Origin of the sequence: Acinetobacter psychrotolerans, assembly GCF_048552595.1 — a bacterium.
In the GTDB taxonomy this organism is placed as follows: domain Bacteria; phylum Pseudomonadota; class Gammaproteobacteria; order Pseudomonadales; family Moraxellaceae; genus Acinetobacter.
Genome location: NZ_JBIMDK010000013.1, coordinates 1 through 97,277, shown reverse-complemented (window position 1 = coordinate 97,277; position 97,277 = coordinate 1). Strand labels below are relative to the sequence as shown.

The following is a 97,277-nucleotide window of genomic DNA, read 5'->3' as shown; positions in this document are numbered from 1 at the left end:
GCATCTATATTTTATATCCAGTCCATGGTGATAAAAACCATCATAAACCAGACATTTTTATTGGTGAGAATATAGACACTTTAAATGGGTTCTAACAGTTAGGGTTCTCATGAACGCCATTATGTTAAATAGAGAAATGTTACAGAATAAATTCTAAAACGATTTATACTTTTATAAATCATTATTTGAGACATTAAAGATGAAAAAATCTATACATATTGGTCTTTTATCAATACTTCTATCATTCAGTTCGGTATCTACTTTTGCTAAAACTGCTGAACAAACTATAACGTTTACAAAGGGTATGAATCAAAAAACTCAAAAAGGAAAATTTGAGGGCTATGATGATGTTCAATATAAAATTTACGCAAAAAAAGGGCAAGTTCTTAAATTTAAGGTAACGAGCAATAATAATTTAGCCAATATCAATATTTTTTCTCCTGGTAAAAAACCAGGGAAAGATGAAGCAATTTTTATTGGTTCTACTGAGGGGCAAGTTGGAGAGATTGTTTTACCTTCGAATGGTGAATACACCATACAGCTCTATCAAATCAGAAATAGTGCTCGCCAAAATAAGACTGTAAATTTTCAGCTTTATGTTCAAATATTTGATCAAAATACTAGCAAAGGCACTAAGAATTTTGATGCTACAGAAGTTTACCCTGTTCTTAAAGCTTAGGACAGCCTACTAGACAATGTCAGTTTGGGGTCGTTCGTCAAGGAAATGGAACAGCCTTAGTCACGATATTTTCTAAAGAAAATAAAGAATATATTTTGAAATTTAAAAATGGGAAATTAACTTCTCCGGCAGGGAAAACTCAGAAAAAAGCAGATCTATCATTAGTTGAATTAAATACACATGAACGTTTTGAGATACCAGATGCTGTTATTTATGGCGGGTAAATATCTCTGAATCAATCACTTTTGAATTTATGTTTCTAGCCCAATACTTCTGATCTAAAGCGAAAACGAGGATTTATGATCCTCGTTTTCGTATAACACCCGTTATGTTAAATGGATAGTTTTTTAGGTAAGTTTTATTAGATTTTTAGCTTAATTCCCTCTCATAATGGATACAGGAAACATTAACTGTTATCCTTGCTCTCGAAAATCCACCAAAACAAGTTTCCTTCTTTATGACACTTACGCCACCTTAAGTTTATTTACCCCTAAATCAGTAAATAACTCATCACTGTCTAGTGATGTGGTGTAGCCGCTTGTGTGTCGTATATGTCACGTCACTAGCCTATCTAAAATTCGAAAAATCAGGCTATTTTTATGTTATCTAATGTCCGAGAACAATGGTTCTCTAACATCCGTGGGGATGTACTTGCAGGGCTAGTTGTAGGTCTTGCACTCATTCCAGAAGCTATCGCATTTTCAATTATTGCAGGTGTAGACCCAAAAGTTGGCTTGTACGCATCGTTCTGTATTGCCGTAGTGATTTCATTTGTTGGTGGTCGTCCAGCAATGATTTCAGCTGCTACAGGTGCTATGGCACTGCTCATGGTCACTTTGGTTAAAGATCACGGTCTTGAATACTTACTTGCCGCAACGATTTTAACTGGTGTTATTCAAATAGTAGCAGGCTATTTGAAACTGGCTAAGCTGATGCGCTTTGTTTCTAAATCGGTAGTGATTGGCTTTGTGAATGCCTTGGCTATCTTAATTTTTATGGCACAGTTACCTGAATTAACCAATGTCATTTGGCAAGTGTATGTCTTGGTAGCACTAGGTCTAGGCATTATCTACTTGTTTCCTTTAATCCCTAAATTAGGAAAATTACTACCTTCTCCTCTTGTTTGCATTATTGCGATTACATTACTCGTAATCGCCCTGGGAATTGATGTGCGGACTGTTGGGGATATGGGATCTTTACCTGACACACTTCCAATGTTCTTGATTCCCAATATTCCTTTGAATATTGAAACATTGATGATCATTTTGCCGTATTCGGTAGCACTAGCGGCTGTAGGTTTACTTGAATCCATGATGACAGCAACCATCGTAGATGAAATGACAGATACGCCAAGTGATAAATTCCAAGAATGCAAAGGACAAGGAATTGCCAATATTGCTTCTGGTTTTATGGGCGGTATGGCAGGGTGCGCTATGATTGGTCAATCAATGATTAATGTTAAATCTGGTGGTCTTACTCGCCTATCAACATTTTCAGCAGGAATTTTTCTTTTAGTTCTCGTAGTCTTTATTAGTGATTGGCTTAAGGTCATTCCAATGGCTGCGCTAGTGGCTGTCATGATTATGGTTTCCATCAGTACCTTTGAGTGGAGTTCATTAAAAACATTCAAAGACAATCCTAAAAGCAGCAATATTGTAATGGTAGCTACTGTCGTGGTTGTTGTAGCAACACATAACCTAGCTTTAGGCGTATTAACAGGTGTTCTGTTGTCTGCATTGTTCCTTGCGAACAAGTTAGAGAATGATATTCATGTGGAATCTACTTTAGAGGGTACGCATCGCTTATATGACTTACATGGTCAGATCTTCTTTAGTTCTTCTGAAAAATTCATGCAGGGTTTTGACTTTAAGGAAAATGTTAAGGATGTGATTATTGATTTAACTCATGCCCATATTTGGGATGTGACATCAGTTGCTATGCTTGATTCAGTAATAAATAAATTCCAAAAGAATGGTGTCAATGTGACTGTACGTGGCTTAAATGAAGCCAGTACAAATATGATTGATAAATACGGAACTCACGCCAGAATTTAAATTTAGGAGATTCTGCATTTATGTAGAGTCTCTACAATTAACATAATACGCTTTGTACGAAATCAAAAAAAACAGCATAAATTATTATTTTTACTAAATTTTTAAAATTTCGTATAAGCACTATTATGTTAAATAGGCTAATTTTTTCCATTCATTTGATATATTGTAATCTAGCTTTTCAGCTAAAAGCATGCAAAAAGATTCTCCCCCACCATCACTAAATTGCTCGGACATGAACTCAAAAAGTTCATTTTTCTCTAATACATTTAATTCTGATTTTAAATTAAATGTTGCGACTAAATATAAAATTTTGTCAATTTCACGTATGGAAAAATATCCATCTATAAATTTTTCATTATTTTTTAATAAAGAACCATCATTTTCATCCACAAAATATTGGGTAATCTCGTCATCTGGTGTCTCATTCGATATCTTTCCACCGATCAATTCTGATAAATTTTAGGTATAGGAATATCCTCATAAGTTGGAAGTTTCCATGTATAAATTGGTGCAATCAGTTCTATTTTCATAATTAACCTTATTTTTAAATATTCCTAAAATTAACATAATACAGCTTATGCGAAACCAAAAAATGGGAGATTTATGCTCCCATTTTTATCAATCTTGTTAAATCTTAAGTCTAATTTTCTCAATTTAAACTTAAAGAGCTTTCAATTTTAACAGCATTTTTCCAACTATCTAGCTTTGTTAAACCATCGATATAAAGTTTAATATACGGATAATTTTCAGCCTGATTTAATTTATAAATTAGACTATTTAATGCAAAGCCCATCATAAAGTCGGCACCAGTTAAATGATCTGCAACGAAGTATTGTTTATCTTTTAAATAGTCATTTAAAAAACTAAAAACTTTGTCAAATTCTACTTGGGCATAATTTTCTAAAAATACTAATTTAGTACCATGCTGACTCTCAATAGAATTAAATATTTTTAACAAGTAGGGCACCATTGCCGAACTTTCTGAAAAATGAATCCACTGTAAATAGTCGATATAATCTGGATCCTCAAGATCAGGTGCTAGCTGAGGCGCTAAATTTTGAATTAATAATTCAACAATCGCACCAGATTCAATAATTACTTTTCCATTCCATTCAATCACTGGGGATTTACCTAACGGGTGAATAACTTTTAAAGATTCTGGTGCTAAATGAGTGATTGAATCTCGATGATATTTTTTTAATTCATATGGTTGTTTAATTTCTTCCAACAACCAAAGTATGCGAAAAGAACGTGACTGGTCTAAATGGTGTAATGTAATCAAAACAATTTCTACCTTTTAAAACTTGAGTGGTGTAATTAGCTAGATAACTTTTACAAGTCGATCAATTATTTAAAAAATATTTTAAATCATGGGGTTGTGTAGTAAATGGATGGAATATTTAAGTGGCTTTTGCTAAGGATTGGACTAAAGACTGTATTTCACTTCTTAATTCACTAATATCAGATATATTTAATTGTTCGGAAAGTTTATTGGGGATATTTACAGCCAACTCCTTGATCTCTGATCCCTTAGTTGTAAGTGTGACTAGAACTCTTCGTTCATCATTTGAATCTCTTCGACGGTTAATAAAACCTGAGTTTTCCATCCGCTTAAGTAATGGTGTCAAAGTTCCACTATCTAAATATAAGCAATGGCCAAGATCACCCACACTTACAGAATCACGTTCCCATAACACAAGCATTACCAAATATTGAGAATACGTAAGACCTAAAGGTTCCAGTAAAGGTCTATATACTTTTACTAGCAAGTTTGATGCAGCATATAGAGGAAAACATAACTGCTTATCTAGCTTTAGATGATCATTAGACATATAGAAATCTTTATCGAATTTTTACAGTGATAGTAACTTCTATATTACCCCGAATTGCATTGGAATAAGGGCAAACCTTATCGGCTTCACTAACAATTAACTCAGCAGTTTCTTGATCTAGATCTGTAATCGTTACTTCTAATGCTACTGTTAGGGCAAAGCCACCATGGTCATTTGATTTCAATCCAACTGTGGCAATTACTTGAATATCATTATCTCGAACCTTATTGTTTTTATTTCGTGATACATGAATAACAGCATTACCAAAACAAGATGCATAACCTGCTGCAAATAATTGTTCAGGGTTTGTTGCATCACCTTTACCACCTAATGCTTTTGGTAAGGCAAGACTAAGATTTAATAAATCATCTTCGCTATGAATATTTCCGTTACGACCGCCAACTGCTTTAACTTGTGTTGAATATAGAGTGCTCATTATGGTGCCTTTATTTAGCTAGCAATTAAATTGATAGCAATATAATTACTTAATATTATAGCTATGTCAAATTTTAAAAATTAAGTTTGATCAATTTCCTTTAAGTTCAATTTGATATTTTAATAATTTTAGCGTTAAGCCAAACGCAGTCTCCTCTCCCACCTGCCCATTTACTAAATGTCTCATTTTTAATGCATGCATAAATCAAGTGTAAAGCTCATGTATTAAAGGCCTTCAGGTGTTTTAAGGGAATCATTTTGATGCAAAGTGATGCGATTTGATGCAGATAGAAAGGGCATTAAAAAATGTGAGGTGTTTTACGGTTTTTAAAAGTCTAAAAATAAAAGTCCAATTTAGGTTACCAAGCTTTAAAGTGATATCTAAGTTATTAATATATAATAAAATAGTTGGTAGCTTTTATAAGGTTACTTCGGGTTACCAAGTCAATCAAAAAATCATTTAATTATTAATAATCATAAGGTTAATAGGTTGCTGTTGGTAATCTAAAAGTAACTTTTATAAATAGTATATAACTTTAATCTATTCATATAGATAACTGTATAAAATAATATTGGTAACTAAAGTAACCTGTTTTTTATGATGTGATTTTTAGAAAATGAGTTTTAATTTTTCAATAATATTATTTAAATTATTATATAAAATAACAATTTAAGTAATATTTCTCCCACGAAATTCCCCACAACTTATCTTAAGTATATGTATTAATATAATTATTTTTATCCGACCCTTGGGACCAGATTTTTAGAGAGCCTCAAGCACATTCAGTCTTGGAGTTTTTTATTGCCTAATCAAATATAAATGTTACATTTTTTGAATTATTATTATTTAGATTTTATACATAGCTTAACAAGTTGTGTGCCTAAAAATAAGTATTCATATTGGTTAGACTCAGATTGGAGCCCTAGTATTTGTACCATTTGTTATATTTCCAAAGCCTAGGAAATGTGAATTTTATCGGAATTTAACTCGACTAAGTGTCATTTAAAAACAAGAACTGTTATATTAATTATGTGAATATTTGTAAGTTGAAGTGTTGACTTTAAAAGACTATATGAGGCGTGATAAATATGAATTTGGAACTTCTCGAAGCTCACCAATTAGAACAGTTGAGCGCATGTCGTAATTCGTTAACACTAGGCGTATTCTCAGATCATAATAAAATTGAACGTTATTTACGTGTCGCTAGAGCCGTTTTGAATGTAGATAAAGCTATTTTTGCGTTTCAATCTGAACCATATATGTGGGTCGCAACACCAGAAGATGACTTTAAACCTTATATCGCAGTGAATTCCGAATCGTTATCTCCTTATTTTGATGGTGAGTTGATCATCTCTCAGGGTCATAAAAATTATCAAAAATTATTTCAATTACTTAAAACTTATGGATTATCATTCGAACGTTTATTGTGCTGTGACTTTAAGCTAGAAACGGGTGAATCTGTTGGGCAAATCATTTTTTATGATACTTCAACCGAAGATTTTACAGAAAAACAAAAAAACCTGTTGATTGAGCTAACTTCCGATTTAACCACCATTTTAGAAGATCGAAATGACTCACAATATTTTTATGAACTCTATGAAGAGGAACGGGCGCTTAATTTTAGTAAAACCAAGTTTTTTCAAATCATTGCTCATGATCTACGCGCCCCATTTCACGGTTTAATTGGCTTTACCGATGTCTTGGCGAATGAACGTGAAACATTGGATGAGCGAAGTGTTGAGGATATTGTCCATTATTTACATGACACCTTGCAGTCTACCTATTGTTTACTGGAAAATTTATTGAATTGGGCGATGGCGGAAGGCGGACGTTTTGTTTATCACCCCATTCATTTTAAATTAAAACAAACTACTAAAATTGTTTTTGATGTTTTAAATAGTTTGGCAATTAAGAAAAATATTGAGCTTATTGAAGATGTTGATGACCGCTTAATGGTCTATGCAGATATGAATATGATTACTTCGATCATCCAAAATTTAGTTTCTAATGCGCTTAAGTTTACGCATACGGATGGTACAGGGCGTGTTGTTATTTCAGCCAAGCAAATTGAGCAAAATGTTGAAATATCTATTCATGACACAGGCTTGGGCATGTCGCAGTCTCAGATTGAAAAAGTTTTCGAACCACAAATTAAAGTCAGCCTGAAAGGTACTACCGGCGAACAAGGTACAGGTCTCGGTCTGGTTTTATGTAAGCGTTTTGTCGACCTTAATCATGGTCAAATTTTTGTAAACTCTGAGAATGGTTGCGGTACAACGTTCACGGTGGTACTCCCTGTAACGAAGGCTTTTGAGAAAATATCAACTGTCAACACGAATCTAGAAGTTAAAGCCTGATAAAATGAGTGCGTTGATGATGCTCAAAATATTATTTGCTGCATATCTTTAGTCAGTATTTTTTAGAGAAAAGAAAAAATCCTTCCAAAAAGCCAAGTCAAACTGCTATAAATACAACGATAAATTAGACGTATAGGCTTTTCCGATGAACGCTGAACAATTGCAAAAAACATTACGTGCAAGTCAGTATGCAGAACAAGTTTTAAGTTTACATCACGTTGCTTTAGAACAAGATTATGCAGTAGATGAATTTAAACATTCATTATCAACGGAAAACATTCAGCAATTCATTCACGACACACTTTCGAATATAAATGATGAAATCGAATGGATGAAAGCCATTCGTATTTTACGTGCGCGTTTAATGTTTCGTTGGATCTGGCAAGATGCCAATCAATTAACAGATGTTGTGACCTTAACACGTGAATTATCTGATTTTGCAGATGCAAGTATTATTGCTGCAAAAGATTTTGCACGCATTCCGCTTATTGCAAAATATGGTGAACCTATTGGATACAACGGTAAACTCCAAGACCTAATTGTGATTGGAATGGGGAAATTAGGTGCGCAAGAACTGAATTTATCCAGTGACATCGATTTGATTTTTGCCTTTGATGAACAAGGCGAAACGAATGGTCGCAAATGTATAGATGTGCAGCAATTTTGTATTTTTTGGGGACAAAAGTTAATTTATTTGTTGGATCATATTACTGCTGAGGGCTTTGTGTTCCGTGTAGATATGCGTCTACGTCCGTGGGGTGATGGTTCTGCATTGGTAATTAGCCATGTGGCTTTAGAAAAATATCTAAGTCAACATGGGCGCGAGTGGGAGCGCTATGCATGGATTAAGGCACGTATTGTCACTGGCGGTAAAGATGGCGATGATCTGTTAGAAATGACGCGTCCTTTCGTGTTTCGTAAATATGTCGATTACACTGCTTTTGAAGCCATGCGTGAAATGAAGGCCATGATAGAGCGTGAAGTGGCTCGTCGAAATATTGCAGACGACATTAAACTCGGTGCGGGTGGTATTCGTGAAGTTGAATTTATTGTCCAAGTTTTTCAGTTAATTTATGGTGGGGCAAAATTAGAATTACAAGATCGCCAATGTTTAGTGAGCTTAATACATTTAGGTGAAGTCGGATTGTTAGATCATCAATCTGTTTTAGACCTCGAGGATGCATATTTATTCCTACGCCGTGTCGAACATGCCATTCAAGCGTTAAATGACCAACAGACACAATCGTTACCGACTGAACCTGAGTTGCGTCAACGTATGATAGATACTTTAGGTTTTGATGATTGGGACAGTTTTATTGATTTTCTTGATCAAAAGCGTAACAAAGTCACTTTTCAGTTTGAACATCTCATTAAAGAAAAAGGGCTTGAATCACCGATTGAAAGCTTTGCTCAACTTGAAAGCCAACTCAATGATATTCTAGATGATACCGCTAAAAACTTAGTTCATGAGTTTTGGTATGGGCATGCGATTAAAAAACTTCCTGCTAAAGCTGTGCAGCGTTTAAAAGAGTTCTGGCCGCATTTAATTGGAGCTATTTTACAGTCAGATAAACCCCAAGTGGCTTTAATGCGTTTAATGCCTTTGGTGGAGTCGGTTATGCGCCGTACTGTTTATTTGGTGATGTTGATTGAAAGTAAAGGTGCGTTACAGCGACTTGTCAAAATGGCGACAGTCAGTCCGTGGATTTGTGAAGAGCTAACCCATTATCCAGTTTTATTGGATGAATTTTTATCGATGGATTTTGAATTGCCAAAGCGTAAAGATTTAGAGGATTCTTTGCGACAGCAATTGTTACGTATCGAAATTGATCAAGTTGAAGATCAAATGCGAGTTTTACGTTTATTTAAAAAATCTAATGTTTTGACTGTGGCAGCAAGTGATGTACTTGCGGAAAGCCTGTTGATGAAAGTGTCGGATGCTTTAACGGATATTGCAGAAGTTTCCGTGATCGCAACGCTTAATTTGGCATACCAGACCGTTGCGAAAAAGCATGGTTATCCTGTCGATGCAGAAGGGCAGCGTTGTTCAATCGATCATACTGCATTTACCGTGATTGGTTATGGCAAAGTCGGTGGTATTGAATTGGGCTATGGTTCTGATTTAGATCTTGTTTTTATTCATTATATGGATGAACAAGCAGATACTGATGGTGCGAAATCAATCAGCAGTTTTGAATTTGCGATGCGTGTTGCACAAAAATTTATGTCCCTCATGACGACGCAAACTTTAGATGGTCGTGTGTATGAAGTCGATACACGTTTGCGTCCATCTGGAGAAGCGGGTTTATTGGTGACAAGTTTGAAAGCCTTTGAACAATATCAGCTCAAAAGTGCATGGGTTTGGGAGCATCAGGCGCTTGTTCGTGCTAGATCGATTGCAGGGGAGCAAAGTCTGAGAACAAAATTTGAAGAATTACGTTGCCGAATTTTAACTTTACCGCGTGAGGACGAGTCTGTCCGCAAAGAAGTTTTAAATATGCGTCAAAAGATGAAAGACCATTTAGGATCTTCCAAAGAGCAGAAAAAAGATGGAATTTTTCATTTAAAACAGGATGCAGGTGGTATCGTTGACATCGAATTTATGGCACAGTATGCCGTACTCGCATGGAGTGGGACGAATAAAGATCTCGCCCATTTTTCCGATAATGTGCGTATTCTTGAAGATGCTGCTAAAGCAGGTTGCTTATCCAGCGAGGATGCTTCAGCACTCATTCAAGCTTATCTCAGTGAACGAGCCGAGAGCCACCGTCTAGCGCTTGCGAATCATAATATGCAAGTCAATGCTGCGGATTGGCACGATACCCGAGAGATCGTTTGCAAGTTATGGCAAAGACTAATTGATCCAACTGCGACATTCGCATTGGAAAATGAATAATTGTGTAAAAATTTGGAGTGTGTGGCATGAACTTGGCTGATCGTGATGGTTTTATTTGGCAAGATGGACAATTGGTTGATTGGCGTGAGGCAAAAACTCACGTCTTAACACATACTTTACACTATAGTATGGGTGTGTTTGAGGGTGTCCGAGCTTATGAAACTCCGAATGGAGCAGCGATTTTCCGTTTAAAAGAACACACTAAGCGTCTATTAAATTCTGCAAAAATTTATCAAATGAAAGTTCCATATAATCAAGCGACTTTGGAACAGGCTCAAATTGATGTTGTTCGTGAAAATAAATTGGCATCTTGCTATTTACGTCCAATCATTTTCATTGGTTCTGAAAAATTGGGTATCGCGGCAACCGACAATACAATTCATGCAGTTGTTGCTGCTTGGAGCTGGGGTACTTATCTTGGCGAAGAAGCAATGGAAAAAGGGATTCGTGTTAAAACGTCTTCATTTACCCATCATCACCCTAATGTAACCATGTGTAAGGCAAAAGCATCAGGTAACTATACATTGTCAATTCTTGCACACCAAGAAGTCGCGCACTCAGGTTATGACGAAGCAATGTTACTCGACCCACAAGGTTATGTATGTCAAGGTTCGGGTGAAAATGTATTCTTAGTACGTGATGGTGTGATTCATACGCCTGACGTTGCTGGTGGTGCGTTGGATGGTATTACTCGTCAAACGATTATTACCATTGCCAAAGACTTAGGGTATGAGGTTATTGAGCGTCGTATTACGCGTGACGAATTCTATATTGGTGATGAGGCCTTCTTTACAGGAACTGCTGCCGAAGTAACGCCAATCCGTGAATATGATGACCGTCAAATTGGTGAAGGTGTTCGTGGTCCAATCACAACACAAATCCAAAAAGCATATTTTGATGCGGTTCAGGGTAAAGACCCTAAATATGCACATTGGCTTACTTATGTAAAATAAGTTGCTGAATGTTAAAAAAGGATTCCAATCGGAATCCTTTTTTTATGCTGAAAATTCAAAATGAATTTTAATTTTTAAAATAATTCCATTAAACCTGATAAAAATTTCGATACCAGTCTACAAACTGTTGAACGCCATCCTCAACAGATACAGAGGGTTTATAGCCGATGCTTTGTTCTAACGCTATGCTATCTGCAAAGGTATCTGGCACATCACCTGGTTGGAGTGGAAGTAGTTCTAAAATAGCTTTTTTGCCTAATGCTTTTTCAATGGCGTGAATATATTCAATCAGTTTCACTGGATTGTTATTGCCGATATTGAAAATACGGAAAGGTGCATAGCTGGTCGATGGATCTGGGTTTTTGCTATCCCAGTTCGGATCAGGCTGTGCAATTTGATCACTTGAGCGAATCACGCTCTCTACAATATCTGAAATAAAAGTAAAGTCGCGGGTATGGTTACCATGATTAAAAACTGGAATCGATTGACCTTCAATAATATTTTTAGTGAATTTAAACAATGCCATATCAGGGCGACCCCAAGGGCCATAGACAGTGAAAAAGCGTAATCCTGTTGTTGGTAAAGCAAATAAATGGCTATAACTATGAGCCATTAACTCATTGGCACGCTTGGTCGCTGCATAAAATTGCACAGGGTGATTTACACCATGTTTCTCACTAAATGGCATCGTGGTGTTTGCACCATAAACACTACTAGTACTTGCATAGGTTAAATGCGGTGTTTTTGCATAACGGCATGCTTCGATAATATTGGTAAAACCAATAAGATTACTTTCTACATAACTCAGCGGATTTTCTAGTGAGTAACGGACACCTGCTTGCGCAGCCAAATGAATCACTCGATCAAATTGATGATTGTTAAAGCATTCATCTACAGAGGCTTTATCAGCAAGGTTTGCTCGGATAAAAGTGAATGATTGTTGAGTTTGTTCAGCAGTTTCTTCTAAAACCTTGAGTCGTGCTTCTTTTAAGGCAGGATCATAGTAATCATTGACAATGTCAAAACCGACGACATCATCACCACGTTCTAAAAGTTTTTTTGCAACATTGAATCCAATAAAACCTGCCGCACCTGTTACCAGAACCTTCATTCATCTGCTCCGAAAATATCTCTTGTATAGACTTTATCTAATACATCGCTTAAATCATTGGAAATACGATTGGCAATAATCACATCACTTTGTTGCTTAAATTGTTCTAAATCATTCACAACTTTCGATTTAAAGAATTCATCTTCTTGTAAAGCAGGCTCATAGACGATGACTTCAATGCCTTTAGCTTTGATGCGCTTCATGACACCTTGAATCGCCGATGCTCTAAAATTGTCTGAGCCACTTTTCATCACAAGGCGATAAATACCAACTGTATTTGGATTACGCGAGATCACTGAATCTGCGATAAAATCTTTACGGGTACTGTTTGAATCCACAATCGCTTGAATCAAGTTACTTGGAACATGATTATAATTCGCCAAAAGTTGTTTGGTGTCTTTCGGTAGGCAATAACCGCCGTAGCCAAATGATGGATTATTATAGTGATTACCAATACGGTGATCTAAACAAACGCCATCAATAATTTGATGCGTATCTAGACCAAAAATTTGTGCATAAGTATCAAGTTCATTGAAATAAGCCACACGCATGGCTAAATAAGTATTGGCAAATAACTTAATCGCTTCTGCTTCAGTAGAGTCTGTAAATAAAACAGGGCTGTCTTTTTTTATCGCCCCTTCAATTAACAAATCGGCAAACAGTTTTGCACGTTCAGATTTTTCACCGACAATAATACGTGAAGGATATAAGTTATCGTGTAAGGCTTTGCCTTCACGAAGAAATTCTGGTGAAAAGATAATATTTTCAGTATTTAATTGTTCTTTTAAGTTTTTAGTAAAACCGACTGGAACAGTGGATTTAATCACCATCACAGCATTTGGATTAATTTCTAAAACTTGTTTTACTACGCTTTCAACACTTTGGGTATTGAAGTAATTGGTACGTGTATCGTAATCAGTCGGTGTTGAGATAATGACAAAATCAGCAGCACGATATGCTTCTACAGGGTCAGTCGTCGCTTTAAAATTAAGTGATTTTTCAAGTAGAAAATTGGAAATATCTGCATCTTGAATGGGCGATATTTTATTATTAAGTAGATCTACTTTGTCTTGAAGAATATCGACTGCTACAACTTCATGATGTTGTGCAAAAATCATTGAATTGGACAAGCCAACGTAACCTGTACCCGCGACTGCTATTTTCATAAAAACCTAGTATAGAAAATGTGCTTGTAAAAGAGTTTTAGCGACTCACATAGTGATTCATTTACGGTTTGAAAATGACATCAATACACGAGGCTTTTTCGCATCATAGCATATTCTAAATCAACAAATTGTTCGGTAAATGAAATCGAATAAAGTAACTTGGTGATGGTAATGGTATGATATGGCATTGCTCAGGTGGAAGATTGATGCATGCAGGTCAATGATTCAAGTTTACAGTCGAATTTAGCTGAAACAGAAAAAAATATTGTTTTATGTATGAAATGGGGCACTAAATACGGTGCAGATTACGTAAATCGACTTTACAACATGGTAAAGCGACACACTACGATTGATTTTCAAATGGTGTGTTTAACTGACCGTACAGAAGGCATAAGTCCTGAAGTACAATGTTTTCCAATTCCGCCTTTGGCACTGCCAGAAGGAAGCCCTGAACGTGGATGGAACAAATTATCAACTTTTGAGCCAGATCTATATGGATTGAAAGGTAATGCGCTATTCCTTGATTTAGATGTTGTTATTATTGACAATATTGATGATTTTTTTACCTATCCCGGTGAGTTTCTTGTTATTCACGATTGGAAACGTCCTTGGCGTGTGACGGGGAACAGCTCTGTTTATCGTTTTAAATTAGGTTCTTTTCCTGAAATTTTACCGTATTTCCGTGAAAATTTTGAAGAAATTAGCCATAAATTTCGCAATGAACAAGAATATCTGTCTTGGTATGTCGATCAGCAGAAAAAACTGAGTTATTGGCCAAAAGATTGGTGCAAGAGTTATAAATATCATTGCCTACAAAAAATTCCATTGGCATATTTTAAACCACCGATCAAACCGCAAGATGCTAAGATTATTATTTTTCATGGTGAAATTAATCCACCAGAAGCAGTTTCTGGCGGTGGTGGTAAATGGTATCGCTATGTGTTGCCTTCGGACTGGATTAAAGACGCTTGGCAATAATTCAATTCATTTATTAGATCAAATTTGAGAACACTATAGATGCAAAATCTTGATATCGTGATTGCTTGGGTCGATGGCAATGATGTTGAGCTAAAACGTAAACGCCATAAATATCTTACCGGTGAAGATGCTTCTGATGCTGTAAGTGATACGCGTTTTGCCAGTAATGATGAAATTTATTACAACATTGCATCTATATTGAAATATGTACCTTTTTGCCGTCATATTTATATTGTGACAGATCAGCAGCAACCCAAATTTTTAAATGAGTTTGTCATACAAGATTTATGTGATACTAATAAAATTCGTGTTGTTGATCATCGTGAAATTTTCGAAGGTTATGAGCAATTTCTACCGACTTTTAATACTCGCTCAATTGAAAGCATGTTGTGGAATATCAAAGATCTTTCAGATTACTTCATTTACTTAAATGATGACTTCTTTTTTAATTCACCTGCTCAAATTGAAGATTTTCTTGAGAGTGATAAAATCGTCACCTATGGACACTGGAAAAGCTGTTTTAGTTACAAGGCTAAGCTGAAATATCGTCAATTTTTAAATCGAAACTTTAATAAACCGATCCAGCCTGGTCATGTGATTGCACAAATGCTCGGTGCAGATGTATTGGGATTTAGAGAGTTCTTTGAAATTCACCATTATCCACACTGTGTAGATCGTAAGATTTTAAGTGAATATTTATTGCGTCACCCAGACCTATTGGAAACACAGATTAAGTATAAATTTAGAAGTGTTGAGCAATTGAATCCGATCTCGTTGATGAATCATTTAAAAATTCAAAAAAATGAAGCAGTTTTAAAGCCTGATTTAGCTTTGGCTTATTTGAAAAATGCTGAAAGCTTGCCTAAGTTTGTGGAAGCATTGAATCAAGATGCGATTAAATATGGTTGCATTCAAAGTTTGGATCAGCTGAGTTCTGATAATGCTGAACTCGTTCGTATTGCAATGATTGATAAATTAAAAGATTACTTACCTCAATCTATAATTCTAGCTAAAGCCGTGTAATAGGAAAGTACTCATGAAAGTTGAAACATATCTTATTAATTTAGATGGCAGTGATGAGCGGCTTGCGAGAGCTACGGCACAACTGGAAGCAGTAAATTGGGCTTTTGAACGTTTTTCTGCATATGATGGGCGTGGAAAAGAGCTTTTATCATTTGAAAATTATGATGACAAAATGACGCAACAGCTTTTGGGTCGGTGTCTACTGAGTTCTGAGTTGGGTTGTTATCTCAGTCATTATGGATGTGCTCAGAAATTTCTACAAAGTGATGCAGATTATTTAGTTGTTTTAGAAGATGATATGAAAATTACTGATGATTTTAAAACGTCAGTTGATCAGATTTTAAATTATTTAGATGCGCATAAAGAGTTTGATTGGTATCTTATTAATTTAGCAGCAAAAAAGAAAAAATTAGCAAAAGATATTACACAGTTTGGTAACCATTCATTGTGGCATGCTTATTATTTTCCAATTCGTGGTTTGGGCTTGATTTGGTCACGGAAGGGTGCTGAAGAGTTTGTTGCTTCGGGAAAAACGATGACCATGCCAGTGGACATTTTTTTCCAAACTTGGCTAAGTAAGAATGGTAAAGGTTTAGGTGTTTGGCCGGCGTTGGTTCAACCTGCTGGTTTAGATAGTGATATTTTAGGTACGGTCGCTGCACAAGGGATTTCTCGGAAAGATAAAGAAAATCGTGATGGTTCATATGGTTTTAAAAAGCAGAAGCGTATGTGGCGTGATCGGATGTATGCGTTTAAACATCTTTATTTCTAAGTGTATTAAGATATAAGTGGATAATTATTAGTTAAATATACTGTGTAAAATGCATTTATATAGTTATTACTTTAGGTAAAATTTTGGGCTGATTATATGAAAATCTTTAAAAAAATGTTTTATTTAGCTAAATTTCATATGATGTATTATTACAAAATTAGACATACGAATAAAAAAATTGATAACTATGCAGGACAGCTCATTTTTAATCCTGTCGATACCTGTATTGAATTACCTAAAAAAATATGGATTTATTGGGAAGGTGATTTTCCTGAGTTTGTTGAAAAATGTGTCCAAAATATTCGTGAAAAAAATCCATCTTATGATGTCTCTGTGCTTAACCCTGAAAATGTCAGTCAGTATAGTGATATTAATTTCTTCTTATTGAAGGATGCGACACCCCAACAAAAGGCTGATTTGCTCAGATTTGATCTTTTGTATAGGTATGGTGGAATTTGGTTAGATGCCAGTATTATTGTGTATGAGAGTTTGGACTGGATTCCTGAACTGATGCAAAAAAATCAGACAGAATGTTTTTCTTATTATCGTAAAAAAAATACCACAAATATCAATTATCCAGTATTAGAGAATTGGTTACTGGCAAGCGTTAAAAATAATGTTTTCTTTAAACATTGGTACGATGAATTGTATTTAGCAATTCAGCAAACGCCTAAAAGCTACGTACAAAATATTCGAAACACAGAGAAAAATAGCAAAGATTTTTTTCAAAGAATTAGCAATTTGGAATATTTAGTAGCGTATGTTGCATGTCAAAAAGTACTAAGACGATCTTTCCCAAGTATTACTTTGATTGATTGTGATGAAAATGCATTTTACTACCAAGTGAAAAATCGCTGGGTAAAAGAAAAGATTTTGATTGACATGGCAATTAATTACCCAGCTGAAGAATACCCTAAGTTGATAAAGCTTGCTGGAAAAGAGCGCAATTATTTATGTCAATATTATGATAAAGGAATGTATTTTAAAGGGTCCTTTATTGATTTTTAACTTTAAAGTTATTTAATCATGTTTAAAAACTAAGCTTTGATCTCAACTAGGAAATCAAAGCTTAGTTAGATTAGAATTTTAGCTAACACAACAGCTAGCTAGTCTGACTTAGATAAAAACTGTTGAAGTACTTTATATTTAGCCTGTTGAGTAAAATATTCTTCAGAAGACAATGAACCAAAAACAGATAAATGGCGACCATCCAAAGAATAGGGAATACTTTCTTTTGCCATATGATTTGGTTTAAACAAATCAGCTTGTGTGAGCAATAACGTATTTGAATAGCGTTGAGTCATATCCGTAATGAGTCGCGATGCGGTTTTTTGCTGTTTAGCTTTTACATTATCAAAATAACTATTTAGATTGAAATTTCGATGTAACCACAATGACCGTTTGTATAAAATGCTAATATTTGCATCAAAAGCATAAGGTTCAGACATCACAATAACTTTCTTATGAGATTGATTCGCGAGTTTTAGCAAATTCTCAAAGCTTTGTTCCTGATGCTGTTGTACAATATCGGACCAGCGACCTGCAAAAATTAATGCATTATATTGATTTATATTGTTTTTTAAGTAATCTCTGTTCAGCATACATTGCTGGTAGGCAGTAGAGTTTTTATCCCCGGTAAATTGTTTATCTGTACTTGGGTAACACCAATTGGTAGTAATTGCGTGGATATTTAAGTTGAGTTCTTTACCTAAATAATGCCAAAAAGGAATATTATGGCCAGCAAAAGAATCACCAAATAAAAGCACGGGCTGAGCATCTGCTTGCTTCGATCCGATATGACATTCAAGTCCCTGTTGCCCCACCTTCAGACTATGATCATCTTTAATGTTATAAAAACACCAGCCATTGGAAACTTTTGGCATTTCTAGCTTTTCATTGTGTTGTAAATACAGTGAATCCGCACGATTCTTTAAACCATCCTTATTGATATATGAATAGAGCATAGATGAAGAGATAAGAATGATAAAGAATAGTAAATAACAGTAATATACCTTGATATTGACTAAGAATTTTCTTGAGCTTTCAATATATTTATAGCTTAACCAACCTAAAATAAAAGAAATTAGAATCGCTAAACTAATATTGACTAAATTTTTTTCAAAGAAAAAATATCCGAGTAAGAATGCAACAGGCCAATGCCATAAATAAATGGAGTACGAAGCACTGCCTATATTTTGAATAAATTTAAATTTGGTAAAGATTGAATTTTGTTGGTTGGCAATAAGAATAAGCATCGTTCCAATCACAGGAACTAAGGCATTATAACTTGGCCATATTGTATCTTGACCAAACAGAACTAAACTTAGTGCAATGCTTGCAAAACCAATAATTTCAAGACAATGCTTTATCGGTTGGGTTGGCGTATATGTTCGAAAATAATAGTAAGCCAAGCCACCAGCAAGCAACTCCCAAGCACGTGAGGTGAGCTTAAAAAAAGCATAGATGGAGTCTTTAGATGAGATATAAATCGAAAAGCTTAAAGATGAAATGCATAATAAGATTAAAAATATCCCTAAGAATCTTTTATTTTGAATAATTTTAAAATATAAATAAACAAGAATAGGAAATAATATATAAAATTGCCATTCTACGGATAAAGACCAAGTATGGAGTAAGGCTTTATCATGAGAGCTTACAGCAAAATAATCACCTGCTTGACGATAATATAAGTCATTGGATAAAAAACTTAGACTATATTTTGCATCTTTAGCAAATAACTTAAAGTCTTCTGGGATGAAAAAAAACCATCCACAAATTGTCATGATCAAGACGACAAAGAAAAGTGCAGGAAAAATTCGTGTGATTCGTGCTAAATAAAAATTTATAAAAGAAAAGCTATTTTTTTCAAGGTTCTCAATAATAATCTTGGTCATTAGATAACCTGAGATTACAAAGAAAACATCGACTCCTAGGAATCCCGCAGAAAATCCTGAAACTCCGAAATGGAACAGAACAACGAGTATTACAGCATAGGCACGGAGCCCATTGATATCATAACGAAAATTTTTGGTTTGCATATTGAAAATGAATTAAGAGCTAATGTGGCGAATCCAAGTTTTATAAAAGCTTTGGGTCTAATTTCTCAAAAGACTCTATCGCACTTTTAAGTGAAAGATTGTAAACTTTAATATTCTGCTTGTCTAAAAAGTGAGATGCTGTTTCAAATGCTGGAAATATTTCAGTTAAGTACTGATTGAGCATAGTTGGTTGTTTATTAGAACTTTCTTCATAAAAACGTGGTTGGTTAAAGTTATTCATATCTAAACCAGCTAAATAAATTTCAGCATAAGATAATGAATGTATAATCTGTAAAGCCACATATGGCACTGTGAAATAATCATAAATACAATCTTGGATATGAAGAGAAAACCCTTTATTATTTTCTAAATAGAAATATTCTTTATCTGGATTGATGGCAATCCGTGGTCCTAAAAACCGTTCTACCTCACCTTCTTCTGTAATGGTTTCAATAACTTTAATCTGACATTTAATTTCTTCGGGATTGATTTTTCTCAAAATGATGTCAAGGCAGCGAGGAGTAGTGAAAAAAGTACATTGGCTTTGGAGTACTTTAAGCACTAAGTCAAAACGATTCTGTGTAAAATTGAAGTCGATAATGACATAGTATTTAAATTGAACATGGTCTAATGATATCGAACCATTTACGCCTATATAATCAATATCTTGTTTCTTAAAGATCTGTGTTGGAAATGTTTGGATAGATGGCCCTGTAGCAACTAGCATTATTTTTTTACAATTATCTGTTGGCATGGCCGTATTATCGGTAATAAGTTTTTTTTGAAAATAAACTTTATCAATACCGCCGATTTTATTTCGTTCTACATCATAATAAGGCCAATATTTACGATTATGTTTATATGCTTTAGGGTGGGTATATTTATAAATAATTTTATAAATATTTCTTAAAACAAAATTTGAAAATTTTAATTGTAAGAGCTGTAATGCTTTTTTGTTCATAAAAGTCGCAAGAGAAAAATGAATGACGAAAGAGTAGCCGTTTACTCTAGACTTTATCCGTCTAGAGTAAATGTAGCTTTTTTGAATTTGGATTTAATTCTACGTATTTGTTTATTTAACCAATTGGTTTCTTGGTCAGGGCGAGTCACTTTATTCCCTCGGTAGTTAATTTGAGTTGCTTTTGAAAAAGTTCCAAAAGGTTCAATTAAATAATTTTCAGGTTTATAACCAAGCTCTAGTGCTTCTGCATAATATTGATCAAATAATTCAACCAAATCTTGGCGAGGATGAGGCATTATTTTGCCATCAAACCAATGTTTTTGATTCATTTCGGCAAGACGCGGAATTGCATATTTATGACTAAATTGAGTTCCCATGTCTGAGTAGTGTAATACTTTGATTTGTTCGATTGCTAAATCTTCACCGTCAATATTGTTATAAGAATCCTGATAAGGCTCAACAAGTTGAGGTTTTTCTTTGATAAGACGCATTAAATTTTTATGACTATCGGGATGATTACGAATTTCATCAAGTGGTGGGAGATATTGTTTGGCTTTTTCACAATTCCATACACAAGTACATAATCGTGCTGAGCTTTTTCCACCTTTTGCAATAACAATTGCATTATTATTCATGGGATGTGACCAAAGTTCTGCAATATCACAGAGTACGATCACATCTGCATCCATATAAATTGCACGACCTTTGAAACCACATAACTCAGGTATTGCCCAACGGAAACCAGAAAAAGGTGTTGCCCATTTTTCTGTAGACCATCCCTTATCTGTATCTTGATTGCTATACCACGGACTATTTATGTCATGACTAAGTTGCATCCAAATAAATTCAACATTATGCTGTGTATGTTTACGAACACTATGTTCTAATACCATGAGTTGTTCAAGGTCACAGTTATTTGGATCGCAACCTACAAAAATTTTAATGTTTTCACTAATCATTATTTATAGCCCCTAAAATCACATTTATTAGAGTGGTGCCATATAGTATATCGCTAAATGCGATTAATTTAAATGAACATTAATCTTTATGGTGGAGTCGATCTCAAAATTAAATTTATAAGTAATTGTTGTAAGAGTTTTTATGAAAAAATTTGTCATTAGTTTATCAACTGCTCAAGAGCGTCGTAAGCATATTGTTGCTGAATTTACAAAACAAGAAGTAGATTTTGAATTTATTGATGCGATTACGCCTGCGAATATAGATATCGCGACATCTAAACTTGGTCTGGGCGGGTATACAACAGCTTTACACCAAAATGAAGTCGGTTGCTTGCTGAGTCATATGCTATTGTGGAAAAAAGCAATTGATGAGCAACTCGATTATATCGCAATATTTGAAGATGATATCTATTTAGGTGATCATGCAAAAGATTTTTTATTGGATGATGTATGGATTCCAAAAGAATGTTCAGTGATCAAGTTAGAAGTCTTTTATAAAAAAATTGGTGTGGCGTTAAAACAAAATAATCTTTCGGCTCCCGATGCTCGTAAACTATTGTTATTACGTGAAGCGCATATGGGATGTGGAGGATATATCATATCGCAAGATGTAGCAAAAAAATTGCTGAATTTTATTGTTGAATCGAAAGTATTAATCCCTGTGGATCATTTTTTGTTTAGAGAGTGCCCAGAGCTAGAAGTGTATCAGCTTAGCCCAGCATTGTGTATTCAGGATATGATATTGACGAATGGTAATACACACTTCCCAAGTGCCTTAGAAGAAGTTAGAAATATTAGAAAAGGGAAGTATTTGAAAAAGGAAAAATTAAAATTTAGTGCTAAATTGAAAAAAGAATGTTCACGAATTGTTAGACAAATTCAAAAAATAATGATTAAGCTGGCAAAATTTAGACAAGGGATTAGGACTGTGAAAATAAAATTTCGTTGAGATCTAATACTTTAGATATGAGTTTTGAGTATTGCTTGGTGGAAAATAATTTGCTTATTTATACAAATTTCTTCCACCTTCTAATTTTCTAAATCTTTTATAGCCCCATAAATATTGTTCTGGAGCAACATTAATCATGCACTCAATTTCTTTATTCAAAGTATCTACAGAATTTTTTAAATCTTTGGATAAAATGTCTTGTGATAACTCAATAACATGAACATTAAAACCAGAAAGGTCTGATCGACGAATGCAGGTCAGTCCGACAACAGAACATTGTGTTTTTGCAGCAAGTTTTGAAAGTAAAGTTGAAGATAATGCATTTTGACCAAAGAAGTTGGAATAAATCCCTCCCGACTCTTTGGGAACATGATCGGGTAAAATGACGGAAAATCCGCCTTGCTTCAAATGTTTAAAGACTGCTCGAACGCCAGTATCATCAGCAGGAACAAGCGTTGCATTCAAACGCTGACGTGACTCTAACATAAAGCGATCTAAATCTTTATTTTTACTTGGTTTATACATAATGACTGGGCTTGTGTATTGGTTTAACCAAGCATTTAATATCTCCCAAGTTCCAAAATGAGGAACAGCAGCCAAACAACCATTTGGATTCTTTAAGGCATTAATAAAAATTTCAGCGCCATGAACTTCCTTAATCTGTGCTAAAGCAAACTCAGGTGAAGATCCCCAAACCTTAATCGATTCTGCATAGGTCATACACTGACTTTTTAGGCTGGCTTTGACTAAGGTATTTCGTTGTTGCTCATTGAGTTCAGGATATGCCACTTTTAAATTAAGTTCAGTGACTCGCCTTGCAGAAGAATTGCTAAAAAATAAAAGTGATCCAACGCCTTTTGCAAGGGATTGAATCATTGTCAAAGGGAGGCGTGATAAATTTTTAAGAGAATTATACATATAATTTTTGGCAACTATTCGCGGTCAGCATTACCTTTTAAAACTAAATAAATCAGCGCACAAATAATAAAAAATCCAGCGATAAAACTACTTGCACTAAAATAAACAATACGATCATATGTCGTTAAATTAAAAAGCTGTTCATTTAAAATATAGCGCATAAATGCCCATTGGACGACAGAAAATACAATGATAATGATTGTATGACGAAGAACAGCGGGACGCATAGCCATCGGGTTTCACCTTAAAAGTTAACTTAAACATTATGCCATTTATGAGAACTTATCTCAATTACTACATAGAAATAGAAAACCCTGCATAAAGCAGGGTTTTCATTAAAACATCAGAAATTATTTCGTTTCTTCAGCTTTTACTTTTTCACGTAAACGAATACCTAAGTCACGTAATTGATTTGCCTCAACGGGTGCAGGTGCTTGAGTCAATGGACATTCAGCAGTTTTCGTTTTCGGGAATGCAATTACGTCACGAATTGAAGATGCACCCGTCATTAACATCACTAAACGGTCAAGACCGAATGCTAAACCACCATGCGGAGGCGCACCAAATTTCAATGCATTCAACAAGAAGCTGAATTTATCTTCCGCTTCTTCTTCGCCAATACCTAAAGCTTCAAAAATGGCTTTTTGCATTTCTAGGTTATAAATACGTAGTGAACCACCGCCAACTTCAGTACCGTTCAATACCATGTCATACGCAACAGAAAGCGCAGCACCTGGGTTTGATTTCACTTCTTCAACGCTTGATTTTGGTAGCGTGAATGGGTGATGCACAGATGTCCATTTACCATCGTCAGTTTCTTCAAACATTGGGAAATCAACAACCCAAAGAGGAGCCCACTCAGTGGTCGACATTTTCATGTCATGACCGACTTTAATACGTAAAGCACCCATAGCATCGTTTACAACTTTGGCTTTATCTGCACCAAAGAATACGATATCGCCATTTTCAGCACCAACACGTTTCAACAGATCAAGCACGATTGGCTCGATGAATTTAACGATTGGAGATTGAAGACCTTCAATGCCTTTTTCAAGTTCATTAACTTTAATATAAGCCAAACCTTTCGCACCGTAGATACCAACGAATTTAGTATATTCGTCAATTTGGCTACGTGGAAGTGAACCTGCACCTGGTACACGAAGTGCAACAATACGACCTTTAGGGTCTTTAGCAGGACCAGCGAATACTTTGAACTCAACGTCTTGCATCATGTCTGCAACGTCAACCAATTTCAAAGGAATACGCATATCTGGTTTATCAGATGCATAGTCACGCATTGCGTCTGCATAAGTCATACGTGGGAATTTGTCGAAATTCACATTTAAGAGTTCTTTGAACATCTTAATGGTTAAAGTCTCCATTAAATCCATAATGTCATCGTCACTCATGAACGATGTTTCAACGTCGATCTGGGTGAATTCTGGCTGACGATCGGCACGTAAGTCTTCGTCACGGAAACATTTTGCAATTTGGTAATAACGATCAATACCACCAACCATCAACAGTTGTTTAAATAATTGTGGTGATTGTGGAAGAGCGTAGAAGCTACCATTTGATACACGACTTGGAACTAAATAGTCACGTGCGCCTTCAGGCGTTGCACGAGTCAAAATAGGTGTTTCAACATCTAAGAAACCATTTTCTTCAAAATAGTTACGAATGAGATTGGTTAATTTAGAACGGAAACGTAAACGGTCAAGCATTTCAGGACGACGAATATCAAGGAAGCGATATTTCAAACGTACTTCTTCAGAAATATTAGTATTTTCATCATTCAATGGGAATGGCGGAGTTTCAGAGGCTGCAAGAACTTCAATGTCTTTGCCTAAAACTTCAATTTGACCACTCACGATATTTGCGTTTTCAGTACCTTCGTAACGACGACGTACGCGGCCTGTAATTTTTAATACGAATTCTGAACGTGATTTGTCTGCAGTTGCAAATGCTTCAGGGGTATCTGGATCGATAACCACTTGTACAACGCCATCACGGTCACGCATGTCTAGGAAAATCACACCACCGTGGTCACGGCGACGATGGACCCAACCGCATAATGTAACGGTTTGGTCAATTTGAGCTTCGGTTAAAGAACCGCAATAATGAGTTCGCATCATAGCGTTAAAAATCCAACTATATGGGTTAAGGAAGCGAATACGTAAACAGCGCATCGCCTAAAAATGTAATGAGAGATTATGCCTCTTTGAGCAGGTAGTCACAAGGACTTGAGCTAAAAACTGCTATATTGCCGAGATAATTTAAGCTTCATTGAATGAAAACTTGTGATTAAATCAGCAAGTGATGGCTTAGTTAAAATATTTTCTATAATTTAAAAATGCAAAAATGACACAACCTGATGTGAAACATATAACGGAGCCCTGTGTAAAGGTTTTCATGAAATAGCCAATAAAAATATATAAATCATTATTTTGAGGTAAATAGCCTTTGCTTTTTGCATCGTAAATATAGTAAAAACAACCACTAAAGAAAGAAGTTATAAATAACAAATAACAGAAATTTTGTATTTTTCGATTTAAAGGCGCACTTATTTTATATTTAAAGTAGTAATGTATTCCCATCCATATCAAGAAAGGTAAAGCTACAACAGAACAGCCGATCTGTAGCACTTTGTGCATTGGGTATTCATGATTCAAAATAAAAACTGGCTGTGCTAAAAAGTCTTGAAATGCAAAAGTTCTAAAATCTAAATGTGTCAAACCATCCCAAATAATATGGGTTGCTGTACCGAGGATAATTGCCAAAATCATCCATAATAAAAATTTAGAAAAACTTGAAAATGAATGGATATTGAGTGGTTCGGAAACTGCTAAAAACTTAAATAGCATCGGACGATATAAGCAATACCAGAGAAAACAAAAGAGTAAGCCAATCCATAAATCTGGATTAATAATACCTTTAAACTGATGATTTAGATGGATTTCAGTCTGAACCATTAAGCGATATAAATCGGGAGTCATTGTTCCAATCGCTAGTGCAGCAATAGGCAAACGGTTTCCAGTGAGTTTTGCAATCGGTGGCGCGAGTACAGCATGAGAAAGGGTAAAGGGCATTAGAATGAGAGATTTATAATATAACTTTAATTTGATTCTAAACAAAAAATAGGGAGGAGAATGTTTTTTATTGCAAAATAATTGAAATGTTATAATATAACATTATTGAAAATATTGAGCTTTGAGAGCAATCATATGTCTTTTACTAAAAGTGCCCTAACACTTTCCATTTCTACAATTATTTCAACCTCTATTTGGGCAGAGTCGGCAACGGTCTCAGATCAAGATAAAAATATTAAACAACTTGAGACAATTACGATAACCGCTCATCCATTAGATCCAAGTGTTGATGATTTTGGTGTGGCGGATCAAATTGTTTCACGTGAAAAATTACAGCAGGGTGGTAGTACGCTTGGGGAAGCGCTAAAAAATGAATTGGGCGTATATTCCAATAGTTTTGGCGCTGGCTCAAGTCGTCCAGTCATTCGTGGACAGGAAGGTGCACGAGTGAAAGTGACACAGAATGGAACAGAGACTATGGATGTCTCTAGTTTATCTCCTGATCACGCAGTGACGATTGACCCACAACTAGCCCAGAAAATTGATGTGATTCGTGGGCCATCAACATTGTTATATGGTGCAGGTTCTGTTGGTGGCCTAGTGAATATTATAGACACGAAAATTCCTACTCAGATGCCTGAAAATGGCTATGAAGGCAATGTGGGTATGCGCTATAACACTGGCAATGACGAAAAGATGGCACAAGCAGGTTTCACTGCGGGCCTAGGGCAAAATGTGGCTTTGCGTGTGGAAGGTTTAAAACGTGATGCCAATGATTATATTAGCCCTGATTATATCGTCACGGAAGATCATGGTGATCATTCACATACTATGAAAGAGCGTCGTGTAGGCAATACATTCTCAGAGTCTGAAAATGTTAATGTTGGATTGTCATGGATTGGTGAGCGTGGTTTCGCAGGGGTATCATATAGTAATCGTCAGGATCAGTATGGTTTACCAGGGCACAGCCATGAATATGAATCCTGCCATTTACATGGTGATCATTTACATTGCGGTGGTCATGACGATCATGATCATGGCGATGAAGAAGCACATGATCATACTGAGTCTGGCCCGTGGATTGATATGAAAACTGAGCGATATGATTTCCGTTCTGAATTGAATGAGCCATTTGCAGGATTTAAAAAATTACGTGCACAGGCAAGTTATACCGATTATCGACATGATGAAATTGAAGGCAGTGAAGCTATGACCATCTTTAAAAGTAAAGGTTATGAAGGTCGTGTCGAACTGGTACATAATCCTATTGCAGCTTGGGAAGGCGTATTTGGTGTGCAGATGAGTCAGCAAAAACTCGATATTACGGGAGAAGAAGCCGTTCTTGCACCGAATAAAACTCAGAAATACAGCCTATTTGGTGTAGAGCATCGTCAAATAGATGATGTTCATGTGGAGCTAGGGGCTCGTATTGACCATCAAAAAATAGACGTAGATTCTGAGCAGAAAGATTTTGATGGCAATGCCTTTTCCTACTCAAGTGCTGTGAATTGGGCATTTGCACCGAACTATAAATTATCGTTGGTGGGGTCTCATCAGGAGAGATTACCATTGGCGCAAGAACTCTATTCAGATGGCGCACATTTTGCGACTAATACTTATGAGCTGGGTAATGATGGATTAGAGAAAGAAAAATCTAATAATGTAGAATTGGGGCTGCATTATGATGCAGATAAACTCAGCTATCACATCCATCTCTATCACAATTGGTTCGACAATTATATTTATGCCAAAACATTAGATCAGTATGAGAATTTTCGCTTGATTGAATATTCACAAGATAAAGCAAAGTTTTATGGTACAGAAGTCGAAGTGGCATATCAGTTTAACGATATTTATAGAGCCAGTTTGTTTGGTGATTATGTACGTGGAAAAATTGATGCAGAGAACGCGCCTCGTGTACCTGCAGGTCGTTTAGGCACACGAGTGAATGCTAATTTTGATGATCATTGGTCAGGTTCGGCAGATTATTCGCATGTGTTTAATCAGGATAAGTTCGCAGCTTATGAAACGCAGACCAAAGGTTATAATCTAGTGAATGTTGGTATTGCTTATAAATATCCTGTTTCAGATAAACAGGAAGCGAAAGTCTTTTTGAATGCCAATAATCTATTGGATGAAAAGATTTATGAACATGCCTCGTTCTTATCTAATATTCCGCAAATGGGACGTAATTTCGTGATTGGTGTGAATTACAAGTTTTAATTTGTTTGCATTCATTCACCAAATCATTATTGAAAAATAAAGAGATAAGACCTAGTCTGATGATATTGGATTAGGTTTTTTAATATGCGTATCTTTCATAAAATTCACGGCAAGCTGAACTGGTCAAAACGACACTATTTCAGTTTGATTTTAGGCGTACTGGCACTGGGCTATTTGTCTTCAGCCGTTTATCACAGTGTCAAACCTATGCCACAAGGACTGAACTATACAGGGCCACTCCATCATGGCAATGTGAAATTTATTGCTGATCAGACCTATATAGATGCACAAGGTAAGCAGCAGATTGATCAACATATTTTTGATCAGATTTTACAATTGATTAAAGAGGCAAAAACCACCATTGTTATCGATATGTTTCTGTTTAATAAAGAGGTCGGTGATTCAACAGTTCAACATCGAGAGTTAACAGAACAACTGACACAGGCATTGATCAATCAAAAAGTAGTGAATCCTGAGTTAGACATCAAATTTATTACCGATCCGATTAACTCGGTCTATGGTGGAACGAATCCTGAACAATATCGTAAGTTGCGTCAGGGCGGTATTGAAGTAATTGAAACTAATTTAACGCCATTACGTGCATCTAATCCGACATGGTCAGGCTTTTGGTATTTATGTTGTCAGGATACCGGAAATAATGCGGAAAAAGGTTGGCTAAGTAATCCGTTTGGTAAAGATCCAATCACGATTCGTAGTTATTTGAACTTATTTAATTTCAAAGCTAATCATCGTAAAACCATTGTTGCAGATACCGCAGAAGGTTGGAAAACCATTGTGACTTCTGCGAATCCGCATGATGGTAGCTCAAGTCATTCTAATGTTGCACTGATGGTAACAGGTCCTGTTGCTGCCGATGTGCTCAAGTCCGAACAGGCGGTAGCAATGATGTCTGGTGGAACAACACCATTTGTTGCGATGGGTAAACTGGATGGCGATGTGAATGAACCACAGGTTCAGGTGCTGACTGAAAAAGCCATTTATGATGCTGTTTTGAAAATGCTTGAATCTGCCAAAGCCAATGATCAGATAGATTTGGCAATGTTCTACTTGTCAGAACGTCAAATTGTTAAAGGCTTAATTGCAGCAAAAGAACGTGGTGTTAAATTACGAGTGCTACTTGATCCCAATAAAGATGCTTTTGGTCGCCAGAAGAATGGTATTCCGAATAGACAAGTGGCTTCTGAATTGCATGAAGCAGGTGTTGATGTACGTTGGTGCAATACACAAGGTGAGCAATGCCATAGCAAAATGATCGTAAAACGTAATACTCAATCTGCAGAAATGATTTTAGGTTCTGCCAATTTCACAGCACGAAATCTGAAGAATTATAATTTGGAAACAGATTTACGTGTTGTCGGCACACCTCAACAGCAGGTTTTTGTCGATGCCGAAACGTATTTTAATACTGCTTGGTCGAATTTGAATGGTCGCAATATGAGTGTGGATTACAGTAAATTTGCAGACGATTCTAGCTTAAAATATGGGCTGTATCGCTTTATGGAATGGAGTGGGTTGTCTACTTTCTAATTGGTTTAAAAAATCATGTACAGAATAGAGTGGTTTTCGGTACATGATTTAGGCTCAAAATTTTATAAAAACTAAGCTTAAAATGAATAAACTACTAACAAGACTTCTAAGATCATTAAGAGATAATTAGGCTCTTGAAAATAGCTGTCTATTTAGTTTTGTGGATTCGGTGGAATTATATTATCTAAATCTTTATCTGAAATTTTATCGAGCTCTTGAATATCAGTTTTGATTTTCCATTTACTCTCATCATCTACAGGTTTCGGTAGACGAGCCTCTAACCAGTCACATACTACATTGGGTGAAAAATCTGCATGATTACATTGAATCACCCAGGCTAAAAATTGTTTTGCTTCGCCATTCATATAAGGAGGAGGGGAAACAGGCAAAAATTGAGTCGGAAGACGCTCATTTTTAGAAATATAATTTAAAACATGACCAAGTTCTTGCACAGTTTGCCATGCTAAAGGATGGTCAATATTGATTTGAAATTTAAACCACCATGCTTGTTTGCCATCTGAACCATAGCTATCAATAAATGCCTCTTGCACACTTGGGATTTTGCAAAAAAATTGATGTAAACGGTCAAAGCTCAGTTCAGCCACAATACAGCACTCATCAGATTAAAATTATATTTTATCAGATTGATGTCGGAATTTACCCAAGTTGAGGTATAAACAATAAAGAAGATTAAATTTTGACTGTAATTCATCCATTATTTATCTTGAATGATGTATTAACCTGTTGTGTATAAGTTCAAGTTTGGAGGTTGAAATGAAACAGATACTCAGTTTAAGTGTCTTGATGTTGATGCTTTCAGGTACTTCGATTATGGTATGGGCAGATGCTAAAGATTGGGGCAATTATCGTAGTGTTGAGCGCCCTCAAAAGAGATATCCAACAACGACTTATAAATATACAGATCAATATGGTCGTCAAATGTCACAGGAAATTCCTATTCGACCTCCATCACATCGTCCGTACCCGAGCTATCCAAGTTATCCCAATTATCCAAACCGACCATATCCAAACTATCCAACTCCTAGTTATCCAAGTCAAAACTATCCACCACAAAATGGTGTGACAATTATTTATAATCATCAGTTTCCAACGCGGACGGAGTATTCAGGTAGCAGTTATGGTTATGTAAATGGTGAGGGTGGTCATATAGAAAGCTCACAATATACCTTAATTAGTGATTGGCGCCGTTATGGATTACCTGATCCACAGGCTGGTATGCATTGGATTTTCCAAAATGGTCGTTATTTACAAGTGCCTAATAATCGTTGAACATGTTTTAAAAACCGTCATTATGATCAATATGAATGCATACAAGAGTTTTAACATATTAAGAAGCCCCTTCTCCTCTATGTTTTGCGCTTTCATAAGGAATTTCTTTAATTTTGTTTAGGGAGAAGGGTAAGCGTATGAATCAAGACAAGAGACTAGGCCAGTTCATCGTCTTCCGGTCGTGGTGTTTTGCCATGGGGCAATGATTTTTCAGTGTGCTTATCACGAATGACAGAAGGATATGTCCAAGATGCATATCTCACGATCAAAATTGCAATGGCTAAAATTAAAACTGATCCAGTGATAATCACTAAGTCCATATCTGCTTTATGGTCATGCTGAATATCTGAAATTAGTAATCGCGTGAGTGCAGTGATTGCGATATAAATTAAGAAACGCACAGGCATATGGTTGGTTTTAAAATAAATCCCTACCATTGCACCTAATTCTAAATAGATGAATAACAATAAAATATCATCAATACTGGCATATTTTTTTACAGTCAGAATCTCAATGATCGTATGCACCGCTGACCAAGCGATCATACAGCCAATAATAAATAATGCGATGTAATGAAATGTCTCAACCGCAATATTGCCCAATTTATCGAGGAGGTTTTCAATTTTTTCTACACGTGGATCTTTATTCATAGCTTCCTCCAACTCGCTGATTTTAAATACAGTAAATAGTATGCAAGTTTCATGCACATGAATGACAAGTGACAATTTATAGATATATCAATACAGATATTTGATGTTATTTTATCTAGGCTTTTCCACGATTATTGAGAATTGAAAATGTATCTTCCTACGCATTTTTACCAAGACAACCTTCCTGAACTTTTCGATCTAATTGAAAAGAATCCATTGGGGAGTTTGATTGTTGTACAAGATGGTGAAATTGAAGCGAATCATATTCCTTTTGAATTGGATCGTTCAGAGGGAGAGTTTGGGGTACTAAAAGGGCATATTGCCAAAGCTAATCCTTTATTTAGCATACTGAATGAACCTTTATCTGCTTATGTGATTTTTCAGGCAGAGCAAGCTTATATTTCTCCGAATTGGTATGAGGGGAAGTTAGAACATCACCGAGTAGTGCCGACATGGAATTATCGAGTCGTGCATGTGAAAGGGACAATTCAAAAGCTTGAAGATGATCGATATTTACGTGGTGTATTGGCGCGTTTAACTCGAACTCATGAATCAACACAGGCTTTACCGTGGAAGATGGGGGATGCTCCTCATGATTTTATTGAAGAACAGCTAGCAAAGATTGTTGCAGTTGAAATTAAAATAGAATCAATAGTAGGAAAATTTAAAGTCAGTCAAAACCGTTCTGTTGATGATGCAGAGAATGTAGCGAAGGCGTTGCAAGAGCAAAATTCTGCAATGGCGGAGTCGATTAGAAAGTATTATCCCAACAATAGTTGAACAGATTTACAACTTAGATGAGTAATAAAAAATGCCCGAAATATCGGGCATTTTTTATCAGTTAAAATCCTGAGAAATTAAGACTGAGTGGTAAAGTAATCTTCGCTAAAGTCCATAATCACTTCTGCACCCGCTTTAATTTTGGTAATGCGAGAACTGATATCTGGCAGAATGCGCTGGATGAAGTAATGCGTCAATGCCAATTTGTCTTGGTAAAATTGACCTTGCTTATCTTTTGCAGCATTGGCAATTTTTGCAAACATATAAGAGAAGCTTAGTAGACCGACTGCGTGTAAATAATCTACTGCGGCAGCATTAGAGAATTCAGTACTTTCTTTTGAACGTTCTAAAATGTATTGAGTGATCATTTCCACTTCAATTGCCACATCTAAAGTTGCATCTTTAATGAAGTTCAAATCTGTGTCTAAACCATTGGCAAAATCACGAATTTCCGCAATATATTCTGCAATGAAAGCACCATTACATTTAATGGTTTTACGACCGATTAAATCTTGAGACTGAACGCCGTTAGTACCTTCGTAGATTTGTGCAATACGTAAGTCACGGATACATTGTTCCATGCCCCACTCACGGATATAACCATGACCACCGAAGACCATTTGCGCATCAATTGCTGCATCAAAAGCGGTATCTGTTAAATATGCTTTAGCAATGGGTGTTAGTAGTGCAACACGGTTGTTTGCAGCAGCAACGGCTTCTAGATCAGTCGAGAATTTAGTGATGTCGAGTTGTTGACCGACATAGACTGCAAATGCACGAGAAGCTTCATTGTTTGCACGCGCATTGAGTAACATGCGACGTACATCACCATGAACTAAAATGCTGTCCGCTGGTTTTTCAGGAGATTGCACACCCGTTGCACTGCGACCTTGTAAACGATCTGTCGCATATTGTGCAGCATTTTGGTAAGCATATTCAGAAGCACCAAGCCCTTGAATACCCATAGACAAACGTTCGTAGTTCATCATTACGAACATTGCAGCAAGCCCTTCGTTTTCTTTACCTACAAGGTAGCCTTTTGCAGCATCGAAGTTCATGACACACGTTGCAGAGGCTTTAATCCCCATTTTGTGTTCAATTGAACCAGGCCCAGCAGTATTACGTTCACCCAGTGAACCATCTGCATTGACCATAAATTTAGGCACGATAAATAGTGAAATACCACGTGAACCCGCAGGTGCATCTGGTGTTTTTGCTAAAACAAGGTGAATGATGTTTTCAGCAAGATCGTGGTCACCACCAGTAATAAAGATTTTTGTACCTGTGATGTTGTAAGTACCATCTGTATTCGGTTCAGCTTTAGTTTTGATAATGCCTAAGTCTGTGCCTGCATGTGGCTCAGTCAAACACATCGTACCTGACCATTCACCTGAATAGATTTTTGGTAAATATGTTTCTTTCTGTTCTTGTGATGCATAGCTGTTCAAAGCCATACCTGCACCAACTGAAAGCAGTGGGTAAAGCATGAAAGATGGATTAGTTGCAAATAACATCTCATCTGCAAGTACTGTCAGCATTTTAGGCATGCCTTGACCGCCCCATTCTTCTTCTGCACCTAAACCAATCCAACCGCCATCGGCATATTGTTTAAATGCTGCTTTAAAGCCAGCTGGAGTAGTGACTGCACCATTTTCAAAATGTGCGCCTTCTTCATCACCTGAACGGTTGAGTGGCAATGTTACGTTTTGAGCAAATTTTGCCATTTCTTCAAGAATGGCTTCAGCTGTTGCAGCATCAAGATGTGCAAGGTTTTCATTTGATTGCCAGAATTGTTCTGCATTGAAAACATCATTCAGGATGAAACGCATATCCGCTAGAGGTGCATTATAAATTGGCATGATTACTCACCTATTTGTTTTTAAATCTATAACTTTTAAAGCAGTCTAATCTAAGCGTATTTTTAAGGATAGATCAGAAGGCTTAATGAAGGAGGAAAACTGTATCTCTTTATAAAGAAAAAGGACAACCAAAGCTATGATTGTCCTTTCTCTAATCCTGCACTGGTGAGTACAGTTTTTTATTACAGAACTATATCAACTTAGAACGCAAAGTCTTCTGCATCTAATGACATCAATGGATCTAAACCACCTGCGATTACGTCTACATGTGAACGAACGCGTGGCAAGATTTTCTTGAAGTAGAAACGAGCTGTTTTAACTTTTGCTTCGTAGAAACCAGTTTCAGTAGAACCTTCAGCCAATTTCTCTTGAGCAACAAGTGCCATACGTGCCCATAGGAATGCAAGCGTTACATAACCAGAGAAGTAGAGGTAATCAACCGCAGCAGCACCAACTTCGTCAGGGTTCTGCATTGCTTTCATACCAATCTGCATGGTCAAATCGCCCCATTCTTTATTCAGCGCAGCAAGCGGCTCAACAAATTCTTGCATTGCAGCATTGTCTTTGTTTGCTTCAATGAATTTATGAACGATTTTGGTGAAGTCTTTCAACATTGCACCCTGAGTCCCCAAAACTTTACGACCCAATAAGTCTAAAGCTTGAATTTCAGTTGTGCCCTCGTATAAGCAAGCGATACGTGTATCACGTACAATTTGCTCCATACCATGTTCAGAAATAAAGCCATGACCACCAAATACTTGTACGCCGTGTTTTGCAGATTCTGAACCTGTTTCAGTCAAGAATGCTTTTGCAATTGGAGTAAGAAGTGACAGGATGTTGTCTGCGAATTTACGTTCTTCTTCAGTTGCACCTTGTTCTACTGTATCTGCATATTGAGATAGGAAGTAAACCAATGCACGACCGCCTTCAGCAAATGCTTTTTGCGTCATCAGCATATTACGTACAGCAGGGTGTACGATAATTGGATCTGCTTCTTTTTCAGGTGCTTTAGGACCAGAAAGTGAACGCATTGCTAAACGATCTTTCGCATATGCAAGCGCACCTTGGAACGATGATTCAGAAGCTGTTAAACCTTGAACAGCAGTACCAATACGCGCAGTGTTCATAAATGTGAACATTGCATGTAGACCACGGTTTTCAGGTCCAATCAGGAAGCCTTTTGCATTATCAAAGTTGATGACGCAAGTTGCATTACCATGAATACCCATTTTGTGTTCGATCGAACCACAACGTACTGCATTACGATCGCCTACAGAACCGTCAGCATTTACATTGAATTTAGGTACGATAAATAACGAAATTCCTTTAGTACCTTTAGGCGCGCCTGGTAAACGAGCAAGAACGATGTGGATAATGTTATCCGCCATGTCATGTTCACCAGCAGAGATAAAGATTTTCTCGCCAGAAATTGCAAAGCTACCATCTGCTTGTGGTTCAGCTTTAGAACGGATAATACCTAAGTCAGAACCTGCATGAGATTCTGTTAAACACATGGTACCTGTCCATTCACCTGAAACAAGTTTAGGTAAATAAGTTGTTTTTTGCTCAGCAGAACCGTGATGCTCAATAGTACGAACCGCACCATGAGAAAGACCAGGGTACATACCCCATGCCCAGTTTGCAGAACCAACCATTTCAGAAATAGCAGTTGCTAATGATCCTGGTAAACCTTGACCACCGTGTTCTTCTGGAACAGATAAAGATGGGAAGCCTAATTCTACATATTTGTCATATGCAGCTTTAAAGCCTGTTGGAGTCGTTACAACGCCATCATTCCATGTACAACCTTCACGGTCACCAGTTTGATTGATTGGAGAAAGTTCATTCTCACAGAAATCAGCACCAGCTTCTAAGTATTGATCAACCAACTCACGGCTTACAGTGTCTTGGAATGCAGGTAATTTTGCGTAATGTTCTTCAGCATTTAATAATTCATGCAAAACGAATTGCATATCACGTAAGGGTGCTTTGTATTGTGGCATATCGGTTTCCTCAATACTGGTTAAACCAGATTTATAATCCTAATAAATACGATGTGCGTCTTTTGAAGACACATACTTGTTCTGCTATATCGTGCAACATCTTATAGTCACGTACAAGTATTCAATGGTTATTTCTCTGTGACTGTAAAGTCAAAGAAAAAACCATTGAATACTGTAAGTATATTGAGTGTAAACACTTTTCAGTAAAAATTAAGGGTGCAAATGGTCAAAATCGTAAAAAGATATGTCCAATAAAAAAAGGTGCTGAATAGCACCTTTGGGGAGAGTATTGTTAGATTTACCGCTTATACTTTCGGTGAACTTGGAACGCTATTCGATGGCATTGTATGATTTACTTTAAATTCTGGTTGGAATTTAACAATACATTTACCGTCTAATGTTTTATCGCCCATTTTTACTTGGATGGCTTGACCATTAGTTTGTCCTGCACACGATTTTTGAATTGCATCCCATTGTGCTTTACGCTCTGTGCGCTTTTGTTCAAATTGTTGCTTGATTTGGGCACGTTGTTCCGCTGTCATATCTTTCATGTGAGGACCTTCGTGACGCATCATTCGACCATGTTTACGCATGTCATGTTTCATATCCGCCATGGCTTTACGGTCTGCTTTAAACACGATATTACATGAGCCATCAATCACTTGATCGCCCGTTTTTACTTGAACAGCTTGACCAATCGCTTTTCCATCACATGCTTTTTTAACTTGTTCTCGCATCTCTTTATGTTGCGCACGCATTTGTTGCTTTTGTTCACGTTGTTCAGGGCTTAAACGCTCATGCTTTTGTCCCATCATATGACCACGATGATCATCTTTTTGAGGGGCTGGAGTAGACTGACACGCACTTAATGCGCCCATAGTTAAAATACTTGCAGTCACCATTGTGATTTTTGTCATTGCTTTCATTATTACAACACCCAAATTATTCTATGCTCTGTCGATAGGATAAAGAATAGATAATAATGATGTAGAAACAATGGAGAGTATTTTTGAAGACTGTTCTATACAATACTGAAATGAGAAGAAAAATGTGAGATGGTTTTGAAGATACGTCGAGTTCCCATAGCACTACGCTTATTTTTAACAGTCTTATTGACTACATTGGTCATTACCACTGTGAGCTTAGGTGTTTTACATTGGACGATGCAGAAAAACTTTGCTAAATATGTTGCAGATGTGGAAATGCAGAAACTCGATCATCTGATTGAAAATTTGGCAAGTGTTTATAGTATTTATCAGGACTGGGGCAATGCAGTTCAGGCACAGATTTTCCAAGTGGAAGGTGAGGCTGCACCAGACGATTACGATAAGTTGTCGCATTGGTGGTTACGCCGACAGTATGATATTGCCTTGCAACAACGCTATTTTAAAGAACACACGGCGATGAATTCTGTGGTTGCAAATACGGAGCAGAGTAAAATTGATCAAGTCGAATTAAAAATACTCGAAGAAAACCTACCTTCAGAATATCAACCTTTTGAAGGCTTAAAATTCCCATTAAGTACCAATCAGAATCTATTTAAACCTACTGACAAAAATGCAAAAAATAAAAACTCAAGTTTAGTTTCACCCGATCAGAAAGATGGTAAACGTCGTTTTATCTCTATGCCAGACCGTCTAGGTTTAAGTTCACGTTTGTCACTTTATGATGCAAAACAGCAATTTATTCTAGGTGAGCCATCTAATGATCAGATTTCTTATCGTCCGATTACAGTCGATCAGAAAATTGTTGGTTACTTGGGATTAAAGCCTGTTTTAGATCAAGATGATGCACTGAGTATTAACTTCTTTAGCAACCAAAAGCGTTATTTAGTCCTTATTTATATTCTGACATTATTGGCAAGTTTGGTTGCTGCTTTGTTATTGGCAACCTATTTTAAAAAGCCAATTCAACGCTTATTAAATGCGACTCGTGAATTGACCAAAGGTAATTTTCAGCATCAAGTTATTGTTAAACGTGATGATGAACTGGGTGATTTATCAAATGAAATTAATGAATTAGCGACCATATTGGATCAGCATGAGACTTCTCGCCGTCAGTGGGTTGCCGATACCTCACATGAGTTGAAAACGCCATTAGCTGTATTACAGGCGCAGATTGAAGCCATGCAAGATGGGATTCGTAAACCAACACCTGAGCATTTTGATTCAATGTTACGCCAAGTGACCAGTTTAAAAAAACTCACCCAAGATCTTGCAGATTTAGCACAGGCAGAAGCGCAGCAATTGAAATTTTATTTTGCCGAAATTGATCCGTGGGTGGTGGTTTTACAAGAAATTGAGAACTTTAAACCTAAATTTGAACAGGCTCAGTTAGCCATTTCTGCACAAGGTGAAGGTGTAAAATTACAATTAGATATAGATCGCTTTAAGCAAATTATGGTCAACTTACTGAGCAACAGTATTCGCTATACCGAAGCTGGTGGTGAAGTCAGAGTTCATACGATACAAGATGCACAGACATGGTCAGTTATTGTGGATGATAGCCCTTTAGGACTGAGCGATGAACAAATTGCACGTTTGGGTGAACGTTTCTACCGTGTGGATAATTCACGGACACGTAGCACTGGCGGTACAGGTTTGGGTTTAGCTTTATCAGGTAAAATTGCACAAGCTTTGGGTGGTGAACTCACATTTGATCATTCTCCATTAGGTGGTTTGCGTTGCAAGCTGACATTTTCAAAACATATAAAGAGTTAAAAGGAAAAACAGCACATGAAACACATCATGCTTGTAGAAGATGAAGTTGAACTTGCGCAACTGGTACGTGATTATCTTGAAGCTGCAGGCTTTGAAGTCAGTATGTTTCATGATGGTCAGGAAGCGTATGATAGCTTTTTACAGCGCAAACCAAGCCTGATGGTTTTGGATTTGATGGTTCCGCGTATGGATGGTCTAACCATTTGCCGTAAAGTCCGTGAACAGACCGATTTGCCAATTATTATGGTAACAGCACGTACTGAAGAGATTGACCGTGTTTTAGGGCTAAATATGGGTGCAGACGACTATGTCTGTAAACCATTTAGTCCAAAAGAGTTGGTGGCTCGTGTTCAAGCCGTTTTACGTCGTTTAGAGCGTAAGGCTGAACCAGAAAATAATGATCTTTTCCGTATTGATAAAGCACAACAACGCATCTGGTATCAACAAAAGTCGTTGAATTTAACGCCAACTGAATTTCGCCTATTAGAACTTTTCCTCGAACATTTGGGCCAAGTCTATTCTAGAGCACAACTTTTAGACCATATTAATCCAGATAGTTTTGATGTTGCTGACCGTGTTATTGATAGTCATATCAAAAACTTACGTCGAAAAATATCGGATGCAGCAGAAACTGGAAACCGTCATGAATGGATCCAAGCTGTATATGGTGTAGGCTATCGATTTGAATATCCAGAAGATTAATTTTTCTACATTTTAAGTTGTTCAATGTGGATAAACACAAGTTTATCCACAGTTTTTGTGGGTAAATGTTCATAAGTTTTATTTTGATTGGTGAATAAATAAACACATAACTTATATTTTAAATATGTATTCTTTTTGGGAATGCAATATTGCTGCTTAAAATAAATGATACTTAAAAATAAACCATGATTTATTTAAGCTCTTGCTAGAAAATAAAAATTTTATTCGTTACGGTAAAAGATATTTTTAAGTTGAAAATATAAGTGAAATATTGATAATAATTTGTATAAATAACGATCTTAAAATAAGAATGCCTTTAATATGAATGATATCTCTGATTATTATTATTATTCTCGCCGATTTTTTGCCATGCTATTTTTTATTGCAGGTTTTGCCTGTGGTATAGGCTTCTTTGTATCGGGAATGGGAAATTATATTTTGCTCATTTTAATGGTAATTTTTTTTATACTCACTTATTTTATTGCGCCATATCCTCAGGGACGTGGTTCATCCAGAAATTGGACAGATTATTTTCTAGATGAATGGCTTATTTCGGGATTCTTCTATTTAATTAGCTTACCGTTTCGAATGATTGGGCTCATTATTAGAATGCTCATAGATTAGAAGTTGGTAATCTTTAGCATTTATTTAATCTGAGCATGAACCGCCAAAGTTTGTTGCTGCTTTTTAGTTAATTTTGAAACAACTAATTCATAAGATGCTTTGACTAAATCTTCAATCAATTCAACATGAATTTGTTTTCCTTCATAAATTGAAATCCAATGTCTTTTATTCATGTGATAACCCACACGTATAGATGAATAGGTATCTCGAAGCATCTCACTTTCATCTGGATCTACTTTTAAATTGACAAACTTTTTTCCATTCAATGTCGATGTCAGCATGAAAACTTTCCCCATCACTTTAAAGACAGGGATATCATCGCCAAAGGGATAACTGAGTTCCGCTTTAGCACATTGTTGGGCAATGATTACTGCCAATTTTTGAATTTCATCATCTGTCATGCTTTACTCATTTTATTCTTTAATATCAAAATTTATCGATAAATCGTAATGACTGTACCATCATCGACCAATGTCCATATTTCATCCATATCTATATTTCTAACGGCTACGCAGCCCCAAGTCCAATCATTTCTTGGTAAATATCTCATTAGACTAGGAAATTTTTCAATTTGTGAGGTTGTTGCAGAACCGTGAATCATAATATCACCACCCGCAGGAACACCAAGTTGCTTGGCTTTAGCTTGATCCTGAACATTTGGGTAGGACACATGCAGTGATTTATAAAAAGCACTTTTAGGGTTACGCCAATCTAAAATATAAGTGCCTTCAGGCGTTTTACCATCGCCTTCTTTGACTTTATGTCCAATCGGGTCAAAACCTAAACGCATAGGATAAGTTCGGATCACTTGATCACGATGTAATAATTGAACCACACGATCTGTTTTATAAACTTTAACTTGTGTAATGGGTGTCTGTTGACGAATTTTGATGCTATCAGCTTCATTTAAAGCTTTAACGTGTATTGCAGCTTCTGTTGTTGGAATGAATTTATTATATTTTTGATAAGCAAATATGCTCGTAATTGTCACCGCAATAAGAATCAAAAGGGAAAAAATACATTTCTTATTCATTTTAAATTTCAAATTATGCAAGCCTATGTGTTGTTTGAATTTTATTCACTTTAATGGTGGAAGCTGTAGTTGATTTGTGATTGTAGATTTATCCTGTGGATAAACACACGTTTATCCACAGAAATTGTGGGTAAGTATGAGTATAGCCGATAACGGAATTATTTTTTATTCGCAAAATTTATTCTAAATTAATTGAATTGTGCCGTATATAGATTCGTATATCCTTCAATTTTTTAGCTTAAACTATATTTTCGGTTAAAATTAATGTGGTCATTTAATGTTTTTATCAGTATTTATTATTAGAAATAATTTAGTAAGTTTGGTCAAGTTTTTATTGAAAATATGAGAATTACAATATATTTTTATAGAGTTATATATTTACAAAAAATTACTTTTTACTCATCTGTAAATTCATAAAAAAAGGGTATCTCATGTTATTTAAAAAACATTGCTTGTGATTATGTGTAGTTCGGCTTTGGTCGCTTGTGGAGGTGGTGGTTCATCAGGTAGTGGTCCAAATGGAGGTGGATCAGGGGGGAATGTAACAACACCCGTTTCAGATCTGGACAAAGCGAAACAATTAATTGAAACAACTAGAGCGATCATTTCTTATTATGATGGCTTTCAGGATATTGCTGATAATTATAAAACACCAGTTGAGGTGATTAATAACACGGTTTCTGATTTAGGTCGTGCCAGTGATATTATTCTTACTCTCTCAGAGCTTGCACAAGAAAATTCACAAGGACAATCTAAACAATACAGTGCTGCTGATTTAGAGCAATTATTAAAAAATGATGCAATTAAGAATGAATATCCTTTGGGATATGACTTAAAGAATAATACTCTACAAATACAGGTGGCTGCAGGTTCTGTAAAAGTCAGTGGTACTGTAGACGTTGCCTATTGGGATGATTTTAAACAACCGATGATCGGGGATTGGAGTAATCCCGACTGGTTAACTGGCAAAGATAATTTTGTCTATGCGAATCAAGCAAAAGTAAGTGTGAGCAATCTTGTTGTAGAAGCTCCATTTGTAGCAAACCAAAGTACCTATAACTTCAAAATTGCCAATGGCGGTACGATTGAAGTGATCAATGCGGTACAGCAAAAAGCTAAATTTAGCTTTACTGCCGACAGTACGGCGAAGTTAGTGCATCCTGTTTCTAATACTTTAGACAATCAGGAAACATTACCAAATCAAGCATTATTGCAATTAAAAGGTTTAGTCTTTGAAAGTGCAGATGTGAAAGCGACATTGAACGAGGTTTCAATGGCTGCAAAAACGGTTAAGTTTAGTGATGGGCAATTCACGAATGAACAACTCATACCATATGAGTTGACTTTGAAAGGTCAAGTTTCATATTTACAGGAAGCATTAGATCTTGATGCCAGTATTAAATTAAATAATGATTTATCAAAAGTAATTGATATTAGTCAGGATAAAGAAACCTCACTGAATTTTATTAATGCAGATCTAGCAGTTAAATTATCGGGTAAGTTAAAAGGTGCAAATGCAACTCCAACCCCATTTAGTATAGATGTGACAGCGAAGCGTGCTGATTATTTGAAAGGTACAGCAAATGTGTCAGTTGTCGTAGATAAAAATGCATTGGATATTGAATTTGCAACGAAAGATATTACTTTAGAGAAACCAATCGTTAGTAGTATGATTAAACATAAAAATGGTGCTTTTGTTCAAATTGCTGATATTCAAAACTTCAGTACTGCCGATGTAAAAGTCGGAACGACAAGCTATGGAACAATAACCAAAAATACCTCAGAGCAATATGCTGTGAAGTTTATTGATAATACTGTTGTTTATATCACTCCATAATTTTGACCTGTGAGAAGAAGACAGCATTCACTGTCTTCTTTTATATTAAATGAATAAAAAACTTATATTTTTAACACTGTTACCCACACTGTGTTTTGCGGAAAAAACTGTACAATTGTCACTTAATACGGAGTTGTACAGTGATCCTGTTTCCATACATGCATTTCTGAATGATTGGGACACTAAACATCTAGAAAAAGGTAAAAATGCTTTTGCCACAGGTAAAATGAAACTCCAGACTCAACAAGATCACTGGAATATAGGTTGGGTATGGTCATATGACTACCAACTACGTTTTAGTGAGGATATGGCAAAATTATATTATCAAATCAAAAATGACAAACTTATTAATGCAAACTCCAATTACGCACTTGAACTGGAAGCACAACATCTAGATACAGTAGGAGCCCGATTTGGTTATGATTGGAATATTCACCCAGACTGGAAAATTGTAACGGGTGTAACGGCTTTGATTGGGCGCCATTATGTCGATGGTATGTTTAGGGGACAAGGTCAGACAACCAATATGACTGAACTTATGGATCGAGTGAATTGGTTAAATGGTCATTTGGATTACAGTTATGACCAGCCTGCATTAAAAGAAGATGAGTTGGGTTGGGATGGGAAGACCGATAACGGTTATGGTTATGCCTTAGATTTGGGCTTACAGGGTAAAATAGGAAAAAATTGGGACATTAATTTTAAAGTGGAAGATATTTTCAGTTATTTATACTGGAGGAATGCTCCATTTACAAAATATAGTATTCGTTACGATCAGAATAGTCGTCCTAGAATGGATCTGGCGGGGGAGTTGAGTAAGGCTAAACAATATAAACAAAAACTACCTTTTAAAATGAATTCTGAAATCACCTATTCACCGGACTTACAACCTTGGAGTTTTAGTGTTAGCAGTTTTTCAAATGAGTATGTCACTTTGGCACAACTAAATGGTTTTTGGCAGCTTGCTCCATTTAAATATGGTGTACATATAGAGCCACAAACACAGTCGTTAGGTATATCTGTACAGCATAAAAATTTTGGTCTGAAATATTTAACAGATAGTCTGGCAACGAATGATGCACATCGCTTCAGTACATATTTATATGCGCAATATTTATGGTGATCTGCATTTGTGAATAGCATTCGCTGCGATTGAATTGAGCGGAGCAGTAGCTCCGCTTTTTTAAGACGAACAACTCACCATCACTTCTGGAAAATCGCTCGGTAATGGTGCGAGATCTTCAGCTTGCTCTAAATCTGTTTGTTTGGTAAATGGTTGACTTAGTAGTTTGAATAGTCGATTAACTTCTGAAAAATCATTACGTTCTGCTAATTCAATCGCTTTTTGAGCCATATGATTTCTGAGTGTATAAACAGGGTTGGCTTGTTTCATTTCAGTATCAAGTTCGGCAATATTTTGCTTTTCACGGATACTTTCATATTGAGTTAAAAAACTTTCAAATTGACGACGATCTAAACAATCATCTTTAATTTCTTCATACTGTTTATTCTGCAAACGAATAAAACTATCGGTGTAGTCTAATTGCTCGCTTTGTAAAATATTTAAAAAAGCCATACCACAATCGAAACTATCTTTATGGAAGGTTGGAAGCCCGAGTTTTTGACATAACCCATGTGTGTAATGCTCTAAGAAAGTTGGTTCAAAATGTTCTAGGCATTGGACTAAGTCTTGTTTGAACTGTTCTTTATTTTCAAGAGGGGCAAGTGGAATTAAATTATTTAACCAATTCCATAAGTTCCAGTGGGCAATACTTGGTTGATTTTGATAGGTATAACGTGCATTGTAATCACTGTGATTATTAATCCAATTCGGGCGAAAACGCTCCATAAAACCATAAGGACCAAAATCCAGGGTTGAACCTGTAATATTGAGATTATCTGTATTCATGACGCCATGAGCGAAACCGACCAATTGCCATTTAGCAATCATCACGGCAGTATTTTGGATGACTTTTGTTGCAAAAGCGAGAATAGGCTGTTCTGAGTCTAAGCATTCAGGATAATGCCACGCTAAACATTTTTGCGTAAATTCAGCTAATAAATCAGGCTGATATTGATTGATCCATTCAAAATGACCTAAGCGAATATGACAGTCTGATGTGCGTAACATCATCGCACCCAGTTCTAAAGTTTCACGTTGTACACCTTGAGTAGATGATGTGAAACCGACTGAATTACTCGATGGAACGCCAAGTGAATTTAATGCATGACCTGCTAAATATTCACGAATTACAGAGCGGAGTACGGCACGACCATCGCCCATGCGAGAGTAGGGGGTAGAACCTGCACCTTTTAAATGTAAATCTATGGTCTGACCTTGTCGATCTAAAACTTGTGCGATCAGCAAACCACGCCCATCACCCAGTTGTCCTGCCCATTGCCCAAATTGATGCCCTGCATACACCATTGCCAGTGGATGAAATTCTGGAAAGGTTTTTTGCCCGCTACAAATTTCAACCCATTGGGCTTTTTCTTCATCCGACCACTGTAATTGATCTGCCAAAGCTTCATTGAAATGTCCTGCTTTAGCGCCCTTGAGTGGGGCAGGCATTTGCTCATGGTAGAGTTTGGCGTCGAGGGATGGATAACGAGAATTGAATTGCATAATGGGATATCAAAAGGGCTTTGATCAAACTATAGCAAAGTTGCATCGGTGATTCGATATTTAAGCTGTTAATCGACAATAAACAATTTTGCACCCGTCATTGTCGATGAACGATGCGCTTCGGCATTGTCCGCCACTTGATAACTCATTCCAGCAGTCAGTGTAAATGTTCTGCCATCTTCAAGCTCTGTAACTAATTCACCTTCAAGACAAAATAAAATATGTCCTTTTTTACACCAATGGTCTGCAAGGTAACCTGCGGAATATTTGACCATTCGAACACGAATATTGTTAAATTGTTGAGTACGCCATAGGGTATAGCCTTTTTCACCTTCATGGCGTGTTATTGGAATTTCAGCCCAATTAGTCGTGGCAAAGGGGATGTTGTTTATATTCATTTTATTTCCTATCTATATTGTCCGTATGAATTTTTGTCCAAAATTGGATAAAAGAAAAGCCCCATTTAGGAGCTTTTCAGTATTTGATGAATCGAATAGAACTATTCCAAATTAAGAAACAACGTTCTTTTTGATGCCACGCATTAACGTTTCTAGACGTTCACGATGGAAAGCAAGTTTTTGTTCAACCAGTTGGAAATCAACTTTAAGTTTGCCATCCATTTGATGAAACTTTTCTGCAACAGATGCTTTCTTCGCTTGGATTTCTTGTTCTTTCAATTTAGCCCAATCGTTTAATGTATGGGTAAATGCATCATATTCTTGCGCAACTCTTTGTTTCATTGCTGCCATATCTGCACTGACATCATGACCATAAACAGCTAAATCTTGTTGTGCATATTTAAACTTCATTGCTAATTCGGCTTTTTTAATATTAAAGCTTGGAATACGGCGTAAGTTTTTTGCTAGACCTAATTTAGAGCATGACCAAATTAACCATTTAGTCGGATCATACTGCCACCATTTCACACCATTACGATAATCGTATTGGAAAATATGGTGATAGTTATGATAACCCTCGCCCCAAGTTGCAATGGCAAGGATGAAATTATCACGTGCTGTATTTTCGTCTGTATAAGGACGTTTGCCCCACATGTGACAAAGTGAGTTAATGAAAAACGTAACATGGTGACTGATGATTAAGCGAAGTAAACCACCCAATAACAACACGCCCCACATATCACCAACAGCCCAACCAATGGGTACTAAAATGGCAGCATGAACAGCAATTACTAATGGAACATAGTATTTGTCTTGGAACATAACAACTTTATCATTCAGCAAATCTGGTGCATTTTTATAATTTGATTCTGATGCAGGATAGTTACGTAACATCCAACCAATGTGTGCATACCAAAAACCGTTGTTTATTGAATATGGGTCTTCGTCCACATCATCTACATGGCGATGGTGAGTACGGTGACCTGAAGCCCAAAACAAAATACTGTTTTGAACTGCAAATGTACCCATAATCATTAAAATAATTTTGAGTGGTAAAGTCGCTTCGTAAGCACGGTGTGCCCAAAGACGATGATAACCCGCAGTAATACCAAGACTACTTATACCAAGCAACACAAATAAACTGATCCATGCAGCTGTACTAAAATCATGATGCCAAGCATATAAAGGAATGGCAATTAGCGCGATGATTGGCAATAGCACAAGCGCAAAAACACCGATCCAATTAATTGGGGCTTTGGGTAGGGGAGCATTCATCTCCAACAGCACTCCTGAAAACCTTGAAGTAAGGTAAAAATCGAAAGCATAGCTTCAATATTTTTCTAGGCTATACATTCACAAATATTAGCATGAGCGAACAGTTGTTCACCAGTATTAGTGTACATCTGTATTGTATAAAACGGTAACAGAATAAAACATGAATTTTATAGGTTTAATCGAAAAAAATGAATGGCCTAAAAGGCGTAGGGTTATGTCAAAATTCCTTCACAATAATGTTGTCTCATAAAAACTCATTTTTGTAAAAATGGTGCTTGAATTTATTGGAAAAAATAACCTTAGATATTCTCACACAACAAATACTTTAACTTATTTTTTCAATTTTCAATTTTCAATTTTCAATATGCATTATTTTATTTGCTGTAATTCTTTTTGCATCATTTTGGGAAAATCAGTAATGAGACCTTGGATTCCTAAATCTCGTAATTTTTTAGCTCTTTCTATATCGTTGACTGTCCATACAGAAATATTAAGCTGTGCTTTTTGCGTTGCTAGAATAATTTCATCTGTCGCCAATTGATTCATCCATCCAATTTGGCAACATTCTAATGTTAAAGCTTGTTCAATTGCTTTTTGCCCAATGCTATCTTCAATGAGTAAGCCTCGTTTAAAACAAGAGTTTTGTTGTTGCAGTGTTTGGTGGATTTTTAGGTCAAAACTGGTAATTACGGCTGTATTTTCAAAACCTTGTAATTGTTTTTGTAATTCTATCGTCAGTCTTTCGGCATCGGCCATGCTTTTTACAGCTTTTACTTCAACTTCGATATGTTCAAAATCATTCATGATTTTTAAGGATTTTTTGAGGGTAGGAGTGATTTGTTTATCCCAATCCATCCAAATATTAGCTTGGTTATAAGCTTCAAGCGCTGTGCTATTTAATGTGTAGAGTGGTTGATTTATTCCTGTTGTTCTTAAAAAATTATCATCATGCATTACAATAAGTTCATTATCGTTGAGCTGTCGGACATCAAACTCTACAGCACGGATGCCTAAGTTGTGAATGTATTGGAACCCACCGAGTGTATTTTCAGGGGCTTCACCACGTGCGCCACGATGTCCGATGATGATCATAATGAACTCTGTTCAATGCTATAAAGTAGTGATGACAAATAATGATGACTTGTCTAAGGCCATCATACTGCTAAGTTTTTATTTGTTTATAGCGATTTATCATTAAATCGTATCATTAATGTTCTTTTGCCAAAGAACTTCATTGCCACCTTCGGCACGTTGTAGAGCACGTGAAGCAACAAATAACCAATCAGACAGACGATTTAAGAGTTGTAAGGCAGTTGCTTGAATATTTTGATCACGACTGTGAACCGTCATTAAGCTGCGTTCTGCACGACGACATATTGAACGTGCTTGATGTGCGTAGCTGCATGACAGTGTGCCTGCGGGCAAAATAAAGTCTTTCAACATGGGTAAGTCTTCATTCATACGGTCAATTTCTTTCTCTAGAAATTCTACACAAACAGGTTGGAGTAGGATGTAGTTTGGAATACACACTTCACCACCTAAATCGAATAACCAGTGTTGAATTAGGCTTAACGATTTATCCCAAGGTGCTTTATCTGCAATGGCACTGATTGCAATTTGTGAACGTAAAATTCCAACAGCAGAATTTAGTTCATCGACATCGCCCAATGCAGCAATACGTAAATCATCTTTAGAGACACGTGAGCCATCACCAAGTCCAGTTGTTCCTGTATCACCTGTACGTGTATAAATTTTACTTAAACGATGTCCCATAATTTTGTCCTAGGTAAAGAATGAAAAAGGATAATGTCGGTCAAAACATTATCCATAAACTGCGCTGTTTTAAATGTTTTTTTGAAGCTTGATTTTAGTAACGGAAAGTTACACCAGCTGAGGCAAGACGCCCACCGTTGATGTAGTAACTATCACTACCGTAAGCTGTAGAATATTTTGAGTCAGCGACATTTTGGATATTCGCAAAAACATCTACATTTTTATTCACCTTATATTGTCCATGCATATCTACACGAAGATGCCCTGGGATTTGAACTTTATCATAAGCACTATTGTCGTAATGACCATTGGCAAGCAAAGTCGTTGAGAATGTATAACGCTCATCTTCCCAACCCATTGTCACAGAAACATTCTGACGAGGACGGCGGCTTAAATCTTCATCATTCTTTTCATTTTTAGCACGGACATAGTTATAGCTTAAATTTGTAAAGAGGTTTTCACCTTGCCATTTTACATAAAGCTCACTACCTTCCATTTTGGCTTTTTCAAGATTGTTCATCTGATTCAGAACACCATCAAAATCAATCAGATTGTCGACTTTTGTTGTGTAAAGAGATAAACCTGTTGAAATGTTATACGCTAGTTTTTGGTCTACGCCAATTTCATATGACAAGCTTTCTTCTGGTTTGAGATCAGTGTTACCACCATAACCGTACATATCATTGAGTGTTGGCGCTTTAAATGCAGAACCAATATTTGCGTAAATGCTGGTTAATGGTAGAATTTGATAGCGAACAGATCCTTGAGCAACAGTATGTGCACCGAACTTCTCATTGTCTTCAACACGGATACCAATTTGGGTATTTAATCCATTTTGATCATATTTATGCTGAATGTAATAACCCGTTGAATCAATATCTTCTTGGTATGGTGAGCCAAATGAAAGGATATCACCATCGATATTGCGATGTGTTACACCGACCAAGAGGTTTTGGTTGGGTGTAAAGCCCCATTGACTATAAATTTCAGATTCTTGAGTTTTGCTATGTACAAAATCGGGTGAATTATTTTGATCTATTTCATCTTTAAACTGAGAAAAACGAGCATGAATTGCTAAGTTATCAAGAATATTTAAACGTCCTTTAATATTCAGGATTTCATTTTTAAAGTCTTGAGATACGAGCGCACCATAATTGTCGTAATCGCTAGAGCCTTTGTTTTCACTATAATCAACCGAAGCTGCATAACTTTCTTTATCAACACCTACTTTTGCACTATAGCCTTTTTGATCAAAGGCAGCATTTGGTGCATTTTTTACGTCTTTTACAGGTGTGCCATCTGTTTCTAAGCGTTGTCCGCGCACTTGAGCATAGAAGCCATCTTCAGCAAGGTCAGCACCAATGACAGATTTATAGGTGTTATTTTCACCCATTTCAGCAGTTACAAAAGCTGAAGTTTTTTCAGGTGTCTTTGAAATCAGTTGTACAACACCTGAAATTGCGTCTGTACCATATAGAACAGAAGCTGGGCCTTTCAGCACTTCAATCTGTTTAATATCGGTTGTATCAATAAAAGGTAAAGAGGCTGCGCCAGAAGTTGCTGAATTCAGTCGAACACCATCTCTTAAAACAAGCGTTTGGTTTGAGTTGCCACCACGTAGAAAGATAGAAGCAGCTTGTCCATAACCACCGCTTTGTACCATATTGATAGAAGCATCTGTTTGTAACAGTTGTGGTAAAGACGCAATTGGAGATTGTTCGAGAACATTGGGTTCAATAATACTAATACGTGCAGGAACATTTTCAATTTTTTCTTCTGAACGAGACGCTGTCACAACAATAGGTGACAATGTCGCGGTGGTATCAGAAGTTTGAGTTGCAGCAAAAGAATTAGAAGATAACCCCATTGCAAAAGCAATAGCGCCTACAAGTGCTGTAGGTTTAAAAGTTGTAGGTTTAGAAAAAACAGACATGATATGCTCCATACATTCACTCCCCGTGAATGATTGAGTTAAAGGGCACAACAAGCAGGTATCCGGACTTAAATATAATATGTATTGTTAGTGTCTCATACATATTTGCATATACACCTTCCCACACAAGTGCAGTGGTGTAGTTAAACTGATGTTCATTTAACTATTCAATATGCTTTTCATTCTTACCGTTGCGGGGGCAGTGTCGGATTTTCACCAACTTCCCTATAGCTCAAAAGAGTGACTCATTGCATTTGCGCGCAGTATAAAGTCGGAGCGTTGATTAAACAATGATAAACAGATAATCATTCTGAACTTTAACGCAAGCCATGAAAATTGCATTACAATGATTCGCTTAAAAATATGAATCAGTGATGTTTAAGCTGAAAAATAGAGCCTTGTGATATGCGTACCCGTGCCAAAATCTGCGGAATTACCCGCATTCAGGATATTCATGCTGCTGTAAATGCAGGTGTGGATGCGATAGGTTTCGTCTTTTACGAACCTAGTCCACGTTATGTGAATATTGAATTGGCAAAGCAATTGGCACAACATATTCCGGCTTATGTCTGTATTGTCGGGCTATTCGTGAATGCAACTGAAGACGAAATAGAAAAAGTCCTGAAAGATGTTCCTTTAGATGTGCTGCAATTCCATGGTGATGAAACAGCAGAACAGTGCAGATACATTGCGCAGCAGCATCAACGACGCTGGTACAAGGCTTTACAAGTCAAACCTGACGTGGAATATTCAGAACTAATTTCGACTATTCTGCAATACCAACAGGCAGGAGCAAGTGCTATGCTTTTAGACGCATGGCATCCTGAACTAAAAGGTGGAACAGGGCATAGTTTCGACTGGTCACAATTCCCAAAACTCGATATTCCTTTAATTTTGGCAGGTGGCTTAAAACCTGAAAATATTGAAGATGCAATACACTCGACACATGCTTATGCTGTCGATGTCAGCGGTGGCGTAGAATCCGCAAAAGGTATTAAAGACCAACAACTCATAGAACGATTTATGCAAGGAGTCCAACGTGGATCAGCAAAGTAATCAGCAAAATGCGATTGACTATACCCAATTCCCAGATCAAAACGGGCATTTCGGTATCCATGGCGGACGTTTTGTGTCAGAAACTTTAATGGCAGCTTTGGAAGATTTAGAAAAACTCTATTTCCGTATGAAAGATGATGCTCAGTTTCTAGCAGAATTCGACCGCGACTTAGCCTATTATGTTGGACGGCCAAGTCCTTTATATCATGCTGAGCGATGGTCAAGAGAGTTGGGTGGTGCGCAGATTTATTTAAAACGTGAAGATCTAAATCATACGGGTTCGCATAAAGTAAATAACACCATCGGTCAGGCTTTACTTGCAAAGCTTTCGGGTAAGAAAAGAATTATTGCAGAAACGGGTGCAGGTCAGCACGGTGTGGCGACTGCAACTATTGCTGCACGTTTAGGTCTTGAATGTGTTGTGTTCATGGGCTCTGAAGATGTAAAACGTCAGGCAATGAACGTGTATCGCATGCGTTTATTGGGTGCGACTGTTGTTCCTGTAGAAAGTGGCTCTAAAACATTAAAAGATGCCATGAATGAAGCAATGCGTGATTGGGTCACTAATGTCGATTCAACTTACTATGTAATTGGTACAGTTGCAGGTCCACATCCATATCCGCAATTGGTTCGTGACTTCCAATCTATTATTGGTCGTGAAGCGCGTAAACAAATTCAAGAGCAAGCAGGTCGTCTTCCTGATGCATTGGTTGCATGTGTCGGTGGTGGTTCAAATGCAATGGGCTTATTCTATCCGTTCTTAAATGATGCCGATGTGAAAATGTACGGTGTCGAAGCAGCAGGCTACGGCATTGAAACAGGTAAACACTCTGCACCGTTAAATGCAGGACATGTCGGTGTTCTTCATGGTAACCGCACTTATTTAATGTCGGATGAGCAAGGTCAGATCATTGAAACACATTCGATTTCGGCAGGTTTGGATTATCCCGGTGTTGGCCCTGAGCATAGCTTCTTAAAAGATATGCATCGTGTGGAATATGTGCCAATCAATGATAATGAAGCACTTCAAGGCTTCCGAGATTTGACCCACATTGAAGGCATTATTCCTGCTTTGGAAAGTTCACATGCCATGGCTTACGTGACCAAACTTGCACCAACCATGAGTAAAGATCAGATTATTATTGCGACTGTTTCAGGTCGTGGCGATAAAGACTTGATGACGGTTGCACGTATTGATGGCGTGGAAATGGTTGAGATGTAATTAATCTCAAAGCCTTAAAAAATCGTGTTTGGTGCAAGCTAAGCACGATTTTTTAATGAATAAATCCTCTCAGGTTCTTTATTTTAAATCAGGTGCTGGGAAGGAGTGGATCATAAGGAAAGAATATGCCCAGTTTATTTATTGTGATGCTTGGCGGTCGTCATGCACGTGCCAATACAGAAGTGCATGATGTGGTGCTAGCTGTTGGTGATTCTCTAGAAGAAATCTATCCCCAACTCAAACATGCATGGTTTGCCGAACAAGACGGATTACATATAGATGCTTGGCAAAAAATAAATGGGCTTGAATTTGAAAATAAGAAGTATCAGATTCAGTTTACAGATGCACATCCTAATCGGGTAGATCAGAAACTTTATCTTATTAATTTAGGTGGTTACGATGCTCACGAGTTTGGTGAGTTACATCGTTATATTCTAGTCGTTGCACAAAATTCTGTAAAAGCAAAAGAAAAGGGCAAACAGTACTTTGCACAGCATTGGCAAAAACAGCATACAGACCGTGTTTTAGATGTGGATGATTGTATCGCCATTGATCAAGTCCATGGGCGTTATGTGCAATTGGTCGAAGGTGATTTTGCTGAAACCGTTTGGGAAAATACTTATTTACGGATTTAATGGATATATGCATCTGTAATTAAATTGAAGTCATTTAAGCTTTAATTATTTAAAAAATTAAAGCAGTCTTAATCTTCACCATTTAGAAAAAATCATCGCAGAATCATCTGTAAATGATCTTTAACGGACAACACATTCTCTGTAATATTTACAATGCTTTTGATTACACTGCACACTCAAATAAAAACTCTTTTGGAGTAACAACAATGAGCGGCTTATTAGACGAATTTGGTCAAATTGTAGGTGCAATCGCAGCAGAGCAAGCAGTCGATAAACTGGATTCGGATGCAGGATTTTTAGAAAAAGCTGCGGGAGCGTTTGCAGGTTATGAAGCGGCAAAAGTTGCAGAAGATAAATTAGAAAATCATGATGAGGAAGCTGAATAGCCTCAATATCAATAATATGAATTGAAAATTTCCCTCATTAAGACTTTATGTCAAAATGATAAGGTCTTTTCAATATTAATTTGATAGATTATTCATTGTGAGATTTGGCATCAAATTGACATCACGAATATCATAAACATAGAAAAATAGCAGAGTCTGAGTTGCTAAATTGCTTATCTTAAAACCTGATAAGCAACGCATAAATACATCAAACATCAAATAAATAAGGAATTTTAGCTGTAAACCATACGGCATCTGATTCAGAAGCCTACTTATCAATAAAATCGCTATTAAATATGTAAAAAAAGCATTTCTTTGATAGATGAATTATCGTTATATTGTGCGTCGTTATAATGAAACTACTAGCTGTACGCCATGTATTTATATACTGATTTCGATCAGCAACTGATCAATGAACGTGTTGCACAATTCCGTGACCAAACGGAACGTTATTTAGCGGGTAAACTCACAGAAGATGAGTATCGTCCACTTCGTTTACAAAATGGTTTATACGTACAGCGCTATGCGCCAATGTTACGTATTGCGGTGCCTTATGGTTTAATGAACTCGAACCAGTTGCGTAAAGTTTCTGACTTGGCAAAAGAGTATGACCGTGGGTATGCGCACGTATCAACACGTCAGAATATTCAGTTTAACTGGCCTGCATTGGAAAATGTACCTGATATGTTGGCAGAACTTGCAACTGTTCAGATGCATGCGATTCAGACTTCAGGCAACTGTATCCGTAATACTACGACTGATCAATATGCAGGTGTGGTGGCAGGTGAAATTGCTGACCCACGTCCGACATGTGAATTGATTCGTCAATGGTCTACATTCCATCCAGAATTCGCTTTCTTGCCACGTAAATTCAAAATAGCAGTGTCTGCACTTGAAGAAACGGATCGTGCAGCAACATCTTTCCATGATATTGGTGTATATATCGTGGAAAATGATGCAGGCGAAATTGGTTATAAAATTAAAGTTGGTGGTGGTTTAGGTCGTACACCAATTATTGGTAGTTTTATTCGTGACTTCTTGCCACGTGAAGATTTAATTGCGTATCTTGAAGCGGTTCTGCGTGTGTATAACTTGCATGGTCGCCGTGATAATAAATATAAAGCACGTATTAAGATTCTTGTAAAAGCTTTGACGCCTGCTGTATTTGCGGAAAAAGTAGAAGCTGAATTTACAGAAACCATCAAGACTTTGAAAATTCAGCCTGAAATTCTGAAGAAATTGGACGAAGAATTTACTCCGTTCGATTATCAGAATTATGCAGATGAAGATTTTACTGCGCAATTTGCACAATATCCAAAATTCAAGCAGTGGTTTAACATCAACACCAATGCACATAAAGTTGCAGGTTATCGTATCGTGACGATTTCACTGAAACGTGCAGGTGTTGCACCAGGTGATATGACTGTTGAAGAGATGAATCTGATTGCAGATCTTGCAGATACATATACCTTTGGCGAATTACGCACCACGCATGAACAGAATATTTCTTTGGTGGATGTACCACAAAAAGACTTGTTTGAATTGTGGCAAATCCTTGATAAAAATAATCTTGCACGTGCACACATCGGTTTTATTACCGATATTATTTGTTGTCCGGGCGGTGATTTCTGTTCATTGGCAAATGCAAAATCGATCCCGATTTCAGAAGCGATTACCCGTCGTTTTGATGACTTAGACACTGTTTATAATTTAGGTCACATTGACCTGAATATTTCAGGTTGTATGAATGCTTGTGGTCATCATCATGTAGGTAATATTGGTATCTTGGGTGTAGATAAAAAAGGCGCTGAGTTCTATCAGATCACTTTAGGTGGTAATGCGGATCATGATGCATCGATTGGTGATATCTTAGGCCCCTCATTTGCTGCTGAAATTGTGCCTGATATTATTGATGAAATTCTGAATACTTACCTAGATTTACGTAATGAAGGCGAAGAATTTATCGAAACATATCGCCGTGTCGGTATTCAGCCATTTAAGGAACGCGCATATGCTTAATACAGCACTTCAAGTCCTCGCTAAAGATGGCTCAGTTGCAGACAATACTTATCAAATTATTGGTGAAGATGGTGTGTTACCGCAGGGTGATGTGCTGTTAACAGTTGAGCAATTAGATCAATTGTCCAATATTTCAGGTAAAAAAGCGTTATTTATTACGGTTGATGCTTCTCCAGAAACCAATGAATATCCTTTAAATCAACTGGATACAATCTTTATTGATTTTGCAGGCTTTAACGATGGTCGTGGCTATTCTTTTGCCGCATTGTTGCGCCGTCAAGGTTATCAGGGTGAATTACGTGCCACTGGTGATGTATTTAAAGATGTCTTAAATTACATGAAGCGTTCTGGTTTCGATACTTTTGTGATTAAAGAAGGTAAGGATATTCAAGAAGCTGCTGCAGGCTTGGGTGATTTTACCAATCCTTATCAAGCATCGACTGGAGTCGCGCAAGCACGTTATCAGACGGGTTCTTAATCTTTTGATAGATTAAGTATGAAAAGCTGGACTTCGGTTCAGCTTTTTTGTGTTTATTGGATTACTTTAAAATAACGGGGTATTAATAAATTTATAGAAAAATGCCGCTCCAAGTGATGGTGCGAGTATGATTGGAAATAAGAAACCATACATTGCACCAGCGACATGTGCGCGATGGTCAATGAGTGGTGAATGCCCGGAGCGCATTGCATACATGCTATAGCACAAGTAAATTGTTCCAAAAATAATGGCAGGAACTGGGATGAAATAAATATAAATCATGCCCCACGGGTCAAATAAAATCGCACTAAAGAGTACGGCATTGACCGCACCAGAAGCACCTAAACTACGATAGGAGTTCAAGCTACGATTATGTAGATAACTTGGAATCGCTGCGATGATAATGGCACTACAATAGAACAGTACAAAGCCCATACCACTCAAATAGTTACGAAAAAATCCTTCTACACTTCGTCCAAAAAAATAAAGCGTGAACATGTTAAAGAAAAGATGAACACCATCTTTATGGATAAATCCATGGGTTAAAAACCGATCATATTGTCCTTGCTTAATTGCAGAAACATTAAAAATTAGTCGATTCATAATGTTACGATGCTGCCAAGCTGCAATAGAAGTCAAAATCGTGATAAGAATAATAAGAATAGTGTGAGTAAGACCTGAGATCATTTTTATAAATAGTGGTATTTAATTGAAAGTAATATACCCGATGTTAATCTCAATCAACAGGCTATATCACTATTTTGGTCGATATTATTCTGTAGCTAATTGGCAGTTTACCATCCATTTCACACCAAATTGATCTGTGAATGCACCATATAAAGCGCCCCAAAACGTATGATCTAAAGCCATTTCAATCTGACCATTTATAGACAAAACATCAAATAAACGTCGTGCCTCAGCTTCTTCATGTGGTTCAAGATTAATCGAAATATAATGATTTGTTCCTTTAGTGAAAGGTGCAGTATTTGGTGCACAGAATTGATCTGTGGTATCCGAACCCATCAGTATAGTAAAAGCATTAATGGGTAGCGAAATATGTAGAATATAATCTTTTTCTTTATCAGAAATCTGTGCATCAGGTAATTCTGAATAGCGTTTGATAAAAGCAAAATCACCACCAAAAACTGATTGATAAAAATTAAAGGCAGCTTCAGTCTCACCTTGAAAATTTAAGTAATGATTGAGTTGCATGAAAAATATCCATTTTGTTGTTTTGAGCTTTTAATTTAGCAGCGTGTGGATGAAGTTTTGATGGATAAATTGTAATTTTAGCTATAAAAAATCCCTCATAGCAGAGGGATTTTTAACTGATTTCCCCACTCGGTAGGAGAGAGGAAATCAGTTAGAATTAAAGAATTTCAATTGCAACAGCAGTTGCTTCACCACCACCGATACAAAGTGCAGCAATACCTTTCTTGCCACCTGTACGTTTAAGTGCATGAATCAACGTTAAAATAATACGTGAACCAGTAGAACCTACAGGGTGACCTAAAGCGCATGCGCCACCGTTGATATTCACTTTCTCTACATCGAGTTTGAAGTCATCAATTGGGCACATGGTGACCATTGCAAACGCTTCATTGATTTCCCAAAGATCCACGTCTTGAGCATCCCACCCCGTTTTATTTAACACTTTCTGGATTGCACCAACTGGGGCAATCGTAAATTCAGAAGGATGCTGTGAATTAGATGCATATGCCACAATTCTTGCTAATGGATTTAAACCCTTAGCCGATGCATTATCCGCAGAGGTGAGTACCAAAGCCGATGCGCCATCAGAAATCGAGCTCGCATTAGCCGCTGTGATTGTACCGTCTTTGGCAAAAGCAGGACGAAGCGTTGGGATTTTTTCAATATTGGCATTAAAAGGTTGTTCATCTTTATCAATAATGACATCACCTTTACGACTTGAAACAGTTACAGGTACGATTTCATCTGCAAAATAACCTTCAGTAATGGCTTTCTGCGCACGTTGTAATGAACGGATTGCAAAATCATCCATTTGTTGACGCGTATATTGACGAGAATTTGCCATATCTTGTGCAAATGAACCCATTAAACGACCAGTTTCAGCATCTTCCAGACCATCAAAGAACATGTGGTCTTTAATTTCGCCATGACCCATGCGATAGCCACCACGTGCTTTTGGTAATATATAAGGTGAATTGGTCATAGATTCCATACCACCTGCAACGACCACTTGCGCAGAACCTGCTTTAATCGCATCAGCAGCTTGCATAACTGCTTTCATGCCAGAGCCACAAAGTTTGTTAATCGTGACTGCACCAGTGGTATCAGGAAGTCCTGCTTGACGCATCGCTTGACGGGCTGGGCCTTGTTTTAAACCAGCAGGTAGTACACAACCCATAATGACTTCTTCAACATCGCTCGGTTGTAAACCTGCACGTGCAATTGCTTCCTTAATTGTGACTGCGCCAAGTTCTGGTGCGGTAACATTTGCTAAACTGCCTTGAAATCCACCCATTGCGGTACGTGCGCCATTGACAATTACGATGTCAGTCATTGTTCTATTCTCCAATCGGTTGTTCTATGATTATTTTCAAACCTAAGCAGTATATAAAAAAATGATCCAGAATAAAGTAGCAATGTGCAATAACTATGGACCCTAGAGACTACTTTTATTGCCAATTTTTTCATGAGCAGCTCAATGGCTCATCACGGATATGACCCATTGGAGCAATCACTATTCGTTTGTTTAATTGAGAATCATGGCGGCTACAATAATGAAAACTTCCAGATGCACCGCGAGGTACTCCCGTATCTCCCCGAAAGGTTAATATTTTTCTGCTGGAAAACCCACCAGCCCATTTGAGTGAACCATAATTTAATTGCATCGAAACAGTTGAATGAATACGTTCATTACTATCGACTTGTTCATTGTTATTTTGGTCACTAAACATGATGACTCCAGTATTCCATTGATCATTTGTACATTGTGTTAGATTAGAAGATGAGCAAACCACAATAATTGAGTGGAAAATAACAGCATTACTTTTGGCTGAACTGACAAACTGTTTAATCACTGATGTAACCGTTTTAAGCTCTTGTTTTGCTTTTAGATCTTGATAAGTTGGGACAGCTAAGGTCGCGATGATTGCCAAAACAGCAAAAGTTACAATTAGTTCAATCAGCGTGAAGCCACGCGTTTTACAATAAAAATACATATTTTAATCTTCTATTAAATTTTGTTTTTATTTGAAAAATATAAATTTTTCTTTTATAAGTGATATAAATATTTGTGTTGCAAAATATTTATGACTAAAGCAGTACTTTACTGCTAAAATACACGCAGTCAAAAAGATAAGCGATTCATGAAGAAAAATTGAGTAAAAATTTACCGAATTACAACGGAAATTGTAAGTAATTTTGTCAATAATCTACTTGATTAAAGTTATCAAGCACTTGGAAAAAGGATCAAGTGTTTGTATGATTCAACATGAATAGCTTAAAAATAATACTGAGGTATTAAAAAGTATCTCAGGTAGCCAATAAATTTTAGGCTAAGTTTGAACAACAATTGTTATCTCTGGAGGATATCCATGAAATTGAGTCGTATCGCACTTGCTATGCTTGTTGCTGCTCCGTTCGCTGCTGCTAACGCTGGTGTAACTGTTACACCTTTAATGCTTGGTTACACATTCCAAGATTCTCAACACAATAATGGCGGTAATAAAGGCGAGTTAACTAACGGCCCTGAATTACAAGACGATTTATTCGTTGGTGCTGCTCTTGGTGTTGAACTTACTCCATGGTTAGGTTTTGAAGCTGAATATAACCAAGTTAAGGGTGATCTTGACGGTACTGGCGTTGCTGGTTCTGAATATAAACAAACTCAAATCAATGGTAACTTCTACGCTACTTCTGATTTGATCACTAAAAACTATGACAGCAAAATCAAACCTTATGTATTGTTAGGTGCTGGTCATTACAAATATAAATTAGATGATATGGCTTATCATTCTAATGAAGAAGGTACTTTAGGTAACGCTGGCGCGGGTGTATTCTGGCGCTTAAACGATGCTTTATCTCTTCGTACTGAAGCTCGTGGTACTTACAACTTTGACGAAAAATTCTGGAACTATACTGCGCTTGCAGGTCTTAACGTAGTTCTTGGTGGTCACTTGAAACCTGCTGCTCCTGTAGTAGAAGTTGTACCAGTTGTTGTAGCTCCACCAGTTGTTGTAGTTCCACCAGTTGCTCCTACTGTAGAAGATCTACAAATGGAACTTCGTGTGTTCTTTGATACGAACAAATCAAACATCAAAGATCAATACAAACCAGAAGTTGCTAAAGTAGCTGAAAAATTATCTGAATTCCCGAATGCGACTGCTCGTATTGATGGTCACACAGATAACACTGGTCCACGTAAATTGAACGAACGTTTATCTCTTGCTCGTGCTAACTCTGTTAAATCTGCACTTGTAGGCGAATACAACATCGATGCTTCTCGTTTGACTACTCAAGGTTTCGCTTGGGATCAACCGATTGCTGACAACAAAACTAAAGAAGGTCGTGCTATGAACCGTCGTGTATTCGCGACAATCACTGGTAGCCGTACTGTTAACTAATTATATTTAGTTTCTAAAAAAGCGACTCATAAGAGTCGCTTTTTTATTTAAAATACATATAATTATAAAATATACTAAACATAAAATAAATTAAAATTTAATAATTACGAGTTTAAAAATGAAATATTACTATTTAGGATTGATACTGATTTTTCTGACAGCATGTGCATCCCGACCGATGACATCCAATAGTACGGCTATTCAAAAACAATATCCGTATGAAGTGAAGTCGTTGAAGAAAGGATTAGAAATTTATTTTAAGAATAAATCGGCAGAAGTAGACGCGCAGTATCAGCCAACTTTATCTGTCGCAGCACAAATGTTGCAAACCAATAAAAATTTTATTCTACAAGTGGATGGCCATACAGATAGTTCAGGATCTTTGGCTGCAAATAATAAGGTGTCATTAACACGCGCGAATATCGTCAAAGATTATTTAATCAATGAGTATAAGGTAAACCCTGAACAGGTGATTGCCACAGGCTTAGGTCCAAATAAACCGATTGCAAGTAATAGTACAACAAATGGAAAAGCCAAGAATAAACGAGTAACGGTTATGCTAAAAATTAAGTAAACCTGCTATGTGAATATGAAAGGTTTTGTCATTATGCTTTATATAAATAATTTATAATTTATAATTTGAATGATGAAGATTAGGTGTTCATGAGTTTACAGCTTCCTCAAGCGCTTATTGATCTTGAAGCCAATTGTGGTATTTTTGCGGTATGGATGTTACTTGAGCACCATTCGATAAATGTTGAGATTAATCAACTAAGCAAGCTATGTTGCCATGATGATGAAGATGGCACATTTACCATTGGGCTGGTTGTGGGATTAAAAAAATTAGGTTTTGAGGTTTCATTTTATACAGATCAAGACCCCGATATTCATGATAAAGAAATCACAAGTTATGCTGAAGCACAGGTTCTACATATTCCTATGAGTGATGCTTTGAATTATCAACAGATTCAAAAATTTATTGCGCAAGGTTATTTTGCAATCGTCTATTACGATACTTTGCAAGATATCGGAAATCATTCACTGGTCTATTCGATAGATGATAATGAAATATGTTTCTTTGATAGTTTTGATGCGATGCCAAAAGCAGTATTTGAGCAACAACGCAAAGCAGTCGGAATTTGTCAGCAAGTGATTGTTATTGGTGAGTATCATCAACCTAAACGTTATAGTTGATGAATTAGCTGGCTTGAGAATGAATCTCTGTTAATCGAAGTTCACTGAGAAAATTCATGAATTATTTATATAAGTGAGCCTTTGATCCATATCACTTGCTGTAATATATGTACCACTTCAATCAAATCACTTTACTTGGCTATAACTTGATGAATATCCTTGTAAACACTCGATATCCATCAATCACACCTTTGTCTTTACGATACTCAGCATCTTGAGTTTGTGCAATTCAATCTCGCTAATTATGGTTGAGTTATATTCGATGGAGATTTTCTAAAAATAAAAAAGCAGCTCGAAAGCTGCTTTAGTTTTGCCTAAATAAGTTTATTCTTTATCGATTTGCATAGGACTTACATCCATTTTTTCATAAGGAATTAACTTAGTTTTGTGTTTCCATTTATAGCCAAGCCAAATCACAAGGAATAAAGGAATACTGATATAAGTGGAAATAACACTCATCCAGTGACCTTCATAAATTGCTTGGTAATTTTGCCCAAGTACGATGATGGCACACAAAATAAAAGCAAACCAAGGACCAAATGGGAAGAATTTTGCTCGATAAGCCAAATCTTCAAGTTTGTAACCTTGTGCTATATAACCTTTACGGAAACGATAGTGTGAAATTGCAATACCTAGCCACACAATGAATCCGCACATACCAGACATATTTAATAACCATGTAAATACGACACTTTCGCCAATAAATGTGGTTAAGAAACAGAGTGCTGCAATAGCAGTAGTCGCATAAAGTGCATTCATTGGTACGCCACGCAAATCTAATTTTGAAAAGATTCGTGGTGCTTTGCCTTCACGTGCCATATCAAACAGCATACGTGTAGATGAATACATTCCCGAGTTACCTGCAGACATGATAGCAGTCAAAATAACAGCATTCATTAAGCCAGCAGCAAATGCTAAGCCTGCTTTTTCATACAGTAATGTAAATGGTGACAGGGTAATGTTACCGTCGCCTTCAGCAGCCATAGCAAGGTTTGGATCTGTATACGCAACCAATGTACCGATGATAAAAATACACAAGATATAGAATAAAAGGATACGCCAAAAAATTTGTTTGATTGCAATAGGAATGGTCTTTTTCGGATCTTTCGATTCGCCTGCTGCTACGCCGACCATTTCCGTACCTTGGAAAGAGAATCCAGCAATCATGGCAACACCAACTAAAGCTTGCAGCCCGCCGACAAATGGTGCTTCGCCTACGGTCCAATTTTTGGTCACTGAATCTGCTGGGTCTAACATGATTTTACCAATCATGAATAAACCAATCACAATAAAGAATATGATGGCAATGACTTTAACCAGTGAAAACAAAAACTCACTTTCACCAAAGCCTTTTACTGTTAAGGCATTGATAAAGAAGATAATGGCAAGGAACAAGGCACTCCACCAAAAACCTGGAATATCTGGGAACCAAAACTTCATAATGAATTGCACTGCAACCAATTCAAATGCAACAGTAATTGCCCAGTTATACCAATAATTCCAACCCAGTGCGAAACCGAAACCTTCTTCGACATATTTATTACCATAGGTAAAAAATGCACCAGAAGTTGGATTGTGGGTTGCTAACTCGCCTAAACTGGTCATTAAGAAATAAATCATAATACCAATCAGTGCATAGGCAAGTAATGCCCCGCCAGGACCTGCTGTCGCAATGGTTTGACCTGAGGCGAGGAATAACCCTGTACCAATAGAACCGCCAATGGCGATCATATTTAAATGTCTAGCTCCTAGCTTGCGCTGGAGTTGAGGATGACCTGTTTCGCTCATCTTTCTTCCTTGGGCATTTTTTGAGTAGTGGCGAATAGTACTTTGAAGCCTTGTTGATCAACTTTCGTCGTGCATTGACGAAAGTTTTGTTCAATGAGTAATGGATAATTTAGGAAGCGATTTGCCACAATCCATAATTCGCCCCCAGACTTCAAATGTCGTCGTGCAGTTTTGCACAAAGTTTCACTTGCATTGTAATCGGTCTGAATTCCTTGGTGGAAGGGTGGGTTACTGATGATGGCATGTAAGAACAATGGCGCATCTTCAATACCTGAAACTGCTTTAATTTCAAGTTGCTCTAATGGTAAGTTATTTTTTTCGAAAGTCATTCGTGTAGAAGCCAATGCAAAGGCATCTACATCTAAAGCAAAAATACGATTTTTAGGATTGAGTTTAGATAAATAAGCACTGATAACACCTGAACCACAACCGAAATCTGCAATTTTCCCAGAAGTCACTTGTTTAAGGAATGGTAATAGAACTGCTGTACCAATATCTAAATGATTTTGGCTAAATACACCAGGTAATGAACAAATCGTCAATTCACCCGCTGGGGTTGGAACTGAATATTCTTGAGCCCATTGTTCCAAAGGTTTAGCTGTCACTGTGGTATTGGTCGTGAGCTGCCACATTTGACAATGGCGAGCGCTGTCTAATTTAATAGTTTGACCATAGGGTTGCAATTGTTTCGCAGCACGTTCTACACCACCTTTCTTTTCCCCGACAAGGAAAATAGATGAACCAACTGCTAAGCGGCTGACTAAGTTATGCAGAATATAATTCAGTAACTCTTTGGACTTAGGCACAAAAACAATGGCTTGGTCGAAATCTGCTTCAGGAAGATCTGTTCCAAAATGGACTTTCGCTTCTTGATTTTGGAAATGTTGAAACTCATTAAAATTCCACGTCCAAAGGCTTGCTTCAATGTCATGAGCTAAGTTTGAAAGTAAATCATCCGTTGGTGCATTGACCAATAATACCCGTCCAGAAAGATAGTCATGCTGTCGAATGACAACTTCACTTCTCGGCTCCATATCCACCACCTATTATTAATGTTTGAACAATAATGCCCAGTCTAAGCTGGGCATTATAAAGAATTAAGAAATTATTTTTTAGTTTCAGGTAAAACTAAATTCAAAATTAAAGCTGCGATACCACCAGTGGCAACACCAGAGCTAAAAATATTACGTGGTAATTCTGGTAAATGTTCCAAAATTTGAGGAACTTGTGCAACACCTAAACCTAATCCAAGTGAAATCGCAATGATCAATAATGCACGGCGATCCAACTGAGTTCCCGATAAGATGTTAATACCTGATGCAGCCACTGCACCAAACATCACCATCACTGCACCACCGAGTACGGCTTGAGGAACGGCTTGAATTACACCTGCAACCGCAGGGAATAAACCAAGAATCACCAATAATACAGCAATCCAAATTCCAACGTAGCGACTCGCTACACCTGTAAGTTGGATTACACCATTATTTTGTGCAAAAACAGAACTTGGGAAAGTGTTGAAAATACCTGCTAAAAATGAGTTTGCACCATTCACCAAAACACCACCTTTAATACGTTCCATCCACACAGGACCATCAACAGGTTGGTTTGAAATCTTAGAAGTCGCGGTCACATCGCCAATCGCTTCTAAAGAAGTCACTAGATAAATGAATGCCATTGGGATAAATAAGCTCCAAGAGAAGCTAATACCAAAGTGCATTGGTGTTGGAATTTGAATTAAAGGTGCATCTTTTAAACCTGAAAAGTTTAAATAGCCCATAAAGCCTGCAAGGATATAACCCACCACTAAAGCGATCAAAATAGCAGAGCTTTTTACCCAAACGACTTTGACACGGTTAAGGAGGATAATAATTGCAAGTACCGTGCATGACATAATGAGATTATCGGTACTGGCAAAAGTCTGATCAGACATGGCTTGATAACCGCCACCCATACTGATTAAACCTTCTTTAATTAATGTCAAACCAATCAGCAGAACGACAATACCTGTTACTAATGGTGTAATTAGTCGCTTTACCCATGGTAAAATGCGTGACACGCCCATTTCAATAAATGAACCAGCAATAACCACACCAAAAATAGATGCCATAACTGCTTCCACAGGTGTTCCTGCGGCAACCATTGCCGAACCAATACCAATCATTGGTCCAATAAAGTTAAAACTAGTCCCTTGAACGATAAGTAAGCCTGCACCAAAAGGTCCAACTTTTTTACATTGTAAATAAGTGGCTACCCCAGAAATCACCAAAGACATCGATAAAATCATGTTGGTTTCTTGAGCCGAAACACCTAAAGCTAAGCAAATAAGTAAGCCTGGTGTAACAATTGGGACAATAATTGCAAGTAAATGTTGCAGTGCTGCAAAAAAAGCGATGAAAGGTTTTGGGCGATCATTTAGACCATACACAAGATCCATTTGACCCTGAGTTTGTTTGGGAGAGCTATTTAAATCAGACATGACACGGCAATAAAAGCAGCAAGATGGCAGTATTCTAATCGCTTTACACACTATTACAAAACAAAAAGCCGCTAGATGTGAAAAAACTTGTAATTGTAAACAAACTGTCACTACTAAAAGTTGAGAATTTTCTGTATAATTTGCCCTCAAATTTAAAGCGTATCGAATTTACATGTCTGATATTAAAACTCTCCGTAATATTGCCATCATCGCTCACGTCGACCATGGTAAAACGACTCTTGTCGACAAACTTTTACAGCAATCAGGTGCACTCGGTGACCGCGCGGGTGAGATCGAACGTGTCATGGATTCGGGCGCAATTGAAAGCGAACGTGGTATTACCATTCTTGCAAAAAACACTGCAATTAAATGGACTGATGCTCGTACAGATATCGAATATCGTATTAACATCGTCGATACCCCAGGACACGCCGACTTCGGTGGTGAAGTTGAACGTGTAATGTCGATGGTTGACTGCGTACTTCTTCTAGTTGACTCTCAAGAAGGTCCTATGCCACAAACACGTTTTGTGACATCGAAAGCCTTTGCGAGCGGTCTAAAGCCAATTGTCATCATTAACAAAGTTGATAAGCCAAGTGCGCGTCCAGACTGGGTAATTGACCAAGTATTCGATTTATTCGACAACCTTGGTGGTACTGACGAACAGTTAGACTTCCCAATCGTTTATGCATCGGGTCTTCGTGGTGTTGCGGGTCCTTCTCCTGAAGAACTTGCTGATGACATGACTCCATTGTTCCAAACAATTGTAGACATCGTTGAACCACCAGCAGTTGACGTTGATGGTCCATTCCAAATGCAAATTTCGTCTTTGGACTATAACAGCTTCGTTGGTGTTATTGGTGTTGGTCGTATTCAACGTGGTTCTGTTAAGTTGAATACACAAGTAACTGTAATTGATAAAGAAGGTAAGACTCGTAACGGTCGTATCTTAAAAATTATGGGTTACCATGGTCTTGAGCGTATCGACATTGAAGAAGCAAATGCTGGTGATATCGTATGTATCACGGGTATTGATCAACTTCATATCTCTGACACAATCTGTGATCCGAAAGCTGTTGAAGCACTTCCGCCGCTTTCTGTAGACGAACCTACTGTTACAATGACATTCCAAGTAAACAACTCACCGTTTGCTGGTAAAGAAGGTAAATTTGTAACTTCACGTAACATCCGTGAGCGTTTAGACCGCGAATTGATTCACAACGTAGCTTTACGTGTTGAAGATACTGACAGTCCAGACCGTTTTAAAGTTTCTGGTCGTGGTGAGCTTCACCTTTCAGTTCTTATTGAAAACATGCGTCGTGAAGGCTTTGAGATGGGTGTATCTCGTCCGCAAGTAATTTTGAAAGAAGTTGACGGCGAAAAGCAAGAACCATATGAAAATGTGACTTTCGACGTTGAAGAACAACACCAAGGTTCTGTGATGGAACAAATGGGTTACCGTAAAGGTGAAATGACCAATATGGAAGTTGACGGCAAAGGCCGTATCCGTATTGAAGCAACTGTTCCTTCACGTGGCTTAATTGGTTTCCGTTCTGAATTCCTAACCATGACTTCTGGTACAGGAATCATGACATCAAGTTTCTCGCACTATGGTCCAATGAAACAAGGTACTGTTGCGAAACGTCAAAACGGTGTATTAGTTTCTATGGTTCAAGGCGTATGCTTGGGCTATGCATTGTTCACATTGCAAGACCGTGGTCGTCTATTTGCTAAGCCACAGTTAGAAGTCTACGAAGGTATGATCATTGGTATAAACTCTCGTTCAGACGACATGACAGTTAACCCAACTAAAGCGAAACAGTTAACAAACGTACGTGCATCTGGTACAGATGAAGCGTTAACACTGGTTCCTGCAATTGAATATACGCTCGAACAAGCGCTTGAATTCATTGAAGATGACGAATTAGTTGAAGTAACACCGAAGTCTATTCGTATTCGTAAGCGCCATTTGACTGAAAATGAACGTAAACGTAACCGTTCAGGTAAATAATCTGAATTGTTAGTTGAAAACCGCAATCTCTAGATAGATTGCGGTTTTTTTATACTTGTGATTTGAGTTGTTTAATTATATTTTTTATTAATGTATGTAAGTTAAACTATTTTTTTGTAATGTTTAATCAAATAATTTTGGAAATTTTTAAAAACCAAGTAAATTAGACGGAATTACCAAAAGTGTTCTGTATACTTCATTACATAAAAAATTACGCAATAAAATAAGCGTGGAGCAAGATATGAGTATTATTTCTGAATTCAAAGAGTTTGCTGTAAAAGGCAATATGATGGATATGGCGATCGGTGTGATTATCGGTGGCGCATTTGGTAAAATTATTGATTCATTGGTAAAAGATATTATTATGCCGTTAATCTCGATGATTACGGGTGGTGGTGTTGATTTTACGCAAAAATTTATCGTACTTGGTAATAATCCGAACAACTTAACGTCATTAGATGCGTTGACTAAAGCGGGTGTGAACGTATTAACCTACGGTAACTTTATTACTGTCTTCTTAAACTTCCTTATTTTGGCTTGGGTGGTATTTTTAATGGTGAAAGTCATTAATCGTCTACGCACACCTGTGGAAGTTGCAGCAGCAACACCAGAAGATGTTACATTATTACGTGAAATTCGTGATGAGTTGAAAAAACGCCCATAAGATTAAGTTTGTCTGTAATAAAAGATGCTTAAGCTTAAAACGACACTTTTCAGTGTCGTTTTTTTATGGATCGATTATGATGATTTTATAAATTAAAAAAGCGGGACATCTGTATGAAAAATAATTTAATTGTATTTATCACATTATTAACATTAATGGGATGTTCTCAAGCTGAACAAAATCGTGACAATAAAAATCAAACAGAAGAAAATGTGCAAGATAAAGCAAAAAATTTAAGTTTCGATGATATTCCCAATGAAAAAACTACTTATGAAGTCATTGAAGCAAAGTCGATTGATGAAAATGATGCATTGTTGGTGGCTTTGGAAACGCAATTATTAAAAGATCAATTTGAATTTGTAGAAAAAGAAAGCGGTACGTCATGGTCTGAAAATGATTGTACTAATAATAAAATTATCCAAGTTAAAGGCGATGGTATTCGTTCTTACCGTGCTGTAAGTAAAGTAAAAGTTGGAGAGGATCAAAAACGACCTGATTTTAGTTTATTGGTTTTTGCTTTTGAAGATGAGAAATTAGCAGAGAAAAACTTTATTAGTTTGGAAACAGCAGTTAAATCAGATCATGGTTTTTGTAATGGAAAATCACCTGAAGTCATTGTCAGAAATGGTAATGAAGTTTTTTACTTTACCAGTAGTAAGGAAATATTTAGACCATATATAGATCAATACTCAAGTTTTGTGCAAGATTATAAAGTCGAGGAAAATAATTGAATTGAAGCACTAAAATTATTGAATAAATCCATATAGTAAATTGTTTATATTTAATTTTTATCAGATTGAAGCTCGTGTTAATGACATTTTAAAATAAATTTAGTGAGGTTGTTTATACTCAAGTATGTTCTATATATGAATGTTATGATTTTCATGATTAGAGAGAGGTAGATATATCTATTTGATTAATAGATATATCTAAGTACGGGGAAACAAGGAGAGGTTGTTAACCCCTCGGTAAGAATGTGAAGCGCTAAATTAAAAATCCATCCGAAATTTAATTTCCAATAAATGAAAACCAAATTGGCTTTTAATCGGACCATGTAGTTGACGTTCAGCCAAACTGAAAACTGCTTTATCAATCACAGCAACCAATTGTCCTTTTTTGACTTCACCTAATTCACCACCTTTTTTAGCAGAAGGGCAGGTTGAATATTGTTTAGCAACTTTGGCAAAGTCGGCACCATCGGAAATTTTCTTTTTAAGCTGATCCGCCAAATCTTTTTCTTTGACGAGAATATGTCGAACAATAGCAGTTTTCATTTACTTTTTCCTCGTAGTTTTTTCGGAGCAGCTGTTACTTGTTTTAACGGTTGGCACTGTGGGCAGAATACACTGGCCCTTTGTCCTAGCTTTAAATTTTCCAATGTGGTTTCGCAGTTCACACACATTTCACCTGCTCGACCATAAGCCAATAAGGTTTGTTGGAAATAACCATTTTCACCCATAGCATTGCTATAGTCTTTTAGTGTTGAGCCACCTAAATCGATGGCTTGTTTTAAAATACGTTTAATTTCCACAACCAATTTTTGAACTTGATCTGTAGATAAACTTGAAGCAGCTTGAGCAGGATGAATGCCTAAATTAAATAAACTTTCAGTGGCGTAAATATTACCGACACCGACCACAATATGATTGTCCATAATGGCAACTTTCGCAGCGACACTTTTATTTTTTAATTTATCTGCTAAATAATTTGCATCAAATAAATCACTGAGTGGTTCAGGGCCGAGTGTATCAATCAATTTTACTTGGCTTTCTGCGTTGAGCCAAATGATGCAACCAAACCGTCTTGGGTCATGATAACGCAATTGAATATCTTCAAATTGAATAATGAGATGGTCATGTTTTCTTAGTTCTTCATGCCCATCACAGATTCGAAAACTGCCCGACATACCTAAATGCCATAACATGCTATGTGTTTCAAATTCAGCCAAAATGTATTTGGAACGACGGCTCAGCTTGATAAGCTTTTGCCCTTTTAATTTGTGAATATCTTCTGGAATAGGCCATCTCAATCGAGACTCACGTACTTGAATATCAATAACTTTTTGATTGATTAAGGGTAACAAGCTGTTTTTAGTTGTTTCAACTTCAGGTAGTTCAGGCATGACATCATCAAAATGCAAGGCAGTGCCTATATTGTATTGAAGAATGTGAATGGTATAAAGCATGAAAGGTTGAGTGTTGAATATTTCATTTAAAAAAGTGATTTAAAATTTATGCTTCAAGATACTCATTTAAAATACTAATTCAATGTATTCATTCACGGATCAATGTAAAATACTAATTCAATGTATTCATTCACGGATCAATGTAAAATATTCATGGAAGTATTTGTCAAAATGAATGCGTATTCACAATGCTTATCTTTTTGATATTTGATAATAACTATTTGTTATTGATCATAAAGTAAATTGATAAAAAAAAGTTTTTAAATGTATAAAAATAATCTGATGGTTATCTATGAAAAAAAGTGTAAATTTCTAGTGAATTATCAACATATAAGCATCTTGAGATTTATATATTTTGGGATATGTAGTCGCGTTAATACAAGATTTTTCTATTAATTTTAAATAGCTTGTTTAAATAATTTGACTCATTTTTATGTTTTAACAGCCAATTCTTCGATTTAGGTTTTCCCATGAAAAAAATTGCTCATTCACTCTTGGCAATCACTATTTGTACCATGATGTCCCCAGCATTTGCTGAAGATGCGTTTGATTTGAATGGAACAACCATGACAGGTGACTGGAATGGTACACGTACAGAGCTCGCCAATCAGGGTGTGAAATTTGATGGCACGATTGCAATGGATAGTTCCTACCTTGCGGACGGTGGATATGATGCACACCAAGCGCCAACTTTTGCGACACAATTTGGCTTGGGCACAACTTTAGATATGGAAAAATTGGCAGGTTGGAGTGGTGTGATTGTTCGTGCATTGGTTACGGCTCGCCAAGGTGAAAGTACGTCTTTACGCGGCATCCAAGCGTCAGATGCACCACAATGGGCAAACTCTCAAGCCAATTGGGGGCGTGGTAATTCGGGTAGCCGTTTGAGTGAATTGTATATTGATAAAAAGTTTGATTCAGGCTGGGGCATCCGTGCAGGTCGTATGGGTCTAGGAACTGAATTTAATACGATGGCTTGTGATTTTCAAGGCAATGCATTCTGTGCAGCACAAATGGGGAAATGGCAAGGCAAGCTTTGGTATAACACACCTGTATCACAGTGGGGGGGGCGTGTTAAATATCAGTTTAATCCTGAATTATTTGCTCAAGTGGGTGTATTTGAATATAACCCTGAAAATGCTTTAGAGCGCAAAGGTTGGAATTTAGACACTAAAAATGCAGATGGCGTAAATCTACTTTCAGAAGTTGTTTGGTCACCTAAACAAGGTTTAAATAATTTACCGGGCAGTTACCGTTTTGGTACGTTGTATAACACGGCAGATGAAGCAAAAAACCAATATGATGTTGCTTATAAAGCAGGAACTCATGGCGAAGACCGTACCTATGGTGGTTGGGTTGCATTTGAACAGCAATTGACTTCTACAGGTGAAGGTAAACGAGGTTTACATAGCTTTGGTAACTTTACTGTACATGACCGTACTACAACCGCTGTCAACGATTCACAACAATTAGGTTTGAAGTACTACGGCTTATTTGAAGGTCATTCTAATGATATTTTAGGTTTGGCTGTAAATCGTGTGCATTTGAATGATCGTTATATTAATTATGTGAATAATAGCCGTCTTGGTACAAATTCAAGACAGTTGAATGAAGATGCGGAGTATAATCTTGAGTTGAATTACTCATATTACCCAACCAAATGGTTCATGCTTCGCCCGTTAATTCAGTATGTTGTACATCCGGGTGCGACCAATCAAGTTGATAATGCTTTGGTTGTTGGTTTGGGGTCTAAAGTTATTTTCTAAACGCAATCATAGGAAGCCGCATATGCAAAGAGTGAAAAATTTTAATATTAAAACGACACTACTTTGCTTAACGGCATGTATCGCACAAAATATTTATGCTGAATCGGATTCTCAGGATTCCATTCAGCAACTTCCAACTATTAAAGTAGAAGCAACGCGCTCAGATAGCAATCTATTGAATACGCCTGCATCGGTTTATCGTATAGAACAATCACAAAATCAAAATAATATCGATGTGAATCTCACAGAAACACTAAAAGGTGTACCAGGTCTACAGCTCAATAATCGTGAAAATTATGCGCAAGATTTGCAATTGTCTATGCGTGGTTTTGGCGCACGTTCGACTTTTGGGGTACGTGGGATTCGTCTTTATGTCGATGGGATTCCTGCGACGATGCCAGACGGACAAGGCCAAACTTCAAATATTGATTTAACGAGCTTAGATCATATTGAAGTGCTTGGTGGGCCCTTTTCATCACTGTATGGAAATTCCTCTGGGGGGACTATTCTCACCACGACCAAAGAAGGAACAGGGCGTGATTCGGTCGAGTTAGGATATTCAGGTGGCAGTAATAATAAAGGCCGCGCTGACATCACCTTACAAGGTGGTGCAGATAAAGCCAATGAACCGAGCTATGTGATCAGTTCTTCTTATTTTGATACTGATGGTTATCGTGACCACAGTGCCGCAAGAAAAGTGTTGAGCAATGCCAAACTCACGTGGGACTTAGATGATGGCTCTAAGATCAATTGGCTGATCAATCATGTGGATATTTCCGCTGATGATCCACAAGGTTTGACTCGTGAGCAATGGAAGCAAAATCCTAAACAGGTCAATGACAGTAAAAATATCTATGACGTTCGTAAAGATATTAACCAAACACAGACAGGTATCAATTGGACTAAGCCCCTGAATGATCAACAAGAGCTTTATAGTATGGCTTATATTGGTCATCGTGAAGTGACTCAATACCAGTCTATTCCAAGTTCTGCTCAAAAGAATCCACGCCATGCAGGTGGGGTGATTGATTTCGAAAGAGATTTTTATGGTGCTGATTTACGTTGGACTGGCAAAGACTTATTACCGAATACACGGATCAGTGCTGGCTTGGCTTATGATGCGATGAATGAAGATCGTCAAGGGTATGAGAATTTTAATGCCAAGGGTGAATATGGGGTAAAAGGTAATTTACGCCGTGATGAACGAAATACTTTATGGAATTTAGATCCATATTTACAAGCAGCTTGGCAATTTTTGCCGACTGTACGTCTAGATACAGGGTTACGCTATAGCAATGTCCATTATGAGTCGAAAGATCACTATATCATTGGTTTGAATGGCGATGACAGTGGTCAAACCGATTATAAAAAACTGCTCCCATCAGCTGCCTTTACCTGGGAAGTTAGCCCAGATCTCAGTACTTATATCAGTTATGCCAAAGGTTTTGAAACACCAACCTTTACCGAAATGGCCTATCCAACAGAAGGAACGGCAGGGATTAACTTTGCGCTTAAACCTTCAACCAGTGATAACTATGAGCTTGGTTTAAAAGCACAAAATCGTCTAGGTAATTTTACCGCCGCAGTTTTCCAAAGTAATACTCAGGATGATATTGTTTCTGCGGGAACACTCAATGGACGTGCAACCTATCAAAATGCAGATAAAACACTGCGCCAAGGTGTGGAACTGTCATGGAATAAAAAGCTGTGGAAGAATTTAACGGCTCAAGCCAGTTATAGTTTCCTTGATGCAACATTTGATGCAGACATTCCCAACACAGATCCTAAAAAAGTCATCCAAAGTGGCAATTACATTCCCGGAATTGCAAAAAACCAAGCCTTTGTATCTTTCGGCTGGTTACCTGAGCAGGGCTTTAATGCAGGTGTAGATGTTCGATATATGGATAAAATCTATGTGGACGATCTCAATACAGATACTGCACCAAGTTATACAGTAACCAGTATGAATGTCGGTTATATCTGGAAAAACAACGATTGGAAAGTTCGTAGTTTTGCTCGAGTCGATAATTTATTCGATAAAAATTATGTCGGTTCAGTCATTGTAAATGATGGTAATAGTCGATTCTTTGAACCTGCTGATGGTATTAACTGGAGTGCAGGACTCAGTGTCACCAAACAGTTCTAATTCATTGGGAAAATAATTTATGTCTGCTCAACCAAAGTTATTTGAATCTATTCAATTTGGTTCACTCTCCCTCAGCAATAAAATTATTATTGCACCAATGTGTCAATACTCGGCAACAGATCAGGGTGAAGTGACCTATTGGCATGAACAACAATGGGCAAATTACGCTTTGTCAGGCGCGAGCTTATGTATTATTGAAGCAACAGCGGTTCAAGCCGAAGGGCGGATCAGTTATGCCGATGTGGGACTTTGGAATGATACACAACGAGATCAAATCAAGGCTTTACTCAATAAGGTAAAAAGCATTGCTCCAACACCTTTTGCTATTCAGCTTGCGCATGCAGGTCGTAAAGCTTCGACTGAAAAGCCTTGGTTGGTGAAGCAGGGGAAAGGTCAGATTGCGCCCGATCATGCACACGGATGGCAAACTGTATCAGCCAGCGATATTGCTTTTAGCCCGAATGATATTGCCCCGCATGAATTAACCATTGATGAAATTAAAACAATCATTCAAGACTTTGCGCAAGCGGCGATTCGTGCAGTAGAAGCAGGATTTGCATTGATCGAAATTCATGCTGCACATGGGTATTTATTGCATCAATTTATGTCGCCATTGTCTAACCATCGTACAGATGAATATGGTGGAAGCTTTGAAAATCGTATTCGTTTTACCTTAGACGTTTTTCAAGCCATTCAAGCAGTTGTACCAAAAGATTATCCACTTGGCGTGCGTATTTCTGCGACAGATTGGATGGATGCAGAAAATAGTTGGAATATTCAATCGAGTATCGATTTATCGAAAGCTTTGGAACAGATTGGTGCTGTTTATATCCATGTTTCTTCGGGTGGATTGCATGTGCAGCAAGATATAAAAATTGGTGAAAATTACCAAGTTCCTTTTGCACAAGCGATTAAAAAACAAGTGAATATTCCAGTAATTACTGTGGGCTTGATTACAGAAGCTGAGCAAGCAGAGTATATTCTTCAAAACAATGAAGCAGATGCAATCGGTTTAGCGAGAGCGATTCTTTATGATCCTCGTTGGGTTTGGCATGCAGCAGCAAAACTAGGTGCTCAAGTTGCAGTTGCACCGCAATTTTTACGTTGCCAACCTCATGGTTTAAAAGATTTATTTACCGTTTTCAAAATGGATCATGAGCTTTAATTTGAGTAATTGTAAATAGATTATTCCTTTAAAGTATTATCGTTTTTACAGATTATCTTTTAGCATAGAAACTTGATATCAAATTTTAAGACAAGGACAGATTTGGGTGATTTTTTCGGTAATTTTTCCAGTATTCTTCTTGTTGTTTTTAGGCTTTATTTCGGTTCGTATCCAACTGATTAGCAAAGAGCAGATTCATGCACTGAGTGCTTTTGTCATTAAAATTGCTTTACCTGCACTTTTATTTCACGCTTTAGCATCTAAAGATTTACATGAAATTTGGTATCCTTCTTATTTCTTTATCTATGCGGGAGTAACCGCTTTTTTATTCATCATGGCATTTGTCATTGGAAGAAAAGTATTTGCAAACTCATTTACCCATGCTTCGATTTATTCGCATGGCGCATCAATGTCCAATACAGGCTTGTTAGGTGCTGCAATATTGACATTGTTGATGGGCAATGAAGCGATGATCTATCTCTCATTAGTGGTTATTATCGAGAGTGTTTTCCTTATTCCTACAGTATTAGTACTTGCCGAATTAGGGCGACAAAATCAAGCAGATCTAACTGCAATTTTAAAAAGTACATTTGTGACTTTATTTAAAAATCCGTTATTTTTATCTGTTGTGCTAGGTATGAGTTGCGCCATTTTTCAAGTTCAAATTCCTCAAACCCTTGATCAGGTTTTTGCCATGTTGGGGCAAACTGCTTCACCATTGGCCTTGTTTATTATTGGTGGGGGAATGGTGGGACTGACGATTCAATCTGTTAATTTGCAAACGGTTTATTTGGTTGTTTCTAAAAATATTGCTATGCCAATATTGGTCTATCTAGGACTCAGTTATTTCACTGATTTAGAAAAAAAAATGATTTATGCAGGCACACTTATTGCTGCATTGCCGATGCCTTCCATATTTGGCATATTTGGTCAAATTTATGGTTTAAATGAGAAAGCTTTAACACCACTGATGATTAGTACCATTTTTAGTTTTGTTGTTATTAGTGTTTTGATTGGTCTTTGGTGGTAAAAATACTCTCCGTAGAGAGTATTGGTTGGCTTTAATTTAAATAGTATTCAAAATTACTTTTTAGCAGCTGGTGTAGTCGCAGGTACAGCAGGTTTTTTAGCTTGTTTGGCAATTAACTGATTAACAACCTCCAAAGATTCTTTCGCTTTAGGCACATTTTGCTTAGCAAGCATGGTGAAAATTTTCTGAGCTTCAGGCAAGTTTTGGTCGATGATATTTCCATTAGTCATCATGTTGCCTAACGCCATTATTGCGGGAATATAACCATTTTTTGCTAATTCTTGAATAGACATTAAGCCTTGTTGGATCGTTGTAGCATTCTTAGTTTTTAAACCTTGAGTAATGTCGTAGACGGCTTTTATATGAATTGCAGGAAGAAAATTTTTCTTGATCAGTGGGTCAAGTTTTTGTAAGGCTAATTTATCCGACGCAGGTTTACTTTCTGCAAATAACAAAACGGCTAATTCTACTGTTGCATCATCAAAACCTTGAGCAGATGATTTTTCTAAGTATTCTCGTACTTTCTTCTCATCTTTAGCTAAACCTAATTGCCCAGTCGCATAGCCTTGAGCCAAAGTATAACTCGCAAAAGAGTAACCTTTTTCCGATGAGTCTTGATAATATTTCAACGCCTTTTTTTCATTTTTAGCAGTGCCTTGCCCTGTTTGTGTTAGAAATCCAAGGTTATATAAGGCTTGAGCATTTCCAGTCTGTGCAAGTCTATCCAGTTCTTGAAAAGCAGCAGTATAATTTTTTGCTTGAAGCAGTTCTTGAGCCTTAGCAAAAGCAGGATCTAAGTTACTTTTAGCTGCGTCGCTAGCGAATACGCTTGCGCAAGATAAACTAAGTAGGGTAGCTAAGAGGATTTTTTTCATTTTGAGTTTTTACCTTTTTTAATCTGAACATCAATCCATTTGTGTCCAAATAACACTGTTGACTATGTGTTTTATCATAAATTGAAAATTGTAAATGTAAATATATTACGTGTAGTCGAAAATGCAATTTTGTCTTAATACGCTACTTTTATACATAAATGAAGGCATTTACAATTGAAAAGCGAAGATCAACTTATAATCTTCGCTACTTTCTTTATTTCACTGCTTGTAAAAGTAATTCAATTTCACCTGTACTACGAATACCTGAAATACGGCTACCATCTTGTAAGAACAAGGTGGGTGTTCCATCGATAGCTAATGTGTGAGCCAGGTGAATGTTCTTTTCAATCGGAGTTTCACAGCTTTTAACATTTAATGGCTTAATTTTATTAAGCACATAATTTTGCCAAACTTGATATTGTTCTTTGGAACACCACACTTGATTGGCAATGGTTGATGCGTTTGGATGCAGCTTGGTAATTGGATATAAAAATAAATAAATGGTTAAGTTATCGACATTTTTTAATTCTTTCTCGAGACTTTGGCAATAAGGGCAGTCTGGATCACTGAACAAATATATAACCCGTTCACCTTTGCCTTTAACGTGTTTGATGGCTTGGTTTAATGGTAGTGATTTGACATCGATACTTGTTAAGACTCGCTCACGTTCTTCGGTAATATTTTTTTGTTCTTTTAAATCAATTAAGTTACCTACAAAAAAGTATTTTGCATCCTCATTGGTATAGACAATTCGTCCACCCATATATACTTCATAGATATCTTTAACAGGTGAGTTATTTACAGATTTCACTTTAATATCAGGGAAATTATTTTTTAGATTTTGTTGTACCATCTGAATATCCGCATGGGCAGTAGTCAAAGTCATCAAACTTAGGGAAAGGATAGACAGCCAAGTTTTCATGGTTTTACTCAATAATATTTTCGGCTTATTTTGCGCTTGAACAGGGTTCAAAATATATTGAGATCATGTAATTGCCAATGCGATATTCAGTTGATACCACGCTTAATTTCGTATTGTATTCTGGATACCATGGCGTGTTAACTCATTTCTGAGTTGTTGGATATATTGATTTAATTCTACTTGTGAGTCACTCCGTAAACGTAATTGCGTACTAAAATTAAAAATTCTGCTGCGTTTTCCATTGCGCTGTAAAATTTGAAAGTGCCCAATATATCCTCCATTCGCTGTTGTCATACGAGTACTAAATTCAACGCGTGTGACCTGATCTAGAGGATAAGAGGTCATCATCAAATTACTGACGATTAGTTTATTATTGCGTATATAAAATGGGGCAAAATTTAAATTGAACCGTTTAAATATCCACATCAGCATACTAAAAATTGCCACGAAAATGATCGGAACCAACAAACCCCAATATTTGTCTGAGCGGTTAGTTGTCTCTATCTCAAGCAATTTTGTGTGTTTGGCTTCAACCATCTTTTGCTCATCAATCCACTGTCGAATATCGTCAGTGCGTGGTTGAGTTCTCAGTAAATTTCGAATCGTTTGTGGGTCACGAATACGATAAATCGTGGCTTTGACTAGTTGGCTATTTCCTAACTGATCAAAATAGTAAAACGCATTGCCATTTTTCCATACACTGCCATAGTTATAATTCACATCCCCAAGTTTTTGCCATGTGGATTGAAGTGGTTCAGCTAATTTTAGAATATGGGTGGATTTGGAAGAGGCAGATCCTTTATTACTGCGATATTCACTGGCTTGTAGATAGAGAAGCTGTGTGCCATCAGAAAAAATCAGCGGTGCGATTTCTTTAAATGCTTTTCCTAAAAACGGACTATCACCTGCGCGACGCATTTTTTTCTTATTCAGATCAAAATAATAAATACCCGTGTCGTTATAAAACAAAGCATGGTTAATGTGATCGCCATGTTCGCTTAAGAGATGATAGGGGGCGTATTTGGGATCAAAGGCAAATTCGTTGACATAGACCATACCATCGACAGGATTGAGCAAATAATATTGGTTATTTAAACTGTCTATTTCAATACTATAAAGTTTTCCATTGTCTTTTAAATCGAGCAGGGTGTTGTTGTAATAGACGTTTTTTCCATCCACTCGATAGGCATAGTTACGTTCACCTAAGACAAGTTTTAGATGGTTTGAATTGGCTCCTGAAAGTAATTTCCCTTGAAAATAGGTGGATGTCCCATTACTTGCCGTATCATTTTCGGAATTAACACGATAAGGCAGATTGCCTGATTCAAGTTTAAAATAGGGGTAGAGATAACTTTGTGGTTTTGAACCTAGGGCAAAATTTTGTTGCATGATTTGCCATACTTCTCGAAGCGCACTTAAATCCTTATTTCGTTCGGTGGAGGGGGAGCAATACCAAGTGTCTTTTCCAGCAGTAAAATAACCATCCCCAATAGTCTTCACCTGTTGAGGTTGCACATCTTTTAGGAGGATATTGCCACAATAAACATACAGTTTATCTGCACCTAGTTGTCGGTATTGGTAATCATTATTAGGTAAATAAAAACTTTGAACATCTGCTTCTGGGATCAAATAATCACCATTACTGGGTACAGCGGCATAGATTTGGTTGTTATATTTTTGAAATATCCCATGTTTTTCTGTAGTCGCCGTAAAAGGAATATCATCAGAATTTGAGTCAGAAAATCTAAATATAAAACTAAAGCTGAATAGAAACGCGCATATCACCAAGATAAGCGTGAAGGTTTTAAGGATAGAAAATACTTTTAGTGGATTCTGCATCATTTATTTTATTGTTAAATATTGATCGGGTTGAGTTATGGAAATTTAAGGTTGTTTTGTTATCACTTTAGTGATGAATTGGTCATATTGATTGATGATAACTACTTTATCATTAAGGCAAATAGGGTTGCATGGCCTCTGTTAAAATTTCAATTAATTCTTCATCCATATAGTGATAATCATCTGGAATATCCAATACCATGATTTTTTTATGTTGTAACTGGTTGGGGAATTTCTCTTTGATATTTTGTTTATGTTTTTGCTCCATGACAAAAATCATATCTGCCCAGATAATATCTTTGACAGAAATACGATGTTTGGCGTGTTTACTTGTTCCAGCGGAACGTGTGGAAATACCATAGCCCACTGCAAAGACACGCTCGGCAGTGGGGCTACGCCATTGGTTACGACTACAAATAAAAAGGGTATTCAATCAGCAGTCTTCCAAAAATCATATTGTGCTTGTTTTCGTCTTTTGGCAGAAGAAATACGTGGATATTCAATTCTTAATTGTTTAGAGCGAGATCTTTTTAACGATCTGTTCCAAAGTAATTTCCAGTCTTTTTCTGGTTTCCAAAGGGTTGATGTATTTCTGCAATCTCGACCACGGTGTAAATAATTTACCTTACGTCTCCAAGCGCGATTGCGGTTTAATTCATTTTCAAAATAATATTGTTGTGTAATGTCCATAGATAAAACTCATGAGTTGATCGGGTTCAGCAGCCGCGATAACACATGATTGGGCTATTTTATAAGTATTTATCTGGGTAAACAAGCCGAATGATTTTGATAATGTTTATTTAGGGCCATTTAAACGGTAATTAAAAGGGTATAATTCTGGCTAAATAGAACGTGTGAGTAGACGATGTTTATTAAAGGCATTAGGCGTAATTATGACAAAGTCAGCCAAGATGACAGTATTGCAGATGAAGATAAAATTGATGCTTTATTGATAAAATTGGGCGGCGAATTTTTAGTGAGTAAGGAAGACCGTGTTTATATCTTCCAAAATGGTGATTTAATCACAAAATTTGATGCCAAACATGCTCGTGCATTTCACTTTAAAGATTATTTGTGTAAAGACATGAATAAATTATTTCATGGGTTTTGATATCTATTAAAAATTAGTGAACTGTTCAACTGGGTTATAAAAATACTTTAAGCACTTGGATGAGCCCTCTACCGATGTATTAATGGTGGTTAGGGCTTTCTAAAGTAATATTTTTTGTATGTTATTATTTTTTTTTAAGTTCGGTTTTTTGATGCTTCGTGTGTGCCATAAAACGAGAGTGAATGCATTAATCCACTACAACGATACTTTCTGGCTAAAAACAATATAAAATAATGGCTTGTATCTAGATGGTCTTTGTATTTTTCTAGCAAAATTATTTGACTATATACTCGTGCTTCAAGTTATATAATATAAAAAAGAAGGCTGTTTTTCCTAAGATTAATCGAGACGTATCTATGATGAAAGTACTGTCAATCTTATTCATAAGTTTAGTTTGTTCAATGGGGATTTTAGCTCAACAGCCAAATCTTGTGCCTCAGCAGGTTAAGTTAAAAAATGGGAAGCGCTTTTCTTTAAATCTTCCAGCAAATTACGAAATTATTCCAGCGGCTGAGGGCTTAAAGCGAGTTCGTTTTTTTAGCAAAGCTCCTGATGGCAGAATGTTTGTAACAGATATGCACGATTTGACTGATAATAAAAAAGGCATCGTTTATATTTTGGATGAATGGAACCCTGAAACGGGAAAATTCGGCAAAATTATTCCTTATATGACGGGTTTAAAGAACCCAAATTCAGTTCAATTTTATACAGATTCTTCAGGACAAGATTGGTTGTATTTAGCGGAAACCAATCAATTGACCCGACGAAAATTTACAAAAGGCGAAACAAAATCAACCGCTAAATCCGAAGTTTTAGCGACTTTTCCAGATTACGGTTTAAGCTATAAGTATGGTGGTTGGCATCTAACACGGACAATCGCAGTCGGTGGGAACGGGAAAATTTATGTCTCCGTTGGCTCAAGTTGTAATGCTTGTGTTGAGAAGGAAAAAGTTCGAGCGACCGTTTTAGAAATGAATCCTGACGGCTCGGAGCAAAAGATTTATGCAACAGGCTTACGTAATGCTGTTGGTTTGAAATGGATAGGTAAATTTTTATTTGCTACCAATCAAGGTGCAGACCATTTAGGTAAAAATAAGCCTGATGAAACGTTTTATGCGCTCAAACGTGATGCTGATTATGGTTGGGCTTCATGCTATTCGTCGAATGGAAAAATTGTTGCAGACCCAAAATTCAAACGTCCGTCAGGTTGTAAAAATGTATTTCCTCCTTACGCCTATTTCCCTGCACATTCATCGGCACTTGGTTTCGATTATTTTGATCATCCCAATACAGATGACATCATCAAAAATTCTTTTTTAGTCGCTTTACATGGTTCAACTGATGTAGTGATTGGTCATGGTTACAAAATTGTCATTATGCGTAAAGGTCAAAAACTTGAAACCTTTATGGATGGGTTTTTAGTGGGGAAAACAGTGAATGGTCGCCCTGTAGATATTTACCGTATTGATGAAAATTCATTTTATTTTTCAGATGATCGGGTAGGTGTAATTTATTATGTGAGACGGAGAGAATAAAAAAGTCAAAGCTTAAACTTTGACTCTTTGTAGATGAAAAAATTTACAAATCATCAAAATCATCATTCGAAATCTCATTTTCCTTATGTTTTATTAATTGAATAAGTCCATAATAGATATTTATAAAATTCCCCCACATGTTTTGTATTTGTATATTATCTTGTATTTCTTCAATTAAATTGATGGTTTCAATTTCTTGAATTGAATATTCCATATTAACTTCCTCAATCTCCCACTTTTTTACCCATCGGCTGCGTTGGTAGATGACTTTATCTATAATTTCATATATATATGTGTGATATGAGTAAGGGTATTGATTAATTAAATCAAAGATTTCTCTACGTAATAAAAGAATATTATTATTATCTTGCTCGCAAATTTGAAAAAGATTAGCAATTTTCAATGGTACAATATTTTTTTTAATATCTATTATATCTATATCTATATCTAGAAAGGTTAAGTATTTTTCTATTTCTTCTTTTAAATAATATTTATTAAAATAATAACTGTTTAGAGATTTAAGAAATTTCAAAATGTTCATATTCTTTAAGGTTGGAGTTAATTTTTTTGCATTATTTTCACTTAAATTACTTGCAAAAAAAGCTACATAAAATTCAAAAATACTTCTATGAATGAATGTGTGGTTTGTACCATCTTTAATAATCAAACAAAGATAATTGCAAAAGTCGTTCAAAACTTGTTGAGCTGAACACTCTTTAATTTCAAGCTTATTAAGGCAGACATTCAATATTTTAGTTATTTCAACGCGATCAAATGATGTTTTATCAATTCTGTAACATTCAAAACAAAATCGTTCAAAAATTTTTTCTAATTTTTCTTGAGAAAGCTCAGATAAGCTTTTTCTTATAAAACCACCTTTTGTTCTGTCATGAGTTACTGCAACAACCTCAAAAAGGTTTTTATAAAAACTCGTAATATTTTCAGGAGGTGTAAAATCATTATTAAATTTTTTTATATATAAACCGATCATTAAAGGGGTAGTTAGAATTTTTTTTATTTCAGGGGTACTATTTTCTATTGAGCTAATAAGAATTTTTCTATTATCAAAGTCAGGAACTAGAATATTAATTAGTTCTTTTTGATCACTCTCATCATATGGATTTACACTAAATGATTCAAAGTAATTAGAAAATTTAATATCATGATCTGGTCTACTGCTTACAATAACTTTTAATTCTTTATAATCTAATGAGAAATTTTCAATAGTGGAGAAAGTGTCGAGTATATAATCTTTGCTAATCTCATCAAAAGCATCTAAAAATAAGGATACTTGACCTGATTGTAATATATATTTAATTTGCTCATCAGTAATACAAGATGCCCAAGATGAAATTTTCTCTTTAATTAGTTGATTTAAATTTTTCTCTTTTGAAATGTTTTTTAATTCTATAAAAATGGGAATACGTTGATTACATTCAGGTTCTTTTAAGGCTAAATATCTCATAAAAATAGATTTTCCTTGTCCAACAGTAGCTTCTAATAAAATACTGTGATCAGTTGGAATTTCATTTAATGATTTTATTTTTTTTATACCATCTTTAGTAGTAACCCATGGAAGGTAGAAAAAACTATTAATGTCTACAGGTTTATCTGCTCCTGTAAAAAGTGTTTTTACAGAGCCTATTTTTTCAATAGAGTCTACAAGTTGTTGATTGTTTATTGAAAAATTTTTTGATTTAAAGCGTTTAGAAAATTCAGCTGTAAGTAAAGAATTTAAATTTTTCGCGATTTCAGTGAAAATTGGTCTAAGTAGTAATAATGTTATTGGTTCTGCCATGATTTATTCGTTATAAAGCTCACTATTGTGAGCTAATATAACAACAATTCATAAATAAGTTAAACAGTTACTGCGGTCTCGCCACATCACCACTTAAGCTTTCAGGCAATACTAAAACAGTCACTTCTAACTCTTCTAAAGCTTCTGGGCGAGCGACGACTAAAGCTAAATAACCATTTTCAATCGCTGTACTATTCACCACCTGAACACCTTTATTCAATTGTTCGGCTTGTGCAGGCGCAGCACCTGAACCTTGAATTGCATGTAACCAAGCTTTCGGTTTTGCCTTAAACCAAAGACGAGCAATGACTTCCTGCCCCAAATAACAACCCTTGTCATAATTGATAGCACCACGTTGATGCAGACGTAATTCCTGAGGTTGGAATACACCTTCAATCGCTTGATTAATATAAGCTTGACCCGTTCGAATCGCAGTAATTTCCCAAGCGGAAATATCTGTGCTTTTGGCAGAAAAGTCAGTAGTAAGCGCATTTGTTATAGGGGAAACTGCTCCGGTTTCTTCAAGCTTCATTCTAGAAAATGCACCATATTTTTTAATATGTTTGGCAAATTCTTCCGCTTGGTCTTGTGTGGTCACTATTTCCAAATGTTCAGGATTCAGTTTTTTTAACCATAAACCAAAATGGATGCGTCCCTTTAAATCACAAATAGCTGTGTATTGAGTAACATTTTCAGCCAAAGCTTCAACATTAACAGTTACTTGACCTTGTAGAAATTTAATGGCATCCACACCGATTAATGTGAATGAGGAGAATGCTAAGTCGCTCATAAATAACTCACTTGTGTCAAATCTAATACTAAAGAATTAAAGCTATTTTCCGCTATTTTTCTAAAAAAAGCTCAATTCAGGAAAATAACTTGTAGAAGTTGTTACTAAATGTTGCTAAAACCCCTATTTTTATACTTAACCATATGAAATATAAGAGATTTGGGAAATAGCTTTTCGGCAGTGTACTATTCCAAGCATAAACATGCAGTACACAATGATGCAAGAGGCACATACCCAATGAATAACAACTATCGTAAACCCCTGCAAGGAACCCAGCTCGAATACTTCGATGTGCGTCAAGCCATAGAAGATGTCCAGCCAGGCGCATATGCAAAACTTCCATATACATCAAAAGTATTGGCTGAACAATTGGTTCGTAAATGCGACCCAGCCATTCTTGAACAGTCTTTAAAAGAATTGATTAACCGCAAACAAGACCACGATTTCCCATGGTATCCAGCTCGTGTAGTGTGCCATGACATTCTTGGACAAACAGCGCTTGTTGACCTTGCAGGTCTGCGTGATGCGATTGCAGAGCAGGGTGGTGACCCATCTAAAGTCAATCCAGTTGTTCCTACACAGCTGATTGTCGACCATTCACTTGCAGTGGAATTCGGTGGTTTCGACCCAGATGCTTTTGAAAAGAACCGTGCCATTGAAGACCGTCGTAACGAAGACCGTTTTCACTTCATTGAGTGGACAAAAACAGCGTTTGAAAATGTTGATGTAATTCCTGCGGGCAATGGCATCATGCATCAAATCAACTTGGAAAAAATGTCTCCAGTGATTCAAAACCGTGGTGGCGTGGCGTATCCAGATACGTGCGTAGGTACAGATTCACATACACCACATACCGATGCTTTGGGCGTGATCTCGATTGGTGTTGGTGGTTTAGAAGCTGAAAATGTGATGTTAGGTCGTGCGTCTTGGATGCGTCTTCCAGACATCATTGGTGTGGAGTTTGTTGGTCAGCGACAAGCAGGTATTACCGCTACAGATATCGTTTTGGCATTAACTGAATTCCTACGTAAAGAACGTGTAGTCGGTGCGTATTTAGAATTCTTTGGTGAAGGCGCAGATAGTATGTCTGTGGGCGATCGTGCGACGATTTCTAACATGACCCCTGAATATGGCGCAACTGCGGCAATGTTCTACATCGACCAAAACACCATTGATTATCTGACTCTAACAGGTCGTGAAGCAGATCAAATCAAGCTTGTAGATACTTATGCCAAAGAAATCGGTCTTTGGGCAAGCGATATGAAAGCTGCGGAATATCCTCGTGTATTACGTTTCGATCTTTCAACAGTAACTCGTAACATCGCAGGACCTTCGAACCCACATGCACGTGTATCGACTGCTGACTTAAAAGCAAAAGGTATTGCAGGTAATTTAGATGCTGCTCGTGCGCAAGAAGCGGAAGGTTTAATTCCTGATGGTGCGGTGATTATTGCCGCAATTACATCATGTACTAATACTTCTAACCCACGTAATACCGTTGCAGCAGGTTTGCTTGCTCGTAAAGCGAATGAGTTAGGTTTAATTCGCAAACCGTGGGTGAAATCATCTTTTGCACCGGGTTCTAAAGCCGCTGCTTTATATCTTGAAGAAGCAGGTGTTCTAACGGATTTAGAAAAATTGGGCTTTGGTATCGTAGGGTATGCATGTACAACGTGTAACGGTATGTCGGGTGCGTTGGATCCAAAAATCCAAGAAGAAATTATCGAACGTGACTTGTATGCAACTGCGGTACTTTCGGGTAACCGTAATTTCGATGGTCGTATCCATCCTTATGCAAAACAAGCATTCTTGGCTTCTCCACCGTTAGTGGTGGCTTATGCGATTGCAGGAACCATTCGTTTTGACATCGAAACGGATGCATTGGGTAACGACAAAGATGGCAATCCAATTTACTTAAAAGACATCTGGCCGTCGGATGAAGAAATTGATGCTTTGGTGAAAGTTGCAGTTAAGCCTGAACAATTCAAAAAGATTTATATTCCAATGTTTGATTTGGGTGTGAATGCGAAATCTGAAAGTCCGTTGTACAACTGGCGTCCGCAAAGTACCTATATCCGCCGTCCGCCGTATTGGGAAGGTGCTTTGGCAGCTCCACGTACTTTGGCAAATATGCGTCCACTTGCAATTTTGGGTGACAATATCACCACGGACCATTTGTCTCCATCAAATGCAATTGTATTGGACAGTGCATCAGGTGAATATTTGAAAAAAATGGGCGTACCCGAGGAAGACTTTAACTCTTATGCAACGCACCGTGGCGATCATTTGACTACTCAACGTGCAACATTTGCGAATCCTAAACTGTTCAATGAAATGGTGGTTCGTGCTGACGGTACGATCAAGCAAGGTTCTAAAGCACGTGTTGAGCCTGAAGGCGAAGTAATGCGTATGTGGGAAGCGATTGAAACTTATATGAATCGTAAACAACCGCTGATTATCATCGCAGGTAAAGATTACGGTCAGGGTTCGAGCCGTGATTGGGCTGCCAAAGGTGTGCGTCTTGCAGGTGTTGAAGTGATTGTTGCGGAAGGTTTTGAGCGTATTCACCGTACGAACTTGGTGGGTATGGGCGTGTTACCGCTTGAGTTTAAAGCAGGCGTTGACCGTAAAACTTTGAAGTTAGATGGTACTGAGTTGTATAGTGTGATTGGTAATATTGCACCGCGTTCGACTTTAACTTTAGTGATTGAGCGTGCGACTGAAGACGGTAAGAGTGAAATTGTTGAAGTTGCTGTAACGTGTCGTTTAGATACCGAAGAAGAAGTGCATGTGTATGAAGCGGGTGGTGTGTTGCAACGCTTTGCACAGGATTTCTTGGAAGGGAATGTGGCTTAATACTTTAGCTGAAAGTTATTGATATTGTTTTAAAAAGACCCTACTGTTAAGTGGGGTTTTTATTGGTAAGTAAAATGACAATTAGTTTTTCAGATTCATATAATATTGATTTTAGTGTTTATGATTCATTAGGGGCTTTAGATCCAATTTTGGGTATTGATACAAGATTGTTTATAGACCCTTTATTAGTTAAAAATACAAAAATTCCTGAATTTAAAAGTGCATCAAATAAAATTGAAAAATACTTTGAAAGAATTTTGAGATTATTAAAAGCAAGTAAATTAGAAAATGATTTATTTTGGAATAGAGCTGTTGAACAATTTAAGTCTAGTGAGATTAATGGACTTTCAATTGGTTACGGAAAGGATAATGAAGGAGGAGGTGGAATTGGAAAGATAAAAAAATAGAAATTTTAAGAAATCTAAAACTAATATTAGAAGCTGGCACTGACGATCCTACAATATTTGAGTTGATAGGTGGTTTTCAAGATGGGATTGGTCCAGATTTAATTAGTGATTTAATTTCAAATATTCTGATTGAGGAATTAATTGCTTATACACAAAGACTTTGTTCCCACTTTACAGTGTCACTTACTAAATTATCTTTCTCAAAAAATTATCCTAAGGCAGATTTACCTGAAAATAAAATAAATGGTAAATCAATAATTCTTGTCCCAAAAGAATTTTTGAGAGATTTACCAATTGCAGATAGTTTTATGGATATTGATTGGATTTGTAAGCATAATGAAGAGTTGAGAAAATATTTAAACTCAGTAATAGAAGGTTCATTTAAGAAAATAACGATTCAGGAACAAAAAGGGCATATTCGTAAAGCTATAATAGATGATCCTGAATTCTTGAAAGAAGTTCTAGCCGCTTACAAATCTGCACCACTTGAATATTATGATTTTTCAGATGATCCAACTGGAGAAACGATATGGTATCAAGCAACGAAAACTATAGCGAAAACATATCCATTAAATTTAAAATTAACTAATAATCCTTCGTTAGATGAAGTATATGTGTTAGTAGAGGAGATCTGTAAACATTTCAAAGTCTTAGTTGAAGATAATCAATTATGCACATTGTTATATGATAAAGATGGAAAAAGAAAACATGAGTCTGCTGCTCAACTTTTATTTTTTGGTATAGCTAATAGTTATTGCAGGGCTAATAAAATTGATTTAAGTCCTGAATCAGATGCAGGTAGAGGTCCTGTAGATTTTAAATTTAGTAGCGGGTCTGATAATAAGGTGCTTGTTGAAGTTAAGTTGACGTCTAATAGTAAATTAGCGAAAGGATTTACATCACAATTACCAATCTATTTAAAAGCAGAAAAGTCTTTAAAAGGTATTTATTTAGTTATTCATAATATGGAAATAAGTGATAAAAGATGGGAAGGTTTTATAAAACTCACAAATGAAAGCGGTCTAAAAAATTTAAAGATGATTGATGTGAATGCTATTCCTAAGGCTTCTGCAAGTATTGCGAATGAATAGTATATTTACAAAAGCATTTACTTAGCTTCATTAGCTTTACGATGGAGCCTGAAAAAGTTTGTTTGATTTATTAAAATATCAAAATTTTTGGTATTTCACCTTATAAAGAAGAGCGTTATAGAAATTAAATATTTATTAAGAAACTCATGCCCAAAAAATCCCCAAACAAAAAGCCGAAGAAAAAATGCTATATCGCTATAAGCGGTGCAGTTCATGCCATATTTCACAATATGTATATTGCTAATAATTACTTAGATAAACCCATCGAATATTAATTAATGCTAACGCGTGTCGTGATTTTAACCTTACGACAATCAGGATGACTCGTTGGAAGACTTTTAATTTTAAAATCATCAAAATATACTTTCCGATTTTGCATATCAAATTGCTCAGGTGTTTTAATTTCTAAACACTGAAAAGGGAGCAGACTGCTTAAAATTAGTTTTTGTGGTTCAGTCATTTTTTTAGTGGTCAAATAGACATAACCCTTGGTCGTTTTTAATAAAACAGCATCATTTTGTATTTCAGCAGAAGAAGTCAACTTTACCACATGAGTTTTCAAGAGCTTACATGAGCTACAAGTCAACGTGATCAATACCAAGAGTAAAATGTATTTTATTTTCATAAGACAAATATTTTCTGATTGTTAGTGAAGTAAATATGAAATTGATTTCATCTACAAGTACATAAAACACTTAAGAAACAAGAAATCATGTTTGGTAATGAAATCATGCTAAAGAGTTCAATGACGACATTAAGCAAACATGATACATCGTTAATTCGATTCATTTTTGACATTTTAAACGGAAAAAATATAAAACTGAGTCACAAAATAAATGTATGTGTGGTGAAATTTTTTATTATTTCTTGCAAAAATGACACCATTTTTATTTAAAATAACCAATAGACAAAGCTAAAAAAGTGTCTATACTTTATTCACCATTTCTAAAAACCTATGGAGAACAAAAATGGTTACTGCTGGTCAACAACCCGGAACAGGCTTCTATTTTTGTGTCAACTGCGGACATCGCACCTACTTAGAAATTGGTACAGATCGTTTACCCCCGTGTACCAAGTGCCTTGGCAATCAATTTAAAAAATAAAATTGCCTAAGCAAATCACTTAAACAGTTACCTGCTGTTTAAAATAAAGCCCTATCACTCGATAGGGCTTTTTGTTAATTTATAGGGAATAGAATTCTTTCAGCTAGATTTACATGCTCTTAAATACTTCACCTAAAAGAGAAAGAAAAGCAGCCAATGAAAGAAATCCAATAAAACTATAAAGAGAAGAGGCAGGGAAATAATGATAGAAACAATATTAGGACTATGTATTGGTATCGGCTTAAGTGCTGCCTGTGGTTTTCGTGTATTTGTACCATTATTAGTCATGAGTGTTGCAGCATTAATGGGTTGGTTTGAACCAATGAAAGGTTTTGAATGGTTAGCGATACCATCGGTTTGTGTGGCATTGGGCTTAGCAACTGTCTGTGAGATTGCAGCTTATTACATTCCATGGGTGGACAATGTTCTAGATACAGTTGCAACACCTGCGGCAATGATTGCAGGCACACTCACGACAATGGCAGTCAGCACTGGCGAAATGTCACAGTTTGCCAGTTGGGCAGCCGCGATTATTATTGGTGGTGGTACAGCAACAGCTGTACAAATGAGCACGGTTGCAGTACGTGGTGTATCTACAGCAACGACTGGCGGAATTGCTAATCCAGTAGTTTCAACCGTTGAATGGATTGGTGCTGTGATTGTCTCAATCATGGCAATGCTGTTACCTGTTTTGGTTGCGATATTGGTGGTTATATTTATCTTTTTAGCCGTTAGATGGATTAAGCGAAAACGACAAGAAATTGCATTCAATGCTTTATAAAATATTCATTCAAAAGGATTGAATCATTTAATCCTAACTTTTAAAAATCTTTAATATTTCAGGTGATCATGGCCAAATAAAGAACATTGGCTATGATTGTTTGGTAGTCAAATTCACAACTTTTATTTTGCTATTCTCAGTCTTTTTTATCATCGAATAAAAGACTTATCTTGTTAATTGGATTGGTTTAGATGACACTTTTAACTATACAAATTAAGCCAGTTTTCTATATAAATTTATGATGCTGAGATTTATTCATGAACTGCAAGAATCGATCATTGATACTCAATAAAATCTCCAAGAGTTTCTATTGAAACAGTGTTTATTAAAATCGTGCAGATAAAATGGTCTAAAAATTTAAAAATCAGGAAAGATGATGAAATTTAACACTCTTCTTATACTTATTACTCTATCAGCAACAATCACTGTATCTCAAATGAGTTTTGCCGAAACAGAACAGCCAACAGCAGAAGAAATTAAGCTACAAAAAGACAAAGTGAAATATAAGGCTTATATTCCTACCAAATACAATTTATTCGAAGCAATAGAGGGTGATTTAAATAAAGATGGGATTAATGATTTAGTGCTGATTGTCAAAGCGACAGACCCTAGCCAATGGGTCGATCATGAGTATCGTGGAAAACTAGATCGGAACCGCCGTGGCATTATTGTGCTATTGAATCAAAAAGGTACATATAAAAAAGTTGTGCAAAATCTTACTTGTTTTAGCTCGGAAAATGAGGAAGGTGGTGTGTACTATGCACCAGAATTATGGATTAACATTGAGAAAAATGTACTGCATGTTCATTATGGGCATGGTCGCTATGGTTTTTGGGATTACGCATTTAGATTAGAAGCTGAGGATCTACGTTTAATCGGATACGATGATTCAAGTAATCATGGCCCTTATGTAGAGAGTGAAACCAGTATGAACTTTTTAACAGGCAAAAAATTGGTTCGGGATAATATCAACAAAGATCCAGAAGGTGACCCTGTATTTAAAGAATTATGGAGTAAGTTCAATCGAGCACCGATGTATCTAACTGAAATCAAAGATTTTGATGAATTAATATTGCCTTGAGTGCTTATTTGTTTTTGTCGCTGTTTAAATCTCAAAATAATGTAAAAATTAATTAAAACTTCATCAAAATTTACATGGATAAATGTGAATCTGTTTCTAAAATAAGCGATAAGTTTTAATGGTTTAACAATAATAATTATTTTAAAACAAGGGGATAAGTGTTATTAATAATTCATAATATTAAAAACTCAAGGATGGGTGTAATCATGAAAATATTTGAAGTTGAAATTAGTTTACCTATGCAAAATGAATCATCGAATACAAAATCATTTGAAACGGGTGACATTAATCAAATTCAGGCAGCATTTTACAATATCAATTGGCGTCGTATTTTTTTGACTCAGATCCAATTACAAAATACTGAAACCTCATTTGCTGTAGTGGATACAGATACTCAGCAGTATTTACATATTCAATTGAATACGCAATCGACCAAAGCTGATCCAGTTTTCCAAATTGACAGTAATATTCAATTGGTGATTGAAAATAAAGAATTTCTAGGCTTTATTACTCGAAAAAAGAAATACGATGTGGTGTATAAAAATTTGAATCAAAATCAAGTATCTGAGCAATTGGGCTTATTTTTAAATGGACAGATTGAAAGTATGACGGATCAATATAAACAATTAGTTCATAAGAAAATGTTACAAGAACAGCGTTTGGTATAAACCGTTGCAAATGGATTGCATCGTTGGTTTGTATAAAAGCTTTACTGTGCGGATGCAATCCAATTCATGTGAATGGTTTAAATATATTCAAAATAAATAAAAATATCATTATTTGATATTAATTTATGAAATGTCGTTTAAAAATCAATTCATCAGTCATAAGTTCTTGATCCAAGTTTATGTTAATTATGCATAATATTGCTAAACTATAAAAATTCCATAAGGAAATGAGTTCCTAAATAATGAGTACATTTGATCTAGAAATTCAATCGCCCAATCATAGAGAAACAGATACAAATGATCTTATTCACAATGTAGATCATCAATATGTGATCGAGCGTTATGCCGCAATAAGTTGGCGACGACTTCGAGTGTTGCAACTGCAATTGAATGGTAAAAATGCGATTTTTAAAGTGATTCATTTAGCATCTAAGCAATATATCAGTATAACTTTGAATGCTTTTTCACAGTCTGAACAATTTGAATTTAAGATCGAAAGTAATATTCAATTGATTATTCCGCAACGTGAATTATTTGGGCTAATCACTCGGAAAAATAAAGAAATATTTTTGATTAAGCAGGGAACACTGGAGCAAGTAAATGATAGTCTCAATGCTTTTTTAAGCCAAAATATTGCAACATTAGAAAAAATTTATATGAATAGTCGAGTTAAAGCCGTTCAAGAAGCATCATAAATGCGCTGAAAGAGACTGTTTATCCTATTGGTCATTATTTATGTGGAAAGAGTCAATATTTTTCATTTTCATCATGTTTTATGAAATAAAAAAGCGGAATTTAGGCTATAAAGATAAAAAATTCTGATTTTTTTGCATTACAGGGAAAATTTTTCTAAAAATACTCGAAATGAGTGCATCTTAGGGAAATAATTCCGAAGCATATTGGTTAAAGTATATTTCAAGGGTGTGATGGGATCGAAGAGAGTAGCTTGCTGCCAGTTGCGTATAACGTGAGTGTAGTACTTACCCAAAAGGTCTCGATTCGGCTTAGGACGCTATAAACCAAAAGTTTATAGGCAATAGGGTTAGAACTTACAAAGTTTTAATAGTTGAAGTAAACCAACAGATGTTTTCCCTGACACCCTAAAAGATTTTAAATCAGGCTCTAGATGAGCAGAATAAAAACTAAAATATTTGATCATTAAAATAACAAGACTTACTCTAAACTTTCCTCACGAAATATCTTTTAAATAAATTCTCGATCATGCTTGAGATCAATGAAACATCTCATGCTTTATTTTCAAAAATGATCATAAGATTGAGTGTTTTAACGAAGTTAAATTGGCTTATAAATATTTAACTTCTAATGATGTAATGAGTGTTTCTAACAACAATAAAACATCAGATTTTTTACGAGCATCAATAAAAAATACAGGGAAGCTTAAATTCCGATCCATCAACCATTGGCGGTATTGGTGCGTTGATTTATTCATATCATCATCAATATGAGTGATGCCAATCACTATATTTTCACCATACTGTTTAAAAATATTGAGGTAGTAATCGAGTTCTTCTAGTGGCATTTTTAAACTATGATCAATTAATAAAATTGTACCAATTGCACCTTTGCAAATGACCCCCCACATAAAATCAAACCGACCTTGACCAGGTGTGCCATATAATCCAATTTTACTGCCATCATCTAATGTGACTTCACCGTAATCAATGCCAACTGTGGTATTGAGCTTTTTGTGACTCAAATCATCTGTATTAAAAGCTTCTGTTGCAAGAACAGGAACTTCTGATAATGATTTAATTGCTTCAGTTTTTCCTGCTCCCATAGAACCAGCAAATACAATTTTATACTTTTGAATAATCATCTATGAGCCTCATTTTAAAAATTGAATTTGTTTTTTAATTTACCGAAAAAACTTTTTAAAAAACCTTTGTTTTCAGTATGAGTATTGGTTTCAGGTGTTTTATCAAACTGACAGTCTTTTGCAGAAATTAATTCTGCATTTTGAATGACTAAATTTGCAGCGATAAAGTTTTGAACAGTTTTATTAGGAATATTCAGTTTATTTGAAACCTGGCAGAGTAAAACTTGAAGTGCGACATAAACCACCTAATTAATTTAAAGGGTTTATGGAGTATATAAAATTGTCATACCATCATCTTAACTTT

The 97,277-nt window shown here is 36.4% G+C and carries 88 protein-coding genes, 1 pseudogene and 1 riboswitch; of the genes and pseudogenes, 45 read left to right on the top strand and 44 right to left on the bottom strand.

All coding sequences use genetic code 11. The annotated features are described in order from the left end of the window. Positions 1-199: 199 nt before the first annotated feature. Complete coding sequence (locus ACG94X_RS12145; RefSeq protein WP_419383988.1) at positions 200-679, top strand: DNA breaking-rejoining protein; 480 nt, start codon at positions 200-202, stop codon at positions 677-679. A gap of 599 nt (positions 680-1,278) precedes the next feature. Beyond that, positions 1,279-2,733 carry a SulP family inorganic anion transporter gene (locus tag ACG94X_RS12140; protein ID WP_419383987.1) on the top strand — a complete coding sequence of 485 codons (1,455 nt, stop codon included), beginning with the start codon at positions 1,279-1,281 and terminating at the stop codon, positions 2,731-2,733. 123 nt (positions 2,734-2,856) lie between these two features. Here the strand turns inward: ACG94X_RS12140 and ACG94X_RS12135 are convergent, their stop codons facing one another. From ACG94X_RS12135 to ACG94X_RS12120, 4 genes are all read right to left on the bottom strand, one after another. Further along, positions 2,857-3,180 (bottom strand): hypothetical protein, encoded by a 324-nt coding sequence (locus ACG94X_RS12135; RefSeq protein WP_419383986.1) that lies wholly within the window; start codon positions 3,178-3,180, stop codon positions 2,857-2,859. Positions 3,181-3,382: 202 nt separating this feature from the next. Then, positions 3,383-4,015, bottom strand: a complete 633-nt coding sequence (locus tag ACG94X_RS12130) for a glutathione S-transferase family protein (protein WP_419383985.1) — start codon at positions 4,013-4,015, stop codon at positions 3,383-3,385. A 118-nt stretch (positions 4,016-4,133) separates the two neighbouring features. Next, the gene (locus tag ACG94X_RS12125; RefSeq protein WP_419383984.1) at positions 4,134-4,565 is read right to left on the bottom strand and encodes a MarR family winged helix-turn-helix transcriptional regulator; all 432 of its coding nucleotides are present in this window, start codon (positions 4,563-4,565) and stop codon (positions 4,134-4,136) included. 10 nt (positions 4,566-4,575) lie between these two features. Next, entirely contained in the window at positions 4,576-5,001 is a 426-nt protein-coding gene (locus tag ACG94X_RS12120; protein ID WP_419383983.1) for an organic hydroperoxide resistance protein, read from the bottom strand. Between the two features lie 1,088 nt (positions 5,002-6,089). Here ACG94X_RS12120 and ACG94X_RS12115 point away from each other — a divergent pair. The 3 genes from ACG94X_RS12115 to ACG94X_RS12105 all read left to right on the top strand — a co-directional run bounded on the left by ACG94X_RS12115 (position 6,090) and on the right by ACG94X_RS12105 (position 11,207). Continuing rightward, positions 6,090-7,358 (top strand): sensor histidine kinase, encoded by a 1,269-nt coding sequence (locus ACG94X_RS12115; protein ID WP_419383982.1) that lies wholly within the window; start codon positions 6,090-6,092, stop codon positions 7,356-7,358. Positions 7,359-7,503: 145 nt separating this feature from the next. After that, positions 7,504-10,254: a bifunctional [glutamate--ammonia ligase]-adenylyl-L-tyrosine phosphorylase/[glutamate--ammonia-ligase] adenylyltransferase gene (gene glnE / locus ACG94X_RS12110; RefSeq protein WP_419383981.1), complete on the top strand. Its 2,751-nt coding sequence runs from the start codon at positions 7,504-7,506 to the stop codon at positions 10,252-10,254. A gap of 26 nt (positions 10,255-10,280) precedes the next feature. After that, a complete protein-coding gene (locus ACG94X_RS12105) occupies positions 10,281-11,207 on the top strand; it encodes a branched-chain amino acid transaminase (RefSeq protein ID WP_419383980.1) in 927 nt (308 codons plus the stop codon). 88 nt (positions 11,208-11,295) lie between these two features. Here ACG94X_RS12105 and ACG94X_RS12100 read toward each other — a convergent pair whose 3' ends face one another. After that, positions 11,296-12,318 (bottom strand): NAD-dependent epimerase, encoded by a 1,023-nt coding sequence (locus tag ACG94X_RS12100; protein ID WP_419383979.1) that lies wholly within the window; start codon positions 12,316-12,318, stop codon positions 11,296-11,298. Next, positions 12,315-13,484, bottom strand: coding sequence for a nucleotide sugar dehydrogenase (locus tag ACG94X_RS12095; RefSeq protein WP_419383978.1), 1,170 nt, complete (start codon positions 13,482-13,484; stop codon positions 12,315-12,317). The genes ACG94X_RS12100 and ACG94X_RS12095 overlap by 4 nt, the downstream gene beginning before the upstream one ends. A 210-nt stretch (positions 13,485-13,694) precedes the next feature. On the opposite strand from ACG94X_RS12095, the gene ACG94X_RS12090 reads away from it, so the two are divergent. From ACG94X_RS12090 to ACG94X_RS12075, 4 genes are all read left to right on the top strand, one after another. After that, positions 13,695-14,462, top strand: a complete 768-nt coding sequence (locus tag ACG94X_RS12090) for a glycosyltransferase (RefSeq protein WP_419383977.1) — start codon at positions 13,695-13,697, stop codon at positions 14,460-14,462. A 39-nt stretch (positions 14,463-14,501) separates the two neighbouring features. Next, positions 14,502-15,485, top strand: coding sequence for a stealth family protein (locus tag ACG94X_RS12085; RefSeq protein WP_419383976.1), 984 nt, complete (start codon positions 14,502-14,504; stop codon positions 15,483-15,485). Between the two features lie 13 nt (positions 15,486-15,498). Continuing rightward, positions 15,499-16,257: a glycosyltransferase family 25 protein gene (locus ACG94X_RS12080; protein WP_419383975.1), complete on the top strand. Its 759-nt coding sequence runs from the start codon at positions 15,499-15,501 to the stop codon at positions 16,255-16,257. Positions 16,258-16,353: 96 nt separating this feature from the next. Beyond that, a complete protein-coding gene (locus ACG94X_RS12075) occupies positions 16,354-17,265 on the top strand; it encodes a glycosyltransferase family 32 protein (RefSeq protein ID WP_419383974.1) in 912 nt (303 codons plus the stop codon). Between the two features lie 98 nt (positions 17,266-17,363). Here ACG94X_RS12075 and ACG94X_RS12070 read toward each other — a convergent pair whose 3' ends face one another. Genes ACG94X_RS12070 through ACG94X_RS12060 form a run of 3 tightly spaced genes read right to left on the bottom strand, consistent with a single transcriptional unit; the run spans position 17,364 to position 21,215 of the window. Continuing rightward, positions 17,364-19,295 carry an acyltransferase family protein gene (locus ACG94X_RS12070; protein ID WP_419383973.1) on the bottom strand — a complete coding sequence of 644 codons (1,932 nt, stop codon included), beginning with the start codon at positions 19,293-19,295 and terminating at the stop codon, positions 17,364-17,366. Between the two features lie 40 nt (positions 19,296-19,335). Further along, the gene (locus ACG94X_RS12065) at positions 19,336-20,256 is read right to left on the bottom strand and encodes a WaaZ-like lipopolysaccharide core biosynthesis protein (RefSeq protein ID WP_419383972.1); all 921 of its coding nucleotides are present in this window, start codon (positions 20,254-20,256) and stop codon (positions 19,336-19,338) included. Positions 20,257-20,309: 53 nt separating this feature from the next. Further along, complete coding sequence (locus ACG94X_RS12060; protein WP_419383971.1) at positions 20,310-21,215, bottom strand: glycosyltransferase; 906 nt, start codon at positions 21,213-21,215, stop codon at positions 20,310-20,312. A gap of 142 nt (positions 21,216-21,357) precedes the next feature. Here ACG94X_RS12060 and ACG94X_RS12055 point away from each other — a divergent pair, with 142 nt between their 5' ends. Further along, positions 21,358-22,164: a glycosyltransferase family 25 protein gene (locus ACG94X_RS12055; protein WP_419383970.1), complete on the top strand. Its 807-nt coding sequence runs from the start codon at positions 21,358-21,360 to the stop codon at positions 22,162-22,164. A 54-nt stretch (positions 22,165-22,218) separates the two neighbouring features. Here ACG94X_RS12055 and ACG94X_RS12050 read toward each other — a convergent pair whose 3' ends face one another. The 4 genes from ACG94X_RS12050 to ACG94X_RS12035 all read right to left on the bottom strand — a co-directional run bounded on the left by ACG94X_RS12050 (position 22,219) and on the right by ACG94X_RS12035 (position 26,171). After that, the gene (locus ACG94X_RS12050; protein ID WP_419383969.1) at positions 22,219-23,082 is read right to left on the bottom strand and encodes a lysophospholipid acyltransferase family protein; all 864 of its coding nucleotides are present in this window, start codon (positions 23,080-23,082) and stop codon (positions 22,219-22,221) included. A 14-nt stretch (positions 23,083-23,096) separates the two neighbouring features. Continuing rightward, entirely contained in the window at positions 23,097-23,315 is a 219-nt protein-coding gene (locus tag ACG94X_RS12045) for a hypothetical protein (protein ID WP_419383968.1), read from the bottom strand. Positions 23,316-23,432: 117 nt separating this feature from the next. Continuing rightward, on the bottom strand, positions 23,433-25,217 hold the full coding sequence (gene aspS / locus ACG94X_RS12040; RefSeq protein ID WP_419383967.1) for an aspartate--tRNA ligase: 1,785 nt from the start codon (positions 25,215-25,217) through the stop codon (positions 23,433-23,435). Positions 25,218-25,406: 189 nt separating this feature from the next. Continuing rightward, the gene (locus ACG94X_RS12035) at positions 25,407-26,171 is read right to left on the bottom strand and encodes a DUF4184 family protein (protein ID WP_419383966.1); all 765 of its coding nucleotides are present in this window, start codon (positions 26,169-26,171) and stop codon (positions 25,407-25,409) included. 135 nt (positions 26,172-26,306) lie between these two features. Here ACG94X_RS12035 and znuD point away from each other — a divergent pair, with 135 nt between their 5' ends. After that, complete coding sequence (gene znuD, locus ACG94X_RS12030) at positions 26,307-28,394, top strand: zinc piracy TonB-dependent receptor ZnuD (protein ID WP_419383965.1); 2,088 nt, start codon at positions 26,307-26,309, stop codon at positions 28,392-28,394. An 84-nt stretch (positions 28,395-28,478) separates the two neighbouring features. Next, the gene (locus ACG94X_RS12025; RefSeq protein WP_419383964.1) at positions 28,479-29,942 is read left to right on the top strand and encodes a phospholipase D family protein; all 1,464 of its coding nucleotides are present in this window, start codon (positions 28,479-28,481) and stop codon (positions 29,940-29,942) included. A gap of 152 nt (positions 29,943-30,094) precedes the next feature. Here ACG94X_RS12025 and ACG94X_RS12020 read toward each other — a convergent pair whose 3' ends face one another. Next, a complete protein-coding gene (locus ACG94X_RS12020; RefSeq protein ID WP_419383963.1) occupies positions 30,095-30,547 on the bottom strand; it encodes a hypothetical protein in 453 nt (150 codons plus the stop codon). 169 nt (positions 30,548-30,716) lie between these two features. On the opposite strand from ACG94X_RS12020, the gene ACG94X_RS12015 reads away from it, so the two are divergent. Next, positions 30,717-31,232, top strand: a complete 516-nt coding sequence (locus tag ACG94X_RS12015; RefSeq protein ID WP_419383962.1) for an RcnB family protein — start codon at positions 30,717-30,719, stop codon at positions 31,230-31,232. A 155-nt stretch (positions 31,233-31,387) separates the two neighbouring features. On the opposite strand, the gene ACG94X_RS12010 is transcribed toward ACG94X_RS12015, so the two are convergent. Continuing rightward, a complete protein-coding gene (locus ACG94X_RS12010) occupies positions 31,388-31,882 on the bottom strand; it encodes a phosphate-starvation-inducible protein PsiE (protein WP_419383961.1) in 495 nt (164 codons plus the stop codon). Between the two features lie 147 nt (positions 31,883-32,029). Between ACG94X_RS12010 and ACG94X_RS12005 the strand changes: the two genes are divergently transcribed. Then, entirely contained in the window at positions 32,030-32,662 is a 633-nt protein-coding gene (locus ACG94X_RS12005; protein WP_419383960.1) for an FMN-binding negative transcriptional regulator, read from the top strand. 77 nt (positions 32,663-32,739) lie between these two features. Here the strand turns inward: ACG94X_RS12005 and ACG94X_RS12000 are convergent, their stop codons facing one another. The 3 genes from ACG94X_RS12000 to ACG94X_RS11990 form a co-directional block, all read right to left on the bottom strand. Continuing rightward, entirely contained in the window at positions 32,740-34,521 is a 1,782-nt protein-coding gene (locus ACG94X_RS12000; RefSeq protein WP_419383959.1) for an acyl-CoA dehydrogenase C-terminal domain-containing protein, read from the bottom strand. A 200-nt stretch (positions 34,522-34,721) separates the two neighbouring features. Further along, complete coding sequence (locus ACG94X_RS11995; RefSeq protein WP_419383958.1) at positions 34,722-36,524, bottom strand: acyl-CoA dehydrogenase C-terminal domain-containing protein; 1,803 nt, start codon at positions 36,522-36,524, stop codon at positions 34,722-34,724. Positions 36,525-36,829: 305 nt separating this feature from the next. Further along, positions 36,830-37,450 (bottom strand): hypothetical protein, encoded by a 621-nt coding sequence (locus ACG94X_RS11990; protein WP_419383957.1) that lies wholly within the window; start codon positions 37,448-37,450, stop codon positions 36,830-36,832. Between the two features lie 135 nt (positions 37,451-37,585). Between ACG94X_RS11990 and baeS the strand changes: the two genes are divergently transcribed. From baeS to ACG94X_RS11975, 3 genes are all read left to right on the top strand, one after another. Beyond that, complete coding sequence (gene baeS / locus ACG94X_RS11985) at positions 37,586-39,244, top strand: sensor histidine kinase efflux regulator BaeS (protein WP_419383956.1); 1,659 nt, start codon at positions 37,586-37,588, stop codon at positions 39,242-39,244. A 15-nt stretch (positions 39,245-39,259) separates the two neighbouring features. Beyond that, entirely contained in the window at positions 39,260-39,946 is a 687-nt protein-coding gene (locus ACG94X_RS11980; RefSeq protein ID WP_419383955.1) for a response regulator, read from the top strand. Between the two features lie 321 nt (positions 39,947-40,267). After that, positions 40,268-40,570 carry a hypothetical protein gene (locus ACG94X_RS11975; RefSeq protein ID WP_419383954.1) on the top strand — a complete coding sequence of 101 codons (303 nt, stop codon included), beginning with the start codon at positions 40,268-40,270 and terminating at the stop codon, positions 40,568-40,570. Between the two features lie 20 nt (positions 40,571-40,590). On the opposite strand, the gene ACG94X_RS11970 is transcribed toward ACG94X_RS11975, so the two are convergent. Continuing rightward, the gene (locus ACG94X_RS11970; protein WP_419383953.1) at positions 40,591-40,971 is read right to left on the bottom strand and encodes an MmcQ/YjbR family DNA-binding protein; all 381 of its coding nucleotides are present in this window, start codon (positions 40,969-40,971) and stop codon (positions 40,591-40,593) included. A gap of 32 nt (positions 40,972-41,003) precedes the next feature. Next, a complete protein-coding gene (locus tag ACG94X_RS11965; protein ID WP_419383952.1) occupies positions 41,004-41,603 on the bottom strand; it encodes a L,D-transpeptidase family protein in 600 nt (199 codons plus the stop codon). Between the two features lie 460 nt (positions 41,604-42,063). Between ACG94X_RS11965 and ACG94X_RS11960 the strand changes: the two genes are divergently transcribed. After that, positions 42,064-43,440, top strand: a complete 1,377-nt coding sequence (locus ACG94X_RS11960; protein ID WP_419383951.1) for a hypothetical protein — start codon at positions 42,064-42,066, stop codon at positions 43,438-43,440. Between the two features lie 49 nt (positions 43,441-43,489). Then, positions 43,490-44,563 (top strand): hypothetical protein, encoded by a 1,074-nt coding sequence (locus tag ACG94X_RS11955; RefSeq protein ID WP_419383950.1) that lies wholly within the window; start codon positions 43,490-43,492, stop codon positions 44,561-44,563. 60 nt (positions 44,564-44,623) lie between these two features. Here the strand turns inward: ACG94X_RS11955 and ACG94X_RS11950 are convergent, their stop codons facing one another. The 6 genes from ACG94X_RS11950 to ACG94X_RS11925 form a co-directional block, all read right to left on the bottom strand. Then, complete coding sequence (locus ACG94X_RS11950; protein ID WP_419383949.1) at positions 44,624-46,066, bottom strand: protein adenylyltransferase SelO; 1,443 nt, start codon at positions 46,064-46,066, stop codon at positions 44,624-44,626. 68 nt (positions 46,067-46,134) lie between these two features. Continuing rightward, positions 46,135-46,464 carry a DHCW motif cupin fold protein gene (locus ACG94X_RS11945; protein WP_419383948.1) on the bottom strand — a complete coding sequence of 110 codons (330 nt, stop codon included), beginning with the start codon at positions 46,462-46,464 and terminating at the stop codon, positions 46,135-46,137. Between the two features lie 111 nt (positions 46,465-46,575). After that, positions 46,576-47,739, bottom strand: a complete 1,164-nt coding sequence (locus ACG94X_RS11940; RefSeq protein WP_419383947.1) for an acyl-CoA desaturase — start codon at positions 47,737-47,739, stop codon at positions 46,576-46,578. Positions 47,740-48,108: 369 nt separating this feature from the next. Further along, positions 48,109-48,831, bottom strand: a complete 723-nt coding sequence (locus ACG94X_RS11935) for a glycerophosphodiester phosphodiesterase (RefSeq protein WP_419383946.1) — start codon at positions 48,829-48,831, stop codon at positions 48,109-48,111. Between the two features lie 102 nt (positions 48,832-48,933). Further along, entirely contained in the window at positions 48,934-49,512 is a 579-nt protein-coding gene (locus ACG94X_RS11930) for a cob(I)yrinic acid a,c-diamide adenosyltransferase (protein ID WP_419383945.1), read from the bottom strand. Between the two features lie 94 nt (positions 49,513-49,606). Beyond that, positions 49,607-51,457 carry a TonB-dependent receptor plug domain-containing protein gene (locus ACG94X_RS11925; protein WP_419383944.1) on the bottom strand — a complete coding sequence of 617 codons (1,851 nt, stop codon included), beginning with the start codon at positions 51,455-51,457 and terminating at the stop codon, positions 49,607-49,609. 24 nt (positions 51,458-51,481) lie between these two features. Next, positions 51,482-51,709, bottom strand: a riboswitch (cobalamin riboswitch). A 141-nt stretch (positions 51,710-51,850) separates the two neighbouring features. Here ACG94X_RS11925 and ACG94X_RS11920 point away from each other — a divergent pair. The 6 genes from ACG94X_RS11920 to ACG94X_RS11895 all read left to right on the top strand — a co-directional run bounded on the left by ACG94X_RS11920 (position 51,851) and on the right by ACG94X_RS11895 (position 57,241). Next, on the top strand, positions 51,851-52,501 hold the full coding sequence (locus tag ACG94X_RS11920; RefSeq protein WP_419383943.1) for a phosphoribosylanthranilate isomerase: 651 nt from the start codon (positions 51,851-51,853) through the stop codon (positions 52,499-52,501). After that, positions 52,485-53,723: a tryptophan synthase subunit beta gene (trpB, locus tag ACG94X_RS11915; protein ID WP_419383942.1), complete on the top strand. Its 1,239-nt coding sequence runs from the start codon at positions 52,485-52,487 to the stop codon at positions 53,721-53,723. Before ACG94X_RS11920 ends, trpB begins: the two co-directional genes overlap by 17 nt. 125 nt (positions 53,724-53,848) lie before the next feature. Then, a complete protein-coding gene (locus ACG94X_RS11910; RefSeq protein WP_419383941.1) occupies positions 53,849-54,358 on the top strand; it encodes a DUF1543 domain-containing protein in 510 nt (169 codons plus the stop codon). Positions 54,359-54,564: 206 nt separating this feature from the next. Continuing rightward, positions 54,565-54,744, top strand: a complete 180-nt coding sequence (locus ACG94X_RS11905) for a hypothetical protein (RefSeq protein ID WP_419383940.1) — start codon at positions 54,565-54,567, stop codon at positions 54,742-54,744. 375 nt (positions 54,745-55,119) lie between these two features. Further along, positions 55,120-56,763 (top strand): nitrite/sulfite reductase, encoded by a 1,644-nt coding sequence (locus ACG94X_RS11900; RefSeq protein WP_419383939.1) that lies wholly within the window; start codon positions 55,120-55,122, stop codon positions 56,761-56,763. Continuing rightward, positions 56,756-57,241 (top strand): DUF934 domain-containing protein, encoded by a 486-nt coding sequence (locus tag ACG94X_RS11895; RefSeq protein ID WP_419383938.1) that lies wholly within the window; start codon positions 56,756-56,758, stop codon positions 57,239-57,241. Before ACG94X_RS11900 ends, ACG94X_RS11895 begins: the two co-directional genes overlap by 8 nt. Positions 57,242-57,307: 66 nt before the next feature. On the opposite strand, the gene ACG94X_RS11890 is transcribed toward ACG94X_RS11895, so the two are convergent. The 4 genes from ACG94X_RS11890 to ACG94X_RS11875 form a co-directional block, all read right to left on the bottom strand. Beyond that, positions 57,308-57,928 carry a rhomboid family intramembrane serine protease gene (locus ACG94X_RS11890; RefSeq protein WP_419383937.1) on the bottom strand — a complete coding sequence of 207 codons (621 nt, stop codon included), beginning with the start codon at positions 57,926-57,928 and terminating at the stop codon, positions 57,308-57,310. An 84-nt stretch (positions 57,929-58,012) separates the two neighbouring features. Continuing rightward, positions 58,013-58,453 carry a VOC family protein gene (locus ACG94X_RS11885; protein ID WP_419383936.1) on the bottom strand — a complete coding sequence of 147 codons (441 nt, stop codon included), beginning with the start codon at positions 58,451-58,453 and terminating at the stop codon, positions 58,013-58,015. A 157-nt stretch (positions 58,454-58,610) separates the two neighbouring features. Beyond that, positions 58,611-59,786, bottom strand: a complete 1,176-nt coding sequence (locus ACG94X_RS11880) for a thiolase family protein (protein ID WP_419383935.1) — start codon at positions 59,784-59,786, stop codon at positions 58,611-58,613. A gap of 130 nt (positions 59,787-59,916) precedes the next feature. Beyond that, positions 59,917-60,447 carry a pilus assembly FimT family protein gene (locus ACG94X_RS11875; RefSeq protein ID WP_419383934.1) on the bottom strand — a complete coding sequence of 177 codons (531 nt, stop codon included), beginning with the start codon at positions 60,445-60,447 and terminating at the stop codon, positions 59,917-59,919. Positions 60,448-60,822: 375 nt separating this feature from the next. Between ACG94X_RS11875 and omp38 the strand changes: the two genes are divergently transcribed. The 3 genes from omp38 to ACG94X_RS11860 all read left to right on the top strand — a co-directional run bounded on the left by omp38 (position 60,823) and on the right by ACG94X_RS11860 (position 63,045). After that, positions 60,823-61,851, top strand: a complete 1,029-nt coding sequence (gene omp38 / locus ACG94X_RS11870; RefSeq protein ID WP_419383933.1) for an outer membrane protein Omp38 — start codon at positions 60,823-60,825, stop codon at positions 61,849-61,851. A 118-nt stretch (positions 61,852-61,969) separates the two neighbouring features. Next, positions 61,970-62,425, top strand: coding sequence for an OmpA family protein (locus tag ACG94X_RS11865; protein WP_419383932.1), 456 nt, complete (start codon positions 61,970-61,972; stop codon positions 62,423-62,425). Positions 62,426-62,514: 89 nt separating this feature from the next. After that, positions 62,515-63,045 (top strand): cysteine peptidase family C39 domain-containing protein, encoded by a 531-nt coding sequence (locus ACG94X_RS11860; RefSeq protein ID WP_419383931.1) that lies wholly within the window; start codon positions 62,515-62,517, stop codon positions 63,043-63,045. A 324-nt stretch (positions 63,046-63,369) separates the two neighbouring features. On the opposite strand, the gene ACG94X_RS11855 is transcribed toward ACG94X_RS11860, so the two are convergent. The 3 genes from ACG94X_RS11855 to ACG94X_RS11845 form a co-directional block, all read right to left on the bottom strand. Then, positions 63,370-64,833, bottom strand: coding sequence for an amino acid permease (locus ACG94X_RS11855; RefSeq protein WP_419383930.1), 1,464 nt, complete (start codon positions 64,831-64,833; stop codon positions 63,370-63,372). After that, positions 64,830-65,867, bottom strand: coding sequence for a methyltransferase (locus ACG94X_RS11850; RefSeq protein WP_419383929.1), 1,038 nt, complete (start codon positions 65,865-65,867; stop codon positions 64,830-64,832). Before ACG94X_RS11850 ends, ACG94X_RS11855 begins: the two co-directional genes overlap by 4 nt. Positions 65,868-65,938: 71 nt before the next feature. Further along, entirely contained in the window at positions 65,939-67,312 is a 1,374-nt protein-coding gene (locus tag ACG94X_RS11845) for a uracil-xanthine permease family protein (protein ID WP_419383928.1), read from the bottom strand. A 172-nt stretch (positions 67,313-67,484) separates the two neighbouring features. Here ACG94X_RS11845 and typA point away from each other — a divergent pair, with 172 nt between their 5' ends. The 3 genes from typA to ACG94X_RS11830 all read left to right on the top strand — a co-directional run bounded on the left by typA (position 67,485) and on the right by ACG94X_RS11830 (position 70,718). Further along, entirely contained in the window at positions 67,485-69,323 is a 1,839-nt protein-coding gene (gene typA / locus ACG94X_RS11840) for a translational GTPase TypA (RefSeq protein ID WP_419383927.1), read from the top strand. A 241-nt stretch (positions 69,324-69,564) separates the two neighbouring features. Next, a complete protein-coding gene (mscL, locus tag ACG94X_RS11835; protein ID WP_419383926.1) occupies positions 69,565-69,987 on the top strand; it encodes a large conductance mechanosensitive channel protein MscL in 423 nt (140 codons plus the stop codon). 113 nt (positions 69,988-70,100) lie between these two features. Next, a complete protein-coding gene (locus ACG94X_RS11830; RefSeq protein ID WP_419383925.1) occupies positions 70,101-70,718 on the top strand; it encodes a hypothetical protein in 618 nt (205 codons plus the stop codon). Positions 70,719-70,976: 258 nt separating this feature from the next. On the opposite strand, the gene ACG94X_RS11825 is transcribed toward ACG94X_RS11830, so the two are convergent. Then, the gene (locus ACG94X_RS11825) at positions 70,977-71,261 is read right to left on the bottom strand and encodes a peptidylprolyl isomerase (RefSeq protein ID WP_419383924.1); all 285 of its coding nucleotides are present in this window, start codon (positions 71,259-71,261) and stop codon (positions 70,977-70,979) included. Continuing rightward, positions 71,258-72,109 (bottom strand): bifunctional DNA-formamidopyrimidine glycosylase/DNA-(apurinic or apyrimidinic site) lyase, encoded by an 852-nt coding sequence (gene mutM / locus ACG94X_RS11820; RefSeq protein WP_419383991.1) that lies wholly within the window; start codon positions 72,107-72,109, stop codon positions 71,258-71,260. Before mutM ends, ACG94X_RS11825 begins: the two co-directional genes overlap by 4 nt. Positions 72,110-72,642: 533 nt before the next feature. Here mutM and ACG94X_RS11815 point away from each other — a divergent pair. From ACG94X_RS11815 to ACG94X_RS11800, 4 genes are all read left to right on the top strand, one after another. Beyond that, on the top strand, positions 72,643-73,938 hold the full coding sequence (locus tag ACG94X_RS11815) for a carbohydrate porin (RefSeq protein WP_419383923.1): 1,296 nt from the start codon (positions 72,643-72,645) through the stop codon (positions 73,936-73,938). Positions 73,939-73,960: 22 nt separating this feature from the next. Further along, positions 73,961-76,084, top strand: a complete 2,124-nt coding sequence (locus ACG94X_RS11810; RefSeq protein ID WP_419383922.1) for a TonB-dependent receptor domain-containing protein — start codon at positions 73,961-73,963, stop codon at positions 76,082-76,084. 19 nt (positions 76,085-76,103) lie between these two features. Further along, complete coding sequence (locus tag ACG94X_RS11805; RefSeq protein WP_419383921.1) at positions 76,104-77,249, top strand: NADH:flavin oxidoreductase/NADH oxidase; 1,146 nt, start codon at positions 76,104-76,106, stop codon at positions 77,247-77,249. Between the two features lie 106 nt (positions 77,250-77,355). Continuing rightward, positions 77,356-78,279, top strand: coding sequence for an AEC family transporter (locus ACG94X_RS11800; RefSeq protein ID WP_419383920.1), 924 nt, complete (start codon positions 77,356-77,358; stop codon positions 78,277-78,279). Between the two features lie 53 nt (positions 78,280-78,332). Here ACG94X_RS11800 and ACG94X_RS11795 read toward each other — a convergent pair whose 3' ends face one another. From ACG94X_RS11795 to ACG94X_RS11775, 5 genes are all read right to left on the bottom strand, one after another. Then, on the bottom strand, positions 78,333-79,154 hold the full coding sequence (locus ACG94X_RS11795) for a tetratricopeptide repeat protein (RefSeq protein ID WP_419383919.1): 822 nt from the start codon (positions 79,152-79,154) through the stop codon (positions 78,333-78,335). A gap of 214 nt (positions 79,155-79,368) precedes the next feature. Continuing rightward, positions 79,369-80,076 carry a DsbC family protein gene (locus ACG94X_RS11790; protein ID WP_419383918.1) on the bottom strand — a complete coding sequence of 236 codons (708 nt, stop codon included), beginning with the start codon at positions 80,074-80,076 and terminating at the stop codon, positions 79,369-79,371. Positions 80,077-80,178: 102 nt separating this feature from the next. Then, positions 80,179-81,918, bottom strand: coding sequence for a DKNYY domain-containing protein (locus ACG94X_RS11785; RefSeq protein ID WP_419383917.1), 1,740 nt, complete (start codon positions 81,916-81,918; stop codon positions 80,179-80,181). A 109-nt stretch (positions 81,919-82,027) separates the two neighbouring features. Further along, on the bottom strand, positions 82,028-82,348 hold the full coding sequence (locus ACG94X_RS11780) for a low molecular weight protein tyrosine phosphatase family protein (protein WP_419383916.1): 321 nt from the start codon (positions 82,346-82,348) through the stop codon (positions 82,028-82,030). Beyond that, on the bottom strand, positions 82,345-82,605 hold the full coding sequence (locus ACG94X_RS11775) for a hypothetical protein (RefSeq protein ID WP_151957175.1): 261 nt from the start codon (positions 82,603-82,605) through the stop codon (positions 82,345-82,347). Before ACG94X_RS11775 ends, ACG94X_RS11780 begins: the two co-directional genes overlap by 4 nt. A 175-nt stretch (positions 82,606-82,780) precedes the next feature. Here ACG94X_RS11775 and ACG94X_RS11770 point away from each other — a divergent pair, with 175 nt between their 5' ends. Together ACG94X_RS11770 and ACG94X_RS11765 are read left to right on the top strand one after the other, a co-directional pair. Further along, positions 82,781-83,026 carry a hypothetical protein gene (locus tag ACG94X_RS11770; RefSeq protein ID WP_419383915.1) on the top strand — a complete coding sequence of 82 codons (246 nt, stop codon included), beginning with the start codon at positions 82,781-82,783 and terminating at the stop codon, positions 83,024-83,026. A 356-nt stretch (positions 83,027-83,382) separates the two neighbouring features. After that, the gene (locus tag ACG94X_RS11765; protein WP_419383914.1) at positions 83,383-84,561 is read left to right on the top strand and encodes a PQQ-dependent sugar dehydrogenase; all 1,179 of its coding nucleotides are present in this window, start codon (positions 83,383-83,385) and stop codon (positions 84,559-84,561) included. Between the two features lie 43 nt (positions 84,562-84,604). On the opposite strand, the gene ACG94X_RS11760 is transcribed toward ACG94X_RS11765, so the two are convergent. Together ACG94X_RS11760 and ygfZ are read right to left on the bottom strand one after the other, a co-directional pair. Then, positions 84,605-86,359: an NACHT domain-containing protein gene (locus ACG94X_RS11760; RefSeq protein ID WP_419383913.1), complete on the bottom strand. Its 1,755-nt coding sequence runs from the start codon at positions 86,357-86,359 to the stop codon at positions 84,605-84,607. A 67-nt stretch (positions 86,360-86,426) separates the two neighbouring features. Continuing rightward, the gene (gene ygfZ, locus ACG94X_RS11755) at positions 86,427-87,149 is read right to left on the bottom strand and encodes a CAF17-like 4Fe-4S cluster assembly/insertion protein YgfZ (RefSeq protein WP_419383912.1); all 723 of its coding nucleotides are present in this window, start codon (positions 87,147-87,149) and stop codon (positions 86,427-86,429) included. 237 nt (positions 87,150-87,386) lie between these two features. Between ygfZ and acnD the strand changes: the two genes are divergently transcribed. The 3 genes and pseudogenes from acnD (at position 87,387) to ACG94X_RS11740 (ending at position 91,503) form a co-directional block, all read left to right on the top strand. Then, a complete protein-coding gene (acnD, locus tag ACG94X_RS11750) occupies positions 87,387-90,005 on the top strand; it encodes a Fe/S-dependent 2-methylisocitrate dehydratase AcnD (protein ID WP_419383911.1) in 2,619 nt (872 codons plus the stop codon). Between the two features lie 74 nt (positions 90,006-90,079). After that, positions 90,080-90,648: pseudogene (locus tag ACG94X_RS16970) on the top strand (DUF8370 family protein); the annotation flags it as partial. A gap of 72 nt (positions 90,649-90,720) precedes the next feature. Beyond that, positions 90,721-91,503 carry a DUF8371 domain-containing protein gene (locus ACG94X_RS11740; RefSeq protein WP_514131872.1) on the top strand — a complete coding sequence of 261 codons (783 nt, stop codon included), beginning with the start codon at positions 90,721-90,723 and terminating at the stop codon, positions 91,501-91,503. Positions 91,504-91,774: 271 nt separating this feature from the next. Here ACG94X_RS11740 and ACG94X_RS11735 read toward each other — a convergent pair whose 3' ends face one another. Beyond that, positions 91,775-92,053 carry a hypothetical protein gene (locus ACG94X_RS11735; RefSeq protein ID WP_419383908.1) on the bottom strand — a complete coding sequence of 93 codons (279 nt, stop codon included), beginning with the start codon at positions 92,051-92,053 and terminating at the stop codon, positions 91,775-91,777. 391 nt (positions 92,054-92,444) lie between these two features. Between ACG94X_RS11735 and ACG94X_RS11730 the strand changes: the two genes are divergently transcribed. The 5 genes from ACG94X_RS11730 to ACG94X_RS11710 all read left to right on the top strand — a co-directional run bounded on the left by ACG94X_RS11730 (position 92,445) and on the right by ACG94X_RS11710 (position 95,831). Beyond that, positions 92,445-92,606: a zinc ribbon-containing protein gene (locus tag ACG94X_RS11730; protein ID WP_419383990.1), complete on the top strand. Its 162-nt coding sequence runs from the start codon at positions 92,445-92,447 to the stop codon at positions 92,604-92,606. 205 nt (positions 92,607-92,811) lie between these two features. Continuing rightward, positions 92,812-93,387, top strand: a complete 576-nt coding sequence (locus ACG94X_RS11725; protein ID WP_419383989.1) for a DUF4126 domain-containing protein — start codon at positions 92,812-92,814, stop codon at positions 93,385-93,387. A 373-nt stretch (positions 93,388-93,760) separates the two neighbouring features. Further along, the gene (locus ACG94X_RS11720; RefSeq protein WP_419383907.1) at positions 93,761-94,468 is read left to right on the top strand and encodes a hypothetical protein; all 708 of its coding nucleotides are present in this window, start codon (positions 93,761-93,763) and stop codon (positions 94,466-94,468) included. 206 nt (positions 94,469-94,674) lie between these two features. Then, positions 94,675-95,136: a hypothetical protein gene (locus ACG94X_RS11715; protein ID WP_419383906.1), complete on the top strand. Its 462-nt coding sequence runs from the start codon at positions 94,675-94,677 to the stop codon at positions 95,134-95,136. 242 nt (positions 95,137-95,378) lie between these two features. Next, on the top strand, positions 95,379-95,831 hold the full coding sequence (locus ACG94X_RS11710) for a hypothetical protein (RefSeq protein ID WP_419383905.1): 453 nt from the start codon (positions 95,379-95,381) through the stop codon (positions 95,829-95,831). Between the two features lie 608 nt (positions 95,832-96,439). Here ACG94X_RS11710 and ACG94X_RS11705 read toward each other — a convergent pair. Next, complete coding sequence (locus ACG94X_RS11705; RefSeq protein ID WP_419383904.1) at positions 96,440-96,973, bottom strand: GTP-binding protein; 534 nt, start codon at positions 96,971-96,973, stop codon at positions 96,440-96,442. Positions 96,974-97,277 lie beyond the last annotated feature (304 nt).

Coding starts and splice junctions, on each gene's coding strand:
- ACG94X_RS12145 (WP_419383988.1), top strand. CDS start 200: ATGAAAAAATCTATACATATTGGTCTTTTATCAATACTTCTATCATTC.
- ACG94X_RS12140 (WP_419383987.1), top strand. CDS start 1,279: ATGTTATCTAATGTCCGAGAACAATGGTTCTCTAACATCCGTGGGGAT.
- ACG94X_RS12125 (WP_419383984.1), bottom strand. CDS start 4,565: ATGTCTAATGATCATCTAAAGCTAGATAAGCAGTTATGTTTTCCTCTA.
- ACG94X_RS12120 (WP_419383983.1), bottom strand. CDS start 5,001: ATGAGCACTCTATATTCAACACAAGTTAAAGCAGTTGGCGGTCGTAAC.
- ACG94X_RS12115 (WP_419383982.1), top strand. CDS start 6,090: ATGAATTTGGAACTTCTCGAAGCTCACCAATTAGAACAGTTGAGCGCA.
- glnE (WP_419383981.1), top strand. CDS start 7,504: ATGAACGCTGAACAATTGCAAAAAACATTACGTGCAAGTCAGTATGCA.
- ACG94X_RS12105 (WP_419383980.1), top strand. CDS start 10,281: ATGAACTTGGCTGATCGTGATGGTTTTATTTGGCAAGATGGACAATTG.
- ACG94X_RS12100 (WP_419383979.1), bottom strand. CDS start 12,318: ATGAAGGTTCTGGTAACAGGTGCGGCAGGTTTTATTGGATTCAATGTT.
- ACG94X_RS12095 (WP_419383978.1), bottom strand. CDS start 13,484: ATGAAAATAGCAGTCGCGGGTACAGGTTACGTTGGCTTGTCCAATTCA.
- ACG94X_RS12090 (WP_419383977.1), top strand. CDS start 13,695: ATGCAGGTCAATGATTCAAGTTTACAGTCGAATTTAGCTGAAACAGAA.
- ACG94X_RS12085 (WP_419383976.1), top strand. CDS start 14,502: ATGCAAAATCTTGATATCGTGATTGCTTGGGTCGATGGCAATGATGTT.
- ACG94X_RS12080 (WP_419383975.1), top strand. CDS start 15,499: ATGAAAGTTGAAACATATCTTATTAATTTAGATGGCAGTGATGAGCGG.
- ACG94X_RS12075 (WP_419383974.1), top strand. CDS start 16,354: ATGAAAATCTTTAAAAAAATGTTTTATTTAGCTAAATTTCATATGATG.
- ACG94X_RS12070 (WP_419383973.1), bottom strand. CDS start 19,295: ATGCAAACCAAAAATTTTCGTTATGATATCAATGGGCTCCGTGCCTAT.
- ACG94X_RS12065 (WP_419383972.1), bottom strand. CDS start 20,256: ATGAACAAAAAAGCATTACAGCTCTTACAATTAAAATTTTCAAATTTT.
- ACG94X_RS12060 (WP_419383971.1), bottom strand. CDS start 21,215: ATGATTAGTGAAAACATTAAAATTTTTGTAGGTTGCGATCCAAATAAC.
- ACG94X_RS12055 (WP_419383970.1), top strand. CDS start 21,358: ATGAAAAAATTTGTCATTAGTTTATCAACTGCTCAAGAGCGTCGTAAG.
- ACG94X_RS12050 (WP_419383969.1), bottom strand. CDS start 23,082: ATGTATAATTCTCTTAAAAATTTATCACGCCTCCCTTTGACAATGATT.
- ACG94X_RS12045 (WP_419383968.1), bottom strand. CDS start 23,315: ATGGCTATGCGTCCCGCTGTTCTTCGTCATACAATCATTATCATTGTA.
- aspS (WP_419383967.1), bottom strand. CDS start 25,217: ATGATGCGAACTCATTATTGCGGTTCTTTAACCGAAGCTCAAATTGAC.
- ACG94X_RS12035 (WP_419383966.1), bottom strand. CDS start 26,171: ATGCCCTTTACCCTTTCTCATGCTGTACTCGCGCCACCGATTGCAAAA.
- znuD (WP_419383965.1), top strand. CDS start 26,307: ATGTCTTTTACTAAAAGTGCCCTAACACTTTCCATTTCTACAATTATT.
- ACG94X_RS12025 (WP_419383964.1), top strand. CDS start 28,479: ATGCGTATCTTTCATAAAATTCACGGCAAGCTGAACTGGTCAAAACGA.
- ACG94X_RS12015 (WP_419383962.1), top strand. CDS start 30,717: ATGAAACAGATACTCAGTTTAAGTGTCTTGATGTTGATGCTTTCAGGT.
- ACG94X_RS12010 (WP_419383961.1), bottom strand. CDS start 31,882: ATGAATAAAGATCCACGTGTAGAAAAAATTGAAAACCTCCTCGATAAA.
- ACG94X_RS12005 (WP_419383960.1), top strand. CDS start 32,030: ATGTATCTTCCTACGCATTTTTACCAAGACAACCTTCCTGAACTTTTC.
- ACG94X_RS12000 (WP_419383959.1), bottom strand. CDS start 34,521: ATGCCAATTTATAATGCACCTCTAGCGGATATGCGTTTCATCCTGAAT.
- ACG94X_RS11995 (WP_419383958.1), bottom strand. CDS start 36,524: ATGCCACAATACAAAGCACCCTTACGTGATATGCAATTCGTTTTGCAT.
- ACG94X_RS11990 (WP_419383957.1), bottom strand. CDS start 37,450: ATGAAAGCAATGACAAAAATCACAATGGTGACTGCAAGTATTTTAACT.
- ACG94X_RS11980 (WP_419383955.1), top strand. CDS start 39,260: ATGAAACACATCATGCTTGTAGAAGATGAAGTTGAACTTGCGCAACTG.
- ACG94X_RS11975 (WP_419383954.1), top strand. CDS start 40,268: ATGAATGATATCTCTGATTATTATTATTATTCTCGCCGATTTTTTGCC.
- ACG94X_RS11970 (WP_419383953.1), bottom strand. CDS start 40,971: ATGACAGATGATGAAATTCAAAAATTGGCAGTAATCATTGCCCAACAA.
- ACG94X_RS11965 (WP_419383952.1), bottom strand. CDS start 41,603: ATGAATAAGAAATGTATTTTTTCCCTTTTGATTCTTATTGCGGTGACA.
- ACG94X_RS11960 (WP_419383951.1), top strand. CDS start 42,064: ATGTGTAGTTCGGCTTTGGTCGCTTGTGGAGGTGGTGGTTCATCAGGT.
- ACG94X_RS11955 (WP_419383950.1), top strand. CDS start 43,490: ATGAATAAAAAACTTATATTTTTAACACTGTTACCCACACTGTGTTTT.
- ACG94X_RS11950 (WP_419383949.1), bottom strand. CDS start 46,066: ATGCAATTCAATTCTCGTTATCCATCCCTCGACGCCAAACTCTACCAT.
- ACG94X_RS11945 (WP_419383948.1), bottom strand. CDS start 46,464: ATGAATATAAACAACATCCCCTTTGCCACGACTAATTGGGCTGAAATT.
- ACG94X_RS11940 (WP_419383947.1), bottom strand. CDS start 47,739: ATGAATGCTCCCCTACCCAAAGCCCCAATTAATTGGATCGGTGTTTTT.
- ACG94X_RS11935 (WP_419383946.1), bottom strand. CDS start 48,831: ATGATCATCATCGGACATCGTGGCGCACGTGGTGAAGCCCCTGAAAAT.
- ACG94X_RS11930 (WP_419383945.1), bottom strand. CDS start 49,512: ATGGGACATCGTTTAAGTAAAATTTATACACGTACAGGTGATACAGGA.
- ACG94X_RS11925 (WP_419383944.1), bottom strand. CDS start 51,457: ATGGAGCATATCATGTCTGTTTTTTCTAAACCTACAACTTTTAAACCT.
- ACG94X_RS11920 (WP_419383943.1), top strand. CDS start 51,851: ATGCGTACCCGTGCCAAAATCTGCGGAATTACCCGCATTCAGGATATT.
- ACG94X_RS11910 (WP_419383941.1), top strand. CDS start 53,849: ATGCCCAGTTTATTTATTGTGATGCTTGGCGGTCGTCATGCACGTGCC.
- ACG94X_RS11905 (WP_419383940.1), top strand. CDS start 54,565: ATGAGCGGCTTATTAGACGAATTTGGTCAAATTGTAGGTGCAATCGCA.
- ACG94X_RS11900 (WP_419383939.1), top strand. CDS start 55,120: ATGTATTTATATACTGATTTCGATCAGCAACTGATCAATGAACGTGTT.
- ACG94X_RS11895 (WP_419383938.1), top strand. CDS start 56,756: ATGCTTAATACAGCACTTCAAGTCCTCGCTAAAGATGGCTCAGTTGCA.
- ACG94X_RS11890 (WP_419383937.1), bottom strand. CDS start 57,928: ATGATCTCAGGTCTTACTCACACTATTCTTATTATTCTTATCACGATT.
- ACG94X_RS11885 (WP_419383936.1), bottom strand. CDS start 58,453: ATGCAACTCAATCATTACTTAAATTTTCAAGGTGAGACTGAAGCTGCC.
- ACG94X_RS11880 (WP_419383935.1), bottom strand. CDS start 59,786: ATGACTGACATCGTAATTGTCAATGGCGCACGTACCGCAATGGGTGGA.
- ACG94X_RS11875 (WP_419383934.1), bottom strand. CDS start 60,447: ATGTATTTTTATTGTAAAACGCGTGGCTTCACGCTGATTGAACTAATT.
- omp38 (WP_419383933.1), top strand. CDS start 60,823: ATGAAATTGAGTCGTATCGCACTTGCTATGCTTGTTGCTGCTCCGTTC.
- ACG94X_RS11865 (WP_419383932.1), top strand. CDS start 61,970: ATGAAATATTACTATTTAGGATTGATACTGATTTTTCTGACAGCATGT.
- ACG94X_RS11860 (WP_419383931.1), top strand. CDS start 62,515: ATGAGTTTACAGCTTCCTCAAGCGCTTATTGATCTTGAAGCCAATTGT.
- ACG94X_RS11855 (WP_419383930.1), bottom strand. CDS start 64,833: ATGAGCGAAACAGGTCATCCTCAACTCCAGCGCAAGCTAGGAGCTAGA.
- ACG94X_RS11850 (WP_419383929.1), bottom strand. CDS start 65,867: ATGGAGCCGAGAAGTGAAGTTGTCATTCGACAGCATGACTATCTTTCT.
- ACG94X_RS11845 (WP_419383928.1), bottom strand. CDS start 67,312: ATGTCTGATTTAAATAGCTCTCCCAAACAAACTCAGGGTCAAATGGAT.
- typA (WP_419383927.1), top strand. CDS start 67,485: ATGTCTGATATTAAAACTCTCCGTAATATTGCCATCATCGCTCACGTC.
- mscL (WP_419383926.1), top strand. CDS start 69,565: ATGAGTATTATTTCTGAATTCAAAGAGTTTGCTGTAAAAGGCAATATG.
- ACG94X_RS11830 (WP_419383925.1), top strand. CDS start 70,101: ATGAAAAATAATTTAATTGTATTTATCACATTATTAACATTAATGGGA.
- ACG94X_RS11825 (WP_419383924.1), bottom strand. CDS start 71,261: ATGAAAACTGCTATTGTTCGACATATTCTCGTCAAAGAAAAAGATTTG.
- mutM (WP_419383991.1), bottom strand. CDS start 72,109: ATGCCTGAACTACCTGAAGTTGAAACAACTAAAAACAGCTTGTTACCC.
- ACG94X_RS11815 (WP_419383923.1), top strand. CDS start 72,643: ATGAAAAAAATTGCTCATTCACTCTTGGCAATCACTATTTGTACCATG.
- ACG94X_RS11810 (WP_419383922.1), top strand. CDS start 73,961: ATGCAAAGAGTGAAAAATTTTAATATTAAAACGACACTACTTTGCTTA.
- ACG94X_RS11805 (WP_419383921.1), top strand. CDS start 76,104: ATGTCTGCTCAACCAAAGTTATTTGAATCTATTCAATTTGGTTCACTC.
- ACG94X_RS11795 (WP_419383919.1), bottom strand. CDS start 79,154: ATGAAAAAAATCCTCTTAGCTACCCTACTTAGTTTATCTTGCGCAAGC.
- ACG94X_RS11790 (WP_419383918.1), bottom strand. CDS start 80,076: ATGAAAACTTGGCTGTCTATCCTTTCCCTAAGTTTGATGACTTTGACT.
- ACG94X_RS11785 (WP_419383917.1), bottom strand. CDS start 81,918: ATGATGCAGAATCCACTAAAAGTATTTTCTATCCTTAAAACCTTCACG.
- ACG94X_RS11775 (WP_151957175.1), bottom strand. CDS start 82,605: ATGGACATTACACAACAATATTATTTTGAAAATGAATTAAACCGCAAT.
- ACG94X_RS11770 (WP_419383915.1), top strand. CDS start 82,781: ATGTTTATTAAAGGCATTAGGCGTAATTATGACAAAGTCAGCCAAGAT.
- ACG94X_RS11765 (WP_419383914.1), top strand. CDS start 83,383: ATGATGAAAGTACTGTCAATCTTATTCATAAGTTTAGTTTGTTCAATG.
- ACG94X_RS11760 (WP_419383913.1), bottom strand. CDS start 86,359: ATGGCAGAACCAATAACATTATTACTACTTAGACCAATTTTCACTGAA.
- ygfZ (WP_419383912.1), bottom strand. CDS start 87,149: ATGAGCGACTTAGCATTCTCCTCATTCACATTAATCGGTGTGGATGCC.
- acnD (WP_419383911.1), top strand. CDS start 87,387: ATGAATAACAACTATCGTAAACCCCTGCAAGGAACCCAGCTCGAATAC.
- ACG94X_RS11740 (WP_514131872.1), top strand. CDS start 90,721: ATGGATATTGATTGGATTTGTAAGCATAATGAAGAGTTGAGAAAATAT.
- ACG94X_RS11720 (WP_419383907.1), top strand. CDS start 93,761: ATGATGAAATTTAACACTCTTCTTATACTTATTACTCTATCAGCAACA.
- ACG94X_RS11715 (WP_419383906.1), top strand. CDS start 94,675: ATGAAAATATTTGAAGTTGAAATTAGTTTACCTATGCAAAATGAATCA.
- ACG94X_RS11710 (WP_419383905.1), top strand. CDS start 95,379: ATGAGTACATTTGATCTAGAAATTCAATCGCCCAATCATAGAGAAACA.
- ACG94X_RS11705 (WP_419383904.1), bottom strand. CDS start 96,973: ATGATTATTCAAAAGTATAAAATTGTATTTGCTGGTTCTATGGGAGCA.